85 protein-coding genes and 2 pseudogenes are annotated in these 95,708 nt (G+C 59.9%); 54 read left to right on the top strand and 33 right to left on the bottom strand.

The window, feature by feature from the left end:
• Positions 1-25: 25 nt before the first annotated feature.
• Positions 26-1,255: an aromatic amino acid transport family protein gene (locus HMPREF2912_RS10600; RefSeq protein ID WP_070684107.1), complete on the bottom strand. Its 1,230-nt coding sequence runs from the start codon at positions 1,253-1,255 to the stop codon at positions 26-28.
• Positions 1,256-1,333: 78 nt separating this feature from the next.
• Complete coding sequence (gene gabT, locus HMPREF2912_RS10595) at positions 1,334-2,662, bottom strand: 4-aminobutyrate--2-oxoglutarate transaminase (RefSeq protein WP_070684106.1); 1,329 nt, start codon at positions 2,660-2,662, stop codon at positions 1,334-1,336.
• A gap of 117 nt (positions 2,663-2,779) precedes the next feature.
• On the opposite strand from gabT (HMPREF2912_RS10595), the gene HMPREF2912_RS10590 reads away from it, so the two are divergent.
• Complete coding sequence (locus tag HMPREF2912_RS10590; protein WP_070684104.1) at positions 2,780-4,225, top strand: PucR family transcriptional regulator; 1,446 nt, start codon at positions 2,780-2,782, stop codon at positions 4,223-4,225.
• A 4-nt stretch (positions 4,226-4,229) separates the two neighbouring features.
• Here the strand turns inward: HMPREF2912_RS10590 and HMPREF2912_RS10585 are convergent, their stop codons facing one another.
• The gene (locus HMPREF2912_RS10585) at positions 4,230-5,756 is read right to left on the bottom strand and encodes a helix-turn-helix domain-containing protein (protein WP_246816527.1); all 1,527 of its coding nucleotides are present in this window, start codon (positions 5,754-5,756) and stop codon (positions 4,230-4,232) included.
• A 111-nt stretch (positions 5,757-5,867) separates the two neighbouring features.
• On the opposite strand from HMPREF2912_RS10585, the gene gabT (HMPREF2912_RS10580) reads away from it, so the two are divergent.
• From gabT (HMPREF2912_RS10580) to HMPREF2912_RS10550, 7 genes are all read left to right on the top strand, one after another.
• Complete coding sequence (gabT, locus tag HMPREF2912_RS10580) at positions 5,868-7,193, top strand: 4-aminobutyrate--2-oxoglutarate transaminase (RefSeq protein ID WP_070684102.1); 1,326 nt, start codon at positions 5,868-5,870, stop codon at positions 7,191-7,193.
• A 35-nt stretch (positions 7,194-7,228) separates the two neighbouring features.
• Entirely contained in the window at positions 7,229-8,677 is a 1,449-nt protein-coding gene (locus tag HMPREF2912_RS10575; RefSeq protein WP_070684101.1) for a flavin-containing monooxygenase, read from the top strand.
• A 15-nt stretch (positions 8,678-8,692) separates the two neighbouring features.
• The gene (locus tag HMPREF2912_RS10570; protein WP_070597256.1) at positions 8,693-9,673 is read left to right on the top strand and encodes an alpha/beta hydrolase; all 981 of its coding nucleotides are present in this window, start codon (positions 8,693-8,695) and stop codon (positions 9,671-9,673) included.
• Positions 9,674-9,772: 99 nt separating this feature from the next.
• Positions 9,773-11,083: a YkvI family membrane protein gene (locus HMPREF2912_RS10565; RefSeq protein WP_070597254.1), complete on the top strand. Its 1,311-nt coding sequence runs from the start codon at positions 9,773-9,775 to the stop codon at positions 11,081-11,083.
• Between the two features lie 32 nt (positions 11,084-11,115).
• Complete coding sequence (locus HMPREF2912_RS10560; protein WP_070624407.1) at positions 11,116-12,834, top strand: helix-turn-helix domain-containing protein; 1,719 nt, start codon at positions 11,116-11,118, stop codon at positions 12,832-12,834.
• Positions 12,835-12,951: 117 nt separating this feature from the next.
• Entirely contained in the window at positions 12,952-14,070 is a 1,119-nt protein-coding gene (locus HMPREF2912_RS10555; protein ID WP_070684099.1) for an alcohol dehydrogenase catalytic domain-containing protein, read from the top strand.
• Positions 14,071-14,171: 101 nt separating this feature from the next.
• Positions 14,172-15,704 carry a permease family protein gene (locus HMPREF2912_RS10550; RefSeq protein WP_070684097.1) on the top strand — a complete coding sequence of 511 codons (1,533 nt, stop codon included), beginning with the start codon at positions 14,172-14,174 and terminating at the stop codon, positions 15,702-15,704.
• Positions 15,705-15,871: 167 nt separating this feature from the next.
• Here HMPREF2912_RS10550 and HMPREF2912_RS10545 read toward each other — a convergent pair whose 3' ends face one another.
• Entirely contained in the window at positions 15,872-16,561 is a 690-nt protein-coding gene (locus HMPREF2912_RS10545) for a TetR/AcrR family transcriptional regulator (RefSeq protein WP_070597247.1), read from the bottom strand.
• A gap of 144 nt (positions 16,562-16,705) precedes the next feature.
• On the opposite strand from HMPREF2912_RS10545, the gene HMPREF2912_RS10540 reads away from it, so the two are divergent.
• Genes HMPREF2912_RS10540 through HMPREF2912_RS10530 form a run of 4 tightly spaced genes read left to right on the top strand, consistent with a single transcriptional unit; the run spans position 16,706 to position 22,020 of the window.
• On the top strand, positions 16,706-18,214 hold the full coding sequence (locus HMPREF2912_RS10540) for a flavin monoamine oxidase family protein (protein ID WP_070597245.1): 1,509 nt from the start codon (positions 16,706-16,708) through the stop codon (positions 18,212-18,214).
• 13 nt (positions 18,215-18,227) lie between these two features.
• The gene (locus tag HMPREF2912_RS12755; protein WP_083304515.1) at positions 18,228-19,118 is read left to right on the top strand and encodes a universal stress protein; all 891 of its coding nucleotides are present in this window, start codon (positions 18,228-18,230) and stop codon (positions 19,116-19,118) included.
• Positions 19,115-20,638 (top strand): APC family permease, encoded by a 1,524-nt coding sequence (locus tag HMPREF2912_RS10535; protein ID WP_070523379.1) that lies wholly within the window; start codon positions 19,115-19,117, stop codon positions 20,636-20,638. Before HMPREF2912_RS12755 ends, HMPREF2912_RS10535 begins: the two co-directional genes overlap by 4 nt.
• An 8-nt stretch (positions 20,639-20,646) precedes the next feature.
• Positions 20,647-22,020, top strand: a complete 1,374-nt coding sequence (locus HMPREF2912_RS10530) for an NAD-dependent succinate-semialdehyde dehydrogenase (RefSeq protein WP_070523382.1) — start codon at positions 20,647-20,649, stop codon at positions 22,018-22,020.
• 47 nt (positions 22,021-22,067) lie between these two features.
• Here HMPREF2912_RS10530 and HMPREF2912_RS10525 read toward each other — a convergent pair whose 3' ends face one another.
• The gene (locus HMPREF2912_RS10525) at positions 22,068-23,249 is read right to left on the bottom strand and encodes an acyl-CoA dehydrogenase family protein (protein WP_070684095.1); all 1,182 of its coding nucleotides are present in this window, start codon (positions 23,247-23,249) and stop codon (positions 22,068-22,070) included.
• Positions 23,250-23,336: 87 nt separating this feature from the next.
• On the opposite strand from HMPREF2912_RS10525, the gene HMPREF2912_RS10520 reads away from it, so the two are divergent.
• The 5 genes from HMPREF2912_RS10520 to HMPREF2912_RS10500 all read left to right on the top strand — a co-directional run bounded on the left by HMPREF2912_RS10520 (position 23,337) and on the right by HMPREF2912_RS10500 (position 26,716).
• Positions 23,337-23,747 (top strand): acyl-CoA thioesterase, encoded by a 411-nt coding sequence (locus tag HMPREF2912_RS10520; RefSeq protein WP_070597241.1) that lies wholly within the window; start codon positions 23,337-23,339, stop codon positions 23,745-23,747.
• A gap of 77 nt (positions 23,748-23,824) precedes the next feature.
• Entirely contained in the window at positions 23,825-24,796 is a 972-nt protein-coding gene (locus HMPREF2912_RS10515) for an NAD(P)H-dependent flavin oxidoreductase (RefSeq protein ID WP_070530951.1), read from the top strand.
• A 2-nt stretch (positions 24,797-24,798) separates the two neighbouring features.
• The gene (locus HMPREF2912_RS10510; protein ID WP_070684093.1) at positions 24,799-25,599 is read left to right on the top strand and encodes an enoyl-CoA hydratase-related protein; all 801 of its coding nucleotides are present in this window, start codon (positions 24,799-24,801) and stop codon (positions 25,597-25,599) included.
• A gap of 234 nt (positions 25,600-25,833) precedes the next feature.
• The gene (locus tag HMPREF2912_RS10505; RefSeq protein WP_246816525.1) at positions 25,834-26,214 is read left to right on the top strand and encodes an MmcQ/YjbR family DNA-binding protein; all 381 of its coding nucleotides are present in this window, start codon (positions 25,834-25,836) and stop codon (positions 26,212-26,214) included.
• A 55-nt stretch (positions 26,215-26,269) separates the two neighbouring features.
• Positions 26,270-26,716, top strand: coding sequence for a MarR family winged helix-turn-helix transcriptional regulator (locus HMPREF2912_RS10500; protein WP_070530955.1), 447 nt, complete (start codon positions 26,270-26,272; stop codon positions 26,714-26,716).
• On the opposite strand, the gene HMPREF2912_RS10495 is transcribed toward HMPREF2912_RS10500, so the two are convergent.
• Complete coding sequence (locus HMPREF2912_RS10495) at positions 26,713-27,948, bottom strand: M20 family metallo-hydrolase (protein WP_070684089.1); 1,236 nt, start codon at positions 27,946-27,948, stop codon at positions 26,713-26,715. The two genes, HMPREF2912_RS10500 and HMPREF2912_RS10495, sit on opposite strands and share 4 nt — an antisense overlap.
• 9 nt (positions 27,949-27,957) lie before the next feature.
• A complete protein-coding gene (locus HMPREF2912_RS10490) occupies positions 27,958-29,550 on the bottom strand; it encodes an amidohydrolase (protein WP_070684088.1) in 1,593 nt (530 codons plus the stop codon).
• Between the two features lie 141 nt (positions 29,551-29,691).
• On the opposite strand from HMPREF2912_RS10490, the gene HMPREF2912_RS10485 reads away from it, so the two are divergent.
• The 6 genes from HMPREF2912_RS10485 to HMPREF2912_RS10460 all read left to right on the top strand — a co-directional run bounded on the left by HMPREF2912_RS10485 (position 29,692) and on the right by HMPREF2912_RS10460 (position 37,604).
• Entirely contained in the window at positions 29,692-30,831 is a 1,140-nt protein-coding gene (locus tag HMPREF2912_RS10485; protein WP_070684209.1) for a PucR family transcriptional regulator, read from the top strand.
• Between the two features lie 138 nt (positions 30,832-30,969).
• Positions 30,970-32,322, top strand: coding sequence for an MFS transporter (locus tag HMPREF2912_RS10480; protein WP_070684086.1), 1,353 nt, complete (start codon positions 30,970-30,972; stop codon positions 32,320-32,322).
• A gap of 64 nt (positions 32,323-32,386) precedes the next feature.
• Positions 32,387-32,995: a cation efflux transmembrane domain-containing protein gene (locus tag HMPREF2912_RS10475; RefSeq protein ID WP_070684084.1), complete on the top strand. Its 609-nt coding sequence runs from the start codon at positions 32,387-32,389 to the stop codon at positions 32,993-32,995.
• A 408-nt stretch (positions 32,996-33,403) separates the two neighbouring features.
• Entirely contained in the window at positions 33,404-34,786 is a 1,383-nt protein-coding gene (locus tag HMPREF2912_RS10470; protein ID WP_070684082.1) for a hypothetical protein, read from the top strand.
• Between the two features lie 218 nt (positions 34,787-35,004).
• Positions 35,005-36,159, top strand: a complete 1,155-nt coding sequence (locus HMPREF2912_RS10465) for an alpha/beta hydrolase (RefSeq protein WP_070684080.1) — start codon at positions 35,005-35,007, stop codon at positions 36,157-36,159.
• A gap of 50 nt (positions 36,160-36,209) precedes the next feature.
• On the top strand, positions 36,210-37,604 hold the full coding sequence (locus tag HMPREF2912_RS10460) for a GntP family permease (RefSeq protein WP_070684207.1): 1,395 nt from the start codon (positions 36,210-36,212) through the stop codon (positions 37,602-37,604).
• Here HMPREF2912_RS10460 and HMPREF2912_RS10455 read toward each other — a convergent pair.
• The 3 genes from HMPREF2912_RS10455 to mmuM form a co-directional block, all read right to left on the bottom strand.
• A complete protein-coding gene (locus HMPREF2912_RS10455) occupies positions 37,601-38,092 on the bottom strand; it encodes a gluconokinase (RefSeq protein ID WP_070684077.1) in 492 nt (163 codons plus the stop codon). The genes HMPREF2912_RS10460 and HMPREF2912_RS10455 overlap by 4 nt on opposite strands.
• A gap of 68 nt (positions 38,093-38,160) precedes the next feature.
• Entirely contained in the window at positions 38,161-38,547 is a 387-nt protein-coding gene (locus HMPREF2912_RS10450; RefSeq protein ID WP_070523427.1) for a hypothetical protein, read from the bottom strand.
• Between the two features lie 43 nt (positions 38,548-38,590).
• Positions 38,591-39,481, bottom strand: a complete 891-nt coding sequence (gene mmuM, locus HMPREF2912_RS10445; RefSeq protein ID WP_070684075.1) for a homocysteine S-methyltransferase — start codon at positions 39,479-39,481, stop codon at positions 38,591-38,593.
• A 555-nt stretch (positions 39,482-40,036) separates the two neighbouring features.
• Here mmuM and HMPREF2912_RS10440 point away from each other — a divergent pair.
• Both HMPREF2912_RS10440 and HMPREF2912_RS10435 read left to right on the top strand, forming a co-directional pair.
• A complete protein-coding gene (locus HMPREF2912_RS10440; protein WP_070565169.1) occupies positions 40,037-40,591 on the top strand; it encodes a CAP domain-containing protein in 555 nt (184 codons plus the stop codon).
• An 82-nt stretch (positions 40,592-40,673) separates the two neighbouring features.
• Positions 40,674-42,014: an AAA family ATPase gene (locus tag HMPREF2912_RS10435; RefSeq protein WP_070597214.1), complete on the top strand. Its 1,341-nt coding sequence runs from the start codon at positions 40,674-40,676 to the stop codon at positions 42,012-42,014.
• 158 nt (positions 42,015-42,172) lie between these two features.
• Here the strand turns inward: HMPREF2912_RS10435 and HMPREF2912_RS10430 are convergent, their stop codons facing one another.
• Complete coding sequence (locus HMPREF2912_RS10430) at positions 42,173-43,687, bottom strand: sodium:solute symporter family protein (RefSeq protein WP_070597212.1); 1,515 nt, start codon at positions 43,685-43,687, stop codon at positions 42,173-42,175.
• Positions 43,688-43,927: 240 nt separating this feature from the next.
• Here HMPREF2912_RS10430 and HMPREF2912_RS10425 point away from each other — a divergent pair, with 240 nt between their 5' ends.
• A complete protein-coding gene (locus HMPREF2912_RS10425) occupies positions 43,928-44,644 on the top strand; it encodes a FadR/GntR family transcriptional regulator (RefSeq protein WP_070523448.1) in 717 nt (238 codons plus the stop codon).
• A 9-nt stretch (positions 44,645-44,653) separates the two neighbouring features.
• Here the strand turns inward: HMPREF2912_RS10425 and HMPREF2912_RS10420 are convergent, their stop codons facing one another.
• The 5 genes from HMPREF2912_RS10420 to HMPREF2912_RS13045 are packed head-to-tail and all read right to left on the bottom strand — an operon-like array spanning position 44,654 to position 48,114.
• Positions 44,654-45,364 carry an N-acetylmannosamine-6-phosphate 2-epimerase gene (locus HMPREF2912_RS10420; protein ID WP_070523451.1) on the bottom strand — a complete coding sequence of 237 codons (711 nt, stop codon included), beginning with the start codon at positions 45,362-45,364 and terminating at the stop codon, positions 44,654-44,656.
• 41 nt (positions 45,365-45,405) lie between these two features.
• Positions 45,406-46,347 carry an ROK family protein gene (locus tag HMPREF2912_RS10415; RefSeq protein ID WP_070597211.1) on the bottom strand — a complete coding sequence of 314 codons (942 nt, stop codon included), beginning with the start codon at positions 46,345-46,347 and terminating at the stop codon, positions 45,406-45,408.
• A gap of 31 nt (positions 46,348-46,378) precedes the next feature.
• Positions 46,379-47,323: a dihydrodipicolinate synthase family protein gene (locus HMPREF2912_RS10410; protein WP_070523457.1), complete on the bottom strand. Its 945-nt coding sequence runs from the start codon at positions 47,321-47,323 to the stop codon at positions 46,379-46,381.
• A gap of 45 nt (positions 47,324-47,368) precedes the next feature.
• Complete coding sequence (locus tag HMPREF2912_RS10405) at positions 47,369-47,947, bottom strand: 3'-5' exonuclease (protein WP_141752589.1); 579 nt, start codon at positions 47,945-47,947, stop codon at positions 47,369-47,371.
• Positions 47,944-48,114, bottom strand: a complete 171-nt coding sequence (locus HMPREF2912_RS13045) for a hypothetical protein (RefSeq protein ID WP_154762536.1) — start codon at positions 48,112-48,114, stop codon at positions 47,944-47,946. Before HMPREF2912_RS13045 ends, HMPREF2912_RS10405 begins: the two co-directional genes overlap by 4 nt.
• Positions 48,115-48,301: 187 nt before the next feature.
• On the opposite strand from HMPREF2912_RS13045, the gene HMPREF2912_RS10400 reads away from it, so the two are divergent.
• Both HMPREF2912_RS10400 and HMPREF2912_RS10395 read left to right on the top strand, forming a co-directional pair.
• Entirely contained in the window at positions 48,302-50,164 is a 1,863-nt protein-coding gene (locus HMPREF2912_RS10400; RefSeq protein ID WP_070684073.1) for a GmrSD restriction endonuclease domain-containing protein, read from the top strand.
• Positions 50,165-50,284: 120 nt separating this feature from the next.
• On the top strand, positions 50,285-50,791 hold the full coding sequence (locus tag HMPREF2912_RS10395) for a GNAT family N-acetyltransferase (protein WP_070597203.1): 507 nt from the start codon (positions 50,285-50,287) through the stop codon (positions 50,789-50,791).
• Positions 50,792-50,868: 77 nt separating this feature from the next.
• Here HMPREF2912_RS10395 and HMPREF2912_RS10390 read toward each other — a convergent pair whose 3' ends face one another.
• The gene (locus HMPREF2912_RS10390) at positions 50,869-52,452 is read right to left on the bottom strand and encodes a bifunctional metallophosphatase/5'-nucleotidase (protein WP_070684072.1); all 1,584 of its coding nucleotides are present in this window, start codon (positions 52,450-52,452) and stop codon (positions 50,869-50,871) included.
• 257 nt (positions 52,453-52,709) lie between these two features.
• On the bottom strand, positions 52,710-53,171 hold the full coding sequence (locus HMPREF2912_RS10385) for an ASCH domain-containing protein (protein ID WP_070684070.1): 462 nt from the start codon (positions 53,169-53,171) through the stop codon (positions 52,710-52,712).
• 319 nt (positions 53,172-53,490) lie between these two features.
• On the opposite strand from HMPREF2912_RS10385, the gene HMPREF2912_RS10380 reads away from it, so the two are divergent.
• Complete coding sequence (locus tag HMPREF2912_RS10380) at positions 53,491-54,684, top strand: ATP-binding protein (RefSeq protein WP_083303836.1); 1,194 nt, start codon at positions 53,491-53,493, stop codon at positions 54,682-54,684.
• Between the two features lie 409 nt (positions 54,685-55,093).
• Positions 55,094-56,341 (top strand): arginine deiminase, encoded by a 1,248-nt coding sequence (locus HMPREF2912_RS10375; RefSeq protein WP_070597197.1) that lies wholly within the window; start codon positions 55,094-55,096, stop codon positions 56,339-56,341.
• A 466-nt stretch (positions 56,342-56,807) separates the two neighbouring features.
• Here the strand turns inward: HMPREF2912_RS10375 and HMPREF2912_RS10370 are convergent, their stop codons facing one another.
• Positions 56,808-57,146: a hypothetical protein gene (locus tag HMPREF2912_RS10370; protein WP_141748952.1), complete on the bottom strand. Its 339-nt coding sequence runs from the start codon at positions 57,144-57,146 to the stop codon at positions 56,808-56,810.
• Positions 57,147-57,989: 843 nt separating this feature from the next.
• On the opposite strand from HMPREF2912_RS10370, the gene HMPREF2912_RS10365 reads away from it, so the two are divergent.
• From HMPREF2912_RS10365 to HMPREF2912_RS10335, 8 genes and pseudogenes are all read left to right on the top strand, one after another.
• Positions 57,990-59,561 (top strand): alanine/glycine:cation symporter family protein, encoded by a 1,572-nt coding sequence (locus HMPREF2912_RS10365; RefSeq protein WP_070564722.1) that lies wholly within the window; start codon positions 57,990-57,992, stop codon positions 59,559-59,561.
• Positions 59,562-59,582: 21 nt separating this feature from the next.
• Positions 59,583-60,215, top strand: coding sequence for a type 1 glutamine amidotransferase (locus HMPREF2912_RS10360; protein ID WP_070564719.1), 633 nt, complete (start codon positions 59,583-59,585; stop codon positions 60,213-60,215).
• 390 nt (positions 60,216-60,605) lie between these two features.
• Positions 60,606-60,710: pseudogene (locus tag HMPREF2912_RS13335) on the top strand (arginine deiminase family protein); the annotation flags it as partial.
• Positions 60,711-61,015: 305 nt separating this feature from the next.
• Positions 61,016-62,290 carry a hypothetical protein gene (locus HMPREF2912_RS10355; RefSeq protein WP_070684068.1) on the top strand — a complete coding sequence of 425 codons (1,275 nt, stop codon included), beginning with the start codon at positions 61,016-61,018 and terminating at the stop codon, positions 62,288-62,290.
• Positions 62,291-62,320: 30 nt separating this feature from the next.
• A complete protein-coding gene (locus tag HMPREF2912_RS10350; RefSeq protein ID WP_070523482.1) occupies positions 62,321-62,893 on the top strand; it encodes a hypothetical protein in 573 nt (190 codons plus the stop codon).
• 3 nt (positions 62,894-62,896) lie between these two features.
• On the top strand, positions 62,897-63,478 hold the full coding sequence (locus HMPREF2912_RS10345; protein ID WP_070684066.1) for a hypothetical protein: 582 nt from the start codon (positions 62,897-62,899) through the stop codon (positions 63,476-63,478).
• Positions 63,479-63,687: 209 nt separating this feature from the next.
• Entirely contained in the window at positions 63,688-64,941 is a 1,254-nt protein-coding gene (locus tag HMPREF2912_RS10340; RefSeq protein WP_070684206.1) for an ATP-binding protein, read from the top strand.
• A gap of 55 nt (positions 64,942-64,996) precedes the next feature.
• The gene (locus HMPREF2912_RS10335; RefSeq protein WP_070597192.1) at positions 64,997-65,344 is read left to right on the top strand and encodes a DUF2200 domain-containing protein; all 348 of its coding nucleotides are present in this window, start codon (positions 64,997-64,999) and stop codon (positions 65,342-65,344) included.
• 34 nt (positions 65,345-65,378) lie between these two features.
• On the opposite strand, the gene HMPREF2912_RS10330 is transcribed toward HMPREF2912_RS10335, so the two are convergent.
• Both HMPREF2912_RS10330 and HMPREF2912_RS10325 read right to left on the bottom strand, forming a co-directional pair.
• Complete coding sequence (locus HMPREF2912_RS10330; RefSeq protein ID WP_070597191.1) at positions 65,379-65,609, bottom strand: hypothetical protein; 231 nt, start codon at positions 65,607-65,609, stop codon at positions 65,379-65,381.
• A 1-nt stretch (position 65,610) separates the two neighbouring features.
• Positions 65,611-66,243: a RelA/SpoT domain-containing protein gene (locus HMPREF2912_RS10325; RefSeq protein WP_256380804.1), complete on the bottom strand. Its 633-nt coding sequence runs from the start codon at positions 66,241-66,243 to the stop codon at positions 65,611-65,613.
• Between the two features lie 412 nt (positions 66,244-66,655).
• Here HMPREF2912_RS10325 and HMPREF2912_RS10320 point away from each other — a divergent pair, with 412 nt between their 5' ends.
• From HMPREF2912_RS10320 to HMPREF2912_RS10280, 8 genes are all read left to right on the top strand, one after another.
• On the top strand, positions 66,656-67,618 hold the full coding sequence (locus HMPREF2912_RS10320) for a DUF2891 family protein (protein WP_070684061.1): 963 nt from the start codon (positions 66,656-66,658) through the stop codon (positions 67,616-67,618).
• 156 nt (positions 67,619-67,774) lie between these two features.
• A complete protein-coding gene (locus tag HMPREF2912_RS13270) occupies positions 67,775-68,773 on the top strand; it encodes a sortase family protein (RefSeq protein WP_230310844.1) in 999 nt (332 codons plus the stop codon).
• Between the two features lie 296 nt (positions 68,774-69,069).
• Positions 69,070-69,807 carry a hypothetical protein gene (locus HMPREF2912_RS10305; RefSeq protein ID WP_070684056.1) on the top strand — a complete coding sequence of 246 codons (738 nt, stop codon included), beginning with the start codon at positions 69,070-69,072 and terminating at the stop codon, positions 69,805-69,807.
• Between the two features lie 419 nt (positions 69,808-70,226).
• The gene (locus tag HMPREF2912_RS10300) at positions 70,227-70,592 is read left to right on the top strand and encodes a hypothetical protein (RefSeq protein WP_070684052.1); all 366 of its coding nucleotides are present in this window, start codon (positions 70,227-70,229) and stop codon (positions 70,590-70,592) included.
• A 223-nt stretch (positions 70,593-70,815) separates the two neighbouring features.
• Entirely contained in the window at positions 70,816-71,577 is a 762-nt protein-coding gene (locus HMPREF2912_RS10295) for a LamB/YcsF family protein (protein ID WP_070565109.1), read from the top strand.
• Positions 71,577-73,124, top strand: a complete 1,548-nt coding sequence (locus HMPREF2912_RS10290; RefSeq protein WP_070684050.1) for a 5-oxoprolinase subunit B/C family protein — start codon at positions 71,577-71,579, stop codon at positions 73,122-73,124. The genes HMPREF2912_RS10295 and HMPREF2912_RS10290 overlap by 1 nt, the downstream gene beginning before the upstream one ends.
• Positions 73,125-73,148: 24 nt before the next feature.
• Complete coding sequence (locus HMPREF2912_RS10285) at positions 73,149-74,927, top strand: acetyl/propionyl/methylcrotonyl-CoA carboxylase subunit alpha (RefSeq protein WP_070684049.1); 1,779 nt, start codon at positions 73,149-73,151, stop codon at positions 74,925-74,927.
• Positions 74,928-74,949: 22 nt separating this feature from the next.
• Positions 74,950-75,549, top strand: a complete 600-nt coding sequence (locus HMPREF2912_RS10280) for a GntR family transcriptional regulator (protein ID WP_070523521.1) — start codon at positions 74,950-74,952, stop codon at positions 75,547-75,549.
• A 459-nt stretch (positions 75,550-76,008) separates the two neighbouring features.
• On the opposite strand, the pseudogene HMPREF2912_RS10275 reads toward HMPREF2912_RS10280, so the two are convergent.
• Positions 76,009-76,789 (bottom strand): annotated as a pseudogene (locus tag HMPREF2912_RS10275) (putative hydro-lyase).
• Positions 76,780-77,943 (bottom strand): NRAMP family divalent metal transporter, encoded by a 1,164-nt coding sequence (locus HMPREF2912_RS10270; protein ID WP_185963349.1) that lies wholly within the window; start codon positions 77,941-77,943, stop codon positions 76,780-76,782. The pseudogene HMPREF2912_RS10275 and the gene HMPREF2912_RS10270 overlap by 10 nt, the downstream one beginning before the upstream one ends.
• A gap of 324 nt (positions 77,944-78,267) precedes the next feature.
• On the opposite strand from HMPREF2912_RS10270, the gene HMPREF2912_RS10265 reads away from it, so the two are divergent.
• Complete coding sequence (locus HMPREF2912_RS10265; RefSeq protein ID WP_070523527.1) at positions 78,268-79,428, top strand: acetyl-CoA C-acyltransferase; 1,161 nt, start codon at positions 78,268-78,270, stop codon at positions 79,426-79,428.
• A complete protein-coding gene (locus tag HMPREF2912_RS13350) occupies positions 79,429-81,615 on the top strand; it encodes a 3-hydroxyacyl-CoA dehydrogenase/enoyl-CoA hydratase family protein (RefSeq protein WP_070523530.1) in 2,187 nt (728 codons plus the stop codon).
• A 312-nt stretch (positions 81,616-81,927) separates the two neighbouring features.
• Here HMPREF2912_RS13350 and HMPREF2912_RS12750 read toward each other — a convergent pair whose 3' ends face one another.
• A complete protein-coding gene (locus tag HMPREF2912_RS12750; protein ID WP_083306381.1) occupies positions 81,928-82,839 on the bottom strand; it encodes a DUF559 domain-containing protein in 912 nt (303 codons plus the stop codon).
• Positions 82,840-83,202: 363 nt separating this feature from the next.
• On the bottom strand, positions 83,203-84,378 hold the full coding sequence (locus HMPREF2912_RS10250) for an acyl-CoA dehydrogenase family protein (RefSeq protein WP_070684047.1): 1,176 nt from the start codon (positions 84,376-84,378) through the stop codon (positions 83,203-83,205).
• Between the two features lie 215 nt (positions 84,379-84,593).
• On the opposite strand from HMPREF2912_RS10250, the gene HMPREF2912_RS10245 reads away from it, so the two are divergent.
• The gene (locus HMPREF2912_RS10245; RefSeq protein ID WP_070521308.1) at positions 84,594-85,151 is read left to right on the top strand and encodes a TetR/AcrR family transcriptional regulator; all 558 of its coding nucleotides are present in this window, start codon (positions 84,594-84,596) and stop codon (positions 85,149-85,151) included.
• Positions 85,152-85,159: 8 nt separating this feature from the next.
• Here HMPREF2912_RS10245 and HMPREF2912_RS10240 read toward each other — a convergent pair whose 3' ends face one another.
• Together HMPREF2912_RS10240 and HMPREF2912_RS10235 are read right to left on the bottom strand one after the other, a co-directional pair.
• Complete coding sequence (locus HMPREF2912_RS10240; protein WP_070684045.1) at positions 85,160-86,209, bottom strand: hypothetical protein; 1,050 nt, start codon at positions 86,207-86,209, stop codon at positions 85,160-85,162.
• Positions 86,202-86,696: an RNA polymerase sigma factor gene (locus HMPREF2912_RS10235; protein ID WP_070521314.1), complete on the bottom strand. Its 495-nt coding sequence runs from the start codon at positions 86,694-86,696 to the stop codon at positions 86,202-86,204. Before HMPREF2912_RS10235 ends, HMPREF2912_RS10240 begins: the two co-directional genes overlap by 8 nt.
• A gap of 94 nt (positions 86,697-86,790) precedes the next feature.
• On the opposite strand from HMPREF2912_RS10235, the gene HMPREF2912_RS10230 reads away from it, so the two are divergent.
• Positions 86,791-87,831: a ribonuclease HI gene (locus tag HMPREF2912_RS10230; protein ID WP_070531032.1), complete on the top strand. Its 1,041-nt coding sequence runs from the start codon at positions 86,791-86,793 to the stop codon at positions 87,829-87,831.
• A gap of 38 nt (positions 87,832-87,869) precedes the next feature.
• The gene (locus HMPREF2912_RS10225; protein ID WP_070564864.1) at positions 87,870-88,355 is read left to right on the top strand and encodes a hypothetical protein; all 486 of its coding nucleotides are present in this window, start codon (positions 87,870-87,872) and stop codon (positions 88,353-88,355) included.
• Here HMPREF2912_RS10225 and HMPREF2912_RS10220 read toward each other — a convergent pair.
• Complete coding sequence (locus tag HMPREF2912_RS10220; RefSeq protein WP_070565080.1) at positions 88,352-88,825, bottom strand: YdcF family protein; 474 nt, start codon at positions 88,823-88,825, stop codon at positions 88,352-88,354. The genes HMPREF2912_RS10225 and HMPREF2912_RS10220 overlap by 4 nt on opposite strands.
• Positions 88,826-88,856: 31 nt before the next feature.
• Here HMPREF2912_RS10220 and HMPREF2912_RS10215 point away from each other — a divergent pair, with 31 nt between their 5' ends.
• Positions 88,857-89,750: a ribokinase gene (locus tag HMPREF2912_RS10215; protein WP_070564867.1), complete on the top strand. Its 894-nt coding sequence runs from the start codon at positions 88,857-88,859 to the stop codon at positions 89,748-89,750.
• Here HMPREF2912_RS10215 and purE read toward each other — a convergent pair whose 3' ends face one another.
• Both purE and HMPREF2912_RS10205 read right to left on the bottom strand, forming a co-directional pair.
• Positions 89,751-90,251: a 5-(carboxyamino)imidazole ribonucleotide mutase gene (purE, locus tag HMPREF2912_RS10210; protein WP_070531038.1), complete on the bottom strand. Its 501-nt coding sequence runs from the start codon at positions 90,249-90,251 to the stop codon at positions 89,751-89,753. It lies immediately after the preceding gene.
• 41 nt (positions 90,252-90,292) lie between these two features.
• Positions 90,293-91,555 carry a 5-(carboxyamino)imidazole ribonucleotide synthase gene (locus HMPREF2912_RS10205; protein WP_070564869.1) on the bottom strand — a complete coding sequence of 421 codons (1,263 nt, stop codon included), beginning with the start codon at positions 91,553-91,555 and terminating at the stop codon, positions 90,293-90,295.
• On the opposite strand from HMPREF2912_RS10205, the gene budA reads away from it, so the two are divergent.
• Positions 91,541-92,260, top strand: a complete 720-nt coding sequence (gene budA / locus HMPREF2912_RS10200) for an acetolactate decarboxylase (protein ID WP_070684042.1) — start codon at positions 91,541-91,543, stop codon at positions 92,258-92,260. The genes HMPREF2912_RS10205 and budA overlap by 15 nt on opposite strands.
• Here budA and HMPREF2912_RS10195 read toward each other — a convergent pair.
• From HMPREF2912_RS10195 to HMPREF2912_RS10185, 3 genes are all read right to left on the bottom strand, one after another.
• A complete protein-coding gene (locus HMPREF2912_RS10195; RefSeq protein WP_070521601.1) occupies positions 92,257-92,700 on the bottom strand; it encodes a hypothetical protein in 444 nt (147 codons plus the stop codon). The genes budA and HMPREF2912_RS10195 overlap by 4 nt on opposite strands.
• A 339-nt stretch (positions 92,701-93,039) precedes the next feature.
• Entirely contained in the window at positions 93,040-93,945 is a 906-nt protein-coding gene (locus tag HMPREF2912_RS10190) for a biotin--[acetyl-CoA-carboxylase] ligase (protein ID WP_070597165.1), read from the bottom strand.
• A gap of 42 nt (positions 93,946-93,987) precedes the next feature.
• A complete protein-coding gene (locus HMPREF2912_RS10185; protein WP_070564876.1) occupies positions 93,988-94,548 on the bottom strand; it encodes a hypothetical protein in 561 nt (186 codons plus the stop codon).
• Positions 94,549-94,596: 48 nt separating this feature from the next.
• On the opposite strand from HMPREF2912_RS10185, the gene HMPREF2912_RS10180 reads away from it, so the two are divergent.
• Positions 94,597-95,586: an ABC transporter ATP-binding protein gene (locus tag HMPREF2912_RS10180; protein WP_070684040.1), complete on the top strand. Its 990-nt coding sequence runs from the start codon at positions 94,597-94,599 to the stop codon at positions 95,584-95,586.
• Positions 95,587-95,708: the final 122 nt, after the last annotated feature.

Genomic DNA, 95,708 nt, shown 5'->3' with positions numbered 1-95,708 from the left:
CCTTTCTCAGGGCTAATCGCTTGTACTAAGCCCAACCCGCCGGCACCAGCCCGACGATCGAAATGATCGAATAGATGAAAGCCAAGAAATACACCACGATGATGGTTGCCTGAATAGCCGGGTGCGCAAGACCGCCCACGGTCCAGCCGGGATCGCGGTCGCCCTTCTTGCGGGAGGCGTGCAGCAGCATCACCGGGATGACGGACATGATGGCACCCGCAAAGCCGCCCGCATAGGACAGCGCCGCAACGAAGCCTCCGAGGCCCGCAATCGAGATCACCAGCGGCGGAACAACGGTCAGCGCTACGGCCACGATGCGCTGCCCCTTCACGCCTTCCCAGTGGAAGATGTCGAGGACGTTGCGCATGGTGGTGAAACCAATCGCCAGGAATGACGTCAGCATGGCTGCTAAGGCAAAGATGTTGGCCAAGTAGTAGGCAACCGGGCCCAGTGCCTCACCCCAGGCAATGGTCACCACTTCGGTGACTTCCATACCGAGAAGGCCGAGGGCTGCAAAAGGCACCAGCGCCAGGGTAAAGCCCGTGATGACCATGCCAACGACGATCGCACGCGCGGTCTCCTGCGGCTTCGACGGATCCATGCCTTGGACCAGCTCCGGAACCACATACTGCGCCAGGAATGAGAACACCGCCAGGTTCAGAATCGGGACGATGAAGAAGGGGTGAAGAACCAATAGGTTTTCCACCTTGATACCTGGGCCCAGGATGGTCCATCCACAGAGGACAGCGATGATGATGGCCATACCGGCGGTAATGGCGCCCTCGGTGGCACCCGTGGTATGCAGACCGCGGTACATCACCCACGAGCCAAACCCAAAGAAGATCAACGTGCCAAGAAGCGGCGGCAGGCCGAAAATGTTGTTGATCAAGTCACCGGAGCCGGCAGCATAGGCAATGAGCGCACCGATACCGTTGACGATGATGGCGACGAAGACCAGCCACCGCCCCCACTGCCCCAGGTAATGCTCGGCCAGTCCCGAGACTTGCAGCTTGGCTTTGGTGCGCATGGCGGACTCCGCCACGTACAACATGGAAATGGTCGTGAGCGTGCCAGCCACGAGCAGGGCGATGACGAGCGCGAGGAATCCACCGTTGCGAGCGGCATAAGGAATGGAGAGAACTCCAGCGCCGATGTTGGTGCCGAAGATGAGGGCGATGCCCTGCACGAAGGACAGCGCGGGCTTGAATTCCTTCGTGGATTCATCCTTCTGCGGCACAGTAATGTTGTTGGACAAAGACTTCTCCGATGACTACTAAATGGCTATTAAAACGTGAACTCACCCGGCCATCGCCGGGTGAGAACTGCATTCGCCTTACTTGTATTCGTTGAACTGCTTGACGACGACCTGCAGCGCCTCACGCCACAAGTCCTCCGGGATGGCCAGCGAAGGCAGGAAGCGAATGACGTTGTGGTCCAGGCCGCAGGTCAGCAGCAGGACGCCCTCGGCCTTGGCACCGTCAGCAATCTTGTGCACGAGCTCGGAGTCCGGCTCGCCCTCAGCGGTCACGAACTCGAGTGCGAGCATGGCGCCGCGGCCGCGGAACTCTGCGACGCGCTCATCACCCAGGATGGGCTCCAGCTCCTCGCGGGCGACCTTCTCCAGGTGCTGGGCGCGCGCACCGAAGTCCTTCTCCTCAAACTCCTTAAAGGTTGCCAGCGCAGCGGCGCACGCCACCGGGTTACCGGTGTAGGTACCGCCCAGGCCACCAGGCTGCGGGGTATCCATGATTTCCGCGCGGCCGGTCACTGCGGATAGCGGCATGCCGGAGGCAATGCCCTTCGCAATGGTCACCATGTCCGGCACGATGCCCTCGTGGTCGGAAGCGAACCAGGTACCGGTGCGCATCATGCCCGCCTGGATCTCGTCGATGATGAAGACCACGTCATTGTCGTTGCACCACTTCTGGATTGCTGCGAGGTAGCCCTCAGCCGGGACGACGAATCCGCCCTCGCCCTGAATCGGCTCGGCAACGACGCAGGCCAGGTTGGTCGCGCCGACTTCCTGCTCGATCATGGTGATGGTCTTCTTGGCTGCCTCGGCACCACTCAGACCATCGCGCAGCGGGTAGGACATCGGCGCGCGGTAGATCTCCGGGGCGAAGGGACCGAAGCCGTTCTTGTAGGGCGATTGCTTGGCGGTCATCGCCATGGTCAGGTTCGTACGGCCGTGGAAAGCGCGGTCCATGACCACGACCCCGCGCTTGCCGGTGTAGTTGCGGGCAATCTTCACGGCGTTTTCCACAGCCTCAGCGCCGGAGTTGAAGAGCGCGGTCTTCTTCGGGTGATCACCCGGCGTAACCTCATTAAGCTTCTCTGCCACGGCAACGTAGGACTCGTATGGGGAGATAGTGAAGGAGGTGTGCGTAAAGTGTGCCACGGCCTCCTGGACCGCGGCCACGACGGCCGGGTTCGAAGCGCCAGCGGAGGTCACGGCGATGCCGGAGGCAAGGTCGATGAAGCGGTTGCCGTCGGCATCGGCAAGAATGCCGCCATCGGCATCCACTACGTAACCCGGAAGCGACGGCGCCATGCCCGCGGGGAGGGCGTTCTTCCGGCGCTCATCCAGGGCGGCGCTCTTCGGGCCCGGGACCTGCTGGCCCAGGTGGCGAGACTGCTCAATGTGGTACTGAAGTTCCTGCATGGTCTTCCTTTTGTGCTCGGATGAATAGTGCGCCCCTTAGTGTGGTCTCCACCACCCTCCGCACACTATGGACGAGATGTATAAATTTCCTCCCCATAGCTGTGTACTCTGTCCACCATGCGTGAGATTTCCTTCCGCTGGCTGCTCAACCAGCGCTCATTAAACCTGCGGAGCATCGTCACCGGTAGCGCCACGTTCAACACCATCCACGCCTCCGAGCTCGCGGACCCCAGCGAATTCACCTCTCCCGGCGCGCTCATGCTCACGTTGGGGCTTGCCTTCCGGGAAGAACCGGAGGGCTTCGAACGCTATGTTGCGGCCCTGGCCGCGGCCGGTGTGCAGGGCATTGGCTTCGGCACTGGGCTGGCCTTTAGCGAGGTCCCCACCGCGCTCATCCATGCCTGCTCCCAGCACAATCTCACCCTCTTTGAGGTCCCACGCGCCACCCGATTCGTCTCCATCACCACGGCCGTGGCTCAAGAACAGGCCCGCTTGGACAACAACGCGCACTTTGCACTCCACCGCCAGCAGGAGCGCCTCAACCAGGCCGCGGCCACGAGCATCGGGGCGCTCGTCATGCAAGCCGGCAAAGAACTCGGCGCCGCGGTGGCGGTGGCCAGTTCCTCCGGAGCGGTGGTCAGCCGCAGCGATCGCGGCCAGCTCAGTGCGGCCGACGCCGCGGTGGAGGCCGCGGAGCAGACGGGGCGGGGAACGGGGACGTCGACAAGCACAGGCGCAACCATCACCAGCATCTTCGGCTCGGCGGGACGACGCTGGGCCATCGCGGTAACGCGTGCAGAGAAGTTCGATTCCTACTCCCGCGCGCTCATCCGGCACCTCGCGGGCCTGGCCAGCCTGCTCTTAGATCATCCCGACACCACTGCGCACACGATCCTCGGGGCGTTAGCGCTTGACGCCCAACTGGCCGGGGTTGACTCCCCCGCCTTACAGGCGGCCTTCCATACGGTCGATAGCCACGACCTCGTGGATGTTCTGTTTCTCACGGCACCATCCCCCTCCCGCCTCGCGCGGGCATTAAGCGAGATTGGAAAAGCCGAGCCTCTCAGCCTCATCCGCCCGGAACACGATTCGGCGCTTATCGCGCTTCCCCCGGGCACCGCGCACACGAACTTGTGCGGGAAACACACCCGCTACCTCCGAACGTCCATCCTGCAGCGCATCCAATGGCAGGCGTTGACACCGGCGCTCTTGTCCTCTCTCCAGAGCCACGCGCGCAGCCTGCCCCTCGGCACGGCGGCCGTTTTCGATTCGGCTGCCCCTACCTGGCTGGCAGAACCCGGCGTACCCGAGGCCCTCGCTGCCCGGCGCGCGGCGACGGTCAGCCTTCTTACCGAGCACGATGCGCAGCACAACACAGAGCTGTGCGCCACGCTGCGTTCCTTCCTCGTGGGCAACGCCAACTTGGCCACCGCCGCCGCGGAGCTCGGCGTTCACCGCCACACCGTGCGCGCCCGCTTGGACAAGATCGAGCAACTCTGCGGCGTGGACCTGGGCAACCCCGTCACCCGCGCGGAGCTGCTCTTGCTCAGCCTTGATTCTTAAGATCTCAGTCCGGAACGCTCACGCCCAGGATGAGAAGTTCCGCCGCCACGAGGGGATCCTTAAGGTCCACCTCCAATAATTCCTCCAAGTCCGCGATGCGCTTGCGCACGGTGTGGCGGTGCGAATGCAGCTCCTCAGCGGTGCGGCTTACATGCCCGCCGGCGCGCAAGTAAACCTCCAGTGTTTCCGCCAAGTCGGTGCCGTGCTCGGCGTCAAAGGAACGCACCTTGCCCCAGGTCTCCTTCGCGCGGTTGTGCGCCGCTCCTTTAACCCGAGGGTCCCTAGTCCAGCTCAAGGTGCGCGATTCCGGCCCCGCGAGCATCCCCGGCTGCAGCCCGAAAGCGAAAGACTCCAGCTCGTGGACAATCCCCACCCCCAGCTCGGCCCACGGCATGGGTTGGCCCACGACGATGCGCTTGCTCCCGCGAATATCGCGCAGCAAATCCTGCAGATTTTTCATCGTTCGGCTTCCCCTAAAGAGCAGGAGGCTGGAGGACTTATCCAGCGCGTACTCGAAGAGCAAACGCCCGTGGTCTTGGAGTCGGGCGTCCAGGGCCTGGATGAAGCGCTGGTGAGCCCGCTCCCCCTCGGATTTCACCAAGACCGGGCGCACCCTCCCCTGCGCATCACCCACGAGGTGGAAGATGCGCCGCATGGGATCTTCGGGTTCGTCCAACCCCAGCTGAATGGCCAAAGCCATGGAGTTGAGCTCATTCTGTGTGCGCCGCAGCTCTTGTGGGCGCTTCACGCTAAGCTCCGCTAGGCCCGCGGCCTGCTTGAGTAGCGCGCGCTCGTTCACGCCGAAACCATCACGCGCCACTGCCAAGAGCCCGAAGGAGCGCGCACCGTGGTCGGCCAAGCGCTGGGCCAAGACATTCCACCCGCCCACGCGGCGCGCGGCATAAAAGTTCTGGGCTCGGGTATCGGCGATCACCGGTGCCCAATCCACCGGAGGCAGCCCCGGGTAGCTCGACTGTGCAAAGACGCGCCCGTCTTTATCGACGAGACAGGAATGCGCGCCCAGGAGGCGACTGGTCTTGTCCACGAGGGCATCGAGGCCGGCCACGGCGGCGTCGTTGAGCGCACCCTGCTGGGCGATGAAACGCTCCAACCCTTCCTCGCGCTGGCGCTGCAATTCGTCGTGCAAACGCGCGAGCACCGAAACGAAAGGGACGCGCCGCGCCACCGTGAAGAGCGAAATATTGCATTCCCGAGCGGCCTCCAGCATTCCGGGAGGAACCTCGGCAAAGGCCAGCCCAACGCCGAAACCCACCCCCGTTACCCCACCCACGGACACCTTGCGGATGTACTCTGCCAGTTCCTCAGGCTGTCCTTCAAATGCCATGCCGGTGAGCAAAATGACGGCCCCGGATCCCACAAATTCGCGCGGATCGCGCAGTTCACACGGGTGCATCACGGAAAAGGAACGCCGACAATCGTGCAGAATCTCTATCCCCAGATCGGGTTGATTGGCCAACCACGTGAGGGACACGCTCCCCTCTTCCAGCCCGGCCGCTACCCCCTTATCCACTGTGGACAATTTCTCACCATTCTTTCACCAGATCGTCTGTGGCCCTCCTGAAGTTTAGCCGCCAGAATGACCTACGTCATAACAAATCCCGAGCATTAAGGAGCAGACAGCATGCAGGATCTCAAGCACCGCCTCCCTCAGGAGCGGAATGTTTCCACCGCAATCCCTGGCCCCCGCAGCCAGGAGCTGAATGCCGCCCGTGAAGCAGACGTCGCCGCTGGCGTCATCCCGGGCTACCCCTCCTACATCACTGACGGCGACGGTGGCGTGCTTGTCGACGTCGACGGCAACACCATCGTCGACTTCGCATCCGGCATCGCCGTGACTTCCGTCGGTGCCTCCAACCAGCGCGTTGCCAAGGCCGTCGCCGAAGCTGCCAGCCACCTCACCCACACCTGCTTCCTCAACGCTCCTTACGAGGGCTTTGTCCAGGTAGCCAAGAAGCTCAACGAGTTGACCCCGGGCACCCACGAAAAGAAGTCCTGCCTCTTCTCCACCGGTGCTGAGGCAGTGGAGAACGCCATCAAGATCGCTCGCCGCTACACAGGCAAGAACCGCGTCGTGGTTTTCGACGGTGCCTTCCACGGCCGCACCAACCTGACCATGACCATGACCGCCAAGAACAAGCCGTACAAGTCCGGCTTTGGCACCCTGGCCGCTGACATCTACCGCGCGCCGATGTCCTACCCGCTGCGCGACGGCCTCGACGGCAAGCAGGCAGCAGCGCGCACCCTGCGCTACATCGAGCAGTACGTCGGCACCGAAGAGTTGGCTGCCGTCATCATCGAGCCGGTTCAGGGCGAGGGCGGCTTCGTTGAGCCGGCCAAGGGCTTCCTCCCGGCACTGCAGGAATGGTGCACCGACAACGGCGTTGTCTTCATCGCCGATGAGATCCAGGCCGGCATCTGCCGCACCGGCTCCTGGTTCGCCTGTGAAGACGAGGGCATCATCCCAGACCTCATCACCACCGCCAAGGGCGTGGGCGGCGGCATGCCGCTCTCCGCTGTGACCGGCCGTGCCGAAATCATGGATGCCCCGGACCCGGGCTCCCTGGGAGGCACCTACGCCGGTAACCCGGTGGCCTGCGCTGCTTCCCTGGCAGCCTTCGAGGAAATGGAGGAGCTGGACCTCAACTCCCGCGCTCGCGAAATCGAGGCCATCATCCGCGAAGAGCTGGAGCCGCTGCTCGAGCTCACCGCCGTTGCTGAGGTCCGCGGCCGCGGCGCCATGATCGCCATCGAGCTGGTCGATGACAACAACCAGCCAAACGCCGACCTCACCGCCAAGGTAGCCAAGACCTGCCGCGAGCAGGGCGTGCTCATCCTCACCTGTGGCCTCGACGGCAACGTCATCCGCCTCCTTCCGCCCCTGGTCATCAACGAGTCCACCCTGCGTGACGGCCTCCAGGTTCTGGCTGAAGCCATTCGCGCGAACTAATCCGAAACACCAACACCTCAAGGAGACACACCACCATGAAGATCTACGACTGCATCATCCTCGGCACCGGCTACGGCGGACTGGGCATGGGCGCCCAACTTGTTCGCGACGAGCAGCAGGACTTCCTCATTCTCGAAGCAGCCGACGAGGTCGGCGGCGTCTGGCGCGACAACACCTACCCGGGTGCTGCCTGCGATACCCAGGCTCTGATCTACTGCTACTCCTACTTCCTCAACCTCGGCGTCTCCCGCATGTTCGCCGGTCAGGACGAGATGCAGGGCTACCTCAAGGCCCTCGCAGAAGAGTTCAAGCTCTACGATCACATCAAGTTCAACCACCGCATCACCCGCGCCGAGTGGAAGGAAGACCTCAAGGCGTGGGAGATCGAGGCCAACGGTGAGACCTACTACGGCCGCGTCTTCGTCGGCGCCTGGGGCCAGCTCTCCAAGCCGAAGATCCCGAACTTCCCGAACCGCGAGGCATTCCAGGGCGTGCAGTTCCACTCCGCCGAGTGGAACCACGACGTCGACCTGAACGGCAAGAAGGTTGCCGTCATCGGTAACGCGGCCTCCGCTGTCCAGCTGGTTCCGGAGGTTGCCAAGGAAGCGGAGAAGCTCTCCGTGTTCCAGCGCTCCGCAAACTACATCCTGCCGCGCAACCAGGTCATCTTCACCGAGGAGGAGACCAAGGAATTCCAGGAGAACCCGGATTCCTACCGCGCCATCCGCCAGGAAATCCACGAGGTCCGCGAGGAGGGCTTCGACCGCACCCGCAAGGGCACCGACTCCGCCGCCGAGGGTGTCGAGCAGGCCATGGAGCACCTGCGCTCCCAGGTCAACGACCCGGAGCTGGTGGAAAAGCTCACCCCGACCTTCGCCTTCGGCTGCAAGCGCATCTTGCGCTCCGATGACTTCTACCCCACCTTCAACCGTGACAACGTGGAGCTTGTCACCGCTGGTATCGAGAAGTTCACCGAGACCGGCATCCGCACCGAGGACGGTGTCGAGCACGACTTCGACGTGGTCATCTACGCCACCGGCTTCCACTCCCAGGAATTCCAGGGCGACCTGCCGATTGCCGGCCGCGACGGCATCGACCTGCGCGAGCGCTGGGGCAACTCTCCGGAGGCTTACCTGGGTATGACCGTGGATGGCTTCCCGAACTTCTTCATGCTCTACGGCCCGAATACCAACCTCAACCACCACTCCGTGGTAGCCATGCTCGAGGCACAGGACCGCTACATCTCCCAGGCCGTTGCTTACCTGCGCGAGAACCCGGAGGCAGCCCTCGACGTGAAGAAGAACGTCATCGACGAGTTCAACACCCGCATCCAGAAGGAACTCGAGGAATCTGCGTTCTCCGCTGACTGCTCCTCGTGGTACAAGAACGAGGAAGGCCGCGTCATCAACAACTGGTCCGGCAACGTTGCTGAGTACTACGAGCTCACCGACAAGCTGGAGATCAACGACTACGAGCTGGTCTAGAAGGTAGTGATCACGATGCACACTCTGCACGACGAATACTCCGGGCGCCCCGTCGCTGAGGATGCGTGGAAGGCGCTGAAGCCTTTCCGCGATGGTGGAGCGAAGTCCTTCCATAACTTCCCCATCCCGCAGGTGCGTGAGAACTACGTAGCCTCGGCCCACGCCAACCCTCTCCACGAAGAAAAGGAACCTGCGACCACAGATTTCCAGGTCGACCAGTTCCAGGTTCGCCTTTATGACCCCCGCCCGGAGGCAGAACGCGGCCAGGAGACCCCCGCGGTGCTCTACATGCACGGCGGTGGCTGGCTCATGGGCAACCTGGAGACCCACCACTCCTCGGTACGCCGTATCGCGGTGCTGACCGGCCTCCCGGTCGTCGCGGTGGATTATCGCCTCGCCCCGGAGCACACCTACCCGGCGGCTATCGACGATTGCCGCGCCGCCTACCGCTGGCTGTCCAACCCCGAGGCAGAGCACGGACTGACCGTGACCTCCATCGCGGTCGCCGGTGATTCGGCCGGCGGCCAGCTGGCTGCCACGTTGGCGAATGAGTTCGCGGTGCTTGACGACGTCGCCAAGCTCAGCGCCCAGATCCTGCTCTACCCGATCACGGATTGCTCCCGCGAGCGCACCGAGAACGGTGCTTCCTACAAACGCCTGGAGGAAGGCTTCCCTCTCGCCTCCGACACCATGCGGTGGTTCATCGATACCTTCGTCACGGAGGAATCCCAGCGCACCGCCACGGATCTCTCTCCGCTGCTGTTGGAAGAGCTGCCGGAGGGCCTGCCCCCGTCGCTCGTCATCACGGTGGACAACGATCCACTGGCGGATGAGGGCATCGAGTATGCCGGGAAGCTAGCTAAAGCTGGCGTCGACGTCACTCACAAGCACCTCCTGGGCTACCACCACGGGCTCTTTACCTCCGCGGCGATCATTGACCGCGGCGAGGAGGAGCTTGCTGGAATCGCCGAGTTCATCAAGGCAGTGACGAGATAACAGCTATCGCTCCATCACACACGGGGCAGGCACCCTTCCTAGGCGGCCTGCCCCGTCTGCATAAGTAGAAGCATTAATCCATCCACAGTTAGGTTCACCATGCTTAAACGCTCATTCGGCATCGCGATGGCCTTCATCGGCGTGCTCGCGGGAGCCTCCTTCGCGTCCGGCCGTGAGGCCCTCCAATACTTCGTTGCCTTCGGAAACATGGGCATCGTCGGTGCCATCGTCACCGCACTGGCCATGACCATTTCCGGAATCACCATTCTCCAATTGGGTTCTTATCACCGCGCAAAAGAACACACTTCTGTGTTCAACGCGGTGTCCACGCCAATTGTGTCGAAGATCCTTGACTTCGCCACGCTGACCTGTCTTTTCTGCATCGGCTTCGCCATGTTCGCCGGCGCCGGCACCAACCTCAACCAGCAGTGGGGCTGGCCGGTGTGGATCGGTGCGATCCTCATGCTCATTCTCACGCTGCTGACTGGTTTGCTCGATGTCGACAAGGTGACCATCGCCATTGGCGCTATCACCCCGTTCATCATCATCCTGCTGACCATCGGCACCGTGTATACCGTGTTGACGTCCAGCCCCGATTGGTCACACCTCAACGAGCAGGCGCAGACCATTCCCACCACGCTGCCCAACTGGTGGGTCTCCGCCATCAATAACTTGGGCCTCAACGTCATCGTGGTGGTCTCCATGATGATCGTCATCGGCGGCAACTTCCTCGATGCCAAGGAAGTGGGCTATGGCGGCATCCTCGGCGGCCTGTGCTTCCTGTTCCTGCTCGCGGTCCTGGTGGGCGGCCTCTACGTTTCGGTGGGCCCGATTACCGACGCCGAAATGCCAACCTTGGCCATGATTGAGCAGATTCATCCAGCGCTCGGAGTCGCCATGTCCATTGCTATCTACGGCATGATTTATAACACCGCCATCGGTATGTTCTATGCCTTTGCCAAGCGCCTGACCCGTGGCAAGCCACAGCACTTCTACAAGGTTTATGTCATCTCGGTGCTCATCGGATTCGTGCTCTCCTTCGTCGGCTTCTCTAACCTCATCGGCTGGGTATATCCGATTCTGGGCTACATGGGTATCGCCATCATGTTCATCATCGGCTTTGCTTGGATGAAGAACCGCAAGGACCTGCAGTCTGAGGCCGATCTGCGCCGCCGTGCCCGCGAACTACTCAAGAAGCGTTTTGAGAATGACAACCATCTCTCTGATGAGGAAATGCGCGAGCTTTCCGCTATCGCCCGCAATTCCTCCATTCCCGAATCTGACTTCATCAGAGAAATCATGACTGAGGTCGATTCCGAGGACGTGCCCGAAGAGCTGCAGATTGGTGATGGCAAGCTCCACGCGCTCATCACTGGCAAGCCCATTCCGCGCACTAAGAAAAAAGTCTGATCCTAATAATCTGATCCAAATAAACTGTAGGCATGTCTCTCCTCGGCACCGTACTCTCCCGCCTCGCCAGCGGCACCCGTGTCCCCGACGAGCTGCGAGAGCAACTGGATGCCGAGGAGCTCAGTTCGCTTCGGGCCGTTGAGGAGACCATGCGCGCCAACCACACGTGGCGGGTGATGTCGACCAAGCTGCTCGATGTTTCCCAGATGCTCAACTCGGGCCGCGAATCATCTGATATCTTCCACGCCATCGTGCGCCACGCGCGCACCACTATTGGCACGGACGTGGGTTATCTCAGCCTCAACGATGAGGGCTCCGGCTTTACCAAAGTGCTGGCCACCAGCGGTGTCGTCACCGAAGAATTCCGCACCATCAACATGCCGATGGGATCTGGAATTCTCGGCATTGTGGCCGCCACCAACCGCCCGGCGTGGACCTATGACCATTCCGCCGACCCCAACGTCACGCACGTGGATTACGTGGACCGCGCGGTGGAGGCCGAGGGAATCCGCGGAATCCTAGGTGCCCCGATTCGTATTGCCGGGCGCACCATCGGCGCGCTGCTCGTGGGCGACCGCCACCCCCGCCACTACACGCACGAGGAGATTGCCGCGCTCGAGGTGCTTGGCTCTATTACCTCTGTGGCATTGGAAAATGCGCAAGTCATTGAGAGCCAGGGCGAATCCGTTGCCGAGCTAACCCGCTCGCAGATAGCTCTGAGCCGCCATGTGGAAGAGCTGCAGTGGCTCAATGAGGTCAACGCGAAACTGCTCCACGTGCTCATGAACAATGCCAGCTTCGAAGAGCTGGAACGCGTGCTGACTGAAAGTCTCGACGCTCCGGTGATGCTGTGGACCACGGAGGATGCCCCGGACGCTCCCCCAGCAAGCACGTTCCCCGTGGAGTTTAATGGCCGCGCACTGGGCACGATTGGTGTGGACAAGCAGCTCAGCGACGCCGAACTGCGCGTCATCAGCCATGCTTCCGCGGCCTTTACGTCGATCGCCCTTTTTGCTGAGGCGCTTGTCGACGCCACTGCGCGCAAAGTCGATGACCTGGTCTACGCCGTGGCGCTGGGTAATGCCGGGCGTGAGGAGATCGCCCGCCTGCGACATCTGACGGGTATCAGCCTGATCTCCTCAGCACAGCTGTATTTCGTGGGCCTGCACTCAGCAAAGAGCCTGCCCACTCGTCCGCAGCTGGAACACCTCTTACCGGGTAATGCCGCTATTACGCACCACGATCAGCACGTGTGCGTGCTGTACCAGCCGGATCGAGGTATCGATGCGGCGCTGGCCCCGCTGCTATCTGAGTTCCCCGATTTAACGGTCTCCGCCATCGGCTTTGATGGCCTGAGTGAAGCACGCAGCGCACATGATTCCGCCATGTCTTACCTGGAATCAGCGCTCGCCCTGGGAGTGCGCGGCCGTCTGATCACCGAGGACTCCCTGGGCACGGTGGGCCTCATCTTGGGGGCGGACCCTCACGCATTGAACGCTCTATCCACGCGCACCATCGGCCCGCTGCTGTGTTATGACGAGGAGCATTCCACGGAGCTAACCGATACCGCCCACCACTATCTGCTCTCCGGGCACAGCATCCCGCAGACGGCCCGCGCCATGTTCATCCACCCCAACACGGTGCGCCAGCGCCTCGACCGCATCGCTGAGCTGATGGGTGATGAATGGGCCGTCGGCCAGCGCGGGCTCGATGTCTTCGTGGCGCTGCGCGCCCACGCGCTCGCCAAGTAGACAATTCCCCATCTATACCCCCATCTGATGTAATTTCTCCCATACCGTTCCTGCCCTCATCGACGTTCTGTGGCGTACATTACGTTGCATTAACCCACCCGATGTCTGGAGGTAGATATGTCTGACACGATTACCATTCGCGGCGCCGTCCTGGAGCGCTCCGGCGATGAGCGTCCCTACGCCGACTCCAAGCCCATTACCGTGAGCGAGCTCGAGCTCACCGCCCCCGGCGAAGGCGAGATCCTGGTCAAGATCACCGCCGCTGGCCTCTGTCACTCCGACCTCTCAGTGGTCAACAACAACCGCCCCCGCCCGCTGCCGATGCTTTTGGGTCACGAGTCCGCTGGCATCGTCGAGAAGATCGGCCCAGGCGTGACCAACGTCAAGGTTGGCGACCACGTGGTCATGACCTTCCTGCCGCGCTGCGGCGAGTGCGCCGGCTGCAAGACCGACGGCAAGATGCCCTGTGAGGTCGGCTCCAAGACCAACAACGAGGGCACCCTCATCCGCGGTACTCGCCACCTCACCCGCAATGGTGAGATGGTCCAGCACCACCTCGGTGTTTCCGGCTTCGCCACCCACGCAGTGGTTTCCGAGCTCTCCGTCGTGCCGGTGGGCTCCGATGTCCCGGCGGATATCGCCGCTATTCTCGGCTGCGCCATCCTTACTGGCGGCGGCGCCATCCTCAACGAAATCGATCCAAAGCCCGAAGACAGCATCGCCGTCGTCGGCCTCGGTGGCGTGGGCATGGCCGCCATCATCACCGCCGCTGCGCTCGGCGTGAAAGAGATCGTGGGCATCGACATGCAGAAGGACAAGTGCGAAAAGGCCCTCGAAATCGGTGCTACTTCCGCCATGACCCCGCAGGAAGCTGAAGAGTCCGGCAAGAAGTTCACCGCCGTCGTGGAGGCCGCCGGCCACCCGAAGGCACTGGAAACCGCCTACAAGGTCACCGCACCGGGCGGCCTGACCGTCACCGTTGGCCTGCCGGCACCGGGCTCCACCATCACCATCGACCCGCTCGTGATGACCTCAGAGGCACGCCGCGTACACGGTTGCTACCTGGGTTCTTCCGTTCCGTCGAAGGACATCCCGAAGTACGAGCAACTGTGGCGCGAGGGCAAGCTCAACGCCGAGGCCCTGATCTCCGACCACATCAAGCTCGAGGACATCAACACCGCCATGGACCGCCTGTCCGACGGTGTGGCACTGCGCCAGATCATCGAGTTCGACTAGGTAGAGCTCGGCTAAACCTCAACCACTTCACCTTTCCTCACCAAGCCCTGCGCGGTTCGCGCCCGTAGGGCTTGGTCCCTTTTCTTTGAAAGGAGGCCGTCATGGCCGCAACCACCGAAGCCGCCGAACCCGAAGAGCAGGGAATCGGTCAAGCTTCGCCCCACTGGAAGATGGGGCCCTTTGATGTCCGCTTGCCGTTCGTGCACTACCGCATTGAGTGGCCGGACTTTGCCCAAGGTTTGTTCATGTGCGTGGTCGACCTGGGAGCTATCCCTCTCATGACTGAGGCCCTCGGCATGCCCTATGAGGCGGCACTGGCCGTCGTCATGCTCAACGGCCTTCTCTACCTGACCCACCACCTCTTGGGTGACCCGGTTGTCCCGGGTTGGATTACCCCAGCTATTCCGCTGCTGACGGTCTACATCCAGACCTTCCCGGAAGGAGAGCAGCGAATCTGGGCGCTCATCAGTTTCCAGCTCTTGTTGGGCATATTCTCCTTAACACTGGGTATAACTGGGTGGGCGTCAAAGGTCGTTCGCCTCATTCCTTCAGGCCTGCGCGCCGGTATCGTGCTTGGTGCCGGTATTGCAGCGATTATCTCGGTATTTCAAGAAGACGGACGTTTCCACTCCTTCCCTATCACCATCACCATCGCGGTGGCCGTAGCCTTCTTCCTCATGTATTCGCGCGGCTTCCAGGCACTGCGGCAGAAGGCCGCCGGCTGGCGTTTCCTGGCTTCGCTAGGCATCCTGCCCGCCATCTTCGTCGCGGTCTTCGTCGCACCGCTGGCCGGCGAGGCACCGTGGCCGGACGTGGAGTGGGGCTTCTCCAAGCCTGACTTCATCACGCTGTGGTCTGAGTACACGGTCTTCGGCGTTGGCTTGCCGCCGGCGCACATGTTCCTTACCGCCATCCCCACAGTGTTGGCTGCCTACATCGTCGTCTTCGGTGACGTCCTGCAAGCCAACGCCGTTCTCAAGGAAGCCGACCATGTCCGTACGGATGAGGCCGTGGTCTACAGCCCGTCGCGCGCACACCTCCTCTTCGGCGGCCGCAACATGCTGATGTCCATCATCGGCCCAGACATCGCCATGTGTGGTCCACTGTGGGCGGCGATGCACGTGGTCATCGTTGAGCGCTACAAGCAGGGCAAGCGCGCCATGCGCACCATATTCGGTGGCGCGGGCTCCTTCCGCTGGGGCACCAACACGGGCCTCCTCCTGCTACCGATTACCTCCTTCGTTGAGCCTATCCTGCCGGTGGGCTTGGCACTGACGCTCATCATCCAGGGCTTCGTATCCGTGCGTGTGGGCATCATGGAGGCCAAGAACCAGAAAGACCTCGGCATCGCAGGCGTAACCGCTGGCGTGCTGGCCACCCAGGGCGCCGCGTGGGGATTCGCCGCCGGCATCATTATGGTGCTGGTCATCTACGGCAAGGACATGTTCAAGGACGAGCGCGACGGCACCATCCGCAACTTCGATGAGATCGATCCGGAGGAAGGCTTCGCCGACGCCCAGGCGGATTTCACAGAGCTGGCAGAACTCAATGATCTGGACGCTGACGGGCACCCGATCGATCCGAACGCCCACCGCACAGAATCCAAAAACTCTCCAAAATCTAGCGAGACCTAAGCTCAACCAGCTTATTCCCCCAAGGTGCTTCCCTCCCCGATAGCAGTTCATCCCTAGCTGCAGGGGAGGGTTTCGCATTTCATCCTTCTTTGTCAGCTATTCAAGAAGCTGCTGGATGGAATCTGTTTTATCCGTGGGGCTGTGTTCTCTAAATAGGCGTCACAAATTTAAGCCTCATCGGATGATAGGAACTTTTCCAACAGGGCTTCCAAACCAGTTTCAAACGACTTGTCCGCGCGAAGTTTAGATTGTTCGCTCTCCTCCGAAGACTGCTCTCGGAATTGCGCCAGGTAGATGTCATTCATCCTGTTCAATGGGCTATCTCCAGGCCCAGGCGATTCAAAAATATTCAAAGGCGCATGAACGTCGTAAGCAGATCCAAAAACTAGAGATTCTACTGCGACAAGCCTCGTAATCACTTCCGGTTCGGGAACTCCAGCAAGTGCAATTACTTGGACGAGCAATTCGTACATCGAAATCGTTTGCGGCGAACCATAAAGTGGAAGCTCAGTAATTACACGAATCAGCGGGATGTTATCAGCCAGAATATCCCGATACGACCATGCCCATTGCCGAAGCGCATCAGCTGCTGGCAGTTCCCCTGCAAGGGCGAGCTTCAGCGACGAAGTATCGACTTTAGCGATGATGTCATCTTGAACCAGAGCCAGCAGTTCTTCTTTATTCGAAATGTGATTATAGAGCGCTGCGGTACTGACCTTCATTGACCGAGCTACCGCTGACATCGATAGGGATTCAAGCCCCTTGCGATCAACAATTTGCAGTGCGGCTGATGCTATTTTTTGCCGGTTCACCAGCGCTTTCACTGGCCGCCCTTTGGGGCGCGAAACATTTACCATTGTGATCCCTACAATTCTTACCGCGCGTTTGTTACTGTAGTCACAACGTTAAATTAAACCCTTTAATTTAACGTTGAAACACCATCGTCCATACGAAGGTCTCACTCACCGCATACCTACTGCACGCGAAGGAGAAACGCTCCAATGGTCACGCAACGTAATGGTAATCCCAACGCCGAAGAGCGCACAGTCGATGTTGTAATCATCGGCGCCGGCGCTTCAGGGCTAATGGCTGCCCGTACCCTCAAGAAAGCAGGAAAATCAGTCTGCGTTCTCGAAGCCCGCAATCGCGTGGGCGGCCGTACTTGGAACGGAAAGGTACTCGACGACCAAGGTACTGAACACTTCATTGAGATCGGCGGCCAGTGGATTTCGCCCGATCAAACGCGCCTCACCGAACTCGTCCAGGAGCTCGGACTCGAGACTTTTGATCGGTACCGCGAAGGAAAGTCAGTCTACGTGTCCCCAGATGGCACCCGCCACGAATTTGAGGGAGATACCTTCCCGACGTCAGAGGAAACCGCCTCCGAGATGAATCGATTGATCGCTGAGCTCAATCAGCTGGCCGAGGAAGTCGACGCTAACGCCCCTTGGGAGCACCCACGAGCCAAAGAACTCGATAGCCAATCCTTCCGTGACTGGTTAGAAAGCCTATCTGACGATTCTGAGGCAATTGACAACATCTCGCTTTACATTTCCTCTGGAATGCTTACTAAGCCTTCCCGCACCTTTTCCGTACTTCAAGCAGCTCTGATGGCTTCATCTGCTGGTTCTTTCGACAACCTTGTTGATGAAAACTTCTTGCTTGATAAGCGAGTTGCCGGCGGCATGCAGTCAGTTTCCATAACGATGGCAGAGGAACTCGGCGATGACGTCATTCTCAGTTCACCTGTTCGCACTCTCGAATGGGCTACGCCAGATCCTTCTACGGCAGACGCCCCCAACAATGTTGAAGCGGACGTCCGCAATGGTGTGGACAACAATGGTGGACCGGGAACCGTAACTGCCTACTCTGATCGCGCTGTTGTCCATGCTAAAAACGCTATCCTTGCGGTTCCGCCAAACCTCTATAGTCGCATTTCCTACGTGCCTCCCCTGCCGCGAGAACAGCATGTTGCCCATCAGCACATTTCCATGGGTCTCGTCATCAAAGTTCATGCAGTCTATGAAACTCCCTTCTGGCGTGAAGAGGGACTGTCCGGTACTGCATTCGGTGGCGATCGACTCGTTGCCGAAATCTATGACAACACCAATTACGGCAAAAACTTCGCAGGCGGTGAGGAAGGAAAAGAAGACGCATTCGGCACATTGGTTGGCTTTGTTTCCGACGTTTACGCCGAAGAGATGTGGGCTCTCCCCGCTGAAGAACGCAAAGAGCGCATCCTCGATGCAATGTCCATTTACCTTGGTGACAAGGTGAAGAAGCCAATCGCATTCTTCCTCTCCGATATGGCGGCCGAAGAATGGACTCGCGGAGCCTACGCAACGTCATACGATTTGGGTGGACTATCGCGTTGGGGCCATCTTCAGAACAAACCAACCGGCCCTATCTATTACTCCTCTTCTGACATCGCTGGTGCAGGTTACCAGCACGTCGACGGCGCGGTGCGTATCGGTGAAGCCGTTGCGAAACAGATTCTTGGGCAGGGATAAGCGGTGACTGTTCATGAATCCACCCACAGATTTTCCGCGCCGCAGGGCTAACGGCTCTCTGCTAGTCGCATACATCGACACCTCTGACGGTCATGATGCTCTCCATTTAGGAATTGCTCTCGCGCGTGAGCGCCAGGTCAACCTGAAGATAGTCTCGGTTATTCCTCCTGTTAGTCCTCAAGGTTTTGGTGTTCAGACTCAAGATCCTGGTTACAACGCGATTGTGCGAGAACAAACCGAACAGCGTCTCGCCAGTGCGTTAAATAGTCTTCCCGCTGACATTTCTGCGACATGGCACGTCGTCGAGGGGACAGAACCCGCTCTTGCCTTGAATGATGTCGCGCAAAAACTTGAGTGCGATTTAATCGTCGTCGGAGCACGCTCAGGCGGACTTTTGAACCGATTCCGCATCGGTACAGTACCCAGTTCATTGCTATACACAGCACAAACACCAGTAGCGCTAGCTCCTCAAGACTATTCATATCCAGGACCGATAACGAGTATTTCTGCCCTTGTTGGCCCGCGCCGAGGACGATCAGATGTCGCGGCAATCGGACTCGACCGCGCAAACCGCCGAGAGATTCCATTACGCATCATTACCTTGAAGATCTCCGGAGAAGATGCCGGGCACGGATTTGAGCTCCCACTCTCGGAGGCAATCGAAGAAGCGGTTTCCAAGGGACAAGCGTCACGCATCACTACTTCGGGATCAAGTGTCCAGTCAGCGCTGCGAAACCTTAGCTGGGAAGAGGGCGAAGTGGCAGTTCTTGGTTCTGCGCGTATTGCCGGCGATGGTCGGCTCTTCCTTGGCACAACTGCTCATCGAATCCTCAAGCACTTACCAGTTCCAACCATTGTTGTCCCTTCGGGCTACATGTCGCTGAAAGGAGGTGCTCCCTCATGAGTGAACAACCAGCAGTTTCAGAGAAAGGATTGGCAGTCGGCAAAGTCGGTTTGCTCGGAGCTGTCGTCATTGGCATTAGTTGTTTGGCGCCAACTTACACACTCACTTCGGGAATCGGTCCTGCCATCTCGGCCGTGGGCGTCTTCGTTCCAGCCGTTCTCATTCTGGGGTTTATCCCCATGCTGCTTGTGGCCTTTGCTTACCGCGAGCTCAACAACCGTGCTCCTGATTCAGGAACCACTTTTACATGGGCGACCAAAGCCTTCGGCCCGTGGGTCGGTTGGATGGGTGGCTGGGGTCTGATCGCCGCCACGATATTGGTCCTATCGAACCTTGCCGCAGTGGCCGTTGACTTCTTCTATCTGCTCATCGCACAGCTTGCCGGTAGACCAGAGCTCGCTGAACTCACACGCAACCTCTGGGTAAATATTCCAACCACACTTGTGTTCTTAGTTGCTGCAGCTTGGGTCGCGTATCGAGGTATGGACACAACGCAGAAGATGCAATACATCCTCGTTGCAATTCAAATCATCGCAATTGTCTCCTTCGATGTCGCAGCATTATGGAGGGCTTACAACGGAGATGGATTCGATTTCACCCCCATCCAATTCAGCTGGTTCAACCCATTTGAAATCAAGGACTTCTCGGTGGTTGCTGCCGGAATCTCCCTATCCATCTTCATGTTCTGGGGCTGGGATGTCACCCTAACTATGAATGAAGAAACGAAAAACCCAGAAAAAACTCCTGGCCGGGCGGCTACCGTCGTCATCGTCATCACGATCATTTTGTATGTACTTACAGCGGTAGCCGTTATGGCATGGGCGGGCATCGGCGAAAGCGGACTAGGCGCCGGTAACCCAGACAATCAGGAATCAATTTTTGCAGTGCTTTCTTACCCGGTTATGGGCCCATTTGCCATCCTTATTTATATCTCGGTTCTAGCTAGCTCTTTTGCATCCTTGCAATCCACGCTGGTTAGCCCCGCCCGCACGATTCTGGCGATGAGCTATTACAAAGCTCTTCCCCCACAATTGGCTCGAATCAGCCCACGATTCCAAACTCCAACCGTCGCAACGATTGTCGCAACCGTCGTTTCTGGAGCCTTTTATGCCATAACAAGAGTGCTCTCAGAGAATGCACTTTGGGACACAATTGCTGCTCTTGGTCTCATGATTTGTTTCTATTACGGCATCACAGCAGTTGCCTGTCTGTGGTATTTCCGAAAAGAACTCTTTACTTCAGTAAGGAACTTCCTGTTTAAGTTTCTATGCCCGTTGCTGGGCGGTGGCTTCCTTCTCTTAATGTTTTTCATCACCGCTTATGACTCCATGGACCCGAGCTTTGGTTCCGGTTCTTCTCTTGGAGGGGTCGGAATCGTCTTCATCCTGGGCGCCAGCATCCTCGTGCTCGGATTAATCCTCATGTTCATTACCCGACTCCGCAACCCAGATTTCTTCACGGGCTCAGTAATCAGCCGTAGTGAATCCAGTTCAGATACAACAACCCCAAACTTTTCCTAGGAGGAAAAATGTCTCAGTACCGTGTACAGAATCCAGTCAACAACAAGATCATTGAAACTTTCGATGCTCTCGATGATGCTGCTATTGAGCCAATCCTCGAAGCTTCTTCCGTAGCTTTCACCGAATGGTCTGGAACTCCAGTCTCACAACGAGCAGAAATTGTGGCCAAGGCAGCTTCACTCTTTGAAGAACGCAAAGAAGAACTCGCTGCCATCATTGCTGAAGAGATGGGGAAGCCACTTCCGGAAGGCGTTGAAGAAGCCGAGTTCTCATCTGCCATCATCCAGTACTATGCGGACAACGCGGAGAAGTTTCTCGCGGATCAAGAGATCCCTACGGAGGCGGACGGTAAGGCATTCATTCGCCGCCGCCCATTCGGGCCTCTGCTCGGCATCATGCCGTGGAACTTCCCGTACTACCAGGTAGCGCGATTTGCAGGACCCAACCTTGTCGCAGGAAACACCATCATCCTTAAACACGCGGAGATTTGCCCGCGTTCTGCTCTGGCGATCGAAAAGATCTTTCTCGATGCCGGCCTTCCGGCAGGGGTGTACACCAATGTTTTTGCTACCCATGAGCAAATCTCTACCTTGATCGCAGATCCCCGCGTTCAAGGAGTTTCTCTTACCGGATCCGAGCGGGCCGGAGCTATCGTTGGTGCACAGGCTGGCCAGCACCTCAAGAAAGCTGTACTCGAGCTTGGAGGTTCAGATCCATATGTCATCCTCGACACGGATGATGTTAAGGCTTCAGCCGAACTCGCTTGGGGTACGCGTATGTACAACACCGGCCAAGCCTGCAATTCAAACAAGCGGCTTATTGTCGCAGAAGACATTTATGACGAGTTTGTTCAAGAACTAGTTAATCTTGCGCAACAAATGGAGCCAGGACTACCGGATACTGCCGGGGAAACTGTGTATGCCCCGCTATCTTCCCGTAGCGCTGCAGAGAACCTCAAAGAACAGATCGAGCGCGCTGTTTCTGCTGGAGGCCAGCTACTGGCGGGTGGTGAACTCTCAGAGGAGGGCGCCTACATCTCCCCTGCAGTAATCACAGATATCCCTCGAGGTAGCGATTCCTATTATGAGGAATTCTTTGGACCGGTCGCCACGGTCTACAAGTTTAAGACTGATGAGGAAGCGCTCGAGATAGCTAACGACAATGTCTTCGGCCTTGGCGCAGCAGTGTTCTCTCAAGACTCCAAGCGAGCCCAAGCAATTGCTGAGCGCATCGAATCTGGCATGAGCAACGTCAATACACCAACTGGTGAAGGTCCTGAACTCCCCTTTGGTGGTGTCAAGCGTTCAGGTTTCGGTCGCGAGCTTGGTTCACTTGGTATCGAGGAGTTCATCAATAAACAGATGTACTTCATCGCCAACTAAACACAGCTAGGCCCGAAGCCTCTTCATCAAGGGACTTCGGGCTACTTTTAGCTAAACGCCTGCTCCCCCGTCAGCACACGCCCCAGAATCAGCGTGTGGATCTCATCGGTGCCCTCGTAGGTGCGCACCGATTCCAGGTTGGCGGCGTGCCGCAGCGGCGAGTAGTCCGCGGTGACGCCGTTGCCGCCCAAGATGGTGCGGGCTTGGCGGCAAATCTCGATGGCGGTGCGGCAGTTCGCCAGCTTGCCCACCGAAATTTGATAAGGCTCCAACGTTCCCGCGTCCTTGGCGCGGCCCAGGTTGAGCGCCAACAGCTGCCCCTTGTTCAGCTCCACCGCCATATCGACCAGCTTTTGCTGCGTGAGCTGGAAGGATGCCAACGAGCGGTCGAATTGCTTGCGCTCCTTGGCATACTTCAGCGCCACCTCCAAGGAATCGCGCGCAGCGCCCAAAGCGCCAAAGCTAATGCCGAAACGCGCCTCATTAAGACACATGAACGGCCCCTTGAGGCCAGGGTGCTTGGGCAGCAGGGCGTCGCCAGGCACGGCCACACCATCCAGCGAAATATCGCACTGGATGGAAGCGCGCATCGACAGCTTGCGAGTGATTGGGGTAGCTCTAAAACCCGGCGTAGATGTCGGCACAATGAACCCGCGCACGCCCGCCTCCACCCCGGCGGCGGAGGCATCCTCCTCGGACACCTTGGCCCAGATGATGGCCACCCCGGCCACGCTTGCCAGGCCAATCCAGCGCTTCGCGCCATCCAGAACCCACTCGCCTGAGCGGTAGCGCGCCACCGTCGCCATGCCCGCCGGGTCGGAGCCCGCGGTCGGCTCCGTTAGCCCGAAGCAGCCAATGACGTCACCGGCGGCCATCTTAGGCAACCATTGCTGCTTCTGTTCCTCCGAGCCGTGCTTATAAATGGCCGACATCGCCAGCGAGCCCTGCACCGAGACCACCGTGCGAATTCCCGAATCGCCGGCCTCTAGCTCCTGCATGGCCAGCCCGTATTCCACGGCAGTGCGCCCGGCACAGCCGTAGCCTTCCAGGTGCATCCCGAACAGACCAGCCTCCGCGAGCACCGGGAAAATCGATTCCGGCAGCACCGCGTCCTCGTACCACTGCGCCACGTGCGGGCGGATGTGCTCATCCACCAGTGCGGCCACGCGGTCACGCGTGGCTTTTTCTTTTTCGCTCAGGAGGGCATCGATTCCCAGCAGATCCGTCATGGCATTCTCCTCACGGTTCGAGTGACGAACCACAATTCGTATGTATAGTAATACGCATCACTCTACCTGCTCCCCCAAGGAGGAACAATGCGCGCGCCCGCCAACGCCATCCCGGTGCCCCTCGCTTTGCGGTGGTCCGACCAGGACGCGAACGCCCACGTCAACAACGCCACGATAGTCACCCTCCTCGAGGAGGCACGCGTCCGCGCAGCCGCCGCACTGACCGGCCCCGTCGCCACCGATACCTACGCTCACGTGGTGCGATCCCTCGAAGTGCAGTACGAGGCCGAGCTCACCTACACCGATTCCATCGAGGCGCGGGTGTGGATTTCCCGCATCGGAACCACCTCCTACCAGGTCGCCCACGAACTCATCCAGGACGGCACCTCGTGCGTGTTCGCCACGGCGACGCTGGTGCTTATCGACGTCTCCGCGCGCCGCCCCATCCCCCTGCCCGAGGACCTCACCGAGCGCCTGCGCGCTCATTTCTCCGAATAGCCATTCACCACCTTTAGCCCAGAACTTCCATCCACTTCTCCCCAATTGCTAGTCACCCACAAAGGAGCACCACCCTCATGATTTCCACCCGCGTTACCGAGATGCTCGGCATCACTCACCCCATCATCCAAGGCGGCATGCAGTGGGTCGGCCGCGCTGAGCTTGCCGCTGCCGTATCTAATGCCGGCGGCCTCGGCGTCGTCACCGCGTTAACCCAGCCCACCCCGGAGGACCTGCGCCACGAGATTCGCCGCACCCGCGAGCTCACCGACAAGCCCTTCGGCGTCAACCTCACCATGCTGCCGGCGATTACCCCGCCGCCCTATGCGGAGTACCGCGACGTCATCATTGAGGAAGGCGTAAAGATCGCCGAAACCGCCGGCAATAATCCCAAGGAGCACATGCCGGCTTTCAAGGACGCGGGTATCACCGTCATCCACAAGTGCACCTCCGTGCGCCACGCGCTCAGTGCGCAAAAGGTGGGCGTGGACATCGTCAGCATCGATGGCTTCGAATGCGCTGGCCACCCTGGCGAGGATGACATCCCGGGCTTGGTCCTCATTCCCGCCGCCGCGGATCAACTCGATATCCCCATCATCGCCTCGGGCGGTTTCGCGGATGGCCGCGGCCTGGCCGCCGCGCTCGCTTTGGGCGCCGAGGGCATCAACATGGGCACCCGCTTCGTGGCCTCTACGGAGGCGCCGGTGCACGAGAACGTTAAGCAGGCCATCGTGGAGCGCTCCGAGCTGGATACCCAGCTCATCCTCCGCGAGCTGCGCAATTCCACCCGCGTGGCCAAGAATGCGGTGAGCGATGAGGTGGCCGAGCGCCTCGCCCAAGGTGCGGAGTTCGGCGATATCCGCCACCTCGTTGCCGGCAAGCGCGGCCGCGCGGTTTACGAGACTGGTGACTTGGATGCGGGTGTGTGGACCTGTGGTACCTCGCAGGGGCTTATCCACGATGTCGCCCCGTGCTCCGAGATCGTCTCCCGCATTTCCGCCGATGCCCAGCGCATCATCTCCTCCCTCACCGAACTCGTTAAGGACTAACCATGACCGAAGCCATCCTCACCCGCCGCGAAGGCTCCGCCCTTATCGCCCAGATCAACAACTCCGCGCGGCGCAACGCCATTGCCAAGGAACACTGCGAAGCACTTTCGGCCGCGCTTGCCGACGCCTCCCAAGACCCCTCCATCCGCGCCCTCATCATCACCGGTGATGAGACCGCCTTCTGCGCGGGCGCGGACATCGTGGCGGCGGCACAGGCTGCGGCTGCAGCGCAGCAGTCGGGCGAGACCCCCAACCCGGCTGAGTCGACGATGCTGCCGCAGCTCAACGCGCTCGTCACCGAAATCCAGGCCGCCGAGATTCCCGTCATCGCCGCGGTCGAAGGCGCAGCCGCCGGCGCTGGGGCATCGCTGGCCTTCGCCTGCGATCTCATCGTGGCTGCTGAAGAATCCTATTTCACGCTGCCCTTCGGCAAGATCGGCCTTATCCCGGACGGCGGCGTAAGCCTCACCGCACTCGCCTCCGTGGGGCGCCACCGCGCTCTTGCCTTGGCACTGCTGCAGGACAAGCTCGGCGTCGCCGAAGCGGAGGCGGCTGGGATCGTCGCCAAGCGCGCGCCCCAGGGCCAAGCCCTCGAGGCCGCGCTGCAGCTAGCCCAACGCCTGCATATCGCGCCACGTGACGCCCTGGCCAAGGCCAAGGAAGCCATCAACCGCACCGCACTGGGGCAGCTCGATGAGCAGCTCGCCTGGGAGGAGCCCACGCAGTACGCACAGATGGATTCGGCAGGCCACAAGGAAGGCGTCATGGCTTTCCTGGAGAAGCGGCCCGCGCGCTTTGATTAGCGGCGGTTTTGACTAGTAGAAAACTGCCAGGGAGACCACATGGTGAATCCAGCGTCGCCCGCCATACTCTGTCTTGTGCGTTTGAGAGAGCGCATGCGAGAGAGAGAACCCCTCACCCTCCAGAGGGCGGCCAGTGGCCGATAATCGGAGGGACTTGATAGAGACGCCGTTGGGCCCCTTTCTTCGAGAAATCGAAAAAGGGGCCCAACGGTGTTTTCACCTAGTGTGGACCTCATGAGCACCGCTGCCCTAGACCTCCATGCCTGCGCCACCGCACGCGCTGCGGAGCTTCCCGGAGCCACGCTGACGCACCCCTTCGGGCCGGACTGGGACGTCTTTAAGGTGCGCGGCAAGGTCTTCCTTCTTCTCACCGCCGTGGCTGGTTCCCAGCAAGCCATCCTCAAGGTCGAGCCCCTCGATGGCGAAGCGCTGCGCAGCGAGTATTCCTTCATCACACCCGGCTACCACATGAATAAGCGCCATTGGGTTTCCGTGTATCCCGACGCCAACCTCACCCCGCAGCTGCTGGCCGAACTCGTAACGGACTCCTACCGCCTCGTGGTGGAGAAACTCCCTCGCTCACAACGGCCCATCGATCCCTCCACCTTTGGTTAGGGTTGTCAACGTAAACATTTGCGGACGCGAGTCCCCAACTCTTACGCTGGATCGCGTGAGCAAAAATGAGCTAATCGATGAGACCATTGCGGAATATCGCCGCTTCGAGCGCGCCCGCGCGCGGTTCGACACGGAAGCGCGCCGCGAATACGGGATCACCGGCTCCCATCTTTCGCTTCTCCGGCTCATCGATAAGAAGAGCCCCATCCCCATCCTGCAGCTGCGCAAGGAGTTGGGATGGCAGCCCGCCACCATCGGGCAAGCGGTCAAGCGCTTGGTGCGCGATGAGCTTATCTCCATCGATGATGATCCGGAAGATCTTCGCCGCCGCCTGTGCAGCATCACCGAGGAAGGCCAGCACTTCTTGCTCCACGTCCCCCTCACCGGCCCAGTGCGCCTGCGCACCTACGAGCACAGCGAGGAAGAACTAAAAGCAATGAAGCGCGGATTCGAAATCGCGATGAAGGCCTTCGGGTATGAACCGTGGAGCGATAACGACTAGCGCTCGCCGCACCCGGATTCCACGAGGCGCTGAGCCACGTGCGTCAACACGTCCACACCGGCCACGCAGTCTTCCTCCGTGGTGAACTCCTTTTCGTTGTGTGAAATGCCGTCGACGGACGGGATGAAGAGCATGACCGTCGGCACCACCTCTTTCAGGTTGGTCGAGTCATGCCCGGCCACCGTGTAAATCTCTTGGTGCGGATACCCCAGCTCTTGCACGACCTCACGGGCTAATTCCACGCCGGCGGCCGGGTAAGGGTTAAGCGCCCACTCGTGCGTCGGGGTGAGTTCAACCGAGGTGCGGGATTCTTCTTCTGCGTCGGCGATAATCTCCTGCAGGCGCGCTTGGGCCTTGTCCAGTACCTCAGTGGACGGCGAGCGCACATCGACATTGAAGCGCACCTCGCGGGCGATGGTTACCGGCGAATTCGGCTCCAGCGTTAACTGCGAAACCGAGGCCTGCAGCTGGCCTTCATCGAATTCATGGGTCAAGCGCTCCACTGAAGCAATGATGAGGGAGGCACCGAAGAGCGCATCCTTCCTATCGGCCATGAGAGTGGAACCGGTATGACCCTGTTCACCGGAGACCACCGCTTGGAATTTCTTCGCGCCCCACGTGGCGGTGACCAAACCAATCGTGTTGCCGGCAGCTTCAAGTTCCTTACCTTGCTCGACGTGAATCTCCGCATAGGCCGCGAGCTTCGGAGCCTCGCCACGCGGGGACCAGCCCGCTTCCTCCTGGGCTTGCGCGACGGTGACGCCGGCAAGGTCGGTGGCGGAGTAGGCGCGCTCAAGCGCCAGCGTTCCCACAAACACGGAGCTGCCCATCATGGACGGCGCAAAGCGCGAGCCCTCCTCGTTGAACCAGTTGATGACCGCCAGGTTATAGCGCGCCTTGGCGCCCGATTGCGCCACGCGCCCGGCCGCGTGGGCTGCGGCCAGCACGCCATAGGCGCCGTCGAAACGGCCAGCCAAGGGCTGCGAATCCAGGTGCGAGCCCAGGCCCACGTACTCGGCGCCGGGGGCAAGCTCGAAGAGCCCGTACTGGTTGCCAATCTCGTCGTAGATGACGCGCGCCCCGAGAGACTCCAGGACCTCATGGAACCAGGCGCGGTTGAGGTTATCGCCGGCACTGGCAGCCTGCCGCTCCACGCCTCCGCCCGCAGTGGCACCGTTGGCGGACATGGCCTGGAAATCGGCCAGGAATTGTTCGTTAGTGGTTGCTCGCATGTCTACTCCTTAAAAGCTTCCGTAGCGCAGCTCGCCGCCCACGATGGTGGCGGCCACGTCGATGGTGGATAGGTCATCAGTGTTCAGAGGGTCCTGGGAAAGCAGCACGAAATCCGCCAGCTGCCCCGGCATCACCTGCCCCTTGCGCCCGGCCCAACCAGTCGCCGCGGCCGAGCCGGCGGTATAGGCGTAGAGAGCCTCGGCTGGGGTCAGACGATCCTTAGGCCCATAGTCCCGGCCCGAGGCGGTGCGACGCTCTACGAATGCCTGCATGACCTCCAGCGGCACGCCGGGCGCCACTGGTTGATCGGAACTGCCGGGGAGGATGAGGGAGGCGTCGAGAAGCCGCTTGCCCGGGTAGCTCCACGCGGTGCGCTCCGGACCGAGGGACTCCGCCATCGCATCACCGAAAGCCGGGATGAACAGCGGCTGCGGCACCACCACGATGGGCTTGCCGCGCAGACGCTCGATCTGATCGGGGCGCACCACGCCGCCGTGCTCGATGCGGTGCGGCATCGCTGGCGCGCCATGCTTGTCGACGGCCTCCTCCAGCGTCTCAATCGCAAAATCCACTGCCGCATCGCCGATGGCATGAATGGCCAAGGACCAGCCGGAATTCGCCGCCTGCAGCGCACGTGTTCGCATCTGCTCAGGATCGCCCTGGAAGTAGCCGTGGTGGGAGCAGCAGGCGTAGTTCTCGCTCAGCGCGGCGGTGGTCCCCAGCAGGGAGCCATCGCTGAAGATCTTGACGGGGCCGACCTGCAGCCACTCGTCACCGAAGCCGGTGCGCAGGCCGCCGTCGAGTCCCCAACCGGGACCGTCGGAGGCGTGGCCGGGAATCTCGTGGAGCACGTCCATGGTCACCATCACCTGCATGCGCGTGTGCAGGGTGGCGTTTTGGTAGGCGGCGATCTCACGCGGGCTGTGCCCGATCCAGCCGCCGGCCACCCCGGCATCCGTGACGGAGGTCAGACCGCGCTCGAGGTAGCGGCGCGTGGCCAGTTCCAAGGCCCGGCCGATTTCCTCCCCGGATTCCGGCAGGGTTATGTCCTGAATGGCGCGCATGGCGTTTTCATCGAGCAGCCCCGTGCAGTGCCCATCGGCATCGCGAACGAACTCGCCGCCTTCCGCCTCGGGAGGGTTGGCGGGATCGACGCCCGCCGCGCGCAGGGCCGCGGTGTTGACCGTGTAGGCGTGGCCCGAGTTGTGCTTGATCAGCAGCGGAGCGCCACCAGTAGCGTGGTCAAGCTGCGCAATCTCCACCGGCGCATCCAGCCCGGAGGGGCGAAACCCTGCGGCCACCACCCAACCATCGGGGTTCGGCTCGGCGTCGCGCACGGCGGCGTAGACCTCCTCAGGAGTTGCGACCTGGGAAAGATCCACCTCGAGCAGCGTCTGGCCGAACCACACGGTGTGGGAATGCACATCGTTAAAGCCAGGTGTGAGCGTACGCCCGCCGGCATCCCACGTCTCGTCAGCGGACAGGGCGCGGGCGGCCTCCCCCACCGCGAGGATGCGCCCGTTGGCAAAAGCCACCGAGTCCGCAACCGGCCGCGCGGGATCCTGGGTCAGGATGTGGGCGTTGTCGATGCGCGTGATCATGCGTCCTCCTGTGTTCTCCTGTTTCTCCGACAAACTGCACGCGGCGCGTACTGTGCTAGTCCCCACATGCTAAACGCAGCAGTGATGTGCATCTCGACATAGAGGGCAATTCACCAGCGTCCAACGTGTAGCGTTGTGCACATGCACGAGAAGCGCTGGCATGACATCGTCGCGAAGGTCCACGGCACTATCCCCCGCTTGGTTGAGGATTTCCTCGCCGCCTTTTCCCGCTCGGGGCGCTACGGCGATTCCTTGGTGAGCGAGGACGAGCTGCGCCTGACCGCCTTCGAGGTTTTCGCGCGCATCACGGACGTGCTGGTTGGGGCAATGGACGAGGAGGAGCTGCGCACCCACGCCCAGAGTTTGGGCCGGCGGCGCGCGCACCAGGGGGTGGAGCTAGCCACGCTGATCGACGCCATCCAGCTGGACTTCACCGTCCTCTGGGAGCACCTGCGCCGGGCCGCCGGCGCGGATCAGGAGGCACTCATCGACCACGTGGCGCAGGTACACTCCGTTGTGACGATGTACAACCTGGTGGTGCGCGATGCCTACCGCTTGGAGGAGGCTCGCGGTCAGCACGACGTACACCGCGCCCACGCCCGACACTTGGAGAGGCTCTTCGCCGCCGAATCCCTGGGCGCGCTCGGCATCACGGAGATCACCCGTGCGCTCAACCTGGACGCTGACTGCCACTTCGATGTCGCGGTGGCACACCCCACCGCTGCGGTGAAGCTGCGCGCGCTTCTCGACGAACCCATCTCCTCCGGCGAAGCCTTCGGCCATGGCGTACGCGGGATGTTCGTTGCCTTCTGGCCTATAAGCCAGAGACCCAGTGGACAGACCACAAGGGACATCGGCGCAGGGCTAGCGACGATCTCGGGCATACTTTTCCGCGACGTCATCGGCTTAGCTGGAGTTCGCGCGGCGGCGCAGCAAGCGCCGCGTATCTTTGACGCCACCGGCCCGCTGGACAACTTAACCGAAGCGCCCGACGCCCTCTGGGCCGTCGCCGGCGATGCCATTGCAGACTTCCCAGCCAGCGGCATCACGGAGCTCACGCAAGCCATCACCGAGCTACGCCAAAGCAACGCGCCGCTCTACCAAACCATCACCACCTACCTGGATTGCGGCTCCATCAAAGACTCCGCCGAGGCGCTGCACTGCCACCGCAACACGGTGCTCAACCGCCTGCGCCAAGTCACGGAACTCACGGGGCTCGACATCACGCGGCCGAAAGACGCCGCGCGAGCATTGCTGGCGCTGCACCGGACCGAGCGATAGCTCTTGTGCAGAGGAACAAGGTTCCCTCTCTGCAGATGGGTCGATGCATAGAAAACTCTTCAAACCATTCACCGGAAGGTGACGTGCACCTAATGTGTCCTAGAAAGGTAATGCGTTTCACATAAGGAGCACTTCGATATGACTACCCACGCACCTCCTTCCAACCCGGCCCAATCCGGCGCCGAGGAAATCCAAGTCGAGTCAAAGGACGTCTTCCGCATCGCCAGTTCCGCGTTCGTCGGTACAGCCCTCGAGTGGTACGACTTCTTCCTCTTCGGCACCGCGGCCGCGCTCGTCTTCAACGATCTCTTCTTCTCGGGAATGTCAGGCACCGGCGCGACCCTGGCATCCTTCGCCACCTTCGGAGTGGGCTTCCTGGCACGCCCACTCGGCGCGGTCATTTTCGGTCAAATCGGCGACAGAATGGGCCGCCGACCGGCCCTCATCATCTCCATCGTCGTCATTGGCGTGGCCACCGGCGTCATCGGCTTGCTTCCCACTTTTGACAGCATTGGTATCTGGGCTCCCATCACGTTGGTCATCCTGCGCCTGCTTCAGGGCATTGCCGTCGGCGGCGAATGGGGCGGCGCAACAACCATGGCCATCGAGCACGCCCCAGCCGAGAAGCGCGGTCGCTATGCCGCTTTCGTGCAGATCGGCTCCCCCGCCGGCACGCTGCTTTCTTCCGGAGCCTTCGCGCTTGTACTCATGCTGGACGATGCCACAGTGAGTTCCTGGGGTTGGCGTGTGCCTTTCCTCATCGCCTTTCCTTTCCTAGCGGTAGCACTGTGGATTCGCACGAAGGCTGAAGAATCTCCTGTTTACAAGGCCCTTGAAGAGGAGGCAGAAGCAGACGAGGCCGCACACCAGGGCTCACTAAAAGAGCTCTTCACTGAGCATTTCTCACAGCTGTGCCTAGCCTCCGCAGCCGCTTTCCTGGGCATCGGCGGATTCTTCGTCATGAGCACCTATGTCCTCTCCTACGCCACGACCACGCTGGACTTCGAACGCCAGACCGTCGTGAACGCCACCCTCCTCGGCGCCGTGTGTCAGATCTTCATCAACATCATCTTCGGCCGCATCGGCGAAAAGATTGGCCCCGGTCGCGTTATCGGATATGGCGCGCTTGCCACCGCCATCATGGCGTGGCCGCTGTGGGCAATGATCGACACTGGGAACCCCGTACTCCTCACGCTCGCTGTCTGTCTCGGCCTGTCGCTAGTTACGATCACCTATTCCGTATCTGGAGTCCTCCTCTCGGAGGTCTTCCCTGCGAACGTCCGCTATTCCGGCGTGGCTATCTCCGCCAACATCGCGTCGGCAGTATCGGGGCTACTACCCTTCCTCGCCACCGCATTGAACGCATCCAATGAGACCCCCAGTTCTACACCGGGAATCATCATCTTGGCCGTCACCGCCTTGATCACAGCCTTCGGCGGTTTCGCCGGCGAGAAGCACCGCCGCGAAGACGATGTCACTATCGTCGACTAGCCCGAAACAGTTCATAAGAAAACAAGTTGAGACACGGCGCTCAAGCCCATTAAGCTCAGGTACCGTGTCTCACGATCTCTCCTCCTCCACCCTGAACGCACGCGCCCGGCGGGTTGTCGCCTGGGTCGCTGCCTTGAATCTCTTTGGCTTCTTCGTCGAATTCGTCGTCGCCTGCGTCATCGGCTCGGCCTCACTCTTCGCTGACGCCGCCGATTTCCTCGAGGACTTTCTCATCAACGCACTCGTGCTCTTAGCGCTGCGCTGGTCGGTGGAGGGGCGTCGCAAAGCAAGCTATGGCCTAGCCGGGCTCATCCTGATCCCCGCCGTGGCGTCCTATGGCATGGCGATATGGAAGATCATCAACGGCGCCGTTCCCGAGCCACTCACGCTTTCCGGCACAGCCATTTTCGCCATGTTCATCAACCTGCTCTGCGCGGTGCTGCTGGTGCAATTGCGACACGGAGGTGCGCTAACGCGCGGGGCGTGGTTGGCCGCGCGCAATGACGTCGCCGCCAACATTCTTATCCTCGGCGCCGGTCTTGTGATGCTGGCATGGGCGAGCCCCTGGCCCGACATCGTGGTCGGCCTCATCATCGGCACCATCAACCTGCGCGCGGCGGCTGAGGTCTTCGAACAGGCACGCGCGGAAGACCCAGAGATCGAAGAAGACTAACGCGCCGTTTTTAAGAATTACTTAAGCAAACGGCGGTCGGTTGGGTTCTACCCCTTAGACCACAGAGGCTGAAATTGAGCGTGACACGACCCCACAAACACCCTTTCACTCCCCCTAATAGGGTCATTCTTTAGTTTGTGAACGAACGGTCAAAGAGACGTTTTCCCAGAATACGGTCTAGTTAGACAAAACCAAGGTCGGCGCAAATTTCTTAGTCAATTGTTCACCCGGGGGCCACCCGATCGAAATGTATTTCTGCATTTAAAAATATAAACAATTCAAGGGGTGCGCGATCCTGAAAAGGGCCTTATTGTTGCAACACGTCACGCACTGGGCACTACAGCGCAAACACAGTGCCACCACAGTGCGTCACCGCATTGCCTCAAACTTTCATCCAGGAGAACAACAATGACCCAGCGTCGTCGTACCGCCGGCCTCATCGCCGGCCTTGCGATCGCAGGCACCGCCCTCATCGCGCCGGCTGCTTCCGCAGCCACCCAGACCGAGTCCTACCCGGAGACCCCGGCCGTGAACGCAAAGCTGCCTATCGTTCACACCACCCACGGCTCCGACCACATGAAGGCCAACGTGCTCAACCCGCGCCCGGTGTGCAACCCGTGGGAGGATCACCGCACCGTGGTTTACAAGGTGACCGATAACTTCATGCCGGCAGGCACCATCTCCACCACCAACCAGACCAAGAAGGACATCCCGCTGCAGCAGGACCTGTCCAAGTCCCAGTCCATCACCCTGTCCGTCAACGGTGACCGCACTGAGACCACCTCCATGAACGCTGGCGGCAAGGGCTCCGGCAAGAACTCCGAGGGTTCCTTCGGCATCTCCCACGAGATCGCCACCAAGCTCGGCGCTTCCGCTTCCTACTCCCTGTCCTGGGAGGCTGGCCAGTCCATCGGACCGTACGATGTTCCGCCGAACCACACTGGTGAGGCCACCTACGGCTTCCGCGTCCTGAACATGACCGGTACCCAGCAGTACTGCAAGCCGAACGGCACCTGGTCCACCCCGACCTTCTGGTCTGCAATGCAGCCGATGAAGAACGAGGTTCGCGTCAAGCTGTACGACGACATCGCTGATTCCTACGCTCCGAACAAGGACGCTCAGAACACCACCGACGTCAACGACCCGAAGGTTGTTGAGGAGGAGAAGTCCCCGGAGGCTGACGCTGAGGTCATCAAGGACAACGAGGTCGCTCCGGAGGAGAAGGCCGTGTCCGAGGCTGAGGGCAAGAAGGAAGAGGAAGCCGACAAGAAGGTCCAGGAGGACGTCGAGAACGGCAAGACCGACGAGGCTAAGCAGAAGCTGGACCTGAAGCCGGTTCTGACCACCTCCGGCGCTAAGCACGCTGGTTACGCTGGCACCGTTGCTCTCCGCCTGGAGAACGTCGGTTCCGAGCGCTACTACGGCGACTTCCCGGCTGTCCAGTACCGCGTTGATGTGAAGACCGCTGAGGGCCCGAAGGGCGTTGACCGCCTCATCACCCCGCGTTCCTCCAACGGTGCTCACATCCGTGACCTGGGCTTCGACGAGAAGTCCTCGACCCGCTCCTTCGAGGTCACCCTGGCCAACCCGATTAACGCTGGCGAGACCGCTCGCGTTGCCAACCTGGACTTCGGCGACGGCAACACCAAGGAAGGCCGCCTGAAGAACTACATCGAGGTCACCCAGATTTCCCGCCTGAAGGGCGACAACTCCACCGACAACGACCAGAACGTTGACTCCCGCGAGATCACCGTGAAGGACACCGGCAAGAAGGCTGAGGGCCTGTTCTAAGGAACACCCCTCGCCCACTGCAGAGAGTGTGCACAGCCCGCCGGCGCTTAGTCCGGCAGTGAGAGAGTGAGAGGACCCCGACCGCTGTGAAAGCGGTCGGGGTTTCTTTATGCCCTTAATCCGCTTCGCCACCTGCCCCGCAGTTCTCCCCGCCTCCCCCGCCTTCGTTAACGCCGGGGAAGTTCTGCGCTGCAGGGTTAGTTGGCTATTGTGAACTAATGAAATTCTTTCGCTCCGCACTTGCGGACATTCTCTCGGCGGGGTTGATCCTGTTCCCCGCCCTAGCGCAGCCAGCACATGCACAAGCACTGGATACGATGAGCAGCGATGCCGCCAACATCGATCAGCACTCCAGCGCCCTCGATCCCATCGCCCTGGGACCGCTGGCGCCGCTGCTCTTCGCCGACAACATTTTCGCCGCCTGGGCGCAGGTGCTTCAGCAATTGAAAGTCCCGGTGTTGGCACCGGACGCCACCCGCCCACCGGCGACGGCAGCCCCGGCACAACTGCGCGGACTGCGTCACGTCCAGGACAACGTGTGGGAGCTAAAAGCCTATTCACCGGCCATGGACCGTGTCATCACCAACGACATCATTCTTCCTCCAGGAGGATTGGAGAACACGCAGCCCCGCCCGAGCTACTACCTACTGGGTGGTGCCGGCGGTGGCGAGGACGCACTGTGGTGGGACGGCGGAGGGGCCTCCGAGTTCTTCCGTGACAAGCATGTCAATGTCATTTCCCCGCGTGGCGCATATGGCTCAATGATGTCCGACTGGGCGCAGCCTCATGACACCCACGGAAAATACAAGTGGGCCACCTATCTGACAAAGGAACTCCCGCAGCTTATCGACGCCGAGTTCCACGGCAACGGCCGCGACGGAATCGCGGGTCTAAGCAACTCCGGCGGCCCCGCATTGGAGCTAGCCACGTTCGATCCGCGCTTCAAGGTGTCTGGTTCCTTCTCCGGTTGTCCCTCGACCACAGGTGTTCTCGCGCAGTCCTTTGCGTGGGCAAGTGCTGCGTTCTACGGCACTGACCCGGCTCGCTCCTTCGGCGCGCCGTGGGATCCGGCGTGGGCGCAGCATTCGCCGGTTCTCAACCTCGATCAGCAACGCGGCCGCAAGACTTTCGTCATCGTCTCCCGCGGCGGCCCGGCCGATTTTGACGTCGACATCGAGGACTCACCACTTCCCGCGCTGGGTCTCAACGAGCGTTTGGATTATTGGTGCAGCTCTTTTTACGCCAAGCAGGCCACCGCAGCTGGCGTAGACCTTGACTATTACGAGCTTCCCGCGGGGCGCCACACATGGGGGCTGTTCCGGCGCGAGCTGGCCATCAGCTGGGCCACGGTTGGCCCAGCGCTCGGGGTGTAACCCCTAGATCACTGCAGGCTGCAGAAGTAAAATCAACATTCATGAATGTCATGGATACTTGGGAGCCCACGCTGGGCACCGGACCACTGTTAGGGATTGCGGTTGCGGCCATCGCCGTCATCCTCGTCCTCGTCATCTACTTCAAGGTGCACGCCTTCGTCGCACTCGTCACGGTCTCCGCGCTTACCGCCCTGGCCGCTGGCATCCCGCTGGATGGTGTGGTTCCCACCATGACGAGCGGCTTCGGCTCAACGTTGGGTTCCGTAGCCTTGCTGGTGGGGTTGGGCGCCATGATCGGGCGTCTGGTAGAAACGTCCGGCGGTGCTAAAACGCTTGCCGACGCCCTCGTGAAACTCTTCGGCGAAGACAAAGCGCCCCTAGCACTCGGCGTCGCCTCCCTCATCATGGGCTTCCCCATCTTCTTCGACGCGGGTCTCATGGTTATGCTGCCGGTCATCTTTGCCGTCGCCAGGCGCCTGGACGGCCCAGTTCTGGCCTACGGCATCCCCGCCGCCGGCGCTTTCTCCGTCATGCATGTCTTCGTGCCGCCGCACCCGGGCCCTGTTGCCGCCGGTGAGTTCTTCAGCGCGGACATCGGTCTGATCCTCATTTTTGGCCTCCTCGTTGCGCTGCCCACGTGGTATCTCTCCAGCTACCGCTTCGGTCTCCACCTAGGAAAGAAGTATCCCTACCGCCTCGAGGAAGCCATCACCGGCGCCTTGGTCAGCGATGCCGAACTCCCGGATCGCCCGGCCTCCCCGGCCTCAGTAATTGGCATCCTGCTCATCCCCATGGTCCTCATCTTCGGCAATACCGGGTTGACCACGCTGGGCACCGCTGGTGTTGTTGATCCTTCCGCCACGTGGGTTCGCTTCTTCGTCTTCCTGGGCCAAACACCCATCGCGCTGTTGATTACCACTCTTGCGGCGATGGCCGTGCTAGGCCTGCGCCGCGGGGAGGGCAAGAGCGCAATTGAGAAGACCGTGGAATCTTCGCTCGGACCGATCTGTTCCGTCGTCCTCATCACCGGCGCGGGCGGCATGTTCGGCGGGGTGCTGCGCACCAGCGGTATCGGTGATGCGCTGGCGGACTCCATGTCTAACCTCGGCGTGCCTGTCATCCTGGCCTGCTACCTCATCGCGGTAGCCCTGCGCCTGGCGCAAGGCTCGGCCACCGTTGCGCTGACGACGGCCGCCGCGCTCATGGTTCCTGCCGTGGAGGCCGGCGGCTTCAGCGAAATCCAGCTGGTCCTCATCACGCTCGCCACCGCAGCCGGCTCCGTCTTCGGCAGCCACGTCAATGACTCGGGCTTCTGGCTCGTTGGCCGTCTCATGGGCATGGACGTGTCCACCACCCTGAGGACGTGGACCGTCAATCAGGCGCTGATTTCCTCGATTGGCTTCGGCATCGTCCTTATCTTCTACGGCGCCGCCGCGCTGCTCTAGGCCTGCAGGTACTCGGCCGCCGCGGCGGCCAGCTCCTCCGGCGTGGCACTGACGTCTAGCACCAGCCCTGCTTCCTCCGGCCGAAGTTCCTCCAGAGTCTCGAACTGCGAATCCAGTAAGGACACGGGCATGAAGTGTCCGGTCCGCCGGCTCATGCGCTCCTTGAGCAACTCATAGGAGCCATGCAGGTGGATGAAGACCGTATCGGGCGCTGCGGCGCGGATGATGTCGCGGTAGGAATGCTTGAGCGCGGAACAGCCCACGATGGCCCCGGATTCCTGCTCGGCTAGAAAGCGCCCGATGGATTCGAGCCAGGGTTTCCGGTCATCGTCGTCAAGCGCCTGCCCCGAGGCCATCTTCTCGATGTTCGCCGCCGGGTGCATATCGTCCCCATCCCGGAAGGGAAGGCCGGTGCGCTGCGCCAGCAACTCCCCGACCGTCGATTTGCCGCAGCTCGAGACTCCCATGATCACCACGTGCTTGCGCATCAATCCTCCTTAAGACAGCATCTGATCCTACGCGCTACGGGGCGTCGCGCGGCTGACCACAGCGCGGCTTAGCCCAGTGGCCCGTAGCCAAAGTCGCCGCGCTGCACCTCGCCGCGGGCATTCGGATCAAAGGTGGCACACAAAGCCGCCGCCACGTAGCGCACGCCGCCCTCCGGCGCGGAGGAGCCGACGCGCTCTGCGCAATTCTCAAGAGCAGGCATGCCGATGCTCTGCCCCGGCATAGTCATGGAAAAGAAGGACGCGGCCATCATGGTGTTGCCATCGGCGCGCACGTACTCCGAGGAGCCCTTGATGGCCTGCCAGGCAACTGCCCCGACGGGATCGGTGCGGAACTGATCCCGCTCAGTCTGGGTCAGCTCGGCATTGGCGGCGGGCACGGACAGCGTTGTGATGAGAAGTGCAGCGGATGCGGCGAGTAGAGAAAACTTTTTCATAGGAACACTCTATCCTCTCGCCTGAGGATTGTCGCGGCGTTTTCTATTTGCCTTCGAAGCGGATCGATCGACGCAGCTGCTGAATCCCAGCGGGCCCCACGCGGCAGCAGCCGCCCAGAAGGCTAACCCCAGCCGCGCGCATGTGTGCTGCCGCCTCAATCAATCCCACCGCGCCGGCGGGAGCAGGACGCCAGTCGCGGACGCCGTCATCCCAGATCTCCCCGCTGTTGGGACATGCTAAAAGCGGCTTATCCGTTCCAGCACGCAATGCCTTCACCACCGCCCATACCTGCGGTGGGCGCACACAATTCACACCCACGGCCCCCAGCCGCGGTGTCTGGTTGGCCAGCGTGATCACCTGCGAGAGCTTCGTCGGGTCGGCCGCGATGGCGCCGGTGATGCTCAACGCAAAGGGCTTGGGCTGGGCCGAGAGCAGCTCCAGAAGCACCGCGGCCTCATCGACATTCGGGATGGTTTCTGCAAGGAGGAAGTCGGCCTCCGTGTCCGCGAGCACCTCTACCCTGCGGGTATGCCAGCGGCGCAATTCGTGCGCCGAAAGACCATAGGCACCGTCGTACTCGTTGCCCCGGCCCGGACCTGCTCCATAGGGGCCAACGGATGCGGCAACCAATTGATCACCGTGGGCAGCATGTCTGTCGCCGGCCTTGCGGGCGGCGTCACGCGCTACCGTGACGCTGCGGCGCAAAAGAGACTCCGCCTCCCCGCCCAGCACATCGAAGGTGATTTGATAGGAGGCCGTGGTGGCAATCTGGGCGCCGGCGGCAAAGAAATCCGCATGGGCAGATTCGATGAGGGCGGGGTTCTCACGCAGCACGCGCGCCGACCACAGCGGACCCGAGATGTCGTACCCCAGGGCCTCGAGGTGGGTTCCAAGGCCGCCGTCGAAAAGCAGCGGCGCGTCAAAGAGGGCCATGGCGCACGAGCCTAGCAATGCGTGGGCAGCCGACCCCCACCATGCCAATAGGTTTCATTAATAGTTGCATTACTTTTCTTAATCTTTTACCTTCTGACACTGAGCCTCAACAGCCCTTCTTCCTGCTCATTGCCATGCTTTTCGACGTTCCCCTCTCACTCAGGTTCCTCACCGGAGGATAAACGCAAACTATACTTTCCCAGCCTTAATCCAGGGATTTTTGAAGAAATTCCTGAGTTTTTGAGAATAGTTGACACATCACCAGCACTTTCTTGGGAAAGCTTTCCATCAACCTAAGAAGCCACCCCCAAGTGCCACCCCCGCCGCCCGTCATTTCTAAAGAAAACTATGCGATTTCAAGCCTTCAGGGCGGCAAACCCAAAAGAAACTTAAACCCGCCGCGCGAAGACACATAAACTCACAGGCAAACCTTAAAACTGCTGGTCAGATGGATTTTGAGCACCCAAAAGAGCTTTAATTTTAAGTGAAAGTACCGCTCGGTACGAGGTCGAAAAAGCCTCCACTTAACACCTGAAGCAGAAAGAGGTGCCCGCCATGTTCCGCCTCCCATTCGGACATAAAGCCACAAAGATCGTCGCCCCGGTTGCTGCCGTTGCAGCACTCTTCGCCGGTTCCATCAACGCCCCTGCTCAGGCTGGTAGTTCCTTCGGTGCATTCAACCCGGCTGACTTCGGCTTCACCATGCCGTCCGTTGCCGGCCCGGCAGCCCCGGCTCCGCACGCTGCAGCCAGCGTTCAAGGCCTCATTAATCAAACCAATGCGCAACGTGTGGCCAATGGCCTCGCACCGCTGCGCGTTGACCCGAACCTGACCAACCTGGCACAGGATTGGGCCAACACCTTGAGCCGCGATGGCAGGACTCGCCACCGTCCGAACTACTGGACCTTCTACCCCGCCGGCCTACCCGCTGGTGGTGAGAACGTCCTCCAGGCATGGAGCGACTACTCCGATGCCAGCCTGGTGAAGCTGTGGATGGATTCCCCCGGCCACCGCAAGAACTTGCTCGACCCCCGCGCTAAGTCCGTGGGAATCGGCCTGACCGTCGCCCCCGACGGCCGGTTGTACGCCGTGCAGAACTTTGGGCGGTAGATCTAAAACCCGAAAGGGGCGCAGTTAGGCGGCTCATCCTGCGCCCCTGGGTGTTCACTCGCTGCACGCTATAGTGGACTCCATGCTCACGCGACTCGAAGTTGATGGTTTCAAGAACCTCAAGAATTTCAGTGTCGATCTCGGCCCTTACACCTGCATCGTGGGCCGCAATGCTGTCGGCAAGTCAAATATCTTCGACGCAATTTCTTTCTTCGGCTCAACAGCCAATGCCTCTCTCAACGATGCCGCCGCCAATCTCCGCGGTCTGCGTGGCGATATCAGCGAAATCTTTGGCAACGACACGAACTCGATCACGTTTGCCGCCGAGATGATCGTCCCCGCAACTTTTCGAGATGACTTCGGACAAGAAGTAGAAATCACCACGACTTTCCTGCGGTACGAGCTTGAATTCCAACTCGTGGAGCAGGAATTCACTGCGGATCAAGTCGTGCGAACCATCGAACTTGTCCGTGAGGATCTCACGGCACTCACCCAAAAGGACGCCCGTGAAAGGCACCCCTGGGCTGCAGAAGCATTTCGCAAGACTGCTATTAAAAGCACAGGTGGCCGCCCCGCGTTCATTAAGACAACGGCCGAAGACTCCATCGAGGTTAAGTCGGGTAGAAGGGGGCGCAATCCGCACCTTCCCCTGAAGGAAGTTCGCTCCACGGTTCTATCCGTCTACGGGCGCAGCGCGGATTACCCAGCAATTGCTGCAGTACGTAGAGAGCTTTCCACGTGGAAGCTACTGGGCCTTGAGCCGAGTGCGATGCGTGCTCCGAGCGCGATGAGTGATCCGTCAAGCGTCGATGCCCGCGGCGCCAACCTCCCGGCGACCCTCGCCCGCCTCACGCAGGAAATCGGCGATCAAGCAACTGTTCAATTAGAAGACACGCTCCTCGATCTCGTTGATGTTCGCTCGATTGACCTCGACATCGACAGCTCGCGTCAGTTGATCACGCTTCAAGCAGAAATTGGCAATGCACCGCTGCTTCCCGCGCGTGCGCTCTCGGATGGAACACTGCGTTTTATCGTCCTGGGTCTCCTCGCCATCGACCCCAGCACGAACGACGTTTTATGCTTCGAAGAACCAGAAAACGGCATTTATCCCGACAAGCTTCGCGCTATGTATACGCTCCTGCATGAGCTGGCTGTCGATTCACGCCACCAAGTGGGCCCGGACAATCCCCTGCAGCAAATGATTGTGAACTCCCACTCCCCTGCCTATTTATCCCTACACCAAGAGGATTGGGGCGAACTACTTGTCGCCGATAGCCACCCCATTGACAACTCCTTAAGGCTCCTTCCAGTCCTTGGCAGCGAGAATTGGCGGACCATAAATCCAGGAACACCGGGCGTTATCGCAACGGTCATCGAAGAAATCCTCCACGTTTCCTTGAAGCATCAGGATGAAGCTGCTTGAAGCACAACTACTGGGACACCGGTCCAGAGGCGGCAACCCCACCGACCACAGCAACAGCGTCGAAGCCCCTCCACACTCGTTACGAGCACGCCGCGGCCATGCGAGATGTACCCCACGGAGAGCAACAACTCACGCTGCGCGGGCTTAACTTACTTGATTTAAGCAACAGGCGTTTGCATGGCGCTACGCCGCGTGTACTCAAGGTCCTTTCCGTAAATAGTCAAGCCCGTGATGTCGTGCTGGTCCGATTTCCGGAAGATGAAGGATGCCAGATAGCCGATAACGAGAGTTCCTACGAACGCGACAATCGAGACCAAGAATGGGCCTTGGTCCAGCTTTCCAGCGAAGTACGCAGCAATCGCTCCGCAAAGGAGCCCGATGAGAACGCCATTGGAATTTGCGGACTTCGTAAAGATACCCAAGACAAATACCGCAGTGAGCGGAACTCCAAAAAGACCGGTGATCGCGAGGAACAGGTCCCACAGGTCCGACTGGTTGGTAATGATGAGATACAGCGCAACGGCCAATCCGAAGGTTCCGGCAACGATGATGACCAGGCGAGAGAAAGTAACCGACGCTTCCTTCGGGGAGAAGCGGTTATAGATATCCACGACAACGCACGCGGAAATCGAGTTGAGCGAAGAAGAAATTGTCGATTGCGCAGCCGCCAAGATGGCAGCAATCAAGAGTCCGGCAATGCCTGCAGGCAGCTCCGAAAGAATGAAATACGGCACTACAGCAGAAGTGTTGACTCCCTCAGGCAGACCACCCTTCGCTTCGTAGAAGTTATACAAAGCCGTTCCCATCCCGTAGAACAGCGGAATAGTTATCAGCGCCAGAATTCCGTTGACGATGAGAGACTTCTTCGTCGCTTGAATCGTAGGAGTCGTTTGGTAGCGCTGAACGACGTCCTGAGAAGAGGTGTACTGGTGCAAGCTGTTCAGTACATTTCCGATAAAGATGAATGGTATCGAGGAGAAGACTGCATTCGTGGTGAAGTTGTCCGCTGAGTAGAACTTTCCTTCTTCAGCGGCGTTAACCACCGCACCGCTAAATCCGTCGGGAGTCATAGCCATGGCCGTCAGCACTACCGCTGCAGCGCCAGCCAGCAGCAGGACACCCTGAATCACATCAGACCAAATCACACCTTCCATGCCTCCCAGGAAGGTGTACACAATACAAAGAGCGCCTACAAACGCGGCGACGACCAGCGGGTTGATATCTGCCACCGACGTGATCGCCAATGTTGGCAAATAGATAACGATGGCGATGCGCCCGACGTGATAAAGAACGAAGAGGAGCGAGCCGAGGACTCGGAGGGCTACGGAGAATCTCTCCTCGAGGTATTCGTAGGCCGTAGTGACATCCAGCTTCCTGAAGAACGGAACATAGTAACCGATCAAAATTGGAACAATGGCAAAAATAGCGAGGTTACCAGCCGAGTAAGCCCAGTCAGTCAGATACGCCTTTTCCGGAGTGGACATAAACGTGATGGCAGACAGCGTCGTGGCATAGATTGAGAATCCTGCCGCCCAGCCAGGAATCCTGCCACCCGCTTTGAAGAATTCGTCCTGATCACTGCCGGCCCTACGCGCAAAATAAGCGCCGACAAGAAGCATTCCCAGGAGATAGAGGATCAGAACTATCCAGTTGAGTGTTCCGAATGATTGCATTTGGCCTTCCCTTCAGGGCTTTCGATATAGAGAGCTAAATCACTCTCTAATTTGTCTGTGCAACAAAGCATGTTAGAAGATACAATACATCAGACGTCTGATGTTTGAAGGGATTTAAGATATAGCCGTCTACCCCTGATCGTCAGAGCGGAGTGCTACTCCCCCGCAGCGCTCATCCTTTAAGTACCCCGCCAACGTGGAAGGCTTAAGATATATCGAAAAGAAAAGAGGGATTAACCAGTGCACACCGGAACGTGGGGATTCAGTGAAGCCACACATCGCCCTGCCTCAACCACCCAGCAGGCTGTAGAAGGCATCAAACAATACATTCGGGACAACGCCCTCAAGCCCGGGGACACTTTGCCAACCGAATCAGAGCTCTGCGAAGAGCTTGGCTTCTCTCGCTCCTCTGTCCGAGAGGCCATCAGAATCCTAACGACGCTAGATATCGTCGACGTCAGGCACGGAACAGGAACGTTTGTCTCCAGCACGTCCCTCAAAGCTCTAGTTCAAGGACTCATTTTTCGAGCGACTCTCGACGCTGATGACAACCTTGAAACACTTCGTGATGTAGTGGAAATCCGGCAGGCGATTGATCTTGCTATCGGGCAAGAAATCACAGCCAAACTCGACCCCTCGAAGCTAGAGCAGTTGAGCATCATCGTGGAAAAGATGTCAGCCAAGCGGAAGCAGGGCCTAAACTTTGCCGAAGAGGATCGGGAGTTCCATCAGGTGCTGCTTTCCGAAATTGATAACCCGATCATCCGTGAGCTCAATGATGCCTTTTGGCAAGTGCACATGAACGTCATTCCGCTTCGCAAGTTGGAAGAACCACAGGACTTCAGCAGGACGGTTCGCGCGCACCAAGACATCGTCGATGCTCTACAGAACAATGACCTGAAGAAGTATCAAGAGTCTGTACTCAGGCATTACGAGCCTCTGCTGACTTCGCTGTGACAATCCGCGTCAGCTATTGAAGCTCCGCGTAATCCAGGCAGGATCTGTGATGGCAGTGCCAATGATGATTGCATCGGCGCCAGCGCGCTTTCCTGCAGCCACATCATCGCGCGAGGCAAACCTGCCTTCGCCTATCAAAAAAGCATCTTCACCACAGAGCCGTCGCCCCTCTGCCAAGCATTCAAGATCCGGACCTTCAGTCTTGCTCCGGAATTCTGTATAGCCGGCCAGCGTCGTTGAAATGATATCCGCCCCCGTGTGGTGCGCCTGCTGCATTTCTTCCGGGGTTGAACAATCGGCCATTGACAAGACATTAAGCCGGTGACACTCTGCGACAAGATCAGAAAAGCTTGAGCCATCAGGCCTAGGGCGATCCGTGGCATCTGCACAGATAACAGCTGCCCCTGCCTCAGCCAATCGACGGACGGACTCTACAGTTGGCGTGATATAAACCCCCTCACTCCCCTCCTTTGTAAGGCCGAAAACTGGTACATCTACTGCAGCTGCGATTGCCTCGACATCCTCGATGCCGCCATACCCGCCACACCGGATTGCACGGCTTCCTCCCTCAACGCACGCACGAGCGACATGCGTCAAGGTATGGGTATCGCGCATTGGGTGACCATCTGGCGCTTGCACCGAGACAATCACCGAGTTTCGAATTAACCCTTGGACTTCTTCTCGGCGTTCCGCCAGTTCACTACTCTTAAACCTAAACATATACCTGAGCCTTCTTCTGGATATATCGCAGATAAACGGTGCTAAAAAGCGTTATCTCGAGCAAAAGCCGCTGCACCCACTAACGGTGCTGTCGCCGGAGATTCAGTAACCCGAATTGCAACGGAGCGATTCGGCTTCAATGCGAAATCCTCTATGGCCTGACGGAATGGTTCTTCCACAGCGGCACCAATCTGACACACACCGCCGCCCAAGACAACGGCATCAAGATCAAGAGCCGAAACAAGACCAGCCACCGCACGGCCAAGGCCATAAGAATTCCCTCGAATAATCCGGGAAGCGAGTTCATCTCCCTGGTTCATTCTTTCCACGACCTTTTCGAGGGGAAGCACTAACTGGGCCCGTTCCTTCCACTGCACCCGCTCGCTCGCCGGGTTCGTAGAAAATTCTTCATAATACGCAGCCAAGCTATTGCCGCTCATAATGTTTTCGGCGCGGTCCGCAAAGCCCCGGAAATCAGCGCACAAGAGCTCCGAAAACTCTCCGGCCGATCCGGTAGGTCCGCTGAGCAGACTCCCGTTATCGCTTACCGCACCACCGACACCAGTTCCCAACGAAAGGTACAGGACTCTGCCGGACTGGAACTCCCTCGCGGCTCCGAGCATCAGCTCTCCGTACGCCCAGACTCTCACATCATTGTGAACAGCACACGGAAGGTCAACAACCTCTTTCGCGACCTCACGAAGATTGGTACCAGACCAGTTCTTAATGGTGTCCCCGTTGTAGGTGACGAGTCCCTCAGGTGCCTGAATCACTCCTGGCGAACCAATGCCGATTCGCGCCGGGGCAATGCCCGATCCTTCCAACGCCAGCTGAACGGCTTTCTTAATCTGCTCCTGTGGCGAAGCACCGGCCGGCTGGGTAGGAATCTTTCCCAACGCAACTGCCTGCGTTGGGTCTTCATCAGACACGAAGCCCCAACCAATCTTTGTTGCACCGACATCAAGCGCAAGGGTACTAGTCACTCTTCACTCGTTTCGTCGTAGTTCAGCGAAATTAGGGCTCGATCACCTGAGCGGCATCGACGATCTCATGAATCTTAGCCAGCTCCTCATCATTCAGAGCGACGTGCGGACGGGACATCAGCCCCGACGGAAAGACGCCCAGGTGGTGAAGCGCTGCCTTGAAGCTGCCGAGACCTTGCGAGCTTCCGCCCATGCGGGTCCCATCGCCCACACCAACGATGGTGAAAAGGTCACAAATCTTAGACTGCAATTCCGCGGCCTCGGCATACGCCCCGTCCACCAGTAGCTCATGCAACTTCACGTAGGAAACCGGGTCCACGTTGCCCAGACCAGGTACCACGCCATCGGCACCTGCCAGGTAAGCAAAGTCGACCGTAGTTTCCGAGCCAGTTAAAACCACAAAGTTTTTCACCCCAGCCTTGTCGCGGGCGCTAATCAGAGCACGCGTGTATCCATCATTGCCGCCAGAATCTTTAACGCCAGCGAGCACACCTTCCTTGGCGAGAGAAATAAGGGTAGAAATATCCAGTACCGAGTGAACACTGACCGGAATGTTGTACGCGTAGATGGGAGTCTCTGGCGCGGCTTCGTGAAGAAGTCGGAAGTGCTCAGCAATTTCTACATCGTGAGTACGAACATAAAAAGGGGCAGTGGCAACTAGACCCTGGACCCCGAGCGCGACGGCATCTTCAATATGCTCAATGACTCGCGGAGTCGTCATGTCAATCACGCCTGCAACTACCGGAACTCGCCCGCGAGCCTGTTCCGCCACCGTTGCAATGACTTCCTTACGCTGCTCTCGTGTAAGGAAAGCCACCTCACCTGAAGAACCGAGAACGAACAGACCATGAACACCAGCCTTAATCAGCCGTTCGGCCTGACGCTTGAGGGTATCGATGTCGACGGAGTAGTCCTCGTTAAACGGAGTCAGAAGCGGCGGTACAACGCCGTGCAGGAGCTGTGTGCTTGCAGTCATGTCTTGAACCCTTCCTATTCACTTTTTCACTTGAGTCATAAGACATCATACGTCTCCTGCGATTGTGATGCAGCTCCTTCCAGCGAAAGGAAGCAAAGGAAGAGAACTGACTAACCTAACCTGGCAACAGCTCGGAGGCCTCCCCACCACGCTCACTACGAGCACATCGCGGGCGCGCGAGGCTGCTACGTAGAGTAACGCCCGCTCGCGCTGCAGCGCCTCGCGGCTTACATCAAGCAAGATGACGTGCGTGAATTCTAAGCCCTTGGCGTTGTGCATCGTCATCACCGCCATCGGGCGCTCCCGGGACGTGCGCCGCCCAGTGCTCACGGCCACGCCCAGCTCGCCCAACTGCGTGGCGATCTCATCCTTGCGGGCATTAGCCCGGGTCAGCACACCGATGGAGACATCGTCATCCCCGAAGGTCCAGTCCCGGATACGCGCGGCCAAGGCCTCAGCTTCCTCCGCCTTGCTCGCAGAATTCAAGACAACCGGCGCAGGACCCTGGCGCACCGAACGATAACCATGCAGATCGTCGATATTCTCTTCCGAATCCACCCACTCGGCACCGTCCAGAATCGCCGTGGCATAGCCCAGGTTCTGCCGGGTCGTGCGGTAATTCACGCGCAGCTTCGTCGTGGCACGCCCTCGCGTTTCAATCCCGTAATCACGCAGCACCAACCGCTGCCCATAGATGCGCTGGAGCGCGCGACGTTGCTGACCAGCCAGTGCTCATCACAGCAGGAGATGGGTACATCGAGGGCGAGCTGGGAGTAGTCGGAAAGGCTCATGGAGTCCAAGGCATCAGCGGGGCTGGACCTTTTGGGAGGATTGCGGCTCAGGAGTTCGAGAACATTTCACCTGGCTAAGCTCAACACCAAACGCAGCCTTTTGCTGAAATAAATCTCCAGAGTTCTCCTCCCCTTTGCCCCTTTTAAGGCATGCTGGAGAAGACTATTCGCTACAGAGGAGGCTCCGGTGGGTTTCAACACCAACATGCACCAACTATCGGCGCTGATGCGCAATACCGAGAACGGAGAGATTCAGCTCCCCGATTTTCAGCGAAAGTACAAGTGGGAGGACGAGCGCGTCCGCCAGCTCCTCATAACCATCTTCCGTGGGCATCCGTTGGGCATCATCATGTTGCTGGAAACCGGCAATTCTTCTGTCAGGTTCAAGCCACGGCCCATCGAAAGCACCGAGGCGACTGCTACTTCCGAGCCCAAGTTCTTGCTTCTCGACGGCCAGCAACGACTGACATCGCTTACCCAAGCCCTCAAGGGTGATGGTGTTGTTCACACCAAAGACTCACGCGGCAAGCGCCTCGACCGCAGGTACTTCATCAATATCCAGAAGTCTATTGAGGATCCCTTCGAGCTGGATGAAGCAGTGATCTCGGTACCGGCTGATGGGGTAATTCGAACCAACTTCAACCGCGATATCGTTCTCGATCTCAGCAGTATGGAAAAGCAACACGAAGCGGGATACATCCCTGTTTCGTTGCTTCTCGATCAAATGGGGCTCTTCGAATGGTTTGGCAAGCTGGGTGATACCGAACTCATGACCGCATTCAGCGATGGGATCATCCGTCAGGTCAACGAATACAAGATTCCTGCAATTGAGCTAGACAAGCAGACGGACAAGGCAGCGGTGGCCACCGTCTTCGAAAAGGTCAATGTTGGTGGACTCCCACTCAACGTTTTTGAGCTCCTCACAGCAGTGTTTGCAGGCGATGCCGAGTACTACGACAGGTACCAGCACGATTTCCGCCTCAACGACGACTGGGTGGAGACTAAGGAACTGTGGAAAGAACATGATGTCCTCCACAAGGTGGAGAACACTGACTTCCTCCAAGCAATCACGATGCTGACGACTCTTGAGCGAAGCAAGCATTCTTCGGGAGGCCGCAAAGTCGGTCTGTCTGCCAAGAGGGAAGACGTTTTAAGGCTTGAGTTGAACGACTACCTCACCTGGCGCGACGCCCTACGTCAAGGATTCATCTGGGTAGCAGGCTTCCTAGCGGATCTGCATATTTACCGATTCAGGGATGTCCCCTACCCGAAGCAATTAGTTCCGCTAGCTGCCATCGCCGTTGTTCTTGGCAAGGAAGCAGACAAGCACCACGTCAAAGAGAAGATTACGCAGTGGTTCTGGAGTGGAGTCTTGGGCGAGCTTTATGGCTCTGCCATTGAGACGCGCTTCGTGCGTGACCTTGAAGGGGTGCCTGCTTGGGCGATGGGTGAAGAGACTACCGCCCCACGCACCGTGCAGGACGCTACCTTTGCGGAATCCCGCCTTCATTCCTTGCGCACCCGCAATGCCGCGGCATACAAGGGCATTGCTGCACTGATCATGGCACAGGGCTCTACGGACTGGGTCGAAGGGAAGCAATTCGGCGCTTTCCAGTACAGGGACATGGCCGTAGACATCCACCATATTTTCCCTAAGGACTGGTGCAAAAAGAACGGAATTGATGATGAACGCCGCGAGTCTATCGTCAACAAAACGACGCTGAGCGCACGTACGAACCGTGTCATCGGTGGCGTCGCACCGTCGGCATACTTGACCAAAGTTGAGAGCGAATCAGGCTTTGATGCCAACGGCGTAGACGACGTTCTCCGCGGACACCTCATTTCGCCCGAAGCACTGCGCAGCGATAACTTTGATGCTTTCTTCGAGCGTCGAAGGGAATCACTCTGCGCACTCATTGAGGGCGCTCTGAAGAAGACGGTTCAGCGCGATGTCAGCGAAGGTAACGCTGTGGAAGACTCGTCATTCTTCGAGGAAGAAGCGCTTGAGGAGCCTGTCCAAACGGGAGTCGACCCCCTATCGGAGGCCTAAGGCAAAGTTGTTTCCTCTCTGACCGGCGCAGCCGGGCAACTTTCGACCAAGAGTGACGGCACTACGTGTGTGCAGATTAGGCAACCTGGCCGAACGCCGCTCTCAACCTCAGGACTCACAATGAATGATATTCATACTCTTCGCACTTCCCGACTCAATCTTTCGGCACCGACAGATGCCGACGTTGACGCCATCTTTGCCATCCACTCGGACGCCCGCACTTACGAGCACCGCCCTGAACTGGTCATGAAGACCAGGGAGGAAGCCACGGACCTGGCACGCGCGTGGCAGGCCAACTGGCACGAGAATCATCTGGGATACTACGTGGTATCCACGCTCGATGGCACTACCATAGGATTTACTGGCGTGCGCCATAGCGAAGAAGCCGGTGAAGAAGTGCTCAACCTCTACTACCGCTTCGCGCCTGAATCGCAGGGCAAAGGCTACGCCAAGGAGGCCGCAGCCGCTGCAATTGCCAGCGCGCGTGAGCGTTTCCCGCAGCTCCCAGTCGTTGCGATAATCGACCCCACTAATGAAGCGTCGATTGCCCTAGCCTTGAAGCTCGGACTTCAGCACGTCCCCGGCGCAGGAGTGCAGGATGACTATGAGGTCTACCGACTGGGCTGATAAAAATATCTCGACACTCGCAGCTCAGCCACTCTTTTGAAACGTGGGAATGACTCCGTAGAACTGAAATGCCCTGGTTATTGATGCAGTCCCTGCAAGGGGAAGCGATCCGAAGGAAGATTTAGTTGCCACGAGCCCGGCAAGAAGGTCTTCAGGTAGCGAACAATCCCCTCCAGTACGGGCTTGGGAGTAAACGCGACGAAAGCACCCGCCAGTGCGGCAATCACCCCGATAGCAACGGCTGCTCCTCGCGAAGATCCAATCGATGATTCTTCTGCCTTCCCACCGTTTGCTGGACCGTTTGACTTATCGGGAGTCTTCAAAGGTAAGAGCTCACCATGCCGCTTGATGAACTCGGAGAAGACATCGACGTCGATTGCCGTGCCTGTAGAAGTAACACGCGCATCGCTGAATGAATCGATCTTGTCGCCACCATTTACCACGTAGTTGCTAACGGCTAGTGAATAGGTGGCATTCATGCCCATTGACGTGCCATCATCGAGCTTTATCGCCGTGACACGCTCGCCAAATGGCGCAGATGCGTCGAAATCAAACGTGAATCCGGCAGTTCGTGGGAAGCCGTTTCCACCGTCTGGGTTGGATTCAATACCTTTTTCCAGCGCATCTTTAATCTCTGCGCCTGTCGCTTGAATCGCGATTGGTGAGTTTCCAAAAGGAAGCACCGATTGCGCATCGCGACGGGTTAATGTCCCTTCTTTCATGGCAGCACGCTGGCCGCCACCGTTTTGCCATCCAAGCTGGGTATCGAAATGTTCGCGGTATGCATCCGCTACCAACGGACCTAGTTCTGCTTTTGATAAAGTCTGCGTCGCAGTACCAAGTTGCTCGCCCAGTTGGCGGTCTAATTCACCGTAGAGTTTCTCGCTGCGTGTCTTCCACTCTTCGTTAGCGTTAAGCGATGGATTGACCGGATGGTTCACCACTTTCACTGTGTTCTCCTGTGTGGACCGGTCAACGGTGATGTCGAGGTGAACCAACGTTCCATAATCAGCGCGCGGTGCGACGATCGGCCGACCATCTGCGGTGTAGGTTACTTCTTCCGGTGATTGCGCCTCGTTTTCTTCACGCAACGCTGCTGCAAGCTCGGGATTCTCTTCCATTACCCGAGTGGTGTCTTCTTTTGAAATCTGGCTCAGCAAAACGATTGCATCGACGCCTTCTTCTTGGAGCTTGTTAACCCCGGCGCGTGCGGAATCAATGAAGTCCCCCACTACCACATCCTTGGCGGCTACCGTTCGATCAAGGTCGGCAGTAAGAGAAACAAACCCGACGGTGAGGTCGCCAGACTTAGCGGTGAACGTGGTCCCGTCATCACTGATCGGCTCGCCATTCTGGGTAGTCAGGTTGCTGGAAATCCACGGAAACTCGGCTTTTTCGATAAGGCTACGAGTATGGTCCACGCCGTAATCAAAGTCGTGGTTGCCAAAATTGCCAACGTCCACACCGAGTTCGTTAAAAGCCTCTACAAATGGCTCACCGCGAAAGACTGAGCCAAACAGGCTGCCGGCAGCAAGTTCTCCACCAAAGGCGACAATAGGGTCACCTTCTTCTTGGCGGGTTTTCTCGAGGGCAGTTGCTAAGTAGGCGATGCCACCTTGGTGGCTACCGTCATCCCAGGCTCGGGGCTCAAATTCCTTCATGTCCTGGAAGTAGACAACGTCTCCGGTCGCTACTGCCGCCTGACCTGGGTCCGATTCAGCAGCGACAGCGTTACATGCGTTAAGAGAAAGAAGAGCAGTCCAAGCAAGAATAGTGTGACGATTGCGCATAGAGGAATCTTGCCTAACGCTGTTGGAGGGGTCCCAACCTTGAAGCAAAGTTTAGATGAACATTCATCGTCCACATGTTTACCGCTGGGCCCAAGCTACGAATACGCCTAGCCCGCAGGCATGCCCCTTCAGGAATCCCACGGTTCCAACGCCTTAACCGGATACCGCCCATCAACAGCAAAACGCTGGCACACCACCTGGGTGTCGTCGTTAATGCCTATCTCTCCGATGTAATCAACGAACTCGGGCGAGCGCCAGAACTGCTCATGCCCTGCGCGCCATTCGCTGGCATCGGCGTAGCCTTCGCCCTCGGCGACGGCGTGCTCGTCGCTGACGTCGGCGAGCCGGCGGACCTGAACCGCGGCGGTACGGATGACGCACACCACGTTGTCGTGTGAGTCGAGGACGGCCTCAAGGGTACCCACGTCCTCGCGCGGGTCGTGGTCGCGCGGATGCTCGGCCAACAAGGACGTCGTAGTGGTTTTCGTGCCGTTCAGAATGGCGGTGACGAGGGCGTCGCGAAGCGGGCCAGGGAAGGCGAACTCTCCGCGGGGCAGTTCCGCTATAGGTTTCAAAGCGTCCTGAGTCATACGTTTACAGTACGTGGCCAGTTAAAAGTTGCTGAGTGAGTACGCGCTCGCTTTCTGTTCCGACCGGCCCGATGCTCGCTCCCCCAAACTCGCTTCATCCACGACGATGTCCGGGCGCATCCCTTGCGCCAAAGATGCTCCTTACAAAGAACTTGTAAACCAACTTCTTTCCCAATCGCTCCATGCCGCGCCACTGCCTCCTATTAATAGCGACGCAGGCCCTTCTTCAAACTTCAAAGCTCTTCATAAACTTCAAAGAATTCACAAAATTCATAAACTTCACAAGACTTCAAAAGCTCTGTGGTCTAGAGTGAGGGACATGAATCCGAAACACACCAACCCTTTTACGGCTACTCTCGGCGCCACTCCCCCGCTGTTGGTTGGCCGCAGCGATGCCATTCGTGATTTCGGTTTTGCACTCGATGAAGGCCCTGGTGCCCATGAGAGGATCTCACTCATCATCGGACCACGCGGCATCGGCAAGACAGTCCTTCTTAATGCCTTCGAAGACGAAGCGCTCGAGCGTGGCTGGCTCACGCTCAGTGACACTGCAACGACCGGTTTTGTTGAGCGACTGCGTAGCAGCATTATTCAGCTTCTGGCTAAGGAGAGGAAACAGCTCAAAGGCCTCAACGTCTCTATCCTCGGCATTGGAGGCGGGCTCAATTGGGATACCCGAGCTATCGCAGAGTCCACGTACTCGCTCCGCAATGCACTCAAGGATTTACTGGCCTATAAACGTGAGCTCGACCGGAAATCCCGCCAGGAGCCCGGTGGGGTTCTTGTAACACTGGATGAAATGCACCATCAACGCAGCCAGGAGCTCATAGAGTTCGGCGCTACGATTCAACATTTAGTTCGCGAGGGTGAGGACATTTCCGTTGTCATGGCAGGCATCCCGTCCTCAATTAGACCTCTGCTTTCCGGGAAGCTGAACAGTCGTGGCGACACCAATCCAGTTACCTTTCTTCGACGTGCTAACCGCATTGAGCTGGGCAGGGTCTCCGATTCGGATGTACGTGAAGCACTGGAGGAACCCCTTCACAGCGCCGCCACCTCATGGTCACAGGACGCTTTGGAAACCGCGGTTGAGGCGTGCCATGGATATCCATTCATGATCCAACTCGTTGGCCAGTGCTCCTTTCGGGAAAAGGCGCGTACCGCTGACGGAGGTACCGAGATTTCTATCGACGCTGCCCGGCGCGGAGTCGCAACAGCACAGCGCAAGCTCGGCCAGCTTGTTCATGAGCCAGCGCTGTCGGACCTCTCCCCCGTCGACCGAAGCTTTTTGGTTTACATGGCCCAAAGCGATGGCCCTTCCAAGATGGCGGATATCAAGGCACGCTTCAATAAGACTGATTCTTATGTAGGCAACTATCGCCGCCGGCTTCTCGACGCCGAAATGATCACCACCACGGGCCACGGCGAAGTCGATTTCGCCTTGCCGTACTTACGCGACTACCTCCGCGAGCACGCGGCAAGTCTCATAGCCGAGGACTTCGACGCCCAGTAGCGAGGCCTCCCTCGCCCTCGGACTGCACGCCACACCTACCCCCGCGCGTTTACATCTCTACTATTCGCGCAGAGTTTCCATTCCTCTCAAAGTTATTCATCCGGCTCGCCGGGAAATGCAGCACCTGCCAGCGTAGGTGTTGTCGCAGTGGCGGAGGAAGAGGCGTCGACAAGCGCGGCGTGGAACCTCACTATGTGCGCGCCGGAGCCGTGTGAATAAACGCGGATAATAGTATGCGTCCAGTCGCAAAACCTGCACCTACATGGGGTTTCTTCGGCTTCCGGTAGCTTGAAAAAGCTCGAACTTTTCTTAGAATTGTCGTCTAGTTCACATATCACCACCCCGGGTGCCGCTGCTCACCACGCAACTGGATGGCACAGCACACCCGCGCCGAGAAAGGTTCACGCACATGACAACTCCCCCGCTGGGCGTTTGGTCCGAGGTTGGCAAGCTCCACCAGGTCATGGTGTGCGCGCCGGGGCTCGCGCACGAGCGGCTGACCCCCAGCAATTGTGGGGAGCTGCTTTTCGACGACGTCCTCTGGGTCGACGAAGCCAAGAAGCATCACGCGGAGTTCGTCGCCAAGCTGCGCAGCTACGGCGTCGAGGTGCTGGAGATGCACACACTCCTGGAGGAAACCCTGGCCACCCCGGGCGGGCGTGATTTCATCCTGGATTTTAAGCTGCTGGATAAGAACGTTGGTGTCGGCATCGGCGGCGAGCTGCGCCACTGGTTCGAGGACATGTCTAATAAACGCCTGGCGGAGCTCCTCATCGGCGGGCTACCCTTCGCCGAAATTCCGAAGGGCTTAGGCCACGGAACTATCGACGCCATGCGAGAGGTCTACGGGCCTTCCGCGTTTGCGCTGCGCCCGCTGCCCAACACCCAGTACTCGCGGGATAACTCGGCGTGGATTTATGGCGGGGTCTCGCTCAACCCCATGCGCATGCCGGCGCGCCACCAGGAAACGCTGCTGACCAGAGCGATTTATAACTACCACCCACGGTTTGCGCAGGCGGATTTTCAGTTCTGGTACGGAAATACCGATGAGGAGCCAGGCCTGGCTTCCTTGGAGGGCGGGGACATCATGCCGATCGGAAAGGGCATCGTCCTCGTCGGCATGGGTGAGCGCACCACCTGGCAGGGAGTAAGCCAGCTGGCCATGCGCCTATTCCAGGAAGGCGCGGCCGAGAAGATCATCATCGCCGCCATGGCCGCCGACCGCGCCTCGATGCACCTCGACACCGTGCTCACCTTCCTGGATGCAGATAAGGTCACCGCCTACCCCAAGGTCGTGAACACCATCCGACCCATCGTCTTGCACCCTTCGACGAGCACGGCGCCTTTCGACGTCGAACTGCCCACCCAGTCTTTCCTCGAGGTCGTCGCCAAGGCGCTTGGCGTCGGGAGTCTGCAGGTGGTGGAAACCGGTGGGGACACCTATGCCGCTGCCCGCGAGCAGTGGGATGACGCCAATAACGTCGTGGCCATTGAACCGGGCGTGGTGGTGGCTTATGACCGCAACAAGCACACCAATAAGAAGCTGCGCGCCGCCGGGATTGAGGTTGTAGAGATTGGCTCGGCGGAGTTGGGCCGCGGGCGCGGGGGCGGGCACTGCATGACCTGCCCTATTGTGCGTGATGCGGTGGATTATTAATCCGGACGCCCAAAGGAACTATCACGGCCTTATTCGAGACCCCAGTTGTACGCATATTCTATACGGGAACGCTCCAGCAGTACTGGTTCTACATCGCGCGAAGCACCTGCTAAAACCCGAAGGGGCCTGCTTCCCTCACTACATATACTCGAAAGCTAGCCGCCACGCTCAAGGGTCAGATGAATAACTTTCATTCCCCCTCCCAGAATCCGCAGGCCACAGTGCGTCGAGACTGTGGACTGTGACATCGATGCGCTGATTTTCAGCGTGTTCAAGATGCATAATCACCGAGCAGGCTGCGTTATTGAAGAGCGCGCTGGGGATGGACGCGGATGTCCTGCCTAGCGGTCTCGGTGGCCTTGAAAAATGCGTCTATGGGAGGAAGATTCAGTTCTGAAAGAAAACGCACTGCCATCGGTGAAGGCACATACCACGTTCCTCTCGCCGAAGCACGCGGCGATGGTCCTTACGCTCGAGATAAAACCAAAAGTCCTGCCTCCTTACCCGACGGACCGGACGCGGTACGCCCCTGACCCGCGCTGAGCGCAAGGCCGTACAGGAAGTAATGAAGTTCTTCTCCGCCAAGTGCGCTTCTCCTTTGAAACTGCCCTATCCTACTGTGGCAGCAGTTGCGATACACATTGTAGAGCATCGCACCGGCACGGAGGGTGCATTTGTTCACGCGCTCGTCGACGAAGCTCAGGTTTTCCACGCCGGCCACTGGAAATTCCTCCGCGTATTGGCGAAGCGCAATCCAAATGAAATCTTTATCACTAGAGACTCTCACCAGCGGAATTTCAGTCAACGTCCGGTACTACAAAACTTCGGAATCGAATCCCGCGGACGAGTTCCTCAAAGCAGCCCGTTAAGTACCGCACTACAGTCCAGAGCCTGGGCTATGCCAAAGCCATCTCAGAATTCACTTGGTGGTCGAACTCCGAAAAGAGGGTGGATAAGCTCACCGGCTACCACTCCGCGTGTCAGAGCAGGTCGTTCCCATAGATATGTTGACCCGCGCCAACCAGTGCAAGGAGGGGATTGCTCTGCAGCTAGACAAACACGGCGTAGCGGTCAGCGCCATTTCATCGGAGAGTCCAGTCACTGTCATAACCATGCACAATGCCACGGGATGAAATTCACGCAGGTTATACTCCCCTCCTCGACGCAACCGCAAGAGCCCTTCCACAGCGATATCTGCTCAAGGAACTTGCTCCTGCTAAGCCTGACGAGGCACTCCAGTACACAATCAAGCACTCCCACACGTAGCGGGCTCACGCACCCGCTACGCGCCCCTTGTCAGTGTTGAGGGGCTGCGTTGAAACTGCTTGATTGCAGAAGCTAGAAGTAGACGGAGGAAAGAAGATCGACTCTTCAAATCAGGGAGTGCCCGAATCTTCAGTAAGTAAGAAAAACTAACCCCTGTATGGGGGTGCTTCTACGACTCATCGGTTGATTTTCAAAAAGTTAGCAAAAATGGAAAAGTGGCTAAAACTCTCCTGTAACCACTATTTTCTCGCAAAATCGACAATCTACATCTTTAACACTCCGCAACTTTAACGTAACTTACCGCACATTCACACTATGACGTGACCATAATCCTACTAACCGATTTGTTGGGATGAGAATTACAGAAAGGGCCTTCTCCGTAATGGAAGTTCTAGGTGCAATAAGTGGAGTGCTTTGGTCACCGGCACTAGTTGTATTACTGCTTGGTGCAGGTTTGTATTTTACGATTGCGACGAAGGGGGTACAGATTCGATGCATTCCCGACATGCTAAGGCAGATTCGGAGCTCAGAGAAGTCATCTTCCGGAATCTCGTCACTTGAATCGCTCATGGTGTCCCTAGCCGGCAGTGTTGGCATTGGAAACATGGCTGGCGTAGCGACAGCAATCGCTTTTGGTGGTCCGGGGGCAGTTTTTTGGATGTGGGCCGTTGCAATCATGGGTGCCGCTTCATCCTTCATTGAATGCACATTAGGGCAAATCTATAAGGAGAAGGACCGCGATACTGGTGAGTATCGTGGTGGTCCGGCTTACTATATTGAAAAAGCGTATCGCGGGACGAAGATTGCACCCTTCATGAAGGCTCTAGCGGCCATCTTTGCGCTGGTAGTCACTCTTTCTACGGGATTCTTCTTGCCGGGGATTCAGTCGAATAGTGTAGCTGCAGCACTAGATAACGCTTGGGGGATTAATATTACGGTCTCAGCAGTGGTTCTCACCACTGCGATTGCAATCATCATCATTGGTGGAATTAAGAGGATTGCGAACTTCGCTTCTCTTGTCGTTCCACCGATGGCAGGGTTGTATATCGTTTTCGCAATAGTCATCCTGTGCGTTAACTTCGAACAAATTCCAGAGGTCTTTGGGCTAATTTTTAGATCTGCTTTTGGGCAGGAGCAATTGTTCGCTGGGCTCTTGGGCTCCGCGATTATGTGGGGCGTCAAACGAGGTGCCTACTCCAACGAAGCTGGGCAGGGAACTACTCCTCAGTCAGCAGCTGCAGCAGAAGTTTCACATCCTGCAAAGCAGGGATTTGTGCAGTCTTTCGCGGTCTACGTCGATACATTGTTTGTTTGCTCCGCGACGGCATTCATCATCATTTCGACAGGGATGTTTAAAGTTTTCGAACAACCCTCAGAAGAGAGTCCCGTCCGCTACCGCGGAAATCTTCCTGAGGATGTAGCAGTTGGTCCAGGTTTCATTCAGAACGGGCTTGATACCGTCCTGCATGGTTTTGGATCGTCCTTTGTGGCGATTGCGATTGGGTTCTTTGCCTTTACTACCGTTCTTGGTTCCTATTACTCGGCAGAAGTGAACCTTAGCTATTTCAATCGATGGGTAAGCAGTCTGAAGGCCCGACGGGGACTCATATGGACATTAAGGATTCTATTGCTGACATCTGTCTTCGTAGGGGCAGTTTCTACTCCGACAGTCGCTTGGGCACTTGGAGACATTGGCATGGGCGCTACGGCTTGGATGAACATTCTCGTCATTCTTGCTCTTCAAGCACCGGCGATCACCTGTTTGAAAGACTATGTGGAACAGAAAAAGCGTGGAGTGGACCCAGAATTTGATCCTAAACGTGTCGGTATCAAAAATGCTGACTTTTGGGAGGAGCGAAGCCAAAATCTTGGTTCGGCGGAGCGCATTCACTCAGAATCTGTTGTAAGACAAAACTCGCAGGAAGACGATCCAGGAATAACAGTTACAACGTAAGTAGAACAGAAAGGGAGAATTATGATTACTGTCATTCAACCAGACCCCATCGTAGGTTTGGATAGGTTTGAAAATTGGCTAGACGATGAGTACGAAATTGTCCCTCCAACACCTTCGCTTGAGGACTGCGGTGATCGAATCATCGTGCTTGGTGGAAGGATGAATGCCATTGATGGTGATTGGTTGGAAGATCTGCGCCAGCTATTGATTGAAGCCGTATCCCAAGGGGTTCCGGTTCTGGGGATTTGCCTAGGACATCAAATCCTTGCGACAGCGTTTGGCGGGGACGTCAGTTTAAACTCGGGTGTAGAGGACGGACCATTCAAAATTAAACTAACCGAAGAAGGCCTCTCTGACCCGATGTTTTCGGAAATCAAAGGTGAGTTTTTGGCAGCAGAATCGCACTACGACTCTGTCACCAAGATCCCCGAAGGTGCAGTGCTGCTGGCATCCAGTGAAAACGCAATTCAAGCATTTCGGATCGGTTCCGCGGTTGGAGTTCAATTCCATCCTGAGGCGTCGCCGAAAACTATGGCCTACTGGGCTACGCTTTCCGACCAAAGCGAAGAGGAAATGCTCACCAAGATGTCCGCTGTAGACGATCGCATTGTCGCAGTTGGGCAAAGCATTGCTAAAAACTTTAGAGACCTGTAAGGCCCGTATTTCCGGTTGGGTTGAGCGACATCTCAAAGTGAAGGCGAGTCCATTTCGAAGTCTTGAAGTTGTTTGCCTTACTACGTTGTTAGCAGTTCCGCTTGAGGGAACCCAGGACTCGTAAGCCTTGACCCATGCTGGGTCAGGCTTTGTTTATCTGCGTTCCTTCTGCCTTGTGGCAGTGAGACTAGTCACTAGCTCCGGAATGGTTTGTTTTCGTCCCTGCCTGAAAATAATCCGGGGTAGGGCACCCTCAAAACTGTAATCAACCATGCACACGTTTCTTTTCCGGATTTAGCACTGCAGTCTCATTCTCTCTCACTGGTGCGAAATCGGTTCCACCCACTCAAGCATCCGTTAGCCCGAATTAGTCCCTAACAGCGGTGGACTGCCGACATCGAGGTAGTCGAGATCGGCTCCGCGGAGTTGGGCCGCGGGCGCGGCGGTGGGCACTGCATGACCTGCCTTATTGTGCGTGATGCGGTGGATTATTAGAAGGTTCCCTGGGCAGTGTTCCTACGGTGTCGCGCCGCGCATTCCCTTCTTCCAACCACCAGTGCGCGTATCCCATAAAGTCAAGAGACCGGGTCTGCACTGACCCACCCACACGGGGTTATACAGAAGTTTGTGTACGAAAGATCAATGGGCTGGCCAGCAAATACTTAACGCCACTAACTTTCTTCAAGCGTCGTAAGCCGTTTTCTATATCCATTGTCTACCCCCTGCATGCCTTCTAAAATAAGTGCGGATTCTACAAATCTCTCACTTTTCGCTTAATAAAATATAAGGACGGTACACAGGTGCTCTCTAAGGGACTGCGCGCGCTTGCACCACTGGTGGCAACCGCGGCATTAGTTACCCCCTCGGCACAGGCGGCCAACATTCCGCCCATGCCACAGGCCTACCCCATCACCAACCTCTACAAGAGCTGCAGCGCAGCAGGTGAAGACAACGCCACGCCCGAGTGGCACTTCGCAGAGACCGGCCGCCGCTACTTGAGCGACGGCACCCTGCAGTTTAAGAACACCACGAACCAGGAGGTGCCGTACACCGCCTCCGTGGAAACGGGCACCAACCACAAGATTGAGGCCAACTCCAAGGCCGCTATGCCTTCCGGCTGGGACACCACCGCCAAGTCCGACATCGGACTGAAGCTGAGCAACGGCTGGCAGGAGAAGGAAACCTTCGGCCCCGTCACCCTGAAGCCGGGCGAATCCTTCCGCGTGGAATACGGCGTGGTGGAAAAGGACTTCATCTCCATGTTCGTCGGCTGCAACGATGACCGCCTGGAAAACATGCCCGGCGCCAACGTCATCCGCGGCAAGGGCCCGGCTGAGCGCTATGCCTTTGCCTACATCATCAAGGCGGATGGTTCGATTTCGGACCTGGCCATGGAGATTCCTTCCCGCTCCCCGGGCGCGAACTCCAAGCCCATCGAGGGCAACTACACCTCCGTGTCCGGCCCCAGCCTGGAGAAGATTGCGGACCCGAAGAAGGATGAAATCATGCAGCCTTCCGAGGACCTGCAGCGCGACCCATCTTGGCCCAAAGAGGGCGAGACCTGCGAGGGCCGCGATAGCTCCTGGTACCCGCTGGATATCACTGCAGTAAAGCCGACCTTCCGCAAGCCGGGTTACTCCACGGACTTCCTCAACTGGTCCAAGGGCGACTACGAGTACGCGCCGGTCACCGATTTCGTCGTCGGCGCCGAGCACGCACCGTACACCAACTGGCAGGGCAACCGCGGCGATATCCCGAAGGGCTGGCTGGAATCCGTTGGCGCGGTCAAGCGCGCCTACATGCCGGTGGGAACCGAGCTGCAGCACATCGACCTGGCCCCCGGTGAGCGCGTCCGCGTGGAGTACGGCACCATCATGACCCGCATCAACTACCGCGAAATCCACTGCGGTAAGGACGGAAAGTACAGCCTGACCTCCAACTACAAGCAGACCACCGCTCCCAGCGGTTTCTGGGCGGAGGCCACCATCACGGGCAAGGACGGCTCCACTCGCACCGAGGACGTCACCCCGGACGAGTACCGCGAACTCCCAGTCCCGACCCAGACCATCTACTAATCCCCCTTTACTTCCCAAGGAGAAATCACCATGTTCAAGACCAAGATTGCTTCCACCACCGCCGCCGTGGCCATCGCTTGCGGCCTGATCGCTACCCCGGCCGCTAACGCCCTCCCGGCACGTGACCTGGGCCCGGCCAACCCGACCACCATCGGTGAGCACTGCACCAACCCGGGTGACACCGGCCAGACCGTGAAGATCAAGCGCACCTACTTCGACGGCTCCGCCGGCTCCTGGACCGTGTCCAACTACAACGACGAGCCGCTGCCGGTCACCCGCTCCATCAAGGAAACCAAGACCAAGACCTGGAACGTTTCCGCCGGCGTTGACTTCAAGCTTCTGGATCTGATCAATTTCACCTTCTCCTCCAGCTACACCGACTCCCAGTCCTACGAGGTGGGCGAGCAGGTCGGCCCGTACAACATCGCCCCGGGCAAGACCGCCGTCATGCGCGCCGGCTGGGTTGTCTCCGACTTCGAGGGTCAGAAGACCATCTGCGGTTCCGATAACACCTGGCAGGCCAACGGTGGCACCTTCACCGCTACCCTGCCGAAGGAGCGCCACGTGGAGGTCTCCACCCGCGACAACAACGATTGGGGCTAAGACGTGCTGAAGAAGTCCATCGCGAGCGCCTTCGCCGCGCTCAGCCTATTGGCGGCCGCTCCTGTGGCCCACGCCGCTGACTTCGGCGGGGACTTCGAGCTGCCGCAGCGCTGGAATGATGATTTCAAGCCGGGCACGCACTGCTCGACGCCCGGTGAGAACGGCACCTACGTCACCGCCACCCGCCGGTGGTTCAAGCAGACCGATGCCGCCAGTGTGGCCAACCGCAATGATGAGCCCGTGCCGGTCAGCCACACCGTGACCCAGGCCCGCACGCAGACCATCGAGGTCTCCGGTTCCATCAAGGGCGAGGGCGAGCTGGCCAAGGTCCTGACCCAGACCTACGGTTTCAACTACGTGCACGAGCAGCACTGGAAGCTGAACCAGGAGGTTGGCCCGTACACGCTGCCGGCGAACTCCCAGGGCAAGCTGGTGTGGGGCTTTACCATGCTCGACACCGACGGCCAGGACGTGCGTTGCAACACCGACCAGGAATGGGAGGCTGTGGGCAAGCCCTACTCCGCCACCGTTCCGGAGGCGCGCTACTCTGAGCTGCAGCTTGGCGACGCCCCCGTCTGGGACTAGCTCACCTCCCCAGGCCCCACAGAAGAGGGCACCCCAAGCCGTTTCACGACGGCTGCGGGTGCCCTCTTTTTGGCGTTCCACAGCGCGATCAAACGGCAGCGCGAGCATTGCAGAACAGCAATGAGAACCTTGCAGAACCGCAACGAGAGCATTGCAGAACCGCAATGAACACCTTGCAGAACCGCAACATCGCAGGTAGATTGACTGCCATGACTGATTCTTTTCTGCATAGAAACGCACAAGATCTGGCGGAAGAAGTTCTGTCGGATACACCTGTGCTGACTATTTCCGGCGCGCGCCAAGTAGGAAAGAGTACCCTTGTCCATCAATTACTCGAAGGTAGGGAACATAGATTCATTAACCTTGATGAGAGCGCTTCGCTGGTATCTGCGAAAGCAGATCCAGACGGCTTTGTCAGACAGCTCCCCGAAGGGACACTAGCCATAGATGAAATTCAGCGCGCACCAGAGCTGTTTCGCGCGATTAAAGGCGCACTCGAAGAAGATCGACGGCCGGGTCGTTTTATCCTTACCGGATCATCCAACCTCCTCAGTCTCACAGGAGCTGAAGAATCTCTCGCTGGCCGCGCAGAAACTATTCGCCTTCACGGCCTCAGCGTGGGCGAACGTTTAGGTATCCACGAAGACTTTGCAGGCCGAATGTGGTCATTAAAAGATGCAAGCGTACAACCCGCATCCGCCCTTTCCCGGGCTGACTACTTCCAGCTCTTCTGCACGCCGAGTTTTCCAGGACTTAGGGATTCTAGTCGGCGACGGCAACACCGGTGGTTCGATGCTTATATTGAGCGAGTCTTGTCAAAAGACGCTGCCGAGCTCTACGGCATTCAATTCCCTGACCGCTTACACAATCTTCTCGCCAAGTTTGCTGCACAAGGCACCGCGGAACTTGTAGCGGCGCACATTGGGCGTGCACTCGACATTCCCGAACGCTCAGTCCCTACCTATGTAGCTGCTCTGAATGATGTCTTCTTGATTAACCAATTACCATCATGGGGAACAAATCTTGAGAAGCGAGCTATCTCTAAGCCTAAGGTCTTCCTCTCGGATACCGCACTGGCCACAAGTCTGGCAGGCCTCGAGCCAGAGGCATTGGAGATGAACATTTCCAGCACGCTTAGCGGCGGCATCTGCGAAGCCTTTGTTGCCAACGAGCTTCTGAAGCAGAAAGCATGGTCATCAGTTGATTATCGCCTCTTCCACTTTCGGACTTCTACTGGCAAAGAGGTTGACCTTGTGCTGGAATCACGATCCCGGGACGTTGTTGGCGTGGAGGTCAAAGCCGCAATGTCGATCCAGCCGAAGGACTTTGCTGGCCTGCGCTATCTTCAGCAGGTAGCTGGTGATTCTTTCCGCGCAGGAATTGTCTTGTACACAGGCAAGGACGTCTTGCCGATGGGTGAAAACCTCTGGGCAATGCCAATCTCGACGCTCTGGCACGGCTAAACCGCGACAACGAACGGCCGCCGCGCGCCATGAGGCCCACCGATATACTGCGCCCATGTCTCACCGCATCTTTTCCGTTCCCTTCGCCGATATTTATCCGCACTACGTTAAGAAGGTAGAGCGCAAAGGCAGGACTGTCAGCGAGCTTCACGAAGTCATCACTTGGCTTACCGGCTACTCGGTTGAGGAGCTGGAACGGGTCCGGAAGCAAAAGGTCACCCTCGAGGACTTCTTCGAGCAGGCCCCGCACCTGAACCCATCCCGCTCCCTCATCACCGGCAGCATCTGCGGGCACCGTGTCCAGGACATCGAGGACCCGCTGATGCAAAATATTCGGTACATGGACAAGCTCGTTGACGAGCTAGCCAAAGGAAAAGCCATGGAGAAAATCCTTCGCGGCTAGCCTTCGCTAACTACGCTATTCAAAGCTTCAAGCTTTAAGCCACAAAGGGATACGGCGGCGCGGTCTTCTCACGGAAGAAGTAGCGCGCGTGCGTGTGTCGAACGGACTCTAGGCTTTCAGCGCCAATGGCAACGAGCTCAACGTCTGGGTCATCGTTGATTTGATCGAGGTCGTGACGGGCAAGAGTTGCCGCAGTTAGGGATTCAAACTCCGTGACATTCAGTGCACCCGTCGGACGGTGATACTTAATAAGAAAAGCCGGCATACTATTTACTCCCTTCCGACTCGTTTTCTGTCCGTCTCCGGTCGAGCTCACTAATTAGCCTATCCAACATCCTAGAAGTCCTTTGCCGCAATGGCCGGGCTTCACGCAACTCCACCGTTTCCACTGGGCGCTCGGCAAACGGAGAAGAGAGCACATCGAAGTATTTTTCTACTCTATGCACCACTTCTGAAAGCTCATGCAACGAGCGAACCTGGGTCTCAAATTGCAACGGTACGTGCTCTCCGAGCTCAAGGTATCGGATGCCGCGACCGTACAAGTCACCAGCAAGTTCATAAAGGTTGGCCCATCGTGACTGGAGCGCCGTCCGAAGCTGAAACTCAGCCCGGCCTGCCGGAGAGTAAATATGTAAATGGATCGCCCTATACCCAGAGTGCGGCTTTTCTCTCATGTCCTGAATTTTGACGCGGTCGGCTCCCCTTTCTTCGAAGTCCTGGGCGAGTAGCTCCGCCAGCCTTGATTGTTCAGAGAGCGTCACATCAAAGTCCATTCGCACTCCTGAAAGATCTTGGATGCTCTCTAGCGGGAAGCTCGGCATTCTCCGCAGTTTCTCAACGAGCACCTGCCGAGTCTTGACCCGCGAACCTATAAGGAATCGTTTCGAGTCCGGTTCCACAACGGAATCTGTCGAGCGCTCCAGCGGCACGCTCAGTTCATTCAGTGTCGACGCTGCCAAGGACTCAAGATGGTCACAAAGAGCAGACTGATGTATGAGTATGCGCCGATATAGCTCTTCATCGATCTCTTGCCCAGTGCGCAACGCACTACCTATTCGATGTACTTGTCTCTTACTAAACGTCGTCGGCCTGTTTTCCAAGAACTGCACAGTTCCCCCTTCTTCGATAGTGGCAACCCCCAAAGACGAAGAGCATTGCCAGCATTTTCAGACACCCACACATCCCCCACCCCTTGGATGCCTGCCCTAAAGACTACGAGGGCGACCGGACACCAACACCACATTTTCGGATATATGTTCGACGTTTGCGCTGAAACGCACATCCCACCTTCAGCTTTGCCATACTTGACGCATGACCACGCTAGAAACTTGTGCCAGCGCCTGGGCGGAAGCAATTGTGGCCGCACTCGAGCGCGAATTCCCCGCCGCGATGCACCACACGAGCGCTTCCACAGAAGACTGCGACGTGCGCCCGCGCGAGCTACACCCCAGTTTTTACGGTTGTTTCGACTGGCACTCCAGCGTCCACATGCAGTACTCAGGCGCGCTACTAAACAAGATTCTCGGGCCCGAGTCTCCGAAAGAACTTGCCGCGCTTCTCGACGATCGCCTCAGCACAGAAGCCCTCACCACGGAATACAACTACCTACTCGCCCACCCCGGATATGAAATGCCCTATGGGCGCGCCTGGCTGCTGCAGCTCGCCTCCGTTCGACCTGGCGAAGCGATGGACAAGCTCGTAGAGCTAACCACACAGCACTGCCACGACTGGCTTAGATCACTCAACCAACCTGTGCGACACGGCATGCATTCCAATACAGCTTTCAACCTTTTCCTCATCCTCGAGGCCGCGGAGAAACTCGGGCTGGACTCACTGGCGAGCTCGGTGCGCGAGGCTGCTGTCCGCCTTTTCGGCGAAGACCGCGACTACCCGCTCGAGTGGGAGCTGTCCGGGCACGATTTCCTCTCCAACGGATTATCAGAAGCTCTGCTCATGTCGCGCGTGCTGCCAGACTTCCCACACTGGTTCGACGGCTTTCTTCCCCACCGCACCGAAACGCTGGAATCTCTCACACAAATCCCAGAGGTGCTCGATCCAACCGACGGCCGCCTGGCCCACCTCTACGGCCTGGCGCTGACCAGAGCATGGATGCTCGTTGAACTCGCCGAGCATTTCGATGCCTCCGTCCTACCACGCGCCCAAGCACTAGCAGCCAGTGCGCAACCGCAGCTTGTCGACGGCCACTTCATGTCCACCCACTGGCTCATCACCTACGCGCTGCGCTTTCAGTTCGCCGTTGATGCAAGACATTAGCCACAAATAAGGCTTCCCTCATCACCAGCCATCCAGGCCGAGAGTTCAGGCCGGCAAGCCAAGACTGCCCCTGCAGCCATAGTGAGCGCATACGGAATAGTTACTTAGCGAGTAGTACTGTAACTTTCTAATTATCGTTCTCTTCAGGAGCTCACTATGGATTCTCGCTACTCGGCACAGCGCGACAACTACCGCCTGCCAGAAGAAGGAATCCGTATTGATCTGCGCGCCGAGCGTGCCCGCCAGAAGGGCTCTACTCACGACCGCGAGAGCACTGCCCCTGAGCGCCCTTCCTACCGCCCGCGACGCCGCCCCAGCCACGATCGCCTAGCTTCGTCCCCGTCGACAACTTCCCCTTCCCGTCGATCCGCTTCAACGTCGGCGCCTGCCCAACAAACGCCATCCCAACAAGCGCCGACCCGAACGACACCGAAGCAAACAACAAAGACTGCACCACGGCGCCAAGCATCGCGCCCGCGAACACCCATCAGCCGTCGCGGGTTGGGAGTTCTCCTTATTTTGGCGATGGTTCTCGTCGGCATCGTCGCCGCACTTCAGATCAATAAGGAGCCAGACGCGCCCGCGCCGCAACCAACCGATGTGGTTGCGGAACCCGCCGCCGTCATCGAGCCCTCCCCAGCGGTGGAGATGTACATCCCGACAATTGATGTGCGCGCAGAGTTTGAAGAAGGCTCCTGTCGGATCAAAGACAACAAGATCAACCCCGACTCGATGAGTAAGGCTTGCACCTACACCGCGGAGGATAAACCCTATTCGCTCCCTGGTACGGATGCGCAGGACGTCGTGGTGGTCGCCGGACATACCGGTGCGGGAGTACCAGCGGTGTTCAATAACCTCTATGACGGTAGCGCCGACGAGCACAAAGCCTCTGTAGGCGACAAGTTGTACCTGCGCACGCAGAACTCCGGCGAGCAATGGCTGGTATACACCGCAACAGATCTGCACGATCCGTCGAAGGACGGCCTTGAGCAGGACGAGAGCATCTGGGGCACCGATGCCCAACCCGGTCGTCTCCTCACCATCAGCTGCATCCAGCCGGCCAACCCTTTGGCTGCCGCGGTGCGCAATGCCGTGGTGGGATGGCAGTTTGAGGGCGTAACCGAGGCTCCTGATCCTGCCGCAGAACAGAGCTAAGCCCCATGCAGCATCCCCCGTTCAGGGGGATTTCCGCCACTACGCGCAGTTATCGAACATTTTCGCAGCTCAACAGACAACACCGTTCTTATCCTTGCAGGTTAACACGCCTTGTAGCGCCGCCCGTGAGGACCTCAACCCACCGAACATGCCACCCGTTTGGCACGAAAAGCATCCGCCATGTTACGGAGCGAAATTTCGAAACCCTTGTGATTAATGTGAAAGTTGTGGCTATTGTGGTTCACGTCGGGTTGAATCCCTCTCACATACCTCACAAACCCCGCAAGGAGAAGCTTATGAAGCGCATCAACCGCACCCTGACCGCAGCCGTTCTGGCTGGCTCCCTCGCACTGGGCGGCACCGCCGTTGCCTCCGCCCAGATTCCGGCTCCGGCTGAACTCACGGTCGATGGCGTCACCTACCAGAAGCAGGCCGACGGTAGCTACCAGCACCGCAACGAGAACGGCGAGCTGGACGGAACCACCAAACTGACCGCAGAGCAGGCACAGTGGGCTTGGGAGCAGCAGCAGGCTCAGCAGGATGCCGACGCGCCGACCACCACCAGCGTGATGGCCCCGGACATGGACATGGCAGCCACCGGCGAGGCTACCGCTCCGTCTTCCGTTGACTACCCGATCAACGGCGAGTCCGAGGCTGAGCCGACCAGCACCGAGTTCGACAAGAAGCAGCTGGCTTGGCTGGCTCTGCCGGCCGCCCTCATCATCGGTGGCGTGACCTGGTACCTGGCCAAGGACGGCAAGACCTACGTGAAGTCCGAAGAGGCAGCTCAGAAGGACGCTCCTTCCGCTGAGGAGAAGGCCGCTTCCGAGAAGATGCTGCAGGAGAACAAGGACGAGGTCATCGCCCAGGGCGGCAAGGTTGCTGAAGGCACCGCCGCACAGACCCCAGCACAGTCCCGCGGTATCTCCGCTGAGACCGGTTCCAACACCGTTGCTCGCGGCCTCGCCGCACTGGCAATCGCAGCGATGATCGCCGCTGGCGCTGTCGTTGCTCGCCGCAAGCTCTTCATCTAAGAGGTTTAAGGCCTAGGGCCAACAGGCAGCCCATCCGCGTCTCCCCCTCTCCCTACCGGGGGTGGAGAGACGCGGCTTTTGCGGTTTTATGCGCCCGTTGGGCCACCACTTTTCTGGCCGCACCCCTTGGAGGAAGTTAAAAGATTCAATAGATGAACTAGCACGCAAGCAAGCCCCAAAACCCGAACCACGCAGGAAGTTTCATCCCACCACCACAAGGCTCGGCGCCATCCGACGCGCCAGCGCACCCTGACGCGTTCATGAAAATTTGCGTGGAGTAGCTTAAAAATTGGAAATAGTTTGACCTACCTCACTTTTTCTTGGTTAGTATGTGGGAAGTCGACATCAGTTAACGGTGACAACATCGTCTGATACGGCGTTGACCAAACTTTCCCAATCTAACCCCAGGAGTAAGAAACATGAAGCGCATTTCCCGCAACCTCACCGCCGCAGCCCTGACCGGCGCCCTCGCACTCGCAGGCGTCACCGCCGCCAACGCTGAAGACACCACCGGCCAGAGCACCAACGCCACCTCCAGCACCGGCACCGAAGGCGATAACGGCAGCAGCAACCAGGGTGGCGACGCCGGCAGCAGCGACGAAGGCAAGGGCGACCAGAGCAGCGAGGATCAGAGCTCTTCCAACGACATCAAGGGCAAGCTCTCCTCCGAGGACGGCAAGCCTTCTGGGCTGGGAATCGCCATCATCGTCCTCGGCGTCGTAGGCGCACTGGCCGCAGCTGCGCCGGCCGCAGCACAGGCACTGGGAGTCAACCTCCCGTTCTAATCTGAATCCTGCACCATCGAGCTTCAAACGCGAAGCTCTTAGCAGCGCCGGCCCACCAGCGCGAGGCAGCCGCACCCCCATCACCGTCGTGATGGGGGTGTTTTCACGTCCCGCTCATCCACAGATACGGGACACACTTCACAAACCTACGTGATGCGGGCTACACTAGGCACCCATAGATTGTTCAACAATTTGGGAACTACAGAAGAGGTGTCCTCCTGTTATGAGCGCGCTGCACATAGACCTCAACGCTGACCTCGGCGAAACCACCGCCGGCAACCCCGTTGCCGATGACGCCGCGATGCTCCAGCTCGTCTCCTCCGCCAACGTCGCCACCGGCTTCCACGCCGGCGACCCGCACTCCATCGCGGGCACCCTCAAGGCGGCCGCAGAAGCAGGCGTCACCGTCGGCGCACACGTGGGCTATAACGACCCGGCAGCCTTCGGGCGCCGCTTCATCGATTACGCACCTGCCGAGCTTGCCGACGAAGTCACTTACCAAATCGGTGCCCTCCAAGCCCTGGCCCAGGCCAACGGAACCCGCGTGGCCTATGTCAAGCCGCACGGCGCGATGTACAACACCATCGTCCACCACGAGGCCCAGGCCCACGCCGTCATCGACGGCATCAAAGCCTTCGGCGATCTACCCGTCATGCTGCTGCCAGGCGGCGTTGCTGTCGACATCGCGGAGAAGAAGGGGCTCACCGTCATCCGCGAGGCCTTCGCCGACCGCAACTACAACCCCGATGGCACGCTCGTCTCGCGGCGAGAGGCGAATGCGGTGATGGGTGATGAGGGGGACGTCGTCAAGCGCGTGCTCGAGGTCGCCGAAACCGGATCCATCACGGCCATCGATGGCTCCGTGCTCAACGTGGATGCCCAGTCGGTGTGCACGCACGGTGATTCGCCCGGCGCGGTGCAACTGCTGCGCGGTGTGGTCGCCGAGCTGCAGGAGCGCGGAATCGAGATTCGGAGCGCTATCTAATGCATATTCACCCCGTGGGAACGCGCGCGCTGCTCGTGGAGCTGGAGGACTTGTCCCAGGTCATGGCGTGGCACGCGGCCCTCGACGCCAATCCGCTCAAGGACCAAGTCGATGCCATTGCTGCCGCCACGACCTTGTTGCTGACCTTTGCCACGCCGAATTCCGCCGCCGCTGCCGCCGAGAAGCTGCAGGACTTCCACCCCACCGCGCAGGCGGGCGAGGATCCGCGCTTTGTGGAGATCGACGTTCTCTATGACGGCGAGGACCTCGATGAGGCCGCCGAGTTGATGGGCATGTCGCGCGAAGGCCTCATTGACTGGCACACGTCCACCGAGTGGCTCGCTGCTTTCGGCGGCTTCGCGCCCGGCTTTACCTATTGCACCCCGGCGGACCCGGCGCAGAACTTCAACATCGAGCGCCGCGCCACCCCGCGCACCGCGGTGCCGGCGGGTGCCGTCGGTATTGCCGGCGGTTTTTCCGCGGTCTACCCGCGCGTCTCCCCCGGCGGCTGGCAGCTGCTGGGTACCACCTCGACCCCGATGTGGGAATCCGATGCCCACCCACCAGCGCTGGTGCAGCCCGGTGACCGCGTGCGCTACCGCGCGGTGAGCTCGCTGCCGGATGTTGTGTCGACCACGCCTTTTGGCCGCCGCACCCCGGCGCGCCTGCCGCGCATGGAGGTCCTCGATGCCGGGCTGCTCACACTCTTCCAAGACCAGGGGCGCCCCGGCCGCGGCAACTTGGGTGTCACGCCCTCGGGTGCGGCGGACCTGGCGGCGGCTGCCACGGCCAACGTCGCGGTGGGCAACCCCCGCGGGGCCACCGTGCTGGAGAACATCGGCGGCATCCGCCTGCGCGCGCTGACCGACGCCGTCATGTGCGTCACCGGCGCCCAATCCCGCGTCCTGCTGGACGATATGCCGGTGCACCTCGCGCGCCCGGTGCTCGTCACCGCTGGTTCGACGGTGACCGTGGATCCCGCGACGGTGGGCCTGCGCAACTACATCGCCATCCGCGGCGGCATCGTGGCGGATGCGGAGCTGGGCTCTGCCTCGACGGACGTGCTCTCTGGGTTGGGGCCGCAGCCGGTGCGGCTGGGCGACGTCATCGGCGTCCTCCCCCGCTCCACCGCGATGACCGATGCCCAGCTGAGCAACCCGATGCGCGTTCGTGAAGGCGCGAATGGCCAGACCGAGGGCGTGCTGCGCTGCGTGCTCGGCCCGCGCGATGACTGGTTCACGCCCGAGAGCCTGGAGGCCTTCCTGGCCACCGAGTGGACCGTGACCGCGCAGTCCAACCGCGTGGGCGTGCGCCTGCTGGGTCCGGAGGGCTCCGTGGAACTAAGCCGTGCCCGCGAGGGCGAACTGCCCTCGGAGGGCATGGTCGCCGGCTCCGTCCAGGTTCCGCCGAGTGGCGAGCCGGTCATTTTCCTCCGCGATCACGCCGTGACCGGCGGCTACCCGGTCATCGCCACGGTCCTCGAAGAAGATATTGATATTGCCGCGCAGCTCCCGCCGGGGGCGACGGTCCGCTTTGAACTCGCTTAAACACTAGTAAAGGAACACCCACCCATGATTTCTGCAGTCCTTATTGCTAACCGCGGCGAGATCGCCGTCCGTATCGCCCGCACCGCGCGCGACATGGGCATCCGCTCCATCGCCATTTACTCCGAAGCCGATGCCGGCGCCCTGCACACTCAGGTGGCTGACGAAGCCTACGCGCTGCCCGGCAACTCCGCGGCGGATACCTATATGAACGTCCCCGCGCTCCTCGATATCGCCGTGCGCGCAGGTGCCGATGCCATTCACCCGGGTTACGGCTTCCTCTCGGAGAACGCCGACTTTGCCCGCGCCGTGGCCGAGGCCGGCCTGACGTGGATTGGCCCGTCGCCGGAGTCCATCGAGCTGCTCGGTGACAAGATTGCCGCGCGCCGCGTGGCCGAGGAAGTCGGTGCCCCGCTGGCACCGGGTACCTCCGATCCCATCGATGACTGGCAGGAGGCCCGCGCCTTCGCCGAGGAACACGGCCTGCCCATCGCCATCAAGGCCGCTTATGGCGGCGGCGGACGCGGCCTCAAGGTGGTGGAGAACCTCGAGGACATCGAGGCCGCCTTCAACTCCGCCGGCCGCGAAGCCAAGGAAGCTTTCGGGCGCGCGGAGTGCTACGTGGAGAAATTCCTGACCCACCCGCGCCACGTGGAGGCGCAGATTCTGGCCGATACGCACGGCAACGTCGCCGTGCTGGGCACCCGCGATTGCTCCACGCAGCGCCGCTTCCAAAAACTCATCGAGGAGGCCCCGGCGCCCGCGCTTTCCGACGAACAGCGCACCGGCATCCACGAGGGTGCCCGCGCCATCTGCGCGAAGGTGGGCTACACCGGTGCCGGCACGGTGGAGTACATTGTCTCCGAGGATGGCACGATTTCCTTCCTCGAGGTCAACACCCGTGTGCAGGTGGAGCACCCGGTGACTGAGATGGTCACGGGCGTGGACATCATTGCGGAGCAGTTCCGCATTGCCTCCGGCGAACCCCTCTCCTTCGCGTCCGATTCCACGTCTGAAGCATCCGCTTCAGACGCGTCGGACCCCAGGTCCGACGGCCACGCCTTCGAGTTCCGCATCAACGCCGAGGACATTCTCAACGGCTTCGCCCCCTGCCCGGGCACCATCGTGCGCTTCGAGCCGCCGACGGGTCCGGGAATCCGCGTGGACTCCGGCGTGCGCTCCGGCTCCATCGTGCCGCCCTACTATGACTCGCTCGTGGCTAAGCTTCTGGTCTGGGGGCCGACCCGCGAGATCGCCCTGAAGCGTGCACAGCAGGCCCTCCAGGAATTCGACATCGAAGGTGTTCGCACCGTGCTGCCCTTCCACCGCGATATGGTCTCCTCCCAGGTCCTCGTGGATCACGGCGACGCCGACGCCGCAGCCGGTATCTACACCGACTGGCTCGACCACAACTACCGCCCCTCCGCGGAAGCCACGAGCGCTACCGTCCCCGTCGAGGCCATCTACGCGCAGCGCACCCGCGTGGCGCTGGAGATCGACGGCAAGCTGGTCAGCGTGGGCTTCCCCACCGATATGTTGGCGCAGGGGCAGGTGAAGGGGGCGTCGGCAAGCGCGGCCTCCGGTGCCAGCGCCAGCGGCAACGAGGTGACCAGCCCCTACGAGGCCAACCTCGTGGCGTGGAACGTCGAGGACGGCGAGACGGTCGAGGAAGGCCAGGCCATCGCCACTATCGAGGCCATGAAGATGGAATCCGCGGTCAAGGCTCCGGCCGCGGGTACGCTGAGCCGTGTGGCGAAGGAAGGCTCGAGGTTGGAACCGGGCGCGGTAATCGCCACGATTTCCTAAGCAGCGGGCTACTGTAAGTCGCATGCTTGCAGATTCCGTCGCGTCCGCGCTCCGCGCCGCCATCTCCGAGGGCGAGTACATGCCCGGACACCAGCTCAGCGAGGTCCGCGCGGCCGAGCGCTTCGAATGCTCCCGCAACACGCTGCGGGAGTCCTTCGCCATGCTCGCCTCCGAGCGCATCGTGGAGCGCATCCCGCACAGGGGCGTCTTCATCGCCACCCCTGACGGCGATTTCGTGCGCGATCTCTACTTGGCGCGCGCAGCCATCGAGCCGGCCGCGGCGCGCTATGCCACCTTCGAGGACCCAGGCGAGCTGGTGCGGCTGACAGAATCCGCAGTGCTTAACGACGCTCCCCGCCCCCTCATCAACCAGCGCTTCCACAAGCAGCTGGTCGCCGGTTTGGGCTCGCCGACGCTGGACCGCTCCATGTCGCACCTGCTGGCGCGCATGCGCTTGACCTTCTTGTTGACGCTGGAGCGCTACCCGCAGATTCACGATAACCACGTGCAAGCCAACATCGACTTGGCCCACCTCATTGCGCAAGGTGAGCGCGAGGCGGCCGCCGATGCCTGCCGCGCGGACTTGATGCGCGCGATGGAATCGATTCTCCGGGTCCTCTAACCGCGCCTCCGCGGCACAGGACCGCCCGCGTTTGCAGGTACTTCTTCGCCTGCGGCTCCATTTTCGCCCGCAGGCCTGCCCTGTGTTTACGGGCTCTCTTCGCCTGCGGTTCCGTTTTCGCCCGCGCAAACGGCTATTGACCGGGCTTCGGCTCAGTTCGCAGATGGCATCTTCTAAAAGGCATCAGTCAAAAGGCGTTTTCACGCCTAAAAACGCCTTTTGGGTTGCACACATGGCGTTTTTAGACCCAAAGACGCCTTTTGGCGGATGCCATCTGCGGGATGCCTTTTGTGAGATGCCATCTGCTGTCGGACCACGCGGCAGCGTGCTCAGAAGCGTGCTCAACACCGTAATCGGCGGTGCGCCGCGACTATTGTGAGGCGTCTAGTCACGGAAGGGGCCGTGGCGGCGTGGAGCGAAATTATCAGGCCGAAAACACTCCAGCCGCTGCGGTAGTAACTAAGGGATGAGGAAGTCGCGATCCGGGATGTCGGTGACGAGCATCTTGCCCGGGGCATGTGTGATGGCCAGGCTGGGACGCGAGTTCATCACGATGGCCTGCGGGGTCACGCCGCACGCCCAGAAGACCGGGATGGTGCCCTCAGGGATGTCGACGGCTTCGCCGAAATCGGGCTGCGACAAGTCCTCGATGCCGATGGCAGCAGGGTCGCCCACGTGAACCGGGGCACCATGGACGCCCGGGTAGCGGGAGGTGATGCGGACGGCATCGGCAACCTGGCTCGCGGGGATGGGGCGCATGGAGACAACCATCGGCCCAGAGAAGACTCCAGCCGGCGCGCAGGGAATCGAGGTGCGATACATCGGCACGTTGCGGCCCTGATCAATGTGGGCGATGGAAATGCCGTTCTCCACGAGCGCATTCTCAAAGGTGAAGGAACAACCGATGAGGAAGGAGACGATGTCGGCGGAGTAGAAGGGGGGAAGCGTCGTCAAGCGTCTGCGTAAGCTGGCCATCCTCATAGATGTTGTAGGCCGGGATGTCCGTGCGAATATCCCCGCCCGGGATGAGCTCAGAGGTGAACTGCCCGGCCTCCAGCACACCGACGATGGGGCACGGCTTGGGGTTGCGCTGTGCAAAGAGGAGGAAGTCGAAGGCGTACTCGCGCGGCAGCGCGATGAGGTTAGCCTGCATGAAGCCGCGGGCGTGGCCGGCGGTGGTGGTCATGTCGTGCGCGCGGGCGAAGGCGCGCACATCTGCGGGAGTCTGCATTATGCCCATAGTTCAACGATTCCCGAGATGGATTTAACGCCAATGAAGATTTCCAGCGCGAGCGCCAAGACGCCGGCGATGAGCAGCCACATCGGCTGCTTGACGCCGTGGGTGAGGTCATGGCGCTTGAACGCGACCCACATCACCATGGCGAAGGCGATGGGCAGGATGATGCCGTTGAAAGCACCCGCGAAGATGAGAAGTTTTTGCGGTGCGGAATTAAGAATGCCGAAGAGAATGGCGCAGACCACAATGAAGCCGACGGTGAGGAAGTTGCGGGTCCGCGGGCTGACCTTCTGGGTGGTCACGAAGGTAATGGAGGTGTAGGACGCGCCGATGACGGAGGACAGGCCGGCCGCGAAAAGGACGACACCGAAGGCGCGAAGGCCAAACTCGCCGGCGGCCTGGCGGAAGGCGTCGGCGGCCGTGTTGTCCTCGGAGAGCGCAACACCCGTGGCGACGACGCCCAGGACCGCGAGGAAGAGCAGCACGCGCATGATGCCGGTGACGATGATGCCGAGCACGGAGGTCTTCGTAATCGCGCCGACGTTCTCCGGGCCGGACAGGCCCGAGTCGATGAGGCGATGTGCGCCGGCAAACGTAATGTAGCCGCCCACCGTGCCACCGATGAGGGTGGTGATGACGAAGAAGTCAATGCTTTCCGGCATGACGGTATTCTTCAGGGCCTCACCCACCGGCGGCTGGGAGACAATCGCCACGTAAAGCATGAGCAGAATCATGATGGCGCCCAGCGCGGCGACGATGCGGTCAAGCGCGACGCCCGCCCGCTTGGACAGGAAGATGAAGATGGCGATGGCCGAGGCGATGAGGCCACCGATGCGTGCATCGATGCCGATCATGGCGTTTAGGCCCAAGCCGGAGCCGGCGATATTGCCGATGTTGAAGACAACGCCGCCGATGAAAACTAGGACAGCGAGGAACCAACCCAGGCCCGGCAGCACAGTGTTACCCAGCTCGTTGGCGCGCATGCCGGAGACAGCGAGGATGCGCCAGACGTTGAGCTGGATGGCGATGTCCACAATGATCGACAGCGCAATAGCGAAGGCGAAGGCCGCGCCCATCTGCACGGTGAAGACGGAGGTTTGGGTCAAGAAGCCCGGGCCGATGGCAGAGGTGGCCATAAGGAACATGGCGCCGGCCATGGCGCCGATGCCCTTGGGGGCTTGCGCTTCTTTCGGCGCGTCCTGTGTAGTTCCCTGGGCTGCTTCCTGGGAAGCTGCGGAGGAATTGGTTGATTCCAAGCTCATTGTTGGGCACCTTTCGTGACGAAGGTCGCATTTAACGATGGTGAAAGCATAAGGGTTGTTGAACAATCTGTAAACAACGCGGGGGTGGCGCACGTTACACCCACGCCATAACTACAGCCCCTCACACACCTTCCAGTGAAGCTCCGTTGCACGCGGCGAAAAAGTGACCTAGGATACCTAGTTAACTAATGATGATTCGTTAAACCTACGGAGGAGCTCATGCCCCAAGACATCTACATCGCGGGCGCCGCGCGCCTGCCCGTCGGAAAATTTGGTGGTAGCCTGGCCCGACTTTCCCTCACCGAGCTCGGTTCGCTTGCCGCCGAAGTGGCTATTGATCGTTCGGGGCTAACTGGTGCAGACCTCGATACCGCCGTAGCCTCCAACGTCATGCCCGTCGTGCCGAAGGACCTCTACCTCTCACGCGCCATTGCCAAGAACGTCGGCATGCCGGACTCCTCCACTGCGATGGGCGTCAACCGCCTGTGCGGCTCCGGAGTCCAGGCCGTCATCAGTGCGGCCCAACTTCTGCAGTCTGGCGACGGCGCCCTGGCGCTGGCCGTCGGCGCGGAATCTATGAGCAACGCGCCCTACTCCGTCGAAGGCGCACGCTTTGGCAAGCGCATGGGTGACGGCAAACTCTATGACTGGCTCACCGGCGCGCTCTCCTGTCCCTTCGGCACCGGCCATATGGGCGTAACCGCGGAGAACGTCGCTGCAGATAACACCATCACCCGCGAGCGCCAGGACGAGTTCGCCGCCGAGTCCCAGGCGCGCGCCGCCCAGGCCCGCGCGGAGGGCGTCCACGCGGAAGAAATCGTCCCCGTCGGCGAGCTGGACTTTGATGAAGCGGTGCGAGAGACGGACGTCGAGAAGCTGGCGAAGCTCAAGCCGGTCTTTGTTAAGGACGGAACCGTCACCGCCGGCAACGCCTCCGGCATCAACGATGGTGCGGCAGCCGCCGTGCTGGCCACCGCGGAAGAGGTGGCCAAGCGTGGCTTGGACCCGCTGGCGAAGATTGTGTCCTGGTCCATCGCGGGCGTGGACCCGACGCGTATGGGCATCGGCCCTATCGCTGCCGTCCCGAAGGCGCTGGATAAGGCCGAGCTGAGCTTGGAGGATATCGACCTCATCGAATCCAACGAGGCTTTCGCCGCCCAGGCCATCGCCGTGCAGGACCAGCTGGGCTTCGCCCCGGCGAAGACGAATATCTATGGCGGCGCCGTTGCGCACGGCCACCCGGTCGGTGCCACGGGCGTCATCCTGCTGACCAAACTGGCGTATGCACTACGCCGCGAGGGCAAGCGCTATGGCCTGGTCACCATGTGCATCGGCGGCGGTCAGGGAATCGCCATGACTATTGAGAATGGAGAAAAGTAAATGAGCATCACCAAGGTAGCCGTCATCGGCGCAGGTTCCATGGGTTCGGGCATCGCCGCGCTGTGTGCGTCGGCGGGCATGGACGTCGTGCTGCTGGACCAGAACGCGGAAGGCGCGCAGCGCGGCGTCGACATCCAGCTCAAGCGCAAAGGCTTCCACCTGCCAGAGTTCGCCGAGCGCGTGCGCGCCAGCGATGACTACGCGCTGTTGGAGGACCGCGAGTGGGTCATCGAGGCCATCTTCGAGGACCTCGGCGCCAAGCACTCGCTCTACGAGGCCATCGAGCCTTATTTGTCTGCGGATGCTCTGTTGAGCTCGAACACCTCGACCCTGCCGCTGGCCTCCCTCCTGGAGGGCGTGCCGGAGGCCCGCCGCGAGAAGTTCGCTATCACGCACTTCTTCAACCCGCCGAAGGTCATGCGGCTGGTGGAGCTCATCGCTTCTGGAGAGACCGAGGACACGCTGCGCACGACCATCGAGCAAACCCTGGGCAAGATTGCGCTCGAATGCCGCGACACCCCGGGTTTCATTGCCAACCGCGTGGGCTGCTACTGGATGGCCGCCGGTGTGGCACGCGCCCGCGAGTTCGACGTGAGCTACGAGCTTGCCGACGCCTCCTTCGGCCGTGCCTTCGGCATTCCGCGCACCGGTATTTTCGGGCTGCTCGATTACATCGGCCTCCAGCTGGTCAAGCCGATTTGGAAGTCTTTGGAGACGGCCCTGCCGGCGGGCGATCCGCTTCTTGACGTCCCCCTCGGCGATGACTCCTTTATCGAAGGTCTCGTTTCTCGAGGGCTCACCGGCCGCACCGGTGACGGCGGCTTTTACCGCGGCCGTGACGAGGTCATCAACGCCTCCTACGAATACGTACCCCGCACTCAGCCCACCGATCCTGTCGTGGGACTCAAAGATCCGCGCGAGGTCATGGAGACCGATTCGCCGGGCGGCCGTTTTGCCCGCGCCGTCTTCCTCGGCACGCTGGCGTACTGCTGCGAGGTCGCACCTGACATTGCGGACCACGTGGGCCTCATCGACGAGGGCCTTACTCTTGGTTTCGGCTGGAAGAAGGGCATCTTCGCGCTTGCCGACGCCATCGGCATCGACTGGGTCGCCTCCGCCTACGGCTCCAACGTCCCGGCCTTGGTCTCCGCCGCGGCTTCGGCGGGCGGTTTTTACGGCAAGGGCTCGGTGCTCTCTTCTCAGGGAGAACGTCAGGAACTCGCGCCGCGCGAGGGTGTTGTCACCCTGGCTTCTCTGGATGCGGAGACCATCGTGTCTCAGGAGGCGGGCGCTGTCCACGCGGTCTCCACCCCGGCTGGCCGCATCGGCATCATCGACCTACACACCCCGATGAACTCCCTGCCAACGCCCGCCCTCGAAGTCATCCGTGCCGCTCTGGGCGCCGTGACCTCGGAGAACCTCGTCGCGCTGGTTATTGGTAATGACAAGCCGGTTTTCTGCGCGGGCGCAGACCTCGCTTCCATCGCTTCCGCTGGTGAGTCCGGCGATGCCTCGCTCGTCGAATCCCTCCTTTCGGACGGCTCGACCACCCTACGCGCCCTTAAGTTCGCCCCGGTTCCGGTCGTGGCCGCTGTGCGTGGCGTCGCTCTGGGCGGCGGCTTCGAAACCGCTCTGGCCTGCGACCGCATCGTGGCCCACGCCGATACCCGCCTTGGCTTCCCGGAGCGCACCGTGGGCCTCTACCCCGGCTGGACCGGCACCATCTCCTCGCTGGAGCGCCTCAAGGCGGCCGGTGTCGAAGACTATCACCAGAAGGCCTTCGATTTCATCGCGTCCGCCCGCAACTTCTCGTCTGCTTTCGAGGCACAGAAGGCTGGCTTTTTGTCCTCGGATGATGTCGTGCTCATGTCCTACGACCACGTCCTCGCCCGCGCTATGGAGGAGGCCGCCACCCTGGCCGGCTCCTACACCCCGCCGGCCGATGAGGAGATTGAGATGTACTCCGGCTCCCCCGCCCTCGACCGCGATTGGCCTATCGAGGGCACCACCGAGAATGACCACGTCATCGTGGCCAAGCTCGCCGAGATGTACACCGGCTCCGGCTCGCTGAGCTTCACCGAGTTCTGCGACCGCGAGGTGGAGTACGACGTACCGCTGGTCCTCCTGCCCGCCAACGTGGAGCGCGCCAAGCACATGGCAGCCACCCGCAAGCCCCTCAATAACTAGCCTCGGCCGCTTCCGCTTCCCAACCTCGCTCCCTTTTTCGGAGCGGGGTTTCTCCTTGTTCTTTGCGACCTGGACCGGCAATTGACAGGCAGGTTTATGCTGGTCATTTGCAAGTTTGAGCTGGGCATCCTCTTTACAACTTTTAGCCTTGCACATGGTTCCACTCAAAAGGCATTAGTCACATGGTTTACTTGCACCCAAGTAAACCATCTAGGCGTTTACAAACGGTTCGTTTGCCCCAAACAAACCTTCTCACTAATGCCTTCTGAATGAAACCATCTGCCGGCGCTTTCGCGCTGGCAAGGAGTCTCGCTAGGCTGAACGAGGTTGCACGGTGTTTAACGCACCGCGCACCTCGTTAAGAACCCGTTCTCGGTTCTGGAGAAGATCCCGTGGTGAGTAACGCAACACGATGTATCCGAGATTCTGAAGGTATTTCTCTCTTTGCCGCTCAGCCCGTATCACCGCTTCGGTAGATTTTCCGTAGGTCGCTCCGTCGTACTTCACAGCGCCGTCTATTTCCATGATGATTTTGCCGTTGATAAACAAGTCCGGCCGATACCCACCCTGAAGCTCTGGCTGAACCACGAGTTTCTTTCCTAGGCCTTCCACAATCAACATGCCGCGAGCAAAGGACTCATAGGGAGATTCGGCGAGGGTGGTGGCATGCGAAACTACTCTCCTAGCTTGAGCTGCACCTTTTACACGGCCCATTGCCGTGATCATTGACCGTAGTTCGTCAACGCTAACGAGTCGTTTGCGCAAAGCGGAGTCGACAGCCATCAACCCTTCCTCAAACGTCGCAAGCCGTGCGACGTCGATGCAGGTGCGCGCAACCGACGTGCACCGAAGCCCGAAGCGCTCCATAATGTCTGAGGTTGGCAGCCACATTTTTCGGTACATCACCTTACTATCCCATTGCCGTCGCGGCGGAACTGTTTTGGATTGCCGTGCTAGAACAACCTGTGCGTCCCGAGACGACAGCGTCCACAAGCCCAACAGTTTGGCCGCAGATCTTTCCACGAGAACTGACCGATGCGCGCTACGTCCGAAGGCAACGATGTCAAAGAGATGGCGTTGATAGTAAGGAAGAGTTGAATAGTACTCGCTGTTTATAGCGTAACGCGAGGTGAGGCGAATAAGTTCACCTGAAGCAATCTGTTTCCACACGGGGTGGTTGTTCGAAAGGGGTCGTAGGTAAATGAGGTGTGAATCGTCAATCATGCTTCCATCATCGTGGCTTCCAGCCCTCAAAAGCTACGGTCGATTCCCCGCCTGTGGATAACTTCAACTCATCCATCGAATTGGCTGATCCTTCAACAAAGTAATCCACAAGGTTCCACTCACAAGGCTTCACTCAGAAGTCTCTAGTCAAAAGGCTCGTTTGCACCCAAGTAAACCTTCTAACAGCACAAAGAAGGTTCGTTTGCCCCCAAACAAACCTTCTCGCTAATGCCTTATGAGCAGAACCATCTGCGACCGCTCACGGCGGTTCCAGCAGTAGCCTCCCCATTAGGACTCGAACCTAGAGGGGCCGCGATAGTGGGGAAAAGATGGGCACGGTGAAATAGGGGCCACTTCGAAGCGCTACTTGTAGGCCGAGAAGCCCGTAATCTTCTTGCCCATAATGAGGGACTGCACGGTATCCGTGCCCTCGTAGGTGTGCATCGCCTCGATGTCAGCGAAGTGGCGCGCGATGTCGTTCTCCAGCAAAATGCCAACCCCGCCAAGCATGTCGCGGGCATCGGAGGCGATGCGGCGAGCAGCACGCGTGTTGTGGAGCTTCGCCGCCGAGGCCTGCTCCGGCAACAACGTACCTGCGGTTTCGCGTAATGAGACCTCACGGCACGTAAGCATCATCTGGCTCAAATCCAGGACCATGTTGGCCAAGCGCTGCTGAATGATCTGTGCCTTCGCCAGCTCGCGGCCAAACTGGACGCGCTCGAGCACATACGAGCGGGCAATCTCATAACAGGCTACCGCCGAACCCAGCGCCATCCAGGACACGCCAATGCGAGTGGAGGTCAGGACGCGGGAAACGTCCTTGAAGCTGCGACAACCTGGAAGCTGGTTGGCGGCGGGAATGCGACAATCGGTCAACGTGATGTGTGCCTGGTGGATGGCACGCAGGGAGAGCTTGCCTTCAATCACGGTAGCGGAGTAGCCGGGGGTTTCCTGTGGGACGATGAAACCGCTGACGTTACCGTCTTCCATACGGGCGTAGATGATGGTGATGCCGCCGGAGGCACCGTTGCCAATCCACTTCTTCTCGCCGTTGAGGACCCATTCGTCGCCATCGCGAACCGCGGTAGTTTCCAAAGCGATGGAGTCCGAGCCGTGGTCCGGTTCGGTCAGCCCAAAAGCACCGAGCAGCGAACAAGATGCCATCTGCGGCAAGTACGAAGCCTGCTGTTCCGGAGAACCAAGCATCGAAATTGAGCGCATGGCCAGCCCCGCCTGCACCGCAATCACCGTGCCCATCGAAGCATCGGCACGCGTGACTTCCATGAGCGTCAAGCCAGCGCCAAGCGTGGACATCTGTTCATGGCCTTCCACCGAAAGCCCATCGGTCATCACGTCCAGCTCCCCCAGACGCTGAACCAAGTCCAGCGGATACTCCGCGGCCTGCCAGTGCCGGTTAATCACCGGGTCGGAGTAGTCGCGGAACTGCGCCGCGCGCTTCCACCCCGCAGCATCGGCCTCAGAAAGGCTGTCAAAGACACCCAGGAAATCAGTGGTGGACTCGAAGAGGTTGTGGGACATGGTCAATTCTCCAACTAACAGGCAATACGAATGGCTATTAGTGTTAATTGTGACCTGACTCTCCCCAGGCTGTCAAGTGTCTCATCACAACGCGCGGCACAGCCGGGATTCGGAACGATAACCAGACTCCAGGGCCAGTATCTCCCCCAGCCAACCTTCACCCTGCCCCCGCAGGTATACTAACCGCCATTAGCTCAATGAGGAGGACACCCACCATGGCCAACCAGAGACGCCGCGACCAAATCGCCGCCGCCGCACTCGACCTCTTTGACCAGCGCGGCTACCACGCCACCGGCATGGAGGACATCGCCAAAGCCGTCGGCATGCGCGCCTCCAGCCTGTACAACCACTTCTCCTCCAAACAGGAGCTCCTCGCCGAAGTCACCATCACCGCCATGGAGGACCTCCTTCGCGCCAACGCCGCTTGCCTCGCCGGGCTGAAAGACCCCCGCGACAAGCTCGTCGCCACCATGAAAGCCCACGTCATTTACCACGCCACCCACGCCCGGCGCGTCCGCGTGGTCAACAACGAGCTCACCAACCTCGAAGAGCCCCACAAATCCGTCGTCCTGCAACTGCGCCGCGATTATGTCGCCCGCTGGATGGCCGTGGTCAACGAGGGCGACTTCCACGCCGAAAACCTCAAAATCGCCTGCTGGGCGCTCATCGACATGGGCATCGGCGTCGCCCAATGGTTTAGCCCCGACGGTGACTACACCGCCGAGGCTTTAGGTGATATGTACGGCCAGTTCGCCCTGCGCCAACTTACCTAAGAGCTTACCTAGGGCGCGCAGCCAATCTGCTGCTCTTCCTCACGCCCATCCGGGTACTGCACGCGCACGCGGGAGTAGACCTCGGCGTGGTATCCACACGCCACGCGCTTGTCGACGACCACCTTCACCCGATCCTCATTGAACGTGCCTTCCGCACAATTGGGGTCACAGTCATTCTCGATGGCCACGCCATCCGCCTCCGCAGAATCGTCTCCCCAGCGCTGCCAGTCCAACTCGTTGACCAGGTAGTTATTATCCGCGCACGCTAGTGAGATGCGGTCCGGGCCCTCCAGACCCGTCACGGACACGCAGTCCAAGATGGCGGTGGCATCGATGGTGGTTTCCACGTCCGGCCCCACCAGGCCCACCACGCGCACCAGCTGGCCGGTGGCGGGCAAGACGGAGAAGGAGACGCGGTCGGAATCGCGAATCACGGTCACCAGCTGGTCCTCGCCTTCGCCCTCGACGGTGCCGACCTCGTTGCCGTCGGCTTCCGCCAGCATGTCATAGGCAATCTTTTGCTGCTCACTGCTCAAGCCCGGCTGGAGCAGCAGCTCCAGCGCGCCCAGCGCGCGGTTCGGGAAGGAATCCGCCAGCTTCTCCAGCCCGGCGCGGTCGGACGCGATGACGAGGTCCTCCGGGTTGATGGAAGGCTGCGGGTCAAAGCCCGGCACTTCGCCCTGCGAGGAGACCTCCACGGCGCCGCCGGCATCCACCGCATATTCGGTGATTGCCGTGGCATCGCCGAGGGTATCGACGCGCTTCATGTATTCCTTCGCGGTCACGCCCTTATCCACAGCATCGGGCTGGGTTGCGGCTGCCTCGCCGGCCTGGGTCAGTATCTCCGCGGCCGAGGCCACGGGCTCCGAGTTATTGAGCAGCGGGAAGGCACCACCGATGAGCGCAAGCACCGCCACGACGGCCGCGGCAATTGTCCACGTGGGCCGGCCCTTCGTTATCTTTGCGAGGGTCTCTTCGGAACGGGCGAGGGAGGCGTCGTCAAGCGCTGTGTCAGGAACGGGGTTGGCGGCGCGGAGCATATCGAGAGAGCTAGGCATCGGTTTCTCCTGTGAGTTCGGAAAGGTGGGTACGCGCGCGGTGCAGGCGAACGCGCACGTTATTGCGGGAAATGCCGAGGACCTCGGCGATATCGGGGTGGTCGAGTCCCTCCCAGGCATGGAGTGTGAGAATCTCGCGCTCCGCGTGCGGAAGCTGCATCAGCGCGCGAGTGATGTCGAGGTTGGCATCGACGGCGTCATAGCCGGCATAGGATTCCAGCTCATGATCATCGAGGTTCTCCGTCTCTCGGCGGGTGCGGTAAAACTCGCGCATCACGTTGCGGGCGATGCCATAGAGCCACGGCAGCGGCGTGCCGCGCAAAGAGTCGAACCCGGACCAGGCCCGCTCGAAGACGTCGGCAGCTAGCTCTTCGGCGTGGCTCGGTGGGACGCGGCGGCGCAGATACGCCAGCACCGCCGGGTAATGCTCGCGAAACAGGCGGGAAAACTCCCGCTTGCGCGAACCAGGCAAGGTAAGGACAGACACTAATAAAACTCCAGAATGCTAATGGGCTCACTGAGTATGTTGCACTAGACGCCCGAGCGTTACAGCACAGCAACGAAATGGTTTACTAAAGGGGATGGAACCACTCGAGCTCTCCGCCCTGACGGGCACGCAATCGCGCACCTACGGCACGCGCAAGATCACCAAAGACATGATCTCAGCCCCCGTGCATGTGGCTATTGCGCTGTGGGATGAGCGCTGGGATTCCGCCGAAAACGGAACTGTCGACGGCTGGGTCATCGCCGTCAACACCAAGAAGACGCGCTTCGTACGCAAAGGCCAGATCAAGAAGGGCGACATCGTTGAGGTGGCCGTCCGCGAATTTGAAAAGGCCACCAAGGGTCTCCGAGGACGCAGGTGGATCGTCACCGGGCGCCGGCAGGCGGGGTTGCGGGCCGCGCTGGAAAAGCGTGGCTATGCCGTAACAGGGAGTTTTGCGGAGGAGAATAGGGCGTCGAAAAGCGCCAGCTCCGTGCGGCGCAAGCAGGCCGGAATCACCGCGCGCCGTGCCAAGAAGGAAGGCGAGGCCCCGCGCAAGAAGCAAGTAGTAAAGGTGGACACACCGAAGGCGCACTGGTGGCCGAACTTCTCGACGGCCTCCTCCTGGCCCGAGGGGGCCACCGTGCGCATCGCCACGGACGCCTCCTCGGACACGGTGTTCAAGGGCTCCATGTGCTTCGTGGCCAGCAACGGCGACTACCGGTTGCGCACGCGCGAGACGACGGCCAGCACCGATGAGCTCGAGCTCGAATCCCTCACCTTGGCGCTGAAATACCTGCTCAAGGTCGGTGCAACCAAGGCGATCATCGAGTCGGACTCAGTAGCTGCTCTGGAAGCGGTGGAGCAGATTCGGAAGAAGGGCTCGAAGGCGATGCGCTCGCGCGGGGTGTGGCGCGGGCTGTCCTCGGGCTCGCGCTCGCGCTTCCAGCAGGCGTGGCATGACGTGGAGGGAGTCTGCGAGGTAACCATCCGCCGCGTGTTGGGGCATGCGGGCGACCCGCTGAACCGGGCTGCGGATCAGATTGCGTACATGGGCCTGCGGGCGATTGCGCATCCGATGAAGCAATCGCAGGCAACGCTCAAGGAAGGAATCACGAAGGCGTTGGCCAAGCTCTAATTCGGGCTTTGGTTCACTGGTGACATAGGCTAAGCCATATGAGCAATCCCTTTGACTCCAACCCTTTTGAGGAGCCGGACAAGCCTCTCCCCGGCCGTGGGTCGAATCCTTTCGCGGAACCCGCGCGCGAGTCAGACGCGAAGTCTTCGGCGAACCCTTTCGTTGACTCGTATGAGGCGCCGAGTGTGGAGCCCTTTGCTGAACCTATCGCAGAGCCCTTTGCCGAGCCGGAGCGCGCCTACGCCCCAGCTCCGCTGCCTGACCATGCCCCTGCCCAGCAGCCAATGGAAGGCACGATCCACAGCTTCTCCCTTTTCAAGGGGCTGTTGAGTCTGTTTTCGCTCCTCGTAGGCTTCACCGGAATTACTGACGGCGATGTGGCAATGGGCATCGGCTTCGCCTTGCCCGGCGCCTGGTATTTCATCAAGTCACTACAGCAGAAGGCCAACCCAACCACGCCGCAAAAGCGCCACTGGTTTGTCATTTGGCTCATCGCCATCGTGCTCATGTTCTTCGGTGCCTAAGCCACAGTCCGCCACCGCGCAACCACCCGCCGCCACACAATGCGCAGCAGCGAATGAGGAGTCGCCACCACCTCGCGCAGGTAATTCCATGGGCGGTCTTTCCGCGGGGTGCCAACACCATGCATGCGAACCCGAATCCCCAGGTGCCAGGCCCACAGGCGGGTGCGCAGCACGTGGAAGTCATTGGTCACGACGCGGAAATAGTCATAGTCCGGGCACAGCGCGTGGGCGCGCTCAAGGTTTTCGTTAGTGCTGGTAGCCAGCGGCTCCACACGGATCCGCTCTGGGTCCACGCCCCGCTCGATGAGGTAGCGCGCCATCGGCTCCGCCTCCCCGAAACCGGACACGATGATCGGCTCCTCCGGCAGCACGCGCGCCAGCACCACCGCGCGGTCCAAGCGGCTGCGCAGGAGCGAACCGGGCTCGCCGCCCTCCACGCGCGCGCCCAACACCAGAAGCGGAAACTGCATGCCCGCTAGCTTAGCGTGCATACTAGTCAGCATGAGCATGTGCGTAGTCGGTTCCATCAACGCTGACCTCGTGGTCCACACCGCGCGGCACCCGCAGCCGGGTGAAACCCTGCTGGGCAGCGGCGGCACCATCACCGCGGGCGGTAAAGGAGCGAACCAGGCGGTCGCTGCCGCCCGCCTGGGTGCTCAGGTCAGCTTCGTCGGCGCGGTGGGCAGCGATGCCTACGCCAAGCCTGCGATGCACTACTTGCAGGCCAGCGGCGTGGACCTCACGCACGTCGAAGCCAGCGAGGAAGTGACGGGCTTGGCGGTCATCACCGTGGATAAGCAGGGAGAAAACACCATCATCGTGGTGCCGGGGGCCAATGCGCTTGTCGACGCTCCCTTCGTCACCGCCCACTCCTCCCCCATCACCGAATCGGAACTCATTCTGCTCCAAGGCGAGGTTCCGGCGGAGGGTTGTGCCAAGGCCATCGAGCTGGCAACAGGGCGGGTCGTGGTTAACCTCGCACCGGTCATCGAGGTTGAAAAGGAAGCGCTCCTGCGTGCCGATCCGCTGCTAGCCAACGAGCACGAGGCCGGGCTCATCCTGGAGCAGCTGGGCCTTAGCGGCGAGGGCGCGCCGGAGGAGCTGGCGCGGCGCCTCACGGAGGCCGGCTTTGTCTCGGTGGTCCTCACACTGGGCGCGCGGGGAGCGCTCGTGGCCGAAGGGGCTGAGCTTGTCGACGTTCCCTCCCCGCAGGTCACCGCCGTCGACACGACCGGCGCGGGTGACGCCTTCGCCGGCGCGCTGTGCGCGAGACTACTCCACGGCGACGACCTCGTGGAGGCCGCCACCTTTGCCGCTCGAGTTGGGGCTTACGCCGTCACCGGAGAAGGCGCGCAGGCCTCCTACCCCGATCTCAAAAGCAAGCTTCCCAGCTAATTACTCCCCGAGGAGCTGGGAGCGCAGGTTCTCGTCCTTCTTCTCCACCTCGGCGGCCATGTTCTCTTGGTAGGCCACCATCTTGTCCACCAGTGCCGGGTCACCCGCGGAGAGAATGCGCACGGCAAGCAAGCCGGCATTCTTCGCTCCGCCGATGGAGACGGTGGCCACCGGCACGCCGCCCGGCATCTGCACGATGGAGAGCAGCGAATCGAGCCCATCAAGATCCTTCAACGCGCGCGGTATGCCGATCACCGGAAGCGGCGTGGCCGCGGCGACCATGCCCGGCAGGTGAGCCGCGCCACCGGCGCAGGCGATGATGGCCTTGAGGCCGCGCTCGTGCGCGGACTTGGCATAAGCCAGCATCTTTTCCGGGGTGCGGTGCGCGCTGACAACGCCTACCTCGAAGGGCACGCCGAACTCAGCGAGCACCTCTGCGGCGGGCTTGACGGTGGGCCAATCGGAATCAGAGCCCATGATCAGGCCGACGAGTGGTTCCATAAAACTCTCCTTAGTAAATAGGTTTCAAGCTCGCTGCGGGCTTAAGCCCACTGCGCGTGGACGAGGAAGTGGGCGGCATCGTGGGCGATGCGGCGGGTTTCCGCCACGTCCTCACCGACAACGTTGACGTGGCCAATCTTGCGGCCCGGCTTGTGGTCCTTTCCATAGAGGTGGACCTTCGCCTCTGGGTAGCGCTCCATCACTTCGCGAACGCGCTGGGGTATGGGCATCTGTGGATCTTCTTCGGCCCCCAGCACATTGGCCATCACTGTGACCGGGGCCAGGGCTGCGGTAGAGCCCAGCGGCAAGTCCAGTACGGCACGCAGGTGCTGCTCGAACTGCGAAGTCACGCAGCCATCCTGAGTCCAGTGGCCGGTATTGTGCGGGCGCATGGCCAGCTCGTTGACGGCGATATCCTCCTCAACAACCGCGCCCGGCGCGCCGGAGGCGGAAGCAATGATGGAGCCGGCGTCTTGCTGCGTGGCGAAGGCAAAGAGCTCCACCGCCAGCACGCCGGTAACGCCAAGTTCGGTGGCCACCTTGATGCCCACCTGCATGGCGCGCTCGGTCAACTCCGGCGAAAGGTTCGGGGCGGGGGCAAAAGCCTCGGCACAGATGCCGTCCCGCTGCACGGACTCGGTGACCGGCCAGACCTTCACCTCGCCGGAGGGGCGGCGGGCGACGAGCACGGACAGCTCGCGGGTGAGGTTGACCTTTTCTTCGGCCATGAGCGGGGTATTGGCCGCAAGCAGCTTGGCGACGAGCGGCTCCAGCTCCTCCGTGGACGGGAACCACACGCCATGGCCGTCGTAGCCGCCGCGGCGGGCTTTGAGGCACACGGAACCGTCGACAAGCGCGGCGAAATTCCGTGCATCCTCCACCGACTCGATGGCGGCAAAGCGCGGCACTGGGGCGCCCAGCTCGGCCAGTTTCTGGCGCATGAGCAGCTTGTCCTGCGCGTAGAGGAGGGCGGAAGGCTGGGGCTGGACGTTGAGGCCGTCGGCGATGAGCGCCTGCACGTGCTCGGTGGGAACGTGCTCGTGCTCAAAGGTGATTGCATCCGCGCCGTCTGCGGCGACGGTGAGCACGTCGAGATCGTGATAGTCACCGAGAACGACGTCCGGAATCACCTGGGCGGCGGACTTATCCGGCGCGGAGGCTAGCACGCGCAGGTGGATGTCGAGCTCGGCGGCGGCTGGCTGCATCATGCGTGCAAGCTGGCCGTCTCCATAAACAGTAACGAGGGGTTTGTGTTGTTCACTCACTCTTCCAATACTAGCCTTGGGGCCATGATCGTCCGGCATACCATCTTTCAGAACTCCCTCATGACCGCCCTGTTGGATGGCATTTACGACAGCGCAATGACCATCGGTGAGCTCTTGGGCAAGGGCAATTTCGGTATTGGAACCTTCGATGCGCTGGACGGAGAGATGATCATCCTCGACGGGGTGTGCTACCAGCTGCGCGGCGATGGCACCGCGACGGTGGCTGACTTGGACCAGGGCACGCCGTTTGCGGTGGCGACGAACTTCGTCCCCCGTATTAAGGTGGCCGCACCCAAGGGTCTGAGGCGCGAGGAGCTTTCGGCATTCATCGATGAGGTGGAGCCTTCCGCTAACTTCATGTACGCGGTGCGCATCTCTGGGCGGTTCAGCAACGTGGTGACCCGCACGGTGGTCAAGCAGAGCAAGCCCTACCCGCCGATGGCGCAGGCGGTGGGCGGTGACAAGGAGCTGCGCTTTGACGACGTCGAGGGCGTCATCGGCGGTTTCCGCACGCCGGTCTTTGAGAAGGGAATCTCCGTTCCCGGATGCCACGTGCACTTCATCGACGCTGCGCGCACCTCCGGCGGGCATGTGCTGGACTACACGGTGGATGAGGCCACGATTGAGCTCTGCCCCGGCACGGACCTCGATCTGCGCTTGCCGCTGACCCACGAGTTCCGCTCCGCCAACTTGGCGCCGGAGGACCTAGACCAGCAGCTGCATACGACGGAGATTAAGGACTAACCCCAGACCGGTTGCTCGTTGAGGATGTCCTCGACTCGTTTGGCCTTGGGGATGGAGGGGAAATACATCGGCTTGTCATAGCCATGAAGTGCCAGCGAGATCCCACCGCGGCGGCGGCGCGCACCGCGGATATCGGTGAGTGGGATCGAATCAACGCGTTTGCCTTCGCGGGCGATGACGCGCAGGTTGGTCACGATGAAGCGCTTGCGGCGGGCTTTGATGAGGGGAAGGACAAAGCGCCAGACGGCAAGCAAGGCCCATATAGCTACTAAGCCATTGCGAAGCGCTAGGTCAATGCCGTTGTAGTCACACCAGCCGATGGCGATCCAGCACACCCCAGTAATCACGACGAGCTCTAGAAAAGGAAAGAGCAGCGTGCGAAACGGGGCGGTCATGTCCGCGCGAACAACCTCGCCGCGGCCCATCTGCATGAGGTTCATGGGGCACATGGTACCTCCCGTCCACGTACACTCCATTCCTCCCCTGTTCACGGCTGGCTCTGGGTTATTTTGGCAAAGAACACCGCAAATGGCATCTCACAGAAGGCATTAGTCAAAAGGCGTCTTTGGGGCCAAAGACACCTTTTGCGGGTCTGTAGATGGCGTTTTCAGGGGCAAAGACGCCTTTTGACTAATGCCATTTGATAGATGCCTTTTGACAGACGCCATGTGGAAAGCACCGTAACTGAGTGCCCTGGATGAGTGCCCTAGTTGTGCCCTGGTTGAGTACCTCGCCACTTGGCTCCGCTAGGAGGAGCCGTGGAAAAGACGCGCGCCGACTTATTTATCAGCCGGGCGCAGGTGGATGACATCACCGGCGGAGTAGTACTCGCCGCCGACGTTGATGCGTCCGTCGTCAGCCACGCCCTCGACGGTGCCGATGACGTCGCCGGTCGGGGCTTCGAGGCGAACCTCTTGGCCAATGGAAGAACAAACCTTGCGGTAATCAGCCATAAGCTGTGGGTCCTGCTGTTCCCACTGGGTGATGCGCCGGCGCAGGTTCTTCAGAACGGTGATGGCCAGCTCAGTGCGGTCGGTATCAAGCCCCTCGAGCGCTAGCGAAGTCGCGGCCTCGATGGGCAGTTCCTCGCGGGTCAGGGTGACATTGATGCCCATGCCCACGACCACGCGTGCTGAAGGCGGGTTAGCGGCTTGAGTCTTGGGCGCGACCTCGGCCTTGTTGATTTCCGCTTTGTTGATCTCGGCCTTATTAACTTCAGCCTTGTTAATCTCGGCTTTGTTAACTTCAGTCTTGTTGACCTCTGCCTTCGAGACTTCAGTCTTCGGAGCAGATTTGAAGGCCTCCCCCACCGGGCCGGCTTCAGCGAGGATGCCACACAGCTTCTTGCCATCGATGTGCACGTCATTGGGCCACTTGAGCACCGCTCCCTCGACCGAGTCGGTCACGGCCAAACCGGCAGCCAGGGGCAAGGTGCCAAGGTGCTCTAGCGACTCCGGGAGGATCAGTGCGGAAAAGATAAGCTGCGCCCCCGCCGGGCTCACCCACTGGCGGCCCAAGCGGCCTTTGCCGGCCACCTGTTCGTCGGCAAGCAGTACGGTGCTATCAGCCACCTTCTCCGCCTGCATGAGATCAGTATTGGTGGAGCCAGTGGACTCGGTGAAATCGATGACAGCGAAGTCTTCACGTAGCGCCTCGCGGATGCGGTCCATATCAAGTGCAGTCATGCACCCTAGGTTACCCGCCGGGCAGTGGCCTTCTAGACGTAACTAAAAGTAATCCGGATTGGCCAGAATTGTGTGTGCGGTGGCCTCGTCGAGACAGGTGGTCAAGACCGCTTGCGGCAAAGCATGGGGTACCTGTTCAGGCGTAACGGAGATCTGCCGAGAATCCGCTAGGAAGGACACGGTGTCCTCAACCAGCTTGTCGTAGTCCGCGCGTTCTTTCGTGCCGAGGCTATCTGGTTTGCCTTCAGTCACCAGCACGTAGCGGATCTCCGGGGCGACCCACTTACATACCCACTCGCCGTATTCTTGCGCTTCCGAATCCGAGAGGTCCAGCCCCATCCGCTTCATGCTGGCGCGCATGGTGTCACGATCAACCTTGCCGTTGTCCACCAGTTGTGAGCGGACCTTAGATGAGTCCACGGTGTCGGCGAAAATAGCGCGGAACACGGTATCGCGCTGAGCCGCGGAAGGCGAAGTGGACTGCGTCGAAGACGCGTCAGCGGTACCAGTGGAAACAGTTGTTAGCGGCGTGAAAGTCTCTGCAGATTCCGTACTAGAGCAACCAACCAAGAGCACTGTGAGGAGCGGGGCGAACTTCTTCATAGCGAATTCCAGCCTAATCCACGTGCCGCTGGGTGCTAGTGTGTGTCCATGGCAAAGGTCACTTTTGAGAACGTCGGCATCACCTATCCCCGCGCCGAGAACCCCACGGTCAAAGACCTCAATCTCGAGATTGCGGATGGCGAATTCCTGGTCCTCGTCGGACCATCCGGCTGCGGTAAGTCCACCACCCTGCGCGCCCTCGCGGGACTCGAGCCGGTCTCCAGCGGCCGCATCCTCATCGACGGCAAAGACGTCACGGGGCTGGAGCCCGGCGAGCGCGATATCGCCATGGTCTTCCAGAATTATGCGCTTTACCCGCACCTCACCGTGGCCCAGAACATGGGATTTTCCCTCAAGCTGGCCAAGATGCCTAAGGCCGAAATCAAAGCCAAGGTCGAGGAAGCCGCCAAGACCCTCGGGCTCACGGAGTACCTGCAGCGCAAGCCCAAGGACCTGTCCGGTGGTCAGCGCCAGCGCGTGGCCATGGGCCGCGCCATCGTGCGCGAGCCGAAGGCCTTCCTCATGGATGAACCCCTGTCCAACCTCGATGCCAAGCTGCGCGTACAAACCCGCGCGGAGCTGGCCAGCCTCCAGCAGCGCCTCGGCACCACCACCGTCTACGTCACCCACGACCAGGTGGAGGCCATGACCATGGGAGACCGCGTCGCCGTGCTCAAAGACGGGGAACTGCAGCAGGTCGCCCCACCGCGCGAGCTTTACGACGCCCCCGCTAACGAGTTCGTCGCCGGCTTCATCGGCTCCCCCGCGATGAATATCTTTGACTACAACGGCGGCCGCGTCGGCGTTCGCCCAGAAAAACTATTCATTAATAAGGGGCCGGTGGGCTTCCAGGGAACGGTGGAGTTCGTGGAAGAGCTGGGCTCGGAATCCTTCGTCTACGTCATGGTGGGTGAGCAACGCTTCGTTGCCCGCGCGAGCGACAACGTTCCGCAGCGCGGCGACACCGTCGTCCTTACCTTCAACCCCCGCGAGGCCCACCACTTCGATCCGGAAACCGGCCAGCGCATCGAGGCTTAGGCAGTAGCACTAACAGGGGTAGCTTCACCCCCGTTTGAAGTGAATTAAAAGCCAAAACCACGTGCCGTGTGGGGATGATCCCCTATTTTGAAGTCATCAGAAGTTTTCCGAAAGGTGAATAC

Origin of the sequence: Corynebacterium sp. HMSC056E09 (assembly GCF_001813425.1) — a bacterium.
Classification (GTDB): domain Bacteria; phylum Actinomycetota; class Actinomycetes; order Mycobacteriales; family Mycobacteriaceae; genus Corynebacterium; species Corynebacterium hesseae.
The sequence above is the reverse complement of the archived record's forward strand: the minus strand, read 5'-3'. Positions and strand labels throughout refer to the sequence as shown.

Excerpts from the sequence above, each read along its gene's own strand:
- HMPREF2912_RS10240 (WP_070684045.1), bottom strand. The coding sequence starts at position 86,209 with ATGCCTAGCTCTCTCGATATGCTCCGCGCCGCCAACCCCGTTCCTGAC.
- HMPREF2912_RS10215 (WP_070564867.1), top strand. The coding sequence starts at position 88,857 with ATGAGCATGTGCGTAGTCGGTTCCATCAACGCTGACCTCGTGGTCCAC.
- HMPREF2912_RS10590 (WP_070684104.1), top strand. The coding sequence starts at position 2,780 with ATGCGTGAGATTTCCTTCCGCTGGCTGCTCAACCAGCGCTCATTAAAC.
- HMPREF2912_RS10225 (WP_070564864.1), top strand. The coding sequence starts at position 87,870 with ATGAGCAATCCCTTTGACTCCAACCCTTTTGAGGAGCCGGACAAGCCT.
- HMPREF2912_RS10565 (WP_070597254.1), top strand. The coding sequence starts at position 9,773 with ATGCTTAAACGCTCATTCGGCATCGCGATGGCCTTCATCGGCGTGCTC.
- HMPREF2912_RS10220 (WP_070565080.1), bottom strand. The coding sequence starts at position 88,825 with ATGCAGTTTCCGCTTCTGGTGTTGGGCGCGCGCGTGGAGGGCGGCGAG.
- HMPREF2912_RS10470 (WP_070684082.1), top strand. The coding sequence starts at position 33,404 with ATGACCCAGCGTCGTCGTACCGCCGGCCTCATCGCCGGCCTTGCGATC.
- HMPREF2912_RS10330 (WP_070597191.1), bottom strand. The coding sequence starts at position 65,609 with ATGCCGGCTTTTCTTATTAAGTATCACCGTCCGACGGGTGCACTGAAT.
- HMPREF2912_RS10365 (WP_070564722.1), top strand. The coding sequence starts at position 57,990 with ATGGAAGTTCTAGGTGCAATAAGTGGAGTGCTTTGGTCACCGGCACTA.
- HMPREF2912_RS10245 (WP_070521308.1), top strand. The coding sequence starts at position 84,594 with ATGGCCAACCAGAGACGCCGCGACCAAATCGCCGCCGCCGCACTCGAC.
- HMPREF2912_RS10280 (WP_070523521.1), top strand. The coding sequence starts at position 74,950 with ATGCTTGCAGATTCCGTCGCGTCCGCGCTCCGCGCCGCCATCTCCGAG.
- HMPREF2912_RS13045 (WP_154762536.1), bottom strand. The coding sequence starts at position 48,114 with ATGAGCCTTTCCGACTACTCCCAGCTCGCCCTCGATGTACCCATCTCC.
- HMPREF2912_RS10440 (WP_070565169.1), top strand. The coding sequence starts at position 40,037 with ATGTTCCGCCTCCCATTCGGACATAAAGCCACAAAGATCGTCGCCCCG.
- HMPREF2912_RS10465 (WP_070684080.1), top strand. The coding sequence starts at position 35,005 with ATGAAATTCTTTCGCTCCGCACTTGCGGACATTCTCTCGGCGGGGTTG.
- HMPREF2912_RS10250 (WP_070684047.1), bottom strand. The coding sequence starts at position 84,378 with ATGTCCCACAACCTCTTCGAGTCCACCACTGATTTCCTGGGTGTCTTT.
- HMPREF2912_RS10520 (WP_070597241.1), top strand. The coding sequence starts at position 23,337 with ATGCGCGCGCCCGCCAACGCCATCCCGGTGCCCCTCGCTTTGCGGTGG.
- HMPREF2912_RS10205 (WP_070564869.1), bottom strand. The coding sequence starts at position 91,555 with ATGCCGGACGATCATGGCCCCAAGGCTAGTATTGGAAGAGTGAGTGAA.
- HMPREF2912_RS10185 (WP_070564876.1), bottom strand. The coding sequence starts at position 94,548 with ATGAAGAAGTTCGCCCCGCTCCTCACAGTGCTCTTGGTTGGTTGCTCT.
- HMPREF2912_RS10290 (WP_070684050.1), top strand. The coding sequence starts at position 71,577 with ATGCATATTCACCCCGTGGGAACGCGCGCGCTGCTCGTGGAGCTGGAG.
- HMPREF2912_RS10270 (WP_185963349.1), bottom strand. The coding sequence starts at position 77,943 with ATGGCCGGCGCCATGTTCCTTATGGCCACCTCTGCCATCGGCCCGGGC.
- HMPREF2912_RS10560 (WP_070624407.1), top strand. The coding sequence starts at position 11,116 with ATGTCTCTCCTCGGCACCGTACTCTCCCGCCTCGCCAGCGGCACCCGT.
- HMPREF2912_RS13270 (WP_230310844.1), top strand. The coding sequence starts at position 67,775 with ATGGATTCTCGCTACTCGGCACAGCGCGACAACTACCGCCTGCCAGAA.
- HMPREF2912_RS10410 (WP_070523457.1), bottom strand. The coding sequence starts at position 47,323 with ATGACTGCAAGCACACAGCTCCTGCACGGCGTTGTACCGCCGCTTCTG.
- HMPREF2912_RS10195 (WP_070521601.1), bottom strand. The coding sequence starts at position 92,700 with ATGAACCTCATGCAGATGGGCCGCGGCGAGGTTGTTCGCGCGGACATG.
- HMPREF2912_RS10515 (WP_070530951.1), top strand. The coding sequence starts at position 23,825 with ATGATTTCCACCCGCGTTACCGAGATGCTCGGCATCACTCACCCCATC.
- HMPREF2912_RS10375 (WP_070597197.1), top strand. The coding sequence starts at position 55,094 with ATGACAACTCCCCCGCTGGGCGTTTGGTCCGAGGTTGGCAAGCTCCAC.
- HMPREF2912_RS10285 (WP_070684049.1), top strand. The coding sequence starts at position 73,149 with ATGATTTCTGCAGTCCTTATTGCTAACCGCGGCGAGATCGCCGTCCGT.
- HMPREF2912_RS10505 (WP_246816525.1), top strand. The coding sequence starts at position 25,834 with ATGAGCACCGCTGCCCTAGACCTCCATGCCTGCGCCACCGCACGCGCT.
- HMPREF2912_RS10360 (WP_070564719.1), top strand. The coding sequence starts at position 59,583 with ATGATTACTGTCATTCAACCAGACCCCATCGTAGGTTTGGATAGGTTT.
- HMPREF2912_RS10230 (WP_070531032.1), top strand. The coding sequence starts at position 86,791 with ATGGAACCACTCGAGCTCTCCGCCCTGACGGGCACGCAATCGCGCACC.
- HMPREF2912_RS12750 (WP_083306381.1), bottom strand. The coding sequence starts at position 82,839 with ATGATTGACGATTCACACCTCATTTACCTACGACCCCTTTCGAACAAC.
- HMPREF2912_RS10525 (WP_070684095.1), bottom strand. The coding sequence starts at position 23,249 with ATGACGGATCTGCTGGGAATCGATGCCCTCCTGAGCGAAAAAGAAAAA.
- HMPREF2912_RS10540 (WP_070597245.1), top strand. The coding sequence starts at position 16,706 with ATGGTCACGCAACGTAATGGTAATCCCAACGCCGAAGAGCGCACAGTC.
- HMPREF2912_RS10495 (WP_070684089.1), bottom strand. The coding sequence starts at position 27,948 with ATGCGAGCAACCACTAACGAACAATTCCTGGCCGATTTCCAGGCCATG.
- HMPREF2912_RS10395 (WP_070597203.1), top strand. The coding sequence starts at position 50,285 with ATGAATGATATTCATACTCTTCGCACTTCCCGACTCAATCTTTCGGCA.
- budA (WP_070684042.1), top strand. The coding sequence starts at position 91,541 with ATGATCGTCCGGCATACCATCTTTCAGAACTCCCTCATGACCGCCCTG.
- HMPREF2912_RS10340 (WP_070684206.1), top strand. The coding sequence starts at position 63,688 with ATGACTGATTCTTTTCTGCATAGAAACGCACAAGATCTGGCGGAAGAA.
- HMPREF2912_RS10555 (WP_070684099.1), top strand. The coding sequence starts at position 12,952 with ATGTCTGACACGATTACCATTCGCGGCGCCGTCCTGGAGCGCTCCGGC.
- HMPREF2912_RS10545 (WP_070597247.1), bottom strand. The coding sequence starts at position 16,561 with ATGGTAAATGTTTCGCGCCCCAAAGGGCGGCCAGTGAAAGCGCTGGTG.
- HMPREF2912_RS10485 (WP_070684209.1), top strand. The coding sequence starts at position 29,692 with ATGCACGAGAAGCGCTGGCATGACATCGTCGCGAAGGTCCACGGCACT.
- HMPREF2912_RS10335 (WP_070597192.1), top strand. The coding sequence starts at position 64,997 with ATGTCTCACCGCATCTTTTCCGTTCCCTTCGCCGATATTTATCCGCAC.
- HMPREF2912_RS10460 (WP_070684207.1), top strand. The coding sequence starts at position 36,210 with ATGGATACTTGGGAGCCCACGCTGGGCACCGGACCACTGTTAGGGATT.
- purE (WP_070531038.1), bottom strand. The coding sequence starts at position 90,251 with ATGGAACCACTCGTCGGCCTGATCATGGGCTCTGATTCCGATTGGCCC.
- HMPREF2912_RS10570 (WP_070597256.1), top strand. The coding sequence starts at position 8,693 with ATGCACACTCTGCACGACGAATACTCCGGGCGCCCCGTCGCTGAGGAT.
- HMPREF2912_RS10385 (WP_070684070.1), bottom strand. The coding sequence starts at position 53,171 with ATGACTCAGGACGCTTTGAAACCTATAGCGGAACTGCCCCGCGGAGAG.
- HMPREF2912_RS10390 (WP_070684072.1), bottom strand. The coding sequence starts at position 52,452 with ATGAAGGAATTTGAGCCCCGAGCCTGGGATGACGGTAGCCACCAAGGT.
- HMPREF2912_RS10305 (WP_070684056.1), top strand. The coding sequence starts at position 69,070 with ATGAAGCGCATCAACCGCACCCTGACCGCAGCCGTTCTGGCTGGCTCC.
- gabT (WP_070684102.1), top strand. The coding sequence starts at position 5,868 with ATGCAGGATCTCAAGCACCGCCTCCCTCAGGAGCGGAATGTTTCCACC.
- HMPREF2912_RS10430 (WP_070597212.1), bottom strand. The coding sequence starts at position 43,687 with ATGCAATCATTCGGAACACTCAACTGGATAGTTCTGATCCTCTATCTC.
- HMPREF2912_RS10180 (WP_070684040.1), top strand. The coding sequence starts at position 94,597 with ATGGCAAAGGTCACTTTTGAGAACGTCGGCATCACCTATCCCCGCGCC.
- HMPREF2912_RS10455 (WP_070684077.1), bottom strand. The coding sequence starts at position 38,092 with ATGCGCAAGCACGTGGTGATCATGGGAGTCTCGAGCTGCGGCAAATCG.
- HMPREF2912_RS10265 (WP_070523527.1), top strand. The coding sequence starts at position 78,268 with ATGCCCCAAGACATCTACATCGCGGGCGCCGCGCGCCTGCCCGTCGGA.
- HMPREF2912_RS10575 (WP_070684101.1), top strand. The coding sequence starts at position 7,229 with ATGAAGATCTACGACTGCATCATCCTCGGCACCGGCTACGGCGGACTG.
- HMPREF2912_RS10320 (WP_070684061.1), top strand. The coding sequence starts at position 66,656 with ATGACCACGCTAGAAACTTGTGCCAGCGCCTGGGCGGAAGCAATTGTG.
- HMPREF2912_RS10380 (WP_083303836.1), top strand. The coding sequence starts at position 53,491 with ATGAATCCGAAACACACCAACCCTTTTACGGCTACTCTCGGCGCCACT.
- gabT (WP_070684106.1), bottom strand. The coding sequence starts at position 2,662 with ATGCAGGAACTTCAGTACCACATTGAGCAGTCTCGCCACCTGGGCCAG.
- HMPREF2912_RS10450 (WP_070523427.1), bottom strand. The coding sequence starts at position 38,547 with ATGAAAAAGTTTTCTCTACTCGCCGCATCCGCTGCACTTCTCATCACA.
- HMPREF2912_RS10535 (WP_070523379.1), top strand. The coding sequence starts at position 19,115 with ATGAGTGAACAACCAGCAGTTTCAGAGAAAGGATTGGCAGTCGGCAAA.
- mmuM (WP_070684075.1), bottom strand. The coding sequence starts at position 39,481 with ATGGCCCTCTTTGACGCGCCGCTGCTTTTCGACGGCGGCCTTGGAACC.
- HMPREF2912_RS10480 (WP_070684086.1), top strand. The coding sequence starts at position 30,970 with ATGACTACCCACGCACCTCCTTCCAACCCGGCCCAATCCGGCGCCGAG.
- HMPREF2912_RS13350 (WP_070523530.1), top strand. The coding sequence starts at position 79,429 with ATGAGCATCACCAAGGTAGCCGTCATCGGCGCAGGTTCCATGGGTTCG.
- HMPREF2912_RS10420 (WP_070523451.1), bottom strand. The coding sequence starts at position 45,364 with ATGTTTAGGTTTAAGAGTAGTGAACTGGCGGAACGCCGAGAAGAAGTC.
- HMPREF2912_RS10295 (WP_070565109.1), top strand. The coding sequence starts at position 70,816 with ATGAGCGCGCTGCACATAGACCTCAACGCTGACCTCGGCGAAACCACC.
- HMPREF2912_RS12755 (WP_083304515.1), top strand. The coding sequence starts at position 18,228 with ATGAATCCACCCACAGATTTTCCGCGCCGCAGGGCTAACGGCTCTCTG.
- HMPREF2912_RS10190 (WP_070597165.1), bottom strand. The coding sequence starts at position 93,945 with ATGACTGCACTTGATATGGACCGCATCCGCGAGGCGCTACGTGAAGAC.
- HMPREF2912_RS10550 (WP_070684097.1), top strand. The coding sequence starts at position 14,172 with ATGGCCGCAACCACCGAAGCCGCCGAACCCGAAGAGCAGGGAATCGGT.
- HMPREF2912_RS10300 (WP_070684052.1), top strand. The coding sequence starts at position 70,227 with ATGAAGCGCATTTCCCGCAACCTCACCGCCGCAGCCCTGACCGGCGCC.
- HMPREF2912_RS10435 (WP_070597214.1), top strand. The coding sequence starts at position 40,674 with ATGCTCACGCGACTCGAAGTTGATGGTTTCAAGAACCTCAAGAATTTC.
- HMPREF2912_RS10490 (WP_070684088.1), bottom strand. The coding sequence starts at position 29,550 with ATGATCACGCGCATCGACAACGCCCACATCCTGACCCAGGATCCCGCG.
- HMPREF2912_RS10510 (WP_070684093.1), top strand. The coding sequence starts at position 24,799 with ATGACCGAAGCCATCCTCACCCGCCGCGAAGGCTCCGCCCTTATCGCC.
- HMPREF2912_RS10350 (WP_070523482.1), top strand. The coding sequence starts at position 62,321 with ATGTTCAAGACCAAGATTGCTTCCACCACCGCCGCCGTGGCCATCGCT.
- HMPREF2912_RS10530 (WP_070523382.1), top strand. The coding sequence starts at position 20,647 with ATGTCTCAGTACCGTGTACAGAATCCAGTCAACAACAAGATCATTGAA.